Origin of the sequence: Niallia sp. XMNu-256, assembly GCF_036670015.1 — a bacterium.
Classification (GTDB): domain Bacteria; phylum Bacillota; class Bacilli; order Bacillales; family Cytobacillaceae; genus Bacillus_BD.
The window spans coordinates 2,460,863-2,576,205 of the sequence record NZ_CP137636.1; the positions used below are offsets into that span (position 1 = coordinate 2,460,863).

A 115,343-nucleotide genomic window follows, 5' to 3' on the forward strand; every position below is an offset into this window, starting at 1 on the left:
ATTAATCTACTTAATTGATCAACTTATCCCCTTCGGTGGATGGATGACTCGAAATCAATTAGCCGAGGAGTTTGATATCTCTAGCAGTAGTTTATCAGCCAAATACAAGGATATCGAAAAAACACTAAAAGATGAAATTGAAGATCTAGAGGAAAAACTTAATAACATCGACTTTGAGGAAATCTTCGACGATACTTCCGTCAATGATGACGAAGATCTATTCTATGAAAATGATGAAGATTTATCGAATAATCATTCACATACTAGTATTAGCACAGAAAGAGAACTTTTTAGATTAGAGAGTGATTTGCAGAATCAAAAATTTGAATCACTGGATGAAGTTAATCTATTCTTAAACCAGCGCATAAATAATTCTCACACATCTAAAAAGGCATTATCGGACAAAGTAAAAGCTCAGGAATTATTATATGATGCCTATGAATCAAGTTCTGAAATTCAGAAAAAGCAGTTAGCGAAAAAGGCATTAGAATTATACCCAAACAGTCCAGATGCTTATATTATTTACGCTGATTTTGAATTCAACCCTCAAAAAGAAGAAGAGCTTTTATTAAAAGCGATTGAGGCGGGAGAAAAAGATCTAGGGGAAAAATTTATTGGAGAAAATATTGGCGATTTCTGGGGAATTGTTCGTACCCGCCCTTATATGAGGGCAAAATTCAAATATGCGGAACTACTCAGGGATACTGACAGATTAGTAGAGGCCATTAAGCAATATGAGGAACTTTTAGAATTAAATCAACATGACAATCAAGGTGTTCGGTATGAATTGCTTACTGCTTTGATGGAACGGGGCTTATTTAAGGAAGCGGAAGCTCTTCTAAACAAATTCAATGAAAGTATGACAGCAAATGGGACCTATAACAGGGTACTCATTGAATTTTTTCAAAATGGAGTAACTTCTAAAGTAAAGCTGCTTCTTCAAAATGCCAAGCAGCAAAATCCATTTGTACCTGATTATTTATTAGGTAAGAAAAACATTCCCTTATTCCTCCCTAACGATTATCAACTTGGAGAGAAATCAGAAGCAATCATTTACGCAGATCAACATATAGAATTTTGGGAGAGTGCCTCTGAATTAATGGATTTATTAAAAAAGACAAGATAATAATTATTTTGACATGATGAAATAGTAATACAGCCAACAGAAAAAAGCGGGTGTCACGTTCTCCCGCTTTTCTTGTTTTTATTACTTTTTGATCAAAACACTTTTTAGTTTGACTGTCCCTAACTTTTGTGTAAAGAAGTAAGCTAATGTAGCTATGAATAAAATAGTAACTAAAGGAAATGCTCCTATATTTCCAAATGATACCTCTTGGCTTAAATTGGAATTCATTAACGCAAAGGTTGGATTGTGAAAAGCTGTTATAATCAAACCTGATACAATTTGAAACAGACCATAAAAGACAGCAAAGCTTGAAATAAAGACGATATACTTTTTCAATTTATATCACTCCCTCTATTCTTTCTACGATTAACTGAATAAAAGGTTTCATGTTTTTATTAATAGTCTTTATTTTAGGACAATAATTCATACCGTCAATAAACCTTATTATTTTGTTGCAACTGAACTGATAATTTGATATCTACTAGTAAGGAATCATAATTAATTATTATAGTACTAGGACTATTAAAAAATATTGCAAGGTTAAAACTTAAAGAATAAGGGTCAATCCCTAGCAATTTAACACTTTAGCAGACTGACGAAATGACCTCTCTCCTTTACCAATTAATACTCCACTTAACCTCTTTTATTATCCGCAACGATTTCTACTGAAAAATCAAAATCCCTTTTGCAACTGTTTTTTAGCTGCAAAGACTACACGTTGTGCTAAAATTGTAGTTGTAATGGCACCAATTCCACCAGGTACAGGAGTAAGATAAGACGTTTTCTCTTTCACCTCATCAAAAGCAACATCTCCAACTAATTTTTCACTTTCGTCATAACTTGTTCCTACATCGATGACGATGGCCCCTTCTTTAACATGTTCCTTTGTTATTAAGCCCGCTTTACCAGCTGCTGAAATTAAAATATCAGCTTTTTTACAATTTTCTATTACATTTTTTGTATGTAAATGACATACCGTTACAGTAGCATTTTTATCCATTAATAGTGTAGATAGTGGTCGTCCAACAACGAGGCTATGTCCGACAATTACTACATCTTTTCCTTGTACATCCATATCATAATATTCTAATGTCTTCAAAACAGCATCTGGTGTACAAGGTATAAAATCTCCTATATTTGGCGATAAAGCTTTCCCGATATTATATGGACTCATTCCATCAATATCTTTATCTGGGTGTATAATCATACTAATTTTTTCAGTGTCAATATGCTCTGGTAATGGCCTTAATAGTAAGATCCCATGAATATCTTTGCGATCATCTATTTTTTTAAATTCAGTAATAAATTCTTCTTCTGTTATTTCTTCTGGATAATGAAAAGTTTGCGATTTAATTTCCAACTCATTTACTACCTTTATAGCTGACCTTTCATACCCAATGGAATCCAGCCGATCACCAACTCTTATAATCGCAACTAATGGAGAAATTTCATTGGCATTAAGTTCCTGTATGTCTTGTTTGATTCCTTCTTTTATTCGATTTGCAACATCTTTACCACTCATGACCACTGACATAAGAACTCCTCCTGTTCAAAATATAATCTCTTTTATTTTTATTTTTATTTAATTATGGATCTGAAAGGGAAATTGTTTATTTTAACAGTGAAAAAATATATTTATAGAAATATTATTGTATTGTTACCCTCCAACCCGCATTCCTATGCCACCTAATTTTCACTCATTACAAAAAAGAGTTCTGCACGACTCCTGCATTTTTTCACTCTTTTTCTTCTCCGTATCTCCTATAAATTCTGATTTAATAGGCTTTTGTTTACGCAAAAAGGATGGGATTCCTGCTCCCATCCTTTTTATTCTGTCTTTTTTTCTTTCCTTTATCTACAAGTTTCCTACAGGAGTCCTATGACTGAGTTTATTGTATGGCACAGGGGTTTATTATTGCTCTACAATTTTTTAACGAGTACAGCGCAGCACTCAACATGCACCGTATGTGGAAACAGGTCAACGGGTTGTACGATTTGTAGTTCATAACCAAAGGGCTCTAGTTCTTTAATATCCGTTGCAAACGTGGATGGATTGCATGAAACATAGACAATTCGTTCTGGCTGCGCTCTGCCAATCCTTCTCATCACTTTTCCCCCAGCACCTGAACGTGGCGGATCAAGTAGTAATAATTCAGGTTTACCAAATTCCTCTATTACTTGATCGAAACCTTTTCTAGCATCTTTTGCTAAAAATGAAGCATTTTCAATGCCGTTATCCTTTGCATTGCGCTTAGCCGATTCAATTGACGTTTCAACGATTTCAATTCCTACTAACTCCCCTACCTGTTTTGCAAAAGGTAAAGAGAACGTACCTACTCCGCAAAAAAGATCAATCATTTTTTCCGATTTAACTGGTTGTCCCATTTCAATCGCTAAATCAACTAACTTTTGTGCTTGAGTTGGATTTGTTTGGAAAAACGTATCAAACCAGACACGGAAACGGTACCCGTCCATTTCATCATAAATGAAGTCTCTTCCTGCTAGTACATGTGTTTTTTCGGACTGTGTTCGATCTGCCCAATCCGTGTTTTCCATCCATAATAGGCTCTTCACTTGTGGAAACTTATCCGAAATGCGTTTTACTAAATCATCAGCCGTCTCTTGTAGATGATCTTGGGGCCCCTCTGTTGCAAACAAGGCCAACATAATTTCTCCAGTTGCAAACGATTGTCTTACCATTAAATGGCGAAGCAAACCTTCATGAGCATCTTTGTTATAGCCAGATAATTCATGTTGCTTAGCCCATTTTGCAACTTCCATCGCTGCTTCTACCATTTCTTTTCCTGCGATTAAACAAGTTTCAAGGGAAATAATTTTACGGAAATTCCCTTGTTCATGAAGTCCCATCGAGCCGTCAGGCGCAAAAGTAAACTCCATTTTATTCCGATAATGCCATGGATCGTCCATTCCAATCGTTTCTTGTACTAAAGACGGATCAAAACCTTGGGATTCAATCGCATGTTTTACATAATTCGTCTTATGTTGCAGTTGTCCCTCATAAGTCCAATGCTGCCATACACATCCTCCACATTTATCAAAATGCGGACATGGTGGTTCCGTTCTTTGAGAGTTCGCCTCTACAATCTCATCTGGCAATGCCTTCCATCTTCTTCGGTCCGGCCGGTCCACCGTTACCCTTACCTTTTCACCTGGCAATGTTTGCGGGATTGTTAGTTTTAATTTCTTAAGATTGCCTTCTTCATTTTCACGCCATACTACAGCTTGTCCTGAACCTTTTTCATCTAATCGGTTGATCTCAGCAACCATTGTTTCTCCTCTTGTCACGGTCAATTCCATGTACCTCCTATGGTAAAGCAATAATTCATCTATCTTATCAAGATCATTTGAATTCATATCCTGTTTGTTCAAATTTAACGCATATTATACTAGTATAAAAGATAAAGCACTAATTTAAAAGAAAAAATGCAACAGAAACAAGTGCAGGCATCTTCCAATTTTACGGAAGATGCCTGCACTATCTTTATAAGTATAAATCTTATATCAACAATCCGAGCTTTACGGGCAGTTGATCCACCGCCTATCTTCTTTTTTTCTACTTAGAATCTTGAGGTGGAGATCTTACTGACCGTTAAGCCTAATAAATCTTCAAGGTTTTCAACATATCTTGTCTCTTTACGACTCTTGGGTCACTTAATTTTTAAAAAGAGAATTTAAAAACCAGCTCTTATTTTATTCAGTTATACGTGGGTCTCTTTCTTGACCTGTTTTTATATCGATAACTTTAACAGGATTTTCTGGTGTAGGAATGGTCTTGCTATTTGGAGGTCCGTCATTGTTTTCAACCCAATCAACTAGTAAATCAAAAGCTTGATGAGCATATGGAAGCAAAGGCTGAAGCTCTTTATCCGGATCGGCACCTCCATTCCAGACGAGACTGTCTACATGATTGCCATTTTCAATCGTATAAAGTCGATGAAGATGGTCTTTACCCGCTTTTTTCACTAATTTTTGATACCCTTCGGCATGGATTTCCGGGAAAATTAAAGCATCTAGTGACCCTGTAAAACTAATTAATGGAACCTCAATATCTCCTGTATTGGCAATAGCTTTAATATTTTCTTTGACCGCTTTCGGCCGTGTTACGTATTTATAGTTTTCAAAGATGTGATCGAAAGAACGATCCCTCACGTTACCATTGAAGTTTAAGTAATCCTGCCATGGGATACTCCCTGGAGCGCCAGGATCAAAATGATCACGGTAAATGTTTAATGTAACAAACCAATAAACTTGATCATGATAAGCCCATAATTTCTCTGATCCTTTTGGAAGGCCTGCTTTATATAATTTCTTTATCGCTTTTTCCTTTTCTTTACCAGTTCCATAAATAGCTTGCTCTGCATTGTTTACAACCGGGGTTAAAGCACTTATAAGATTTGGCGTTTTTTCAGTCCATAAAACCCCTTCCCAGTCTACTCCACCATCAAATAGTCTAGGTTCTCCCGTTTTTTCAAACCCATCATTTTCCAAGGCATAACGGATGACATAGCCGCCATTGGAAATCCCCATTGCATAGGTTGGTACTTTATGGGTATCGCTAACTAAATGACTCGCTGGATTGGCCTCAGTTGGTTCGATAAGTTGGTCTTTGAAATCCTCTGTCAAATAATTTTGAGCAGCTTTTGTTACTTGGCGGAACCGAAGATTCCATTCGGCGACACTATCATCATCGTCTACCAGGGCATTTTTAGCTTTTGCAAAAGTATCAGTATCTGAAGTCTCTCCCTGTGTGCCTTTATCAATAGCTGCGAATGCATAACCCTTTTCAAGGACAAAATCACTGAATAACAGGTCAGTAGAAGTTTCGTTTCTTGTTGCTGGAATCCCTGAGACAACAAGTTTTCCATTCCACTGATCAGGAACTCGAATCACAAATTGTGCATCATCAAAAATACCATTTACTTGAGTTCCTGTAATTGGTGCAGGTTTATACATTTGATGCCAGCCAGTACCTTGTTTCTCGTCCCCCCAATTGGTGGGTGCCAGGCCAATGTTACCATAGAGTGTTGCTTGAACGAATTGTTTTGGATTTGCCGTTGTCAGCCAATTTCCGTCGATCCCATCAAAATAGGTTTCATGGATATTATGAGCATCAGGAATAATGGGTTTATTTTCGCTTGCTGCTTTAGCCGAATTCCCTCCCCAAAGCAAACCCCCTACAAGTAAAATCGAAGAAGACAACACAATTGCCATGATATTTAGCTTCAGAATCATCACACTCCTTAATCTTGTCTGCTTCTTACTCTTTTATATTAGATTGAATATTATAAAAATTCATGAGACTATAGTCATCATTGAACAAATAATATGTTTAAATCACTCATATTTTGCCTTCTTTAATTAAAATGAATAATACCAACTTATTTTGTAATATTGTTTATCTCTCGGTATTTCACCTTTTTTTATTAACACTTTTTCCTTCCACACCCATTTATTATGTATCGCCATAAAAGCAAAATAAAATCCTTTTAGCTAGTAAATAATATCTTTGTCTAACATGAAAGTTGTTAGTCATGAAATGGAGGTGCATTGCCATTTATGGTGTGTTGATCTTCCTAATTATCTTGTTTTTAGCTGCTTCGTTAAACTTTAGAACCATTAAAAATAAATTGAAGCCAATTCCAGCTGGCGTTAAAGACACTCAATCATCTCCAGAAAATCAGTTCAAGGAGGAAATGGCGATGGGAAATGACAAGGAAAAAGAGTTTAAGGAAAGAGCCAAATCTGCAGAGTTAGCGAAAATTGAAAGAGTTGCAGCAGCAAAAGCTGAAGAGGAAATCGCATCAGAACTAGCACCTTTAAAGGATCAATTGAAAGAAATCCAGTCAACACTGAAAAATTTTGGAGCCAATGAGCAACAAAGTAATAAACAATCATCAGAACAGGAATCACTTCAACCAAATCAACTTTTAAAACAAATGCAAAGCTTTAGTTCACAGGCACAACAGCAACAACAAAAGACGTTTCAACAGTTGCAGCAATCGATTCAACAAACCGCAAAAATGTTAAGCAATGTGGAGCAATCCCTTCAATCCATGAATATGTTGAATCAAATTACGGATCAATTGACACAGTCACAACAAGCCCTACAACAACAGTTACAGGGGCAATCTTCTCAACAAGGTAACAACTGGGAATAAAGTGAAACTTCCTTTAGAGGAGGGTCTTTCATCCCACTGTTGGAAAGCACTAGCCACAAAATGCTAGTCACGCAGACATATTTAGTCTGTGTTCAATTTTCGGAGCTTTATCGGCATTTGATTCCTCACCTTTCATCTTGATTGTACTTAGAATCTTGAGTGGGGCTCTAATGCCCGTTAATCTTGATAAAAAAGGCTTTTACTAAGTTAAAAACAAGGAGAGTGCCACTGTCCAATTAGTTGATAGTGGCACTTTTCTGTTGGACATTCTATAATATGAAGGAGACTAACAACGTATCGTTGTAGTCTTTCCCTTCAACTTTATTTAAACGCATGGTTTAGAAAGGATGTTATTTCAATGAAAGATTACATACAGAACCAAGAATTGCCGCCAAAAACATGTACTATTGAACGCCTTGTGACAATTGATAAAGATGTTGAAAAAGTATTGGCCGGACAGAAAACAGCAACAAGACGGAATGGACGATACGCTGATCCAGGTGAAATTATGGAGTTAAAAGGAAAAAAATTTGTTGTAGAAAAGATATACCGTCAATCTTTAGGGGAATTAACCGATGAAGATGCACGCAAAGAAGGCTATGAATCGGTTGAAGATTACAAGCAATCAATTCTATCCATTCACCCTGGAATGCCATGGCTTCCAGAAATGAAAGTCTGGGTTCACGAATTTAAATTAGTAAATTAGGGATAACCTAAATAGAGCCAGATAGCTTCCGAACTTGGAAGCCGCCTGGCTATCTTTGTTTGTATTAAAATTGCTCCTAGCCAACCTACTTCTCCCATAGTATTTTACATTGATCCTTAATTTTGACAGGTGTACACACGGCATACAAACCTTCTGTAGAACTTGAAACATTCACTTCGATCACTTTATAATCATTATGGATTTGGTTTTGCCCTGTGTTCAAAATGGTCAATTCTTGATTTGTGTTCATAACTGACTTCCTTCCTAATTGTTCTCACAGAAGCTAATATATGTGGGTATTCAAATTAGGTGCTTTGCCTATTTTTCAGACAGCTTTAAGGATATGAATTCTTAGTTGAGGATGGATTTTTTTAGAGTAAAACTTCCATCATAAAGTTTCTTCAGTCCCAACTGACGGAAAATCTGTATAAAATAATATCCTTTATTTTCTATTTGCCATTTATAAAAATCTCATAATTAATTGGAGCGACTAGATGAAAATTTATGTAGATGCGGACGCCTGTCCAGTTAAAGATATAATTATTACAGAAGGAACGAAAGCCGAAATTCCCGTCATCCTTGTAACAAGTTTTTCCCATTATTCTAATGTAGAAAAGCCAGCTGGTGTTGAGACCATTTATGTTGATTCTGGAGCTGACGCAGCTGATTACCGGATTATGAAATTAGTACAAAAAGGTGATCTGATTGTAACGCAAGATTATGGACTTGCTTCACTTGGTTTGGCAAAAGGCTGTACGGTTATACACCACAAAGGATCCATTTATACGAATGAAAACATCGACCAATTATTACAAACCCGTTATTTAAGTGCCATGGCCCGAAAAAGTGGCAAACGCACAAAAGGACCCAAACCTTTTACAGCAGAAGACCGTGAAAAGTTTAGAGAGGTTTTTGTAGCCCTTCTCTAAAAGAATGGAAAAAAGTACTTAGCAACTAGGAATATTAAGGAAAAGGTGATGAATCTGAATAGGATAGATGAATTAACTGTATATGAATATCTTGAAAAATTAGCGTCTCCCGAATTTCCAAATCCGGCTAGCGGTAGTGCAGCCTCAACCATTGCTGCAATGGCAGCCTCGTTGCTGGAAATGTCCTATAAGGTGACAGTAACTAACAATGAAAAGAAAATGCCTATATCGTTAAATGAGATTGAAGGTATACGTCATCAATGCATGAGACTTGCCACAGAGGATATGATTGCACTTGCAGAGGTCGTGAAGGCCACAAAATTCAAATCAGCGTTTCCTGTTAAGTATGAAGAAGCAATGAAAAAAGCAACAGATCCATTAGTTTCTGTTGTTAAAAATTGTGAAATTATTTTAAGTTGGATTGTACAATTGATCCCTATTGCTAACAAGAGTGTGTTAGGGGAATTAGCTGGAAGCGCCAACATGGCGGAAGCAGCAGCTACTTCTGCAAAACAAGGGATTGAAGTTAATCTTTTATTGCTGAGCGATAAGGTCTATATAGGAAATGTCCAAGCTGCTATTCATAAAAGCTATAAAAATACCATCGAAACAAAACAACGTATTGATAAAAGCATGATTTAAAACGTGGAGACAAGTCTATCATATAAAGTGAAACTTCCATCAGTGGGATTTTCTGTCATCCCCTACTGATATGGAAAGCCTGAGGCCTGCAGCTTGCTAGTCACGCAGACGTTGCCGCAGATGTATTTAGTCTGTGTTCATTATTTCGGAGCTTTACGGGCAGTTGATCCCCCACCTATCTTCTCTTACTTAGACTTTTGAGGTGGAGGTCTTACTGCTCGTTAAGCCTTATAAAAAGTTTATGTTAGAAAGCGCCAAGCCTCTGCCAGAGGAACAGGCCCGGCACTTGGCACTTGGCATTTGTTATTTTTTCCGAGCTTCGGTCATCTGCTTCCATACGGAACCTTTAGCTTCTTCGCCCTGTTCAATCCGAGCAATCGCCAGTTTCACTTGAAGACCTACCTCAAATTCAGGGTCCTGTTCTGCTTCTTTCAATGCAGGCAAAGCTCTTTCGTCCCCTACTTCATATAAAAACATTGCTGCCCGCCAGCGGACCAGTTTGCTATCATCCTTTAAGGCTACCATCATCGCCTCAATTGCCTCTGAATAACCTAAATCAGATAAACAATCTCCCGCTGTTCTTCTTACTGTCACACTTTTATCTTTCAATGCTTCATATAAAATCGGTAGTACCTGTTTATCTTCAATCATTCCTAGATAGACCGTTGCAAGTCGTCGGATGGAAGCTTTCTCATCCTTTAAAGCTTGTTGGAGCAATGGAAGATCTTCAGTAGTCGGATCCGGCATTTGTTCGAGAAGCTGATATCGCTTTCTCCAATCGGGATCCGTAAATTCATCTAATGCAACTTTTTTTCGTGCCTTTCCAGTTTGTTGCTTATCAGGATTTTGGGCGGCCCTAACAATTTCCTCTAGCCTTTGGGCTGGATATGCCGCTATCAGTTCCTCTTTCATTTCTTCTCCGATTTGGTCCATTTCTCCGTATCGGACACCGAAATCCTTCCATCTTCTGACCATTACAAGATTATCATCTGGCCCTTGTACATCAAGAGCAGCCTTAGCAAAAGTTTCGGGCAAAGCAAAGCGTTTTTCTTCCATTCCGTCAGTCAACTTAATCTGAACAGGAACCCCTTTGTACATATGAACTTGCGCTTTAATTTCACCAAAATGCTCATCTATTTTCTGACCCTTTCCACTTTCCTCACCTTCGTCTTGTCCAAACGCTTTTCGAACTAGCGGTAATATTTCTCGCCAGTCAAACTTGGCATTTCTTTCGACTGCTAAAAAGTCTGCTACATGATAAACCCCTTTGACCCCTTCAATCTCAAGTACCTTTTGGATCACTTCAGGTGCCCCTTCTTTTGACTCCTTTTTATAATTATGACTTTTTCCCATCGGAAGCTCTTCATTCAAATTAATTTTCATCGTATTCGGACTAGGTGTTGGTTCGATCGATGTAATTTTCATAAGTCCCACCTCTTCTATCGTTTAATACCAACTATTTTACCATGAGTCGAACGAGTATTCATAAGATGTGCTTCCACAGTTCTTATAAATTGAAAATAAATTATTAGTAAATTTCAGAAAAATAGCTTTACTTTTATCTCATTTAGGTGTAAATTACACATATGGACTTATAAATATCATCAAAGAGGAAAAGTAAAACTTCTTGGTAAGTAGAAGTTTTTCAATACAGAAGAGTGTTCAATTATTATATTCAATAGGAGGAATTTTCATGGCACAAAGTACAAAAAATCCAGAAACAGCAAAAGGAACAATCGTAGTAACAGAGGTAACAAAAAAGCGTGACTTAACAAAAGGTTCAGAAGTAGTAGCAAGTCTTAACGAGTCTTTATTAAATACATGGTCAGAAAACATAGACAGAGCGTTTGCTGCTCAAACTGAACTTGAAAACCTATTTTTACAAACTTTAGACAATAAAAATGGATCTTATGGAGTTTTCAATTTAGATCTTTCTAAAATTGAGGAAGAACAGAAAAATTTTTATGAAAATCTTCGTGAAACAACTAAATCAAACCTTCAATCTGTATATGGCCCATCTGTAAGTAACGCAGTGGATCAATATTATGCACAAGTAGATACATTAACAAATCAAGTACAAGAATTTACGTTAAAGCCTTATAAAGAAGGTCTTAATTTATTAAATCAAACTCAAGAGCAATTTAAACAAACAGTTCAAAGCAGCATTGAGCAACAACAAAAAATCAGAGAAGAATTTAAAAATCAAATTAAATCTACTCAACAAGCATACTTTAACTTATACGAAGAAAACTTAAAAATTGTTTTAGGCTTCTTTAAATAAGAAAAGCAACAGGACGGCTCTCGTTTTAACAACAATGAGAGCCGTCCTGTTTTATCCTTTCCATCGATGAACGAGGTAAGAAACTAAAGAGTCTAACGGATTGATAATTGATCGTCCTGTTTGCTGTTCAGCACGCTTTGCCCCATTTACCATAGATAATTGCGCAACAGATATAACATGGTTTTCTGCACTTATGGCGTGATTGAGAGCACTTGTAATAGCTTGATCGTATTCTTCTTGTAAACCCTTCATGAAGAATTCGAATGTATTTTCTAAAACTCGAACTTCAATATCCCCTATCGTCTTCTTATGGTTTTTAGCGTATTGATTTAACCTCTTCATCGTTCCATCAACCGTCTCTGGATTTGAGAATAGAATAGTCTGAGGTTGCTGAACTTCACAAATTGCTTCAAAGAACGGCTCATCAATTTTAATAATCGGTACCGATACGGACAAGTCTCGATCATCTAAAAGAGCTATGTAGTGTGTACATGTAATCAAGATGGCATCTACTTGACATTTGGCAATCCATTCAATTTGTTGCCTTACTTTATCATTCGCATTCTCTAAACTAAATCCCTCATCATTTGTAATCCGATTCATAAGTCCAGGGTCTACAAAATGGATGAGCTCCATATCATAAAGAGTAGTGGCTTTTTCTATATAATCAATATTAGAATGATGGACATGTAGGCATCCAATTCTTTTCTTCAAATTCATTCACCTCAAGCTTATTCTATCATTATTAAGGAAGGATTAATCAATCTAATGAAATGGACGTTGTATTTTTTGAAATTTTACATTTTAAGGGTAGATTTTTCAGTTTTACTGTTATATAATAGTTAATAACATAGTATATATGTTATATATCAAATAAGAGGAGATGATTTAATAATGATGTCAATTCGAGAGCGTGAAAACATGATTCAATTTTTAGTGGCTTATTTCGGTGGAGATTTAAACCAATTAGAGCAGATGAATGATCGCACTCTTGAAAACACATATCAATTCGCCTATGAAAGAATCGAAATGGAAAATCACATTTAATTTAGGTTGCATGGTATTTAAGGGTACCTTTTGATATAAACTGAAACTTCCGTCAGTAGGCTATTCTTACATCCCCACTGACGGTAAGTCACTAAGAGCCTGATGATTTATCTAAGGGCTAAAGCCTAAAGATAAATCTTATTTCAATAATCTGAGTTTTACGGGCAGTTGCCCCCCTCACCTATCTTCTTTTATTTTGCTCAGAATTTTTAGGCGGGTCTTACTGCCCGTTTAGCCTGATAAACAGCAAAATCGAATGAGAAATTCTCAAAGCAACGACATACCAGTCGTTGCTTTTTTTCGCGCTAAATGATGATCGAAATTTACGCATTAAGATTTTGCTGAGGAAATAATTTCTTATGTTCGAATGATAAGAATACTGTTTAAAACAGGTAAGATAATTTAGAAAAATGATCATATCAATCGTTCGTGAGAAAAATAGACAAGTTCCCTTCCTCTTCTTCATATACTCTAGAGACAACCTTTCAAGGAGGATGATCCATGAAGTCTAATATAACGCGAAAGCTAGGATTCTTTATATTACCTGCCATACCTTTTGTATTTTTAGGTACATGGTATTTGAACCAATCGACCCCCGTCCCAACTAGCGGTTTAGCTGTCAGTTCAGAAGACGCTTATGTCATTAATATGGTAACAAGTGAATTTTCTACGAAAACGGAAGATGGAAAGGAAATTGAATCTTACCGTTGGGATCCAGGTACAATTGTCGTCCCGAAAGAGCAAGATATTACGTTAAAGATATATGGAGTGAATGGGAAAGAACATCCATTTTATATTGAAGGAACAGATTATAAAGGAGTTGTCCAAAAAGGAAAAGAAACCGAAATCACTGTTCGTTTTGACAAGGAAGGTACTTACCGGTTAATCTGTTCAGCACACCATACCCTCGAACAAAACGGGCCAATGATCGGATATATTATTGTAGACTAGTAGGTATGAGAGCTATCTGGTGCCAGGCACAAACAAGTTTTTAGAAGTGGCTGGCACTTTACTCCGGTTCAATTGGGTTAGCTGGATTCCCTCAATAAAATAGATTTCCAGCTCTATCTACAAACCACAACTTACACATTAATCTCTATTTTTGCCAGACACTGACCATTATTTAGAAAAAGGTTGAAGTTCCCCTAGGTAGAATCCTTAGCTAATATCCCTCCCTTAGTTCTCCATTCAATTCTATATCTTCAAAAGATCAATGCCTTCCAGCCCAAGCTTCGCATGTCCTTTACATTTTTATGTAACATACAAAGAAAGGCCCTCATCAATTATATGAGAGTATAAAATACGGCAGAGTATTTAAAGTTTTCTTCATAGTCTGTTAGAATTATAAGGAAGCTTATTTAAGATGACAAGAGGTGTTATTTCTTTGACATTACACGATTTTACAAAAGGTCCCGTGATGAGGCAGCTACTCTTTTTCTCAGGACCGATTATGTTAACTAATTTATTACAAGTATCCTATCAATTTATTGATAGCCTCTGGGTGGGAAATCTATTAGGTGCCAATGCCCTTGGTGCCGTTACGATCTCATCTACTATCGTAATTACCGTCTTATCGTTTATTATCGGAATCAATAATGCTGCATTAACGATTTTGTCTCAACAAAAAGGGAAATCAGACAAGCACGCATTAAAAACTTATGTAAATGCGTTTGTTATTGTACTTGGTTTACTTTCCATTCTTGTTGGGATTATAGGATATCTCTTCTCTCAACAAATACTACTGTTCTTGAATACCCCTCTTGACATGTTGGACGAAGCAATGGCCTATTTGCAAATTAATTTTCTCGGTATTTTATTTTTAATGGGGTACAATTTCATCTCAACCGTATTAAGGGCTTTAGGGGACAGTAAAACACCATTAAAGTTTGTAATGATAGCAGCTATTTTAAATACAGTCTTAGATCCTATATTTATTTCGGTTTTTGATTGGGGAATCGAAGGCGCTGCTCTTGCAACTGTCTTTTCACAAGGAATCGCATTCTTACTTGGATTTATGTATACCCTGAAACTTAAAGTCGTCCCATTTACTTGGCCTTCTTTACCAAAGTGGAAGGAGATAAGCTTGATCCTCAAACTCGGAATCCCTTCAGGACTACAAATGACCGTCATCTATGCGGGGATCACCGCAATTATGACCGTTGTCAATTCTTTCGGTGCTCCAGTTGTTGCTGGTTTTGGAGCTTCTCAGCGGATTGATAGCTTAATCATACTCCCTGCGATGGCGTTAGGAACAGCTGTCAACAGCATGGCAGGACAAAATATCGGTGCCAACCGCTGGGATCGGGTACGGGATATTGCCATTTATGGTGCCCTGTTCAATTTTGCCATGATGCTCGCAATTGCGATTCTTGTTTTCCTATTGGCCACCCCTCTAACTCGTTTGTTTATTAAAGAAGAACAAGCAGTTATATTTGGGGCTGATTATTTAAAAATAGTTGCTTTTTTCTACCCATTTATTGGTCTTAACTTTATTTTAAACGGGATTGTTCGTGGCTCTGGTGCTATGTATCAAGTACTGGTTCTAAATATCCTTTCATTTTGGCTACTTCGTTATCCACTCACCTATTTGTGTTCTGCACTAATTGGACAGAACGGAATTGCCTTAGGAATAGGGATTAGTTTTATCATTAGCAGCATCTTCTCGTTTTCGTACTATAAATGGGGAAGCTGGAAAAAGAAGCAATTGTTTGCTTGATACTGAGGTACTAAGTTGTATTCAGAAATTATAAGTACCCTTCATGGTTACATGAAACCCAGAAATACATCATATATTGATGATAACTCTACTTTAAAAATGAAGGGATTTGTATGATGAATGAGAAGTTCATTAAGGGTGCAAATAAGTCTAATTCTCGTATTTATTTGTTTATTTATATCGAGCTGTAAGAGTGAGGGAGTGGCTGAAACTGAGTATATTCCCGTCAATAAGCAGGAGTTACCGATAGAGGAAAAGAAACCATCTAAGGCTGATAATAAAGAAACTGTATTCTATCAACTAAAGCGAGCGACATATGAAAAAGGAGATCTTCGTGTACACTTTCCACAAATCACCGAAATGCAAAGCAATATGAAAGAAAAGCAAATCAATGGAATTATAAAAGAAGAGATCTTTGAGTTTGTCAATCAATATGAAGATGATATTGCTACATTAGAAATGGACTATGAGGTGATGACAGAGACCGAGAATATTTTAAGTATTGTCTATTCAGGATATTATAGCGGCGGTGCGTATCCTAGTCACTTGCTTTTCACAACAAACATTGACATGCGCACTGGAGAAAAAATAAGATTACCTAACACAATCACCATCAATGAGGAATTTATAGACAAGTTTAATAAAGCATCATATATAAATAGGGACCCAAATTCTCCTAATGTAAAAGAGTTATCTCTGGCTGTAAGAGATTACTTAAAACAAATCACTGTAGAGGAACTCATCAACGGCTTCAAACAAGCGGACCTTCCATCAATGACCGAAAACCCCTATGGTGTGTATTCCTTTTTCCAAGATGATACTTTCATCATTAGCATTCGAGTGCCTCATGTTATAGGGGATCATGCAGAATTTAAAATCGAATAATAATCTGGTGCCTAGTTTGTTAGTTCCAGTTTTTCGACAGGACTAGGCACACTTAAAATTAGAGTTACCCTAGAAAATTTCGTTGGCAATTAGTTGATAAGAACTTATTCGGTCTTTTGGTGAGTAGGTAATCGTTACGATCATGATTTCATCTGCTTTATAAAAAGCCTGCATTTCTTTAAGTCTTTGTTTTACAAAACTCGGATTACCAATAATCATGTTTTGTTTCAGTTTCGAATATGTTGCTTGTTCTTTTTCGTTTAGTATATACTGCTTTGCTTCTTGAATGGATGGTACACCTTGATTTCCTTCTCTATTTTCTTTTTGCAGAGACCAAATGAGGGAACTTAAAGCAACCTCCTCTGCTTTTTCATTTGTTTCAGCACAAATGACTGATACAGTTAAAATGACTTGTGGATGTTGATCCCTTTTTCTCTGTTTGTAGCATTCGAGATATTCTTGAATGATCGCCCTTCCATCATTGTCACTCATAAACTGTCCAAATGCATAGGCCAAACCATTTTCTGCTGCCAATCGAGCACTTTTTATACTAGTACCTAACAACCATGGCTCTGGCGCAATGTCAGGGGTCGGAGAGGCTTTTATCCCTGAAAACTCATGCCCCTCAGGAAAATCATTATGTAAAAAATGAAGCAATTCCTTAACTAAATCTGGCATTTTCCAAACCTGTTGTAAAAAGTTATCAGATAATGCGTTTGTTGCTTCGGCTGAACCACCAGGCGCTCGACCAATACCTATATCGATACGGTCCGGAAATAAAGTAGCCAACATATGATAAACCTCTGCCACTTTATACGGTTTATAATGCGGCAGCAAAACCGCTCCCGAACCGATCCTGATTTTCTTCGTTTGAGCGCCAATACAACCCAGCATGACTTCTGGCGCTGGACAAGCTAACCCAGGTAAATCATGATGCTCAGCAATCCAGTAACGAGAATACCCCAGCTTCTCACCCGCTTGAGCTAATTTAACAGACCCCTCCAAAGCTTCCCTTGCACTTTGATTGGAAGAGATTGGTGACTGATCCAAAATACTTAATTTCAATTAAACCTCTCCCCTCTCTTATTCATCGATTTCACGCAATGTTAATGAATAATCTCCAACTTGATGTTCTAGATATAGATTTGTAATCGATGTAGAGTATTGCTGAATTACTCCTCTAAATACTAAGTCTAAATGAGGTAGCTTTACATTGAAGGTCCCTTCATATAATAGCATCGCCACCTCATGATAATCCTCACTCTGCACCTTAAAGTTGACTGAGATTTCATTCAATCCATTAATAACTCGATGCTCAAAGCGTTGAACTTCAATGATTTTCTCATTTAGTATGATCTCTTTTAACATATCTCTCACCCTTTTTAATCATATACCATAAAGAGAGGCAAGTGCCACCCATGATTTGGGAATATCGAACTTATTTAGTTGACAAAAGAAAACATTTAGATGATAATTAATATGTAATTAAAATAATTATAAAAAGATAGTCATTGTTAAACAAATTGTTGTCAATTTCTTCACATTCTTCTAAGATAACCCAGTGTTTTAAATAGTATAATGGTGTTATGCACATAGTAATATTTTTTCAAGTAGTAAAGGAGGACGAACTATATGTTGTTAGATGCAGAAATTAAATCCCAATTATCCCAATACTTACAACTTATGGAAGGCGAAGTACATATTAAATTAAGTGTGGGGACAGATAAAATATCAAACGATATGTCTGCTCTAGTGGATGAATTAGCAGCTATGTCATCCAGTATTAAAGTAGAACGGACTACATTAGAAAGAACACCTAGCTTTAGTATAAATCGTCCAGGTGAAGACACTGGTATTACCTTTGCAGGAATTCCTCTTGGACATGAGTTTACTTCTTTAGTGCTTGCTTTATTACAAGTGAGTGGGCGTGCCCCGAAGGTGGATGAAAAAGTAATCGCTCAAATCAAAAATCTAAATGGCGAATATCGTTTTGAAACGTACGCGAGCTTAAGTTGCCATAACTGCCCAGATGTTGTTCAAGCTTTGAACGTTATGAGTTTAATTAACCCTTACATCACACACACAATGATTGACGGAGCTGCTTTTAAAGAAGAAGTAGAAACGAAAAAAATCATGGCTGTTCCAACTGTACATTTAAATGGTGAATTCTTTGAAAGCGGACGCATGTCATTGGAAGAGATACTATCTAAACTTGGGAGTGGACCAGATGCATCCGAATTTGCTAATAAAGACCCATTTGATGTATTGATTGTCGGAGGTGGTCCTGCTGGTGCTAGTGCCGCGATTTATTCAGCACGTAAAGGAATCCGCACTGGAGTTGTTGCCGATCGCTTTGGAGGACAGGTATTAGACACAGTTGGCATCGAAAACTTAATTACTGTAAATTATACAGAAGGTCCGAAGCTTGCTGCCACACTCGAAGAACATGTGAAACAATATGATGTGGATATTATGAACCTGCAACGTGCCAAACACATTGAGAAAAAAGGCTATATTGAAGTCGAATTGGAAAATGGAGCTGTTCTAAAGAGTAAAACCGTCATCCTTTCAACAGGTGCCCGTTGGCGTAACGCTGGCGTACCAGGTGAAACCGAGTTCAGAAATAAAGGAGTCGCATATTGTGCCCATTGTGATGGACCGTTATTTGCCGGAAAGCATGTAGCTGTTATCGGAGGCGGAAATTCTGGTGTAGAAGCAGCAATAGATTTAGCAGGAATTGTTAAGCATGTCACACTATTAGCTCGTTCGGAAGTAAAAGCTGATCCAGTATTACAAGATCGTCTATCCAGTCTTCAAAATGTAAGCATCATTAAAAATGCCCAAATTGAAGAAATTACTGGTACCGATAAAGTCGATGGCATTTCTTATACCGACAGGGAGACAGGAGAAAAACAACATGTTGAACTTGAAGGTGTATTTGTACAAATTGGTACAATCCCAAATACCGAATGGTTAAAAGATACTGTAGAAATGAATGCACATGGGGAAGTTGTCGTAGATCTTAGTGGTTCAACAAATATTCCAGGGGTCTTTGCGGCTGGAGATTGTACAAATGCAAAGTATAAACAAATCATTATATCCATGGGTTCAGGTGCAACTGCAGCACTTGGAGCATTTGATTATTTAATACGAAATTAGTTTAGTTACTAGGCACCTTCCAAATCTGGAAGGTGCCTTCGTATTAGCTATGCACAGGATTCTTTTCGCTTAGACCTAATATTTGAGCGGTTGACATTTTTATTTGTTTCAGAAGTTCCGGGTTTTCCATTAAGGACAACCCATAAGAAGGAATCATTTCCCTTAATTTGGAATCAAACTCCATCATATATTCAGGAAAACATTTCGAAATCACTTCTAGCATAACGTGTACAGCGGTAGAAGCACCTGGAGAAGCACCTAGCAATGCTGCAATCGATCCGTCAGCAGAAGTAATTACCTCTGTACCAAATTGAAGCGTACCTTTTCCTCCTGCATCAGTATCCTTAATTACTTGTACACGTTGACCTGCAACGATTAAGTCCCAGTCCTCCGATTTAGCATTTGGGATAAACTCACGTAACTCTTCCATTCGTTGTTCCTTGGATAACATCACTTGCCCAATTAAGTATTTTGTAAGAGACATGTTTTTTGCCCCTGCAGCAAGCATTGTGAAAAGATTATCCGTTTTAACGGAACTCAATAAATCCATGTTAGAACCTGTTTTTAAAAATTTAGGTGAGAACCCAGCAAATGGTCCAAATAGTAGTGATTTTTTATTATCGATAAAACGGGTGTCTAGATGTGGTACTGACATAGGCGGTGCCCCAACTTTTGCTTTACCATATACTTTGGCATGGTGTTTGGCAACAACCTCAGGGTTATTACATACCAAAAAGATTCCACTTACAGGAAACCCTCCGATCTGTTTTCCTTCAGGGATCCCCGATTTTTGCAATAAATGCAGGCTGCCTCCTCCTGCTCCAATAAAAACAAATTTTGCCGTATGGTGTTCGATTTTTCCACTAATAAGATTTTGAATTTTAAGTTCCCATAAACCTTCACTGTTCCTTTTAATATCTTGAACACAATGTTTATAAAAGACATCGACTTCCTTTTTCTCAAGGTGTTTGAATAACATCCGTGTAAGGGAGCCAAAATTAACATCTGTACCACTGTCAATTTTCGTAGCTGCAATTGGATCCTTAGCTGTCCGGTGCTCCATAATCAGTGGCATCCATTCCTTTAGTTTTTCAGCATCGTCTGAAAACTCCATTTCTTGAAATAGGGGATTTTCTGATAACGCTTTAAAACGTTTCTTTAAAAAATCAACATTCCTTTCCCCCTGTACCATGCTCATATGTGGCAACGACATGATAAATTCGTGTGGATTATGGATCAGCTTGTTTTTAACAAGGTATGACCAAAACTGCATTGAAACTTGGAACTGCTCGTTAATTCTTATTGCTTTACTAATATCAATGCTTCCATCCGGCTTTTCAACTGTGTAGTTCAATTCACAAAGTGCTGCATGCCCTGTTCCTGCATTATTCCATTCATTTGAACTCTCTTCCCCTGCCTCAGAGAGTTTCTCAAACACGGTAATTTTTCGGTCCGGCAATAATTCTTTCAAAAGTGTTCCCAAGGTGGCACTCATTATTCCGGCCCCAATTAATATGAAATCTGTCTTCATTTCTCTGTTGCTCATCTATACCAACCTTCTCCCTAGATTAACAGAAAGAGATGCCGATTCTTCCGTTGATTCTTCTTCCCCAAGCCCAAAAACGACCTAGTTACAACACCCCTAACTGTCCAGTTATTACTATTGTATTACAATTATAGCTAAATATATATCTACTATTATATGATAATTATAAATTATTTAAAAGTTGTAAAATTAATCATTATAAAAAATAAGAGATTCTTACTTATTTAACCCTTTAAATTTTTTTCTACTACATTCCTTCGTTCTAGTCTATTCAAAGGACTTACTACTTTATCGTGTCCAGCTGCCACTCCAACAATGGTCATTAAAATAGAAAAAGTAATCAAAATCACAAACGGGAGTGTCCAGTTATGAAGTTGATCATAAAGGATACCTAGAGTTAGTGGTCCTAGAGCCGCTAATAAATAACCAACTGATTGAGCCATTCCTGATAGTACTGCAGCTTGACTCTCACTTGTTGTTCTTAACCCAAACAATGTCAACGCATAACTTAACGCTCCCCCTTGAGAGATTCCAATTACAATTATACATCCATAAGTGAACACAGGATGATTTGATAAAAATAACCCTAGAATTCCCATTATATTTAGAATTCCAATTATCAAGGCAATGATTTTTTGATTTGTTAATCTACCTGCTAAAATAGGAGTAATAAATTGAAATGGAATGCCTGACATCTGAAAGACCGTAAGGAGCCAGGCTGCTGTAGTCAATTCCACTCCTTGATTTTGAAGAATTTCTGGTAGCCATGCAATCATACAAAAGAAAATAAATGATTGAAACCCCATAAAAAGTGTAACTTGCCAAGCAAGAGGAGAGAACCACAACGAAATTTGTTTTTCGATTTGAGGAAGAGGAGCTCGTCGACTTTGTTGAAATATTTGTGGAAACCAAATGACCATTCCAACCATCACTAATATTCCCCATATAATAAGGGAATGTTCCCAATCTAATTGATATTTATTCACTAGGACTGTGCTAAATATAGGAGCTAGAGAAGCTGAGGTTCCTAACGCGCCTGAATAGACTCCTGTCATCAAGCCAATCTTATGGGGAAATTTTTTTTTACTAAAGCTGGTAAAAGAACATTTCCAATTGCTAGACCTATACCAACTAAAACCGTCCCTATAAACAACATATTCCTTAATTCTGTGGAACGAATACATATTCCAATCCCTAGAATAATTAATCCAATGAATATGGTTCGCTCATTTCCCCATCTATTCCCTATTTTAGGAGCTAATGAAGAGATCACAGCAAAAGCAATTAAAGGTAAAGTGGTGAGTAGTCCAGCAATTCCGTAAGTTATTCCAGCATCCCATCGAATGAGATGAATCAACGGGCCCACTGAGGTAATTGCAGGTCGTAAATTAAACGCAATGAATATAATTCCTACCGACAACAAGATTTTACTGTTTCTTAATTTAAATAATAACTCCTTAATCATCTCAACGCCTCTTAATTTAATTGTATTCTACACCCTGTCAAAATGGTAAAGATATTTCTACCCCTATCAAAGTCTATTTTTCAACCCATTTGAATATTCACTATAAAGCTAAACTTCCATCAGTAAAGGGTCTTTATCCTCCACTGATGGAAAGCCCGATGCCTGCAGCTTGCTAGTCACGCAGACGTTGCCGTTTGCTAAGGCGCATTTAGTCTCTGTCATTATTTCGGAGCTTTATGGGCAGTTGATCCCCCACCTATCCTCGCTAATTGTACTCAGAATATTGAGGTGGGTGTCTTACTGTCCGTTAAACCTGATAAATAACAAATGCCAGGTATCTTCCAAACTGGAAAATACCCGGCACTTTAAGCATTATCGATTATTTCTATTTCCGAAAAAGTCATTGACAGTATTTGTAAAGTCTTCAAATAACCCATTTCTATTTTGGTTGGTTCTAATATCGTTTGCATAAGTATTCATTTGGTTATAGAAATCAGGGTTAACTGAAACGTATACTTTATGGATTTTTTTATCTGCTTCACGTACCTGATCTGCTATTCTCTGCTCAAAGGAATTCGATACTTCACTATATTCGTTTGCCCTTGTTGTTTGTCCATTGTGATTTTGATTTCCATTATTGTTATTTCTATTGTTTCCATTGTTCCCGTTATTTCCGTTGTTTCCATCGCCTATTCCAAAAAGGGTTGCGTTATTGTTGTTATCTCCCCCTCTTTGATTCAAGCCATTATTTTGACCGTTTCTGCTTCCAGCATCGCCTTTCCCATTAATTCTTCCTTCATTTCCTCCTGGATTTACGATGCCATTTTCAGTAAAGGTTCTTGGAGTTCCATTCATTCCATCGTTATTAGTGGCGTTTCTTCCGTTATTGGCTCCAATTCCACTAGCGGTATTTCCATTTGTTCCCATTCCACCACCATTATTCATTGCACGATTTTCATTTCCATTATTATGGTTGTTATTTGCCAACCTTACGGAAACGTAAGCATTATTGTTTGCAATAATCACGTGCGCATCATCAACTTCTGTTAAACGCTCAACTTGTCGCTCAGCACGGTCGGCAATTCTAAGGGTTCCATTATTATTTCGATTGTTTGCAATGGGCCTTACTTCATTCGATTGAATTCGTTGGTCACCATTATTATCATTCTTACCTCCTGCATTATCGTTTCCTCCACAGCCAACAAGACTTGCTGAAAGTACAACTGATCCTAACACAGCCAAAGTTTTTTTCATGTTTGTTCACTCCTCATTAGATTAAATTTCTTCTATATGATGGCTCAATTGGGCAAGACTATTCTGGGAAAAAGAGTTAATTTTTAAAAAATGGAAACATCATTTATTAGCAATGGCATTCATACCTTTAGTGGTCGTCTTCCCTCCCAATATAGATATCACTGATACACTTCGAACATATATCCTCTTTTAAATAAACCTGGTGTCATAATTGAGAAAATTTTAATACTAATTGAAAACAGTCGTTGTTTTATAAACCAAAATATTAATTTTAATAAATCAATCCTTTTTGTTTACATATATTAAAGTTTATATAAAAATAAGTATTTAATTAGGATTATTCTATTTAAGTAATAATGATTAAGAACAAATGATATTTATTTTCATTGGGTTTTAATCAAAAATAATTACATCTTAGGAGGAAACTTAAGTTATGTCATTAATTGGAAAAGAAATCCAACCATTTACAGCAACGGCTTATCGAAACGGCGAATTTATCGAGTTGTCAGAGGAAAATTTTTTAAAGGTCAATGGAGTGTTGTTTGCTTTTATCCAGGAGATTTCACTTTTGTCTGCCCTACTGAATTAGAAGATCTTCAAGAACAATATCCCGTACTTAAGGAGTTAGGTGTTGAAGCGTACTCTGTATCAACGGATTCACATTTTGCACATAAAGCATGGCACGAACAATCTGAAGCGATCGGCAAAATTACGTATACGATGATTGGAGATAAAAACCATGTGATCTCACGTATCTTTGATGTATTGATTGAAGAAGAAGGTGCTGCAGATCGCGGTACGTTCATTATCGATCCAGATGGTGTTGTTCAAGTCATGGAAATTAACGCTGGCGGCATCGGGCGTGATGCTAGCACACTTATTAATAAAGTTAAAGCAGCTCAATATGTACGTCAGCATCCAGGTGAAGTTTGCCCAGCTAAGTGGCAAGAAGGCACTGAAACATTAAAACCAAGTCTTGATCTTGTAGGTAAAATTTAAGGAGGAATTATAAATGGTATTAGATGCAAATATTAAATCAATATCTTCAATTAATGGAGGGCGACATCGTCCTAAAAGTGAGCACAGGTTCAGATGATTTATCAAAAGACATGACAGAACTTGTGAATGAGCTTTCGTCCATGTCTTCTCATATTAAAGTAGAATAAGCTGAACTTGTAAGAACACCAAGCTTTAGTGTTAACCGAGTTGGTGAAGACACTGGGATTGCTTTCGCTGGCCTCCCTCTTGGTCACGAATTCACATCCCTTGTGTTAGCTCTATTGCAAGTAAGTGGAAGAGCTCCTAAATTGGATGAAAAATTAATGAACGGATCAAAAACATTAAAGGCGAATATCATTTTGAAACGTATGTTAGCTTAAGCTGTCACAACTGTCCAGATGTCGTGCAAGCGTTGAATGTGATGAGCGTTCTAAAACCTAGCATTACCCATACGATGATTGATGGAGCGGCTTTCAAAGAAGAAGTTGATAGTAAGAATGTTATGGCTGTACCTGCTGTTTACTTAAATGGTGAATTCTTTGAGAGCGGTCGGATATCTCTTGAACAAATCCTGGCTGAACTTGGCGGCGGTCCTGATTCAGCCTAAGTTAAAAAGTGTAAGGCACCTTCTAATTGGAAGATGCCTTACACTTTTTTCTCATTCTCAGCAATCACATATTCTTCCTGAAGCAATGTTCGGTTTGGGTGATTCTGTAATTCAATACTATTTGGATAACAAATTTCTTCACATAATGAGCAATCGACACATTTCTGTGGTTGAAGAGTGATCACTTGCTTTCCATCAACTTGTTTCATTTGAATCGCTTCAGTTGGACATAAAATGGTACAAGCGTTGCAGAAAGAACAATCCGACGATATCTTTGGTAAACGAATGTCGCTCTGACTTTGTAACCCTTCACTGCCTTGCAATTCGGTTAAAAATAAGGAACGCTTTTTCATATAAGGATAGACAGATTCTCTCGTTACTTTTTCTACCATTCCATTGGAAACCGCATTCCACTCTTTTTTAACTTTACTTAAAGAATCAACAGCAACTTTTTCTTGATAAGAAGGAATCGCTGCCTCCCCTGCCCATTCTTTTATTGCTAATTTATTTGTACTTTTCACTTCACTAAAAATGGATGCAAGGAACGCTCTACGTCCTAAATCATAAGACACAGGTTTATTCTCTTCATTAATTCGTGAGGTAATCGTCATTCGCTTACCACTTATCATCTCTCCAGCTTTAAGTTCCCCACGCCAAACCGATTCTCCTGTTGTAATTTTACAGCTTTGACAGGCTGAATCCAGATGATGAACGGATAGATTTGCACACTTATTTAATAACTTCACCCATGCCTCTTTTGGAAGCAGCCCTAAACATGACACAGATACAGCTGTAGCCGTACTTTTCGAAAGTGAAACCCGTTCACAGTGTAAATAAACTTTTTCATTTTGCTCACATGTACGAACAAGATCATTGATAAACGAAGGGAGAGACGGCCGATTCATTGACAAAGCACCCGTTGGACAAACGGTTGAACAAAGCCCGCATTCGACACAGGAATCATCAATGACAAGTTCTTTTTTGGAAAAAGAAATACTATTCATTGGACAAACATCGATACAATTTTGACAAGTACTCTTTGGTGAAATGCATTTTGTACAGAGATTGTTCTCCACACTCAATGCCGTCATTTTTTTATCAATGACTTTAATCCAGTTTAACAAATTCATCCCGTCTCCCCCTTTCTGTTTATCTACAAATGAATAGCAGTTTCATAAAATAAATATCTACCCAAAAGCTCACTAACAAACAGTACTATAAATGCTGCAGAAAATACTTTGACGTTACGCATATTACTATTTTTATAAGATAGAATTAGTAATCCAAAGGCGATGGTGAATGTCACGATTCGAGCCCAGAAGAATCCATGCTGGAATGTTAATCTAGCCGTTTCAACAGCCTCTGGAAGCCCTGCAAGCAGTGCTGAAAAATACCCAACCGCTACAACCGCTGTGAATACAAGTGCACAAATGGACAGCACAGATATATTTACGTCTAGTTCTCCTTTTAACGTTAAAAAAGCTGCAACAAATATAGGCCCTAATAAAAGCGACGTTAAAAAGAAAGTAAATAATGTATTGACTCCATTCCATGCAGGATAGCTTGGAATCATGTAAATTTTTGCTGATGAAAAGATGGCTATGACACCAATAATGGAGGCAACCCAACCGATCATCGTACGCTTTGCTCGATTTTCTTTAAACCAAAACCATGTATATAGTAAAATTAATCCTACAAATGCTCCATAAAAAACAATTTCACGGCTTAACCAAGACACCTTAAAGTTTAATATCGCTCGGGGTGCATATAATGGCTGCCCAAGATGAAGCATCGACACGAGGAGCGAAATACCTCCAATAACGAGTAAAGAAATGGTGATGAGTAGACCTGATTTTCTTGATATGTTATCATTTTTTCGATCTAACCACCATAACGTCACAAATCCGCCTAAAATAAGTTGTGACAAAATGGTAAAGATCACAAGAGGTAAATCATGCATATCTTAAACCCTCCTAAACTGCTTGCCTGGTTTTGGCAAAATAAATTGTGTTGTTGGGTGTGTGATCGACGGATCAGCAAATGTTGGTACTACACTTACAGTTCCTGAAGGCTGAACCTCGTTATAATCAACGATTTCAATCGCCTCCATTGGGCATTTTGATACACAGATTGGATCTTCACCAACATCTAGTCGTTCATAGCACATGCTACACTTGTCCATTTTTTTCTTAACTGGATTGTATTGCGGCACACCGTATGGACATGCCTTTCCGCACATTTGACAGCCGATACAAAGATCTTGATCATGAACAACAATCCCATCTTCATCCCGCTTTGTATAAGCACCAACCGGACAAGCTGCTGCACAGGCAGGCTCATCACAGTGGTTACAAGCTGTTGATACGAAACAACGGACAGGAGAACCAACTAGATTCTCCGGAAGCTCCCGAACCGTTCTCCGTCTCATATCTGGTTCAAGCCCATAAAAGCTTTTGCATGAAACTTCACAAGCATGACAGCCAATACAACGATCAATATTGACTAAAAACCCGAGTTTCTTTGCCATGATATCCCCTCCTTATTACGCTCTTTCGATTTTGACAAAATTATCATGGAAGGCAATTCCAAGCTGGTGCTTACTATAGTTACCCATATCCGCAGGGATCGCCTTCACATTAAAGTTTTCGGTATAATTAATATCTTTCCACCAGCCCTCATACATGACGACTGTATCTGTTGGAACGGTTTGTGTTAATTTGGCTGGCAATGTTAAATAACCAGCATCATTAATCACCTTCACCATGTCATTGTTTTTAATGGAATATTTCTTTGCTAAGTCTGGATGTAATTCCAATACGGGATGACTTGAAATAGCCATTAACCAATCGGTATGTTGGAATTGACTATGAATCCCTAATTTCCAGTGCGGTGATATCGCACGAAGTGGATACTCTTTCGGTGTCGCATATTTTTCCACATAGACTGGAAGTGGATGATGACCATATTCCACCGCTTTTTCGGAATAAAATTCATACTTACCTGACGGAGTTCTAAATTTCAAATCATTCCATGCAACGGAAACTTTCTCACTAGCTTTAACCGTTCCACCTTTCTTCCGTAACTCTTCCCAGCTGTTAACACCAAACATCTCACGAATCGTATCATTGAATTCTTTTTCTACCCATTCCTTTGGATCGCCTGAAACAGGGAATGTACAAGAACCTAGCTCTAATTCATTTAATTTCTTAGACAACCCCATCGCGATCTCTAGATCACTCTTACATTCATATAATGGTTTGATGGCTTGCTCATTCACATTCATCCAGTAATGCCAGTAGCTGACATTCACACCTACGTGTTCGAATGGAGTCGTTACAGGTAATACAATATCTGAGTATTCTACGGTTTGATTCATATATAGATCCGCTGTTACAACTAAATCCATTGCATCAAATGCTTTTTTAACGACATTTGGCTCGGGATCCTGTGCCATTGGATTACGGCAGGCAATCCACATCATCTTGATTGGGGGATCATTTGCATCTAAAACTTGAGCACCAAAGTTGTTCATATTCACATACCGGTCTCCATCACCAAACGTTCCTTCAGGAGGTCCAAAGCTCATTGTGTGATAATTAAAGCCCCATGTTTCTCCACCAATATAGTTGATTCCGCCGCCTTTTTTCCCAACATTTCCACACATTGCTGCAAGGGCATCAATCGTACGAACCATGGAACCACCATTCGTATGGCGCTGCATGCCAAATCCAACCCAAATATTTGCTGGATTTGCAGTCGCATACTCACGAGCAATTCTTTGTATTACTTCTTTTGGCACACCTGTTTTCTCAGCCGCCCATTCAACCGTAATATTTTTTTTCACATAGGATACAAATTCATTGAACCCTTTTGAATGATTGATCACCCAGTCCTGATCATATAATTGGTGATCGATAATATACCGAATCATTCCTAGTGCAAATGCGCCATCTGTACTTGTATTGATTTGGATATATTCATCTGCTTTTGACGCAGTTTGTGTAATTAATGGATCAATTACGACCAATTTTGTTCCGTTTTCTTTTGCTTGCTCAATAAAATACATGGAGTGAGCCGATGTCCAAGCAGGGTTCGATCCCCAAAGGATAATATATTCAGCATGAACAAAATCTTCCGGATCGCTGTTATAAGCAGTTCCCATATCAAACGCTTGCGCATCAGAGCCCGCTGGATCACATGGGGTCCCTTGTGCACGTGTCGTATACCCAATGCTTGACATCATTCCTTCTGAAGCATAATTTAATAAATTAAAGTTACCAGAATACTTGTTTAAACAGATTGGCAAAGTTGTTCCATACTCTTTTTTAATGTCAAGTATTTTCTGGGCAATAATGGTATAAGCCTCATCCCAGCTAATTCTTTCCCATTTTCCCGTTCCACGGCCATTCTGCTTCATTGGATATTTAATTCGGTCAGGTGAATAAACAACTCGGGGATACGTGTTCCCTTTTACACATAGTCTCCCTTTTGTATACGTATTATTTTCATTCCCTGTAATAAATGTTATTCTTCCATCTTCAACAGTTGTCACAATTGAACATGTATCATAACAATTTCGTGGACAAGCATTGTAAAATTCTTGTTTTTTACCAGTCGTGTTCGCTGAGGCTTTCGGAACAAGACCTTTTGTGGCTTTACTTCCAATGGCCCCGAGACCTAATAATGAACTTAATGCTGCAGAACCTTTTATAAAAGTTCGGCGAGAAAAGTTTTCAGTTAGCATCTATATTCCCACCTTCCATACTCATTCTTTCCTGTTGTAAAAACTCTCTTAATAAAACTCCCATTGCATAGGTAATCGGATTTTGGCTATTTTCTAGGATTCTTTGACAATGATCAAATCCCCAGTGAAATAGGTGCTTCGTTAAAAACACCTCATAAAGGTTCTCTTGATCATTCTCATTACTTAATAAGTAAAGAATTAATTCCAATTCAAATTGCATATGGTCATCGGGAATTTGTCCTTCGTCGGCAACTTGTAATCCGACATGGTGATAAAAATTCCGAACCATCAATGTTTCTCTCTGTAAGACATTCTTTTCATAATTGCGATAGCTTGATTCAAACGGAGAAGCCAATAATTGATTTGGACCGACAAATAATCGATTATAATCATATTGGTACATGGCTATCTCATTTTCATCTGCCGTTTTTATCATCTGTAGGGCTTGATTCACTTCATCTATTTTCATTAAAAATGGATACTCTCTCATTGTCTGAAGCAACTTTTTCCATTGAATTGACGTTAAATATAGTAGGTCTCCGCGATAATAATGACAAAATAACTGATAATAGAAATATTTTTCTTCTAGTTGAATCACTTTGTCTTTTAGTAGAGTCATATTACTCAACCTCGACTTCTGATTGAATTTCCTGCTTTAATTTTTCAAATTCTGCCTGTTCTTCTGGTGTTAATTTCATTTCTACATGAACGGGTGGATTCGGATCTCCTACATACTCTTCATTTGGAACAATGTCTATTTTATCTTTCATACTTTCTTCTGCTGGCTGTTCACATCCTGCCATCGAAAAAACAATTAACATGCTCATTAATAGGAAAAGAAATGATTTCATATCTCTTTAACTCCTTTCTCTCTCTATTAATAGAATATCAAATAATAAGGTCTAACTATTGTATAACTGTTCACAAACATTTGGCTACTATGGTGTAAAAAAGTGAACTTTATCCCTCTTGTCACAATTTGAACACACTTCCGAAACGAATTAGACAAACTTTTGTTCACAATCTATTCCTTTTCCATTAATGCTTAGAGATTTTCACTAATCCTAACAAAAACAATGGATAATTGTCTGAAGGTTATTTATTCAAAGCCTTCAAACATTCTCACCAAATCCTAAAAGTTCAATAATACGTTACATTTTTCACAATCAATATAGTAAATAATCCTATATAATAAGTTTATAGAAAGACGAATAAAAACATAATAGCAAAAAGGTGACATTATGAAGCAGTTAGGTTTCTTAGTCCATATCGAAAAATGCTTAGGGTGCCGATCTTGTGAATTTGCCTGTAAAAATGAACATGGTCAAACGGATTCTTTCCGGAGGCAAATTCATAGCTTTCATGATGACATGGATCATACAGTTCAACAATTCTACCATTTTTCCATGTCGTGTAATCATTGCTCTAACCCAGCCTGTATGGCAACTTGCCCAGAATTGGCGATTAAAAAGAAGCCAAATGGCGTAGTTGTGATTGAACAGGTAAAATGTACAGGATGTTCTCTTTGTGTAGCCGCTTGCTCTTTTGATGCCATATCCATTAATATGATTACTAGAAAAGCTGATAAATGTGATATGTGTTATGATCGACAAATGCAAGGAGAAACGACAATCTGTGTATCGTCTTGTCCGGTACAAGCAATTGAAATCATTGATTTAAATGATCCTAATAATGCCTATTTTGGTAAGGCTGTTTATGGATTTGATATGAAAAAAATGACGAATCCGTCAATCCGTTTTACTTCAAAACAATCAACGTCTCCTTCACCGTTACCAGCAAAACAGCTTTTCTGGTCAAACAACTGATGAACGAGGAGATGTAATATGTTAACGTTTATGGAACTGATTTGTGCTTCTCCCTTTTATAAGGCAGAAATAATTGGCGGTTGGAAGGGAAAGGATAAAAGCTTTTCCAATGTGGGAGATACGCCAACAAAAGCTGAGACCATCTTATTGCTGTTGCCAAGCAACAACGAGACGGTTTCACAACTTCAAGACTATCTCTCCCTGCAAAGGGTACAAGGTATCCTACTTTATGGAGAAATGGAACACCCTATTGCAAGCACCGATTTAGAATGGATTGAAGACCATCACAAACCTGTATTATATATAGAGGAAGAAACCAATCCTGTTATTTTAAAAAAGAACATTACTGATCTTGCCCATCTAAAATCCATTGGACTATATCAATATGTTTTTGAACAATCTACTCATTATTCGCTTCAATACATTGATGAACAAGGGTTAGCTTCATTTTTCCAACGCTTGTCTCATGTATTAGATCAAGAAATCTATCTTTTGGACGAACATTTCTTTCTAGATTCCATACATGGGGAAAATCGAGATGTGTTTAAACATTTGGAATCTCTTTATCAAGCACAACTTTCAGCAAACTACCCTACTGAATCGCTATCGATTGTACAGGATGGACTCGAGCATTATTTTCTTTTCCCACTAGTTTCTGAAGATCAATATTACGGTTTTGTCCTTTTTCAAGAAAAGCCTAATGCCATGATTGATATATGTATTGAATTAATTACCCATACCCGCCCTGCCCTTTTGGCTTATTTGAAAAAAGAAGCAGCAGTTCTGCAAGCACATCAATCTTACAAAGATGATTTTCTCTATAACCTCCTTTACAATAATATTGAGTCTGAGCAACTACTCATTCAACAGGGAAAACGATGGGGTTGGGATTTCACAATCCCCTCCGAATTAATGGTGCTTCGAGTTAATCAAAAAGATGAAACAAAAAAACTGAACATCGACACGGATTCCATGATGAAAAAAATCCAATTTATTATCTCGACACGCTTTTTACAAGGAATCATCCTTCTTCTCCAAGGGGATATCATTATTATCGTCTTTGATTCTGAACCGCTGCAACCTGAACAACGGAAAGAATTAGCTTTATCTATAGCCCGCGAAATACATAAAAAAATCGAGCTGGACTTTCCCCACTTAAATTGTGGAATTGGCATTGGTCGTCATTACTCTTCCAATATGGAGCTATTTCGCAGCTTTTATGAAGCGAAGGTGGCGATTGAATTAGGAAAATATGAAATGAGACAAGCCTCTGTTCGCCATTTCGAAGACATTGGAATTGCTAGACTTTTATCGAATATTCATCGGAACACACTGCATGAGTACTATTCTGAAGTCTTGAAGGAGATCTTACATGACCATGAAAATAAAACCCTTTATCTTGATACATTAGAAGCGTTTTTTCAACATAACGCGGATATCAACCAAACTGCAGAACAACTTTATGTCCATCCCAACACATTAAGAAAACGTATAAAAAAATTAGAATCCATCCTAAACGCTGATTTTAACCAACTTGAAGACCTGTTCGAAATCTATGTTGCCATTAAGGTGATGAAAATGCTGAAATAATGTGGTCCAGGTGCATTCCAGAGACTGGAAGGCGCCTGGCACTTAAAAAGTTATTTGGCACCCTTATCTGTTTGATGAATTCCGAAAATATTTCCTTCCGGATCCAAGTAATAACCTTGCCATGCCATACCGGGCAAAGCATACTTAGGTAGAGCGACTGTCCCACCATTTTTTAAGATTTTCGTTTCAGTCTCGTCGTAATCGGCCACTTGCATTGTACAAACATAACCATTTAATGATTGGTTCGTTTCGGGTAGAGGTCCTTGACGCTGCATCAATGCACCGTTAATTCCCAGTTCACTATCATCACCAGTCACTGCCCCAAAATATGGCAATCCAGCATATTCACTATAATTTTCAAATTTCCAACTAAAAACATCTCCATAAAATGTTTTTGCCAACTCCATATCATTTACATGTATTTCAAAATGCACTATTCTTCCCATTTTTTCCTCCTAGATTTTTCCTCTTTATGTATTTCATTTTTATTTTTAATAACCTTCTTTATCATCGTTAGCTTTATGTAAAATTATTAAACAAATCATTGGCTTTTAATTAAAAATGAATTATTATATTCTTCTGTAACCATATCAAATGGCTTTTTTGTTGGCCTAATTAATCTTTGAAATAATTTTCTCTTGCATAAAGCTTTTGGCTAGTTAAAAGCTAAAACATCACTTAAAAATACTTTTAAAGGAGTTCGATTTATGAAAGAAAATGGAACATCTCCATATGAATTTTTAGCAGATGACCCTCGTTCTAAAGTGATGCCGATTATGATCAGCTTAATAATCGGTGCTTTTTTTGCCATTTTAAATGAAACTTTATTAAATATTGCTTTAACGACTTTAATGGAGGAATTTAACATTTCACTCACAACTGTTCAATGGATGGCAACAGGCTTTATGTTAGTCATGGGTGTTGTGATTCCTGCCTCCGCATTGTTATTACAATGGTTTACGACTAGACAGTTATTTTTAGGAACGATGACTATTTTTACGATTGGAACAACCCTTTGTGCGATCGCAACAAACTTTCCTCTGTTATTAGTGGGGAGACTTATTCAGGCTGTTGGTACCGGATTATTAATGCCTGTTATTTTCAATGTGTTTTTGCTCATATTTCCTCCCCATCGACGCGGAAAGGTTATGGGATTAGTCGGGCTTGTTATAATGTTTGCGCCGGCCATTGGACCCACCCTTTCAGGGGTAATAGTCGAATACTTTGGGTGGAGATACTTGTTTATTTTCGTCATCCCCTTTGCCCTGTTTTCGATCCTTTTTGCCTATAAATATTTAATCAATATAACAGAAGTAACGAAACCAAAAGTCGATGTTTTGTCGCTTATCTATTCAACGATTGGTTTTGGTTCAATTGTTTATGGATTTAGTTCAGCAGGTGACGGAGAAGCTGGTTTTTTAAGTCCAAGAGTATATGTTTTTATTATTTTGGGAGTAGTTGGAATTGTTTTATTCGCTTTGAGACAATTTAAGTTAAAAGAACCTGTCATGGATTTACGAGTGTTTAAGTATCCAATGTATACACACGGGATACTCATGTTTCTTATTATTATCATGACGATGTTCTCTTCTGAAATTATTTTGCCTATTTATATGCAAGGTCCATTGGCTTTATCTGCTGCTGCAGCAGGACTGCTCCTTTTGCCTGGAAGTATTTTGAACGGAATCATGTCCCCTATGATGGGACATCTATTTGATAAATTTGGTCCGAGAGTACTCATGGTCCCTGCTTCAATCGTATTAGCCGGAACGATGTTTATGATGAGCCGGCTCGATGCAAACACTAGCAGTTGGGTCATCATCATCGGATATATTTTAATTATGATTAGTGTCTCAGCCATCATGATGCCAGCAGAAACAAACGGATTAAATCAGCTTCCAAAACGCTTGTATCCCCATGGAACATCCGTGATGACAACCTTACAGCCAGTTGGCGGTGCTATAGGAGTATCTGTGTTTATCAGTCTTCTGAATGCACGAAAAAATCAATATTTAAATCAATCCTCAAACCCGAATGCTCCAGGAACTATTAATGATGCCATGATTGCCGGGGTAGAGTTCGTCTATTTTACTGCTTTTATCCTCTCCATCCTTGCAGTAATTTTAGCCTTTATGGTTTATCGTGCAAAGCCTCAAGAACCTGATATAGAAATTCAGCAGGGGAAAAAACTTCATTAATAAGCTTGCAGACTGACTTTTAGTATCAACACTATTGTCAGTCTTTTTTTATTACGTTTGATTAATCTAAATCGTATAGAAGTTTTCTCGTTGTCCCAAAAGCTTCATTGTTTATTCACTTTTCAACTCTTTTATTGAAGTATAATAGATTTATAGATAGATACTTATTAAAGGAGATGTTGTCTATGTTATTTTCTCACATTTTAGTACCTTATGATGGTTCTGAACAATCAATTAAATCATTAGACAAAGCAATTGAATTCGCTAAACAAGATCCGAAAATAAAACTCACTGTACTTCATGTAGTTTCTATTCCTCCACGGACAGTTCAAATGTCACTATATATTCAATACAAACAAACCATCTTAGATGGGGCAAATGAAATCATTAAACCAGCAAATGCAAAATTATCTCAATTACCTAATCCAACCGAAGTTTACGTAAAAGAGGCTCCATCTTTCAATGCGATTCTACAAGAAGCATATGACTTAAACTGTGACTTAATTATTATGGGAAGCCGTGGATTAAGTGGAATCAAAGAGTTTCTCGGCAGTGTTAGTCATTTAATTGTTCAAAAATCTCGTATCCCTGTAATGGTGATGAAGTCATAAAGTCATAAATATAAACAGGCGGCAGTCTCTTCTAGAAAGTAAAAAGAGAATGCCGCCTGTTATATTACATTATAGTGCAGATTGAAAATGCTTTTCTAACTTCTGACGGATTTCATCGTTAGAAGCTGCAACAACTTCTAGATGTTGTGGTTTATCAAATAAAGCCTTGATTTGTTCAGGATAGGTTTGTTCAATATCACAAAGCTCGATTGCTTCATTGAACTTTGCTGGATGAGCAGTTGATAATGTAACACAAACTTCCCCCTCATCATTACAAGCATCATATGCAGCTACCCCACAAGATGTATGAGGATCTAATAAATAATTCGTTTCTTTATGGTATTGTCTAATTGTTTTTAGACACTCTTCGCCTTGAACACCGTATGCCGCAAAGTCAGCTTTTACTTGACGTAATTGTTCCTCGCTTACGGTAATTTTTCCTTCAGATTTAAACTTGTCCATTAATTTCGCAGTCGCTTGTGAATCTTCACCTAGTAAATAGAACAGATAACGCTCAAAGTTGCTGGCAACTTGAATATCCATGGATGGACTATATGTGCTGTGGAACTCGCCCGGCTGATAGATTCCATCTTTAATAAAACGCTCTAGAATATTGTTTTCATTTGTTGCCACGATCAGTTTCCCTACAGGCAGACCCATTCTTTTCGCTAAATAGCCGGCAAAAATATCACCAAAATTCCCAGTCGGAACACTAAAGTCAAGATTCTTAATGTCACGATCTTTTGCCACTTGGAAATAAGCATAAAAATAATACACCGTTTGCGCCAAAATACGGGCAAAGTTTATCGAGTTAATCGCACGAAGATGGTATTTATTTTTGAAATCCAAATCAGCAAAGATTTCTTTAATGATACGCTGACCATCATCAAATGTTCCTTCAATGGCTAAATTTAAGACACTTTCATCATCTACAGTCGTCATTTGCAGTTCTTGTACCTTACTTACTTTTCCATGCGGATGCAGGATACAAATACGGATTCCTTCTTTTCCTCTTACGCCCTCAATCGCAGACGCTCCTGTATCCCCTGAAGTCGCACCAAGAATATTGATTGTTTCCCCTGTTTTCTTAGCGATATAAGAATATAAATTACCTAAAAATTGCAGTGCTACATCTTTGAAAGCGAAGGTAGGGCCATGGAATAATTCCAACACATACAAGTTATCTTTCAGTTTTACAACTGGAGTCACCTCATGTGAACGGAACGTCCCATAACTTTTGTTGATTAATTCTTTTAACTCGGTTTCTGGAATTTCTCCATCTACATAATAAGAAATAATTTCATATGCTAATTCCTGATAAGATAGTTTGGACATTGCTTCTAGCTTCTCTTCAGAAATTTGCGGGATTTTTTCTGGAACTAACAAACCTCCATCAGTTGCCAACCCCATTAAGACAGTATCAATAAAACCAATTTTGTTTACATTCCCACGTGTACTAATGTATTTCATCATAGCCTCCAAGAAAATTAAAATATATCCTTATGTTTACTTAAAATGAGCTTGAAGTCAATGAGAATTCGACAGAAATAGTGAAATTTTTAATTTTTTGTAATAATAAAATAGGTACCAAGACCATCCATAAAGGATATTCTTGGCACCTATATAAATTCTTATCTATTTAATTTTCCATAATCATAATCGAAGACACGCTGCTGCAACATTTTTTTTCATTTTGAAATACCTCAGCAGTCAAATAGGCTGTTTTGTTGCCTTTTCTTTCTACCTTTGCCTCAAGTTTAGCGGTTCCTCGTAGTAGCGGACGATGAAAAGTGGTATGGAGATCAATTGAAGCAAAAGTTTGATTTGCATCTAATAAGGATGCAATCGCATAAGCCATGATTGTATCCGTTGCAGCAGCCAGAAATCCACCCATTACTACACCATGTCCATTAATGAACTTATCGTCTATCATCCATAAGGCCATTGCATAACCGTCATGAGCAAACGTAGGTTCAATTTGCAATGTTTGATCACAATTTGGTGGTACTATTTTCTTTTGTACGACACTAACTAGATCATAAGGATTATATTTTGTTTCCATAAAGACTCCTTGTTAATAAATATTGCAACTATTCCGCGTTTGAAATGAAATAGTGGTTTTTACGATAGGCTAATGCTTCCATTGTCGCTAAAAGTTCACCGTTGCTTTCAATCCGTATTTTATACCATGAAGTTCGATTATTCTTCTTTTCTTCTACAGCAATCGCACGAATGATAGTGCCATTCATTCCTGCTGCCATAAAGTTAACGGTTGTTGACAAACCTACTGAGGTTTTACCATAAGAATTACAAGCGGCAGCAAATACATAGTCTGCCAACGCAAAGATGATAGCACCATGAACAGTCCCGTGGGAGTTAAGCATATGTTCTTGAATTTCTAGCTCCGCTGTTGCCGTACCTAAGCCAAGTTCTTTTAATTTAATGCCAAGAAATTGGGCATATGGCTCTTGCTCAAAATGTGTAAAAATTTCATTATAATGTTTTTCATGAATTTCTTGTTCTGATAAATTAGTAATCAATGTAAACTCCCGCCTTTTTCACCTTATTAAAAGAATCTAGTATTTACCAATTAAAAACGAACAGACTTTTTAAAACTCTCACTAACCAATTCCATTTGACCTTCTGCTTCATTCATCATGCTTTCAATTAATTCTTGAACAGATGGGATGGTTTGGATCAATCCCGCTACTTGCCCACTGTTCAGGTAGCCATTATTAAAATCACCTAGTACGGCCCCTTTAATATGATAATCTTCCGAAGTCATCTCATTAAATTCTTCTAAACTGAGACCTTCCCTTTCGGCTTGAATAATCTTTTCTACATAGCCTGATTGCAGGACTCTTCTTACACGACCAACTGATCGGCCTACAATCCGGGTATCGATCCCATTTGCTTCAATAATTTTTTCTTTATATTTATCATGCAACTGTGCTTCTTTTGTTGCAATGAATCGAGTTCCCATTTGTACCCCACTCGCGCCTAACATGAAAGCTGCTGCAAGCCCTTTTCCATCACCGATTCCACCTGCGGCCACAACAGGAATCGATACAACACTTGCTACTTGAGGGATCAATGTAAAAGTCGTTAGTTCAAGGCTTGAATTAATTCCTGCTGCCTCATATCCTTCAGCTACCAATAGATCAGCTCCAGCAGCTTCTGCTTTTTGGGCATGCTTTACAGAGGCGACAACAGCGATGACCTTTATTCCATGCTCATGAAGAAGGGGGATCAATGGTGCAGGATTACCGGCTGAAAGTGAGACGACTGGAATTCGATGTTTAATTGCTAACTCGATTAATTGGTCAACAAACGGATTGACCGTTATTGGAATATTGATGGCAAACGGCTGCTCTGTTTTTACTTTCGTTTCTAAAATAATCGCTTCCACTTGGGCTGGTTTCATCGTTCCACAGCCAATTGTTCCAAGTCCTCCCGCTTCTGAAACAGCAGCGGTTAAGGCGGCATGGCTAATATTTCCAATCCCACCCTGAATTATTGGGTACTTTATAGATAATTGTTCACATACGGAGTTCATATCAAAATCCCACCTTACATTTTCAATCTGTTATGTTATAATGGTATGAAAATTCAAAAAATAAAAAGGAGATTCGATCATGCTTATTCCATTTAATCAAAAAGAACCGATTGTACACGATACCGCCTTTCTAGCACCTGGGTCCTATTTAATCGGTGATGTAATAGTTGGCAAGGAAACATCCATTTGGTTCAATGCAGTCCTTCGTGGTGATGAAGACAAAATTACAATCGGAGATCGGTGCAGTATTCAAGATAATGCAACCATTCATTTATATGAAGGTTCTCCAGTAGTTGTAGAAGACGAAGTAACTGTCGGTCATAATGTGATCCTACACGGCTGTACCATTAAAAAAAGATCCATTATTGGAATGGGATCAACAATTTTAGACGGTGCAGTCATCGGAGAAGAATGTATTATTGGGGCAAATACTCTCATCCCATCCGGTAAAGTGATCCCACCCCGATCCTTAGTTGTAGGTTCACCAGGAAAAGTAGTTCGGGAATTAACTGACAAAGATCTTGAACTAATCCAACTATCGATCGATACATACGTGGAAAAAAGCTACGCTTATAATCAAATTCTCAAGTAACTTATCCTAAATGGATTTGGCACCACAATTTCAAGCTTTTTTGTGGTGCCTAACATGATTACTCTACTTTCCATTACTTATAGGCTTCTTCGATTTCACTCATTAATGGATACTCTTCAGCGTTATAATTCTTATCTTTTTTTCCTAAATCATTTTCTTCCTGAAAAACTTCTTCAAAGAAACGACTTGCCCGTTCCGCGAGCATTTTATAATACTGATTAAATAATAAAGCGGCATGATTTCCGCTCCAACGTTCTGGTAACAATTCTTTAGGAAGAAAAGGATCAATAAATAAAAACTTTCGATATTCATGAACTAAGTTAGCTCTTCTCATAAAACATTCTTCGTCTGACATTTGTCCACTACCAATTACACTTTGATCCACAATGAATTTTTTGCTGTAAATATCGATAAATTCATCATATTTTTTTTCAATCTCTTGTAATGGCCAACATTTCTCTACCAAATTGAAGTCAAGTTGAGGACCCACGTGTTTGGATAGAAACAACTGGACATACTCTTCTATTTTATATTTACTGATTAATAGATTGATTTCTTTCTCAAAATTATTGGGAGAGATCCAGCAGCCATTTGATAAATATCCAAACCCGCTCCATTGTAGTTCTTTTCTAAGCTCATCACGAACCTGTCTTTTCTCTTCAGGAATGTTATACATAACAATTCTCCACTTGCCATCCCAGTCGTGAGGATGGAGCTTATAAATCCTCTTAGCCGCCTCATTGATTCGGCTCAAGCCTCTTTCCGTCAGTTCATAATAGCTTTTGTTTCCTTTTTTCTCGGATTGAAGTAAACCTTGTTTCATCATTCGTGAAACAGCTACACGTACAGCTTGTTCATTGTGGCCAAATCCCTTAAGCAACTGAATTAGGCTGCCAATCCAAATTTTATTCCCATAATGGCTGATATAATCCCCATAAATCGTTAAAATCATTGATTGGGTCTTACTCATCTGTAATCACTCTTTTCTGTATGTTCGCCCCCTTGTAGATTGAAAATCGAAGGTATCATACCTCATTTCATCAACAAGTTCTATCTGTACTTCCTCTATAATATCGAATTTTCTGATAGACCTGCAACTTTATTTCCCTTTAAAGACCGGCTTTCTTTTTTCGCTAAAAGCATGCAAAGCTTCTAAACGATCTTCGGTTGGAATCGTTAATTCATATGCCTTTGATTCGATCCTTAAACCTGTTTGAAGATCTACATTCATTCCATTACTAATCGCATACTTGGCTTGACGTAGTGCAATCGGACCATTTTTCAGCATCTCTTCAGCAAATGATTTACTTGCGCCGACAACGTCCCCGTCATTTACAACTTTGGTTAAGATGCCCAAGTCCAACGCTTCTTCAGCGGTTAGTTTTTTAGCAGTAAAAATAAGTTCTTTTGCTCTCATTTCACCAATTAATCTTGGCAGACGTTGCGTTCCTCCTGCACCAGGAATAATCGCCCAGCTCGTCTCTGTTAGGCCTACTTTTGCCTCTGGAACGGCGATTGAAAAGTCACAAGCCAAAATTAATTCAAATCCACCTCCAAATGCATAGCCATTTACAGCTGCTATCGTTGGCTGCGGAAGATCTGCGATAGCATTAAAGACATCTCGAATCGCTTTTACATTTCTCCGAACCTCTTGTTCTGATAATGTTTTGCGCTCCTTTAAATCAGCACCTGCACTAAACGCTTTTTCGCCTGCTCCTGTAAATATAACAGCACGAACATCTGAATCCAATCCAATTTGACCTACAATGTCGTTCAATTGTTCTAATGTTTCATAATCAAAACAATTAAGGACCTCTGGACGATTAACCGTCACTAACGCTATATGATTCTCTACACTATATAATACTTTTGACATTCTATTAATCTCCTTTCTCACTTTCTAATAACTATAAATTCTTCATATGTACGAAAAATACCTTTACTACAAATCGTCAATAAAGTGAAACTTTCCATCAGTGGAGCGTTCTTTTATCCCCACTGATGATTAGTCACGCAGCATTATTGATTGATCTCATTAATCGAAACTTTACGGGCAGTTGATCTTTTTTTATTATCCTTAGAATCTTGAGGTGGGCATCTAACTGCCAGTTAAGCCTATAAAGATATATTCCATAGATTAGTCGTTAATATTTTCTACAATTGCGGCAATCCCCTGACCAACACCAATACACATGGTTGCAAGTCCATATTGGACATCCTGTTTTTTCATTTCATGAATTAAAGTGGTTAATATTCTGGCACCACTAGCACCAAGTGGATGTCCAAAGGCAATGGCCCCGCCATTGACATTCACCTTTTCTTGATCGAGTTCCAGTTGACGGATACACTCTAGTGCCTGCGAAGCAAAAGCTTCATTTAATTCAACCAACCCTAAATCTTGAGCAGATAAATTGGCTCTTTGCAATGCTTTTCTTGACGCATAAATTGGTCCAAGTCCCATGACTCTTGGTTCTAATCCTGCTGTTGCACCGACAACATATTTGGCCAACGGTTTTAAGTTCAGTTCTTTTGCCTTTTCGGCACTCATCAATAATAGAGCTGAGGCTCCATCATTTACACCGGAAGCATTTCCCGCTGTAACAGTCCCACCTTCAAAAATAGGTCTTAGTTTACCTAGCTTTTCGAGTGTAGTATCAGGACGAGGATGTTCATCTTTATCAACAACCGTCTCATTGCCTTTACGATCTTTAACAATAACTGGAACAATTTCATTTTCAAAACGATTTTCTTCCATCGCTCTTTTAGCTCTCTGTTGGCTTTCAAGAGCAAATTGATCTTGTGCCTCACGGGTAATTTTGTAATCTTGTGCCACATTCTCTGCTGTCTTTGGCATCGTTTCAGCACCATACATTTCTTCTAAGACAGGGTTTGTAAATCTCCAGCCAATGGTCGTATCCTGCAATTCCATAGAACCACGTGGATAGTCGATTTCAGGTTTACCCATTACAAATGGCGCGCGAGTCATACTCTCCGTACCGCCAGCGATATAAATATCTCCTTCTCCAATGGCGATTGCTCTTGCTGCATACATAACCGCATCTAGTCCTGATCCACATAAACGGTTAACCGTTGTTCCTCCAACCGAGATCGGTAAACCTGCAAGCAAAGCAGACATTCTCGCTACATTTCGATTATCTTCTCCAGCTTGATTGGCATTACCAAACACTACTTCTTCAATTTCCTCAGCAGGAAGATTTTGATTCCGCTCTAATATTGCCTTAATCACAACTGCTCCTAAATCATCGGGACGAACGTTTTTTAATGCCCCTTTATATCTACCAATTGGTGTACGAACTGCATCGACAATTACAACTTCTCTCATTTTAATAACACCTCTTTTGCCTTCTCTGTATAGTCATAAACACCTTTGCCTGATTTTCTTCCCAGGCGTCCCGCTTTCACATATTGTTCAAGTAGTGGAGCTGGTCGATATTTTTCACCTAATTTTTCATGTAAATATCTTAAATTATTTAAACGGGCATCCAAGCCAACTAAATCTACTAATTCAAATGGACCCATAGGGTAGTTCAACCCTAATTTAATCGCTTTATCAATTTCCTCTGGTGTCCCAAGTCCTTCTTGGAGCATATAGAAAGCTTCATTTCCAACGAGACAAGAAATACGACTCGTCACAAAACCTGGAAACTCGTTGATCACAACCGTTTCTTTTCCCATCTGTTCTGCCACACCTCTTACTGCCTCTGCCGTTTCATCACTTGTTTCAAGTCCACGAACAATTTCAACAAGCGGCATTCTATGAACAGGGTTAAAGAAATGCATCGCGATGGTTTTTTCAGGACGGTTACCGTAAGAACCGATTTCAGTCGGACTCATGGTTGATGTATTTGTGGCAAATAAACAATGTTCGGAGACATATTGTTCGAGCGACTCAAAAACAGCCTTTTTAATCTCAGCCTTTTCGGGAACAGCTTCAATGACCAAATCAGCTTGTCTTGCAGCCTCCTCCAATTGAGGGACAAACAGAAGGTTATTCTTTGCAACTTCAACTTCTTCTGCTGTAATTTTTCCACGATCCAACCCTTTATCAAAAATTTTATATAGTTCTACTTGAGCATTTTTTAATGCCGCTTCATTTGTATCATGTAGGCTGACACGAAAGCCCCCTACTGCTGCCACATAAGCAATTCCTCTTCCCATCACACCAGAACCTACAACCATAATTGTTCTAACCATTCCTTCTCCCTCTCCCCTTTTTCGATTATGTAAAGGAGTACGAAACATCCGCTTCTTATGGATGTTTCGTACTCCGCTCCTTCACTGTCTTAAATACCTAGTGGATTTATTGGACGACTTCCATAGTAAGAAACAATACTCTTTGTTTCTGTATAAAGATCCAATGTTTCAATACATAGTTCTCTTCCGAATCCTGATTGCTTATAACCACCAAATGGGGTTCCAGGCATTGCAGAGAATGGGCAGTTTACCATAACAATCCCTGCTTGAATTTGTCCAGCAACCCGTTGTGCACGTGCTCCATCTTTCGTCCAAACCGCTGAACCTAAACCGAACTCAGTATCATTTGCTAGTTTAATGGCTTCTTTTTCATCTTTAAACTTCATAACCACTACAACTGGGCCAAAGATCTCTTCTTTCACTACTGTCATATCGTGGTTCACATTTGCAATAACAGTTGGCTCATACCAGAAGCCGTTCTCAAATCCTTCAACAACCGCTGGCTTTCCACCTGTTAAAATTTCTGCGCCTTCCTCGATGGCTGATTTAACATAGCCATCAATAACTTCGACTTGGTTGCGGTCAATAATCGCTCCGACATGTGTGGCTTGATCAAATGGATCTCCTAATTTAATTTTCTTTGTTTTTTCAACAAACTTACTCACAAACTCATCATAAATATCTTCATGTACATATAAACGTGAACGCGCTTCACAAGATTGACCTGTGTTATAGAAAATGCCATAAAGTGAACCGTCTACTGCCGCATCAATGTCTGCATCCGCAAATACTAGATTCGGAGATTTCCCTCCAAGCTCTAATGTGACACGCTTTAATGTTTGTGAAGCTCTAGCCATAATGTCTTTTCCAATTGGTGTGGAGCCTGTAAATGCCACTTTATCCACTTGCTCGTGTTCAACTAAATAATTACCAACTTCAGAACCTGATCCTGGAATAATGTTAACGACACCTTCTGGGACTCCTGCTTCTAGGCAAATTTCACCTAAAATAATGGCAGTTAGCGGTGTTAAAGAAGCTGGTTTTACTACAACTGAACATCCTACTGCAATGGCAGGGGCAATTTTCCAAGCGGCCATCATTAATGGATAGTTCCAAGGGATAATTTGCGCACATACGCCAACTGGTTCTTTTTCTGTATAGTTATGGAACTGACCTGGCATTGGATTGACACGGCCACCATGTGAAACAATCGCACCCGCGTAAAATTCGAAGTCTTCGATCGCTTGGTTTACTTGACCTTGTGCTGTACCTAAACTTTTACCTGTATCTAGCATTTCTAATTCTACTAATTCGTTAAAACGAGAGCGCATAATGCTAGCAATTTTATTCAATACTCGTGAACGCTTATTAACCGGGAACTTCTTCCACTTACCAAAATCAAACGCGTTACGTGCTGCTTGAACTGCTTTTTCAGCATCTTCTTTTGTTGCCTTTGCTACTTCCGCAATGAGTTCACCTGTAGCAGGGTTATACGCTTTGATTGTTCCCCCATCACCGCTCTCTACTTTTTGACCGTTTATAATTAAATGATAGAAATCACGTTTCATCGTTTTGTTCTCTAGAATGGTTTGTTGTGTTGTTGACATGGATATTTCCTCCTCTTAATTTCCTAGTTTAGCTTCCAATGAAAATTGGTTTTCTTTTTTCAATAAAGGCTTGTACACCTTCTTGGTGGTCGTTTGTTAAACCTGCAATTCTCTGTCCTTGCGCTTCTGCTTCTAAGTAATCCTCAAATGAAAGGGTATTGGCTTGTTTTAAATTCCGCTTGATCAATCCAACCGCTTTTGTTGGTAACTTCGCCAAATATTCCGTAAACTCCACCACTTCTTCATCCCATGTTTCGGTTGGGATCACCTTTGTAACCAAACCTAACTCCAATGCTTTCTCCGCTGAAATTTTTTCTCCTAATATGGAAAGTTCAGCTGCTTTTGAGTAACCTACTAAGTTTTGCAAGAAATAAAGATTACCAGAGTCAGGAATTAAACCTATATGAATAAAAGCGTTAACATAGCTTGATTTTTCGGAAGCCAACCTGAAATCACAGGCTAAAGCTAGACTAAATCCTGCTCCAGCGGCAACCCCATTGACTGCTGCTACCACTGGTTTTTCCAGGTTCATAATTTTTTTCATCATCGGACCGTATTGCTCACGTAACACTTGGCCATGGTCCATATTTTCATCCACGTCGCTTAAGTCTTGGCCTGAACAAAATCCGCGACCTTCTCCAGTAAATACTAGACACCTAACTTTTTCATCTCTACCCGCTTCTTTCACAGCCGCTGAAATTTCACGAATCATCGTACGATTAAAAGCATTTAATTTATCTGGTCGAGATAACGTAATCGTTGCCACTCCATCGATCAACGTATATTGAATCGTTTCATACATGTGGGAGCACCTCCTTATTTCCCTTTAAATTCTGCTTTTCTTTTTTCAACAAAAGCTTGCATTCCTTCTTTTTGATCTTGTGAAGAGAACAATAAATAGAAATTTTTCCGTTCATACTGCATCCCTTCATATAAGGAATAATCGACTGCTTTATTAATGGAGTCTTTAATCAGTCTTAAAGATAAAGGAGGTTGCTTCGCCAATCTTTTCGCTAATTTCATACTTTCTTCCATTAATAATTCTTCGGAAACAATTCTGTTAATGATTCCATACTCTAGAGCGGTTTCAGCGGAGATGCGATCCCCTGTCCAAATCCACTCTAATGCTTTTGCTCGGCCAACAATTTTCGTTAATCGCTGCGTTCCGCCTGCTCCCGGCATCACACCAAGTTGAACTTCCGGAAACGAGAATTGAGTACCACTAGCAGCAATTAAAAGATCTAGGCTTAAGGCCAACTCAAAACCACCGCCAAATACAAATCCTTTCACAGCCCCAATAACTGGTTTTTTGATGAGAGTGATTCGATCCCAATCTGCGAACTGATTTAATAATTCCATTTGAATCGAATCATTTTCTGCCATTTCATCAATATCAGCTCCAGCAGAAAACGCTCTCCCATTTCCTGTTACTAGAATCGTAACGACTTCATCATTTTGGTCAAACTCTTCAAGCGCAACAACAATTTCTCTTATCATTTTTCGATTTAAAGCATTTAGCTGCTTAGGACGATTGAGTTTAATCACTCCTACTCCGTCCTCTATCAATCTTTCAATATGTTGGAATCGATTCATTCAACATCCTCACCAATCATAAAGGAGACGATATCACCTGCGAAACTCATCACATCCTTGCTTGATGCTTTTCCTTCAGGAGATTTTAGTCCTGCCTTTAAATCTTCCATGCTGTCGTAGTACATTTCACAAATTAAATAGTATTTTGATTCTCCACCCATTGGAGATCCAGTTCCTTTTGTTACCTTCATTTTGCGTAACCCAGGTATTTTTTCTGTAACAGGTACATGGACATTAAAATAATGTTCATCAAATGCCTCTTTGTTTTCTGGTTGTTTATAAAATGCAATTAGTTTTACCACTGGTGAATCCCTCTTTCAAATTGTATTTGCAATTAGCTTCATTGCTTCAAATGGGTTTTTACAACTTTTACAATAAAGAATACTTCGACATGCTGTCGGACCAAATAAATTATCAAGTGTCACATAAGTAGAACCGCAGTACGGACAGTCTACATGCCAGGAACCATCTTCCTCAAAATGAGTCGGTGGAGGTGCGATTCCAAATTCCTTTAGCCCTCGCATCCCTTGTTCTGTAACCCGATCTGAAGTCCAAGGAGGAGAATTGATGAACTCCACAGTCGTCTCCTCCACCCCTTCTAAACGATTAACTGCCTTTTCCACATTTTCACGAATCAGCTCTAAAGCAGGACATCCGACAAAGGTTGGCAGGATCTCTACCTTTACTGATTGATTTACAATTGAAACACTTTCAACCATTCCTAAATCAATAATACTCACCGTATCGATTTCGGGATCCTTCACTGTTGCTAGTACTTCTAAAACATCCTCTTTAACTATTTGAGTTGGTGCTTTCATTCCTCACACCTCTTTTCTTCTTGTATTTACCAGGAAGCTGCAGGATTTAGATTGTAAACTTGGGTTAAGACCGAAAGTGCTTCCTCCAATTCGATCGTATGCTCACCATTTCTGCCATTTAGATTTACTGTGCTAAAATGACTCGGAACGCGTAATTGAACAGACTCTAAAACAGGACCAATCGCGGCTGCCCATTTTTGTTTTAAAATGCTCTCTTCTTCAATTAATCCAGCTTTAATAATTTGATCTGCGTCAGCACCGAATGAAAAGACATCGGAAAAATCATTGATTACTTTCTCAAATGCCGCTTTCATTCGTTCTTTTGCTTCATCTGTCGAGCTTAATAGTTGTACAAACCAAGTTTTCCAGTGAAGTAAATGATAGTGTATCTCCATATCAACTTTTACAGCAACATCTGCAAGAGGTTGATATGAGCTTTGTTTAAGAGATTGAATTTTGACTTTTTTGGCTGATGTATAAAGATAGTTTCGAACAACCGCGAAAGCCCAATCATACTCAGGATCTTCGATATAATTACCTGGTCCGTTCACTCGCTCTACTAAAATACAATTCTTTCTTTCTCTCCAAGGTCGACCGTGCGCTAAAGCATCGGCATCGCCTTCACCTAATTCCTCAAGCAGTTTATAAAACATCGCTGCATGCCCCATGCTGTCTTGGCTAATGGAGGAGGAAGCCACGTCTTCTTCAATATGTGGTGCTAGTCCGAGCCACTCGGAATTACGATAAGCGTATAGAAAATCATCATCTGCTAGTTGATAAAGTAGATTAGCAATTACCTCTTTATTTACCGAATTCACATTCTCACTCATTGACTTTTCTCCTCTCCCCAAGACAAGATTTCTTTTTCATCAAACATTTTTTGTTCGTAATGACGCCATTTTGCTTTTAAATACCCATACCCTTTTGTAGTTCGATAGTTTTTGTTATCTAGACGATTGAGAATTGGCTTTTCCTCTGGACTCAACCCCCGTATATTCGTGCGATTGACAACCCAAATATCTGCCACTGGTTCTCTTCTCATAAAGTTTTCTTGTGCCATAATAATTGCCATTTCTTCATTTGGAGCTAAAAGACTAAATTGGTGTTGAAATGATGATGTAGGTGTGCGTTTACTAAATACTTCAAATTCCTGATAAAATGTTTTATTATCGTTTCCCATTTTCCTTCATCCTCCTTCTCTTTATTTGTTCACCACTGCCGCTAATGCATCACGAACCCAAGCATTATTCTCATAAGACGTCCTTCTAAGTTTGAGTCTAGCTTGTGAGCGTGGACCTTTATTTTTAATAATTTGCTTAAATTCATTCCAATCAGGCTGCTGATAAATCCATGTTTGATTTTCTTCATCAAAACGAATCGTTGGATCTGGAATCGTTAGGCCTAGTGAATGAATTCTTGGGATATATTTTGTAAAGAAGTCTTGTCTGAAGTCTTCGTTTGACTTTGTCCGAATCTTATATTTAATCGTTACATCTTGTTTCGATGCCCCGGTTGTTGAACTGCCTGCTGGTCCAAAGAACATCAGTAGTGCTGGCCACCAGCGGTTTAAAGCATCTTGAATCATTTCTTTTTGTTCTTCCGTTCCTTCAGCAAGTGCCATGATGATCGCTTCTCCATGATGAGCGTGGAACACTTCCTCTGCACAAATTCGCTGTAACGCTCTTGCGTATGGGCCGTACGATGCGCCTAACATATTGGTTTGTGTGATAATCGCCGCTCCATCAACTAACCAACCAATTAAACCGGCGTCACCCCAAGATTTTGTTGCCATATGGAAGACATTATGAAACTTTAAATCTCCGTTAAATAAGTCTTGCATTAAGTCTCCGCGGTTTTTTCCGTATGGTTTTAATAGATCTTCTGCTACACGTAACAGCAATTGTCCATGACCCATTTCATCCTGTACCTTCGCCATAATTCCTAGTTTACGGTGAAGCGATGGTGCTTTTGGTACCCATTCTTTTTCTGGCAGTGCTCCCATAATTTCACTAATTCCATGCATCGAGATTAATTTAATGAGTGTAATTCTGTATTCTTCAGGCATCCAATCATCTGCTTCGATCTTCTCACCATTTTCAATCTTTTGCATAAACAGTTCTAATTTTTCTGACTCTTCAATAACTGAGGACATCTTAATCATTTTTCATTGCCTCCTTTTATTTGTATAACAGGTTTATAACGTTATTATAGTTTATTGTTATATGGATTGCAACTGTTTTCTGATAATTTTTTATTTTATAAATCAATTTGATAAAAACCTTTATTTAATAAGGTTTAAAGCCTTTGACTTTCAATATTTTATAAGGATTTATTGTATAATTCTTAAATCGTATAACAATTTTATTTAAAAAAACTTTTTATTGTTATGTAATTACATTAAGCCAATAGAACTTTTTAGTAAGGTATTTTAAACGAAAAAACTCCATTTGATTTCATATCTAAAGAATAGGCACAACCTAGTTAGGTTATGCCGTAAACATTAAACCATTTTATATAATTCGGTCTATTTACAAGTTTCTGACTATTTAACAGCTAGTACTTCATTTCTCCGATCAATGACACGAACGGCTTTCCCTTCCGATCTAGGAATACTTCTCGGAGGTAACACTTGCACATTCATACTAATTAAACAATGATTCTTCATCGAGTGTTGAACTGCTTTTCTAATGGCCGGGATAAATTCATGATTCATGTTTCCATTTACTTGTTCAAAAGTACTTTCTGTAATCTCAACGTGAAGTTCAACAATATCCAGATTATTTTCTCTCTTTAAATGAACTTGGTAGTGTGGAGCTAGTTCATCAATTTGAATTAAGTAATGCTCGATCTCTGAAGGAAACACATTAACCCCACGAATGATAAGCATATCGTCAATTCGTCCTTTAACTCGTGACATTCTCGTCGTTGTTCTGCCACATTTGCATTTTTCCCTTGTAATTGAGGCAATATCACCTGTACGGTATCGTATAACAGGAAACGCTTCCTTCGTTAGACTTGTGAAAACTAACTCTCCTTCTTCCCCATCTGGTACTCTTTCCAATGTATCTGGATTAATGACCTCGACTATAAAATGATCCTCTGCAATATGTAACCCGTCTTGGGCTTCATGACATTCCATTGCAACTCCAGGACCCATGACCTCACTTAATCCATAGATATCACATGCTTTTATATCAAATGTATCTTCTAAAAGTTTTCTCATTTCCTCTGACCAAGGCTCTGCACCGAAGATACCAAATTTTAAGGAAGTATTTTTCGGATCAATCCCTTGGGCACTTAATTCTTCTCCCACCTTTAAGATATAAGAAGGTGTTCCGGCAATAACCGTTGGCTTGTAGTCTTCAATAACTGTAATTTGCCGATCCGTATTACCTCCTGAGATCGGAACCGTTGCCATTCCTAGTCTTTCTGCACCATAATGAAGTCCTAATCCACCTGTAAATAAACCATATCCGTAGGCATTTTGGAAAATCCCTTCTGGTTCTCCACCAGCAATCGCGATCGCACGAGCAACCATGTCTGCCCAATTATCAATATCATTTTTTGTGTAGGCAACTGTCGTTGGTTTTCCACTTGTACCGGATGAAGCATGAATTCGGACAATATCTTTTGTATCAACCGCAAACAAGCCATATGGATAATGTTCTCTAAGATCCTTCTTTACTGTAAAAGGTAATTTCTGCAAATCATCAAGGGTTTGAATGCTCTCAGGAATTAAATTCCTCTTTTCAAACTGATTTTGATAAAACGGTACTTTGTTATACACTCTTTCTGCCGTGTTTTTTAATCTTTTCAGCTGAAGCGTTTCCATTTCGTCACGTGAATAGGTTTCTTCATTATGAATTATCATGTTATTTCTCCCCTTTATTTAAAAATGTATATAACACAAAAATTTTAAAAGTATTTTTCGTGTTATGCGATTGTAATTATAAGTTATCACATATTAAAATAGTTGTAAATAATATTCTGAATTTTTTAAATCTAGTTAAACATTTAACAATTTACTATTTTTATATAAATATTTTTTATAAGGAATGCAGTTTAACCAACGCTTTATTAATTACATATACATGAATAATATAATATTTTATACAATTTTCAATAGTATTTACATTAAAAGGCATTAAAAATATTTTTATTTTTTTAAAATTTTTCTCTAAGAATATATAACTTGTACTGTTATTTTTTCGTTATACCCTAGTTTTGTTTAATAAGCTTGTATTACAATTTCCCTCATCCTATACAAAAAAAGAAAGAACATAGAAAATTATCTATGTCCCTTTTGGTCTTACATAATTTATTTCTACTTGAAAAGCAAGCAAAAAATCCAGCTATTAAAAAGAATCCTTTTTTGAATCAATTCTACCTATTGTTTATTTTCTTCCCCTTTTTATGCTTTTTATCTTTTAAATCATCTTGAATGAGTACAGGATCATGGTCACTAGCCCGACCTGCCATATCCGTAAAATCTGCGTTGATATGAAGAATATCTGTTTTAGTCGTATCTGCAAAATGATTGGAAACTAAAATATGATCTAGTACTTGTGAATTCCCTTGGAATAGATAAGTATAACGGTCCGATTTATCCACGGTGTTAATCATATTCGTCATGTGCTCACCTTCATGGATTTTCAATGCTTCGGAGAACGGAAAATCGTTAAAATCACCAAGGGATACGATATTTGCACCAGGATCCTTGTAGATCAATTTCTTCAATAAAATCATTCACTACATTTGCCATTTCTATTCGTTGGACTTCACTGCCATAAACAGGCGGTTGCGTTGACCCGTACAATGGGGTATCTCCTGATTTGGAATTCCAATGATTCACGATCACAACGACCCGTTCCCCACGGAAGTCAAATTGTGCTGCCAGCGGCTTACGACTATTTTTAAAGGCTTCATTGTTTGGATCAATGCGACTTCGATTCAACGTTAGTTCCCCTTTTTCATAACCAATAGCTGTGGTCGTATCATCCTGTAGCATCCCTTTTGTTAATTTTACTCGATCTGGATTGTAAAGAAAACCAACACAGATGTTCGCATTTGACGCGCCCCCGTCTGTATTATTGACTGGGTCAATATTCACATACTCATTATCTACGCCGCTCACCTTTTTAATTTCTGCGATGAGACTTTCATAGCTTTCATTAGCAGCTGATCCTCCAGCTTTTGCACCATTATTATCTTGAACCTCAGTTACTCCAATAATATCAGGTTTTTGCATATCCACCGTAAAAGCTCTTGCTAGTTTTTGAGCTTTGTCATCAGACGTTTCATTTTTATTATTTGAGAAGTTTTCCAAGTTATAGGAAGCATTTGTTAATTTTTGCTTATCAAATTGAAGCTCTGTTTTTTCAGGTTTTGCCTTACCCTTCACATGCTTCTCTATCATTGTTTCATAATCTGTATAAATCTTGTAATTTTGAAATCCGTAGTTAACCACACCGGTGATCGGGCCGGTAAATTGATCTCCTGTTGCTACCTCAAATTCTCTTGCTTCATAATTGTCGTAAAGCTTGAATTGAATTCGATCAGGATTTGCATGATCTTCAGTTAATAAAACCCCACCGTGAATGGTATCTGTTTTACGACCCTCTAACACGGTAATTAGATCTCCATGTTCCTGTGGAGCGACCGCTTTCACATTTCCCGTTTCAACGAGCATCCCCTCTATGCTTTCCCAGAAGTCAATCGCATCTTCTTCAGGATCAAATTGGGCGAATCCATCGTTATCAATGGCCTCTGTTGGAATATATCATTGATTTTAATTAGCTCTGGTAATGGCTGGCCAGTAGCTTCAACCTCTACCTTCCCACCTCTGTCATCACGAGCATTAATTTATGTAACCGATAGATCCGTTTTTCTTTTTGTATCATAATAGCCGTCAATATGATATTCATCAACTGTTCCATCTACAGAAACTAGATCCCCGACTTCCACATTCGCTTCCTTGTTTCCAGTATAAACGACAATACCTTCAGATATATTAGAGTCATTATCTTTAAGAACATCCGGAGTTTGCATATGGAAGTAGTTCCCACTTCCGATTTTGTATTCGTAAGTGACAATTCCTTCAATATTTGAAACAACTTCACCATTCATTGGACTTTGGTGTGAAGCTCCTTGTAAATGATGAATTTGCAGCCCCTTTTCAGGTTCAAAAACTTTGTATTCATAGCTTGCTACATTACAGTCCCTAAGTCCTTCTTTTACTGCGATCGCCTTAATGATAATATCTTTATCAATGACAATGGGACCATTATAAATACTGCTTTCAGTCGTTGGCTCTGTACCATCCGTTGTATAATAAATCGTTGCACCAGGAGTGTTTGATGATAAGGCTACTTTTGTTCCTTTTTCAACATCCACCGTTTTTGTAGACACTACTACCGGTTGAACAACGGTTTCATCTTCAATAATATCAGCCCCGGAGCGAGGGATAATCTGGTAATTTCCATAAAATTGCACGATTCCAGTGATCGAATCATACAATTTTCCTACTTTTAAATCTAGTTCGTTTCTTTCATCACGTACGATAAATTGATCGTACCATCTGTTGCCGTATAATTTGCCCAATTACTACCAGACTCTACTGATAAAATTTGAATCTTTTTAGTAGTAACAAGTTGTGATTCGTTGATTTCCGATACTTGAGCGCCTGAGACATTTTTTGGTGAAGGCGCCCCAATGTTTTCTGTTTTTTCAATCATCCTTGTTTCATCTAATTGAAGTAAGCCATGATAATCGGATAGTTTTCCAGTTAAGGTTACTTCATCCCCGATATTTGCATCTAAATTTGCCGGACGTACCGCTATGCCCGAGGCAGCATCCTGTACTTGTATTGTATTTTTTAGATTGTCAGTCACAACCCCTTTAATGTTTAACGTATCTCCTAAAGGTTTTGATCGAGCATCCGCTATGGAAATGATTTCTAAAGGATTTTCAGGGTCTGCCGAATTTTCAGTTGAAGAACCATGTATTCCTAAGTTTGAAGTATCGTCTTTTGGAAATGCCGTCCATTCTACACGAGGATCAAATGCTTCATCAATAATCGGATCTCCATGAACAATGTCAGTATTTCTTACCAGTGATATATCTTTTAAAGTTTCTACTCTTGTTCCTACTTGTCCAATTGAATCAATGACCGTGTCGTCCTTCTTTAAAACAACCGCATCGTCTCCGTTAGAATTAATGACGGTGGCGTTCGCTAAATCTCCTTTACTCTTGATGTCTTCGTTTGCTTGAGTATGGTATAAAACGAATGTATCTTTGTTCTTTAAGGTTCCTGATAGTTCCAATGTGTGTGAGACTGTCGAAGCCCCATTTGAATATAGTTCAAGGGAATAGTTCGAAAGATCAATATCTAAACCTGTACCATTGTATAACTCAATTGCTTTGTTATAACTACTTCACTCGATATACTCGGAAATAAGTAGATTTGAAGTATTGGTTGCTGCTTCCGCAGGCGAAGATAAAGTAGGTGCAACGATACTTAGAGCTAACCCTGCAGATAAAAACGAATGAATCGATTTTCTCCATTTACTTTTGCCCATATAAACGTTCTTCTTTTCCTAAATGCATTGACTTCCTATTTCCACGTTTAATTTATCATACTTATCCAAATAAATAGGAAAACTTACAGATTCTTAAAGAATATTCATAATTGCTTTTCTTAACATTTACAATAGTAGATATTTGGTTGTTTCCTAAATAAAGTATAGATTTATTAATTTCAGCAATATTCAACGGATCATCAGGTGTGGTCCTTAAATAAATAATTTGAATAGGAAATCGGAAAACTTGGTAATTGCATGGGAGCATGTTTTCGTGATTGAAATTGTGTCAGTTGTTTATTGAAAACTACTCATTTATACTTAAATCATATTAAATAAAACCACGGGAGGAATGAAATTGAAATTAGGAGCATTTTCCGTTAGTTTGAACGTAAAAGACATACATAAATCAAAAGAGTTTTATGAAAACCTCGGATTTGAGTTTTTTGGAGGAGACATAACTCAAAATTGGCTCATTATGAAAAATGAGAACTGTCTAATAGGATTATTCCAAGGCATGTTTGACAAAAGTATCCTTACCTTTAATCCGGGTTGGGATGAAAATGCTAAAAATCTCGATTCCTTTACAGACGTTCGAGATCTACAAAAGCAACTTAAAGCTAAAGGAATTAAATTAACCCAAGAGGCGGACGAATCAACAGAAGGTCCAGCCCATTTTACATTGGAAGACCCTGATGGTAATCAAATTCTGGTAGATCAACATAGATAAAAAATGGCACCATCCAGTTCGGATCGTGCCTAAACCTCATCAAGTTGCCCTCTCTTTTAACCCATATCTCCCAATCTCTTTAGACCGTCTATAGGTTCACCAACCCAAAGCTGTAATGTAACGACTGAAGTATATTAGTATACATGCAGGGATTAATCTTTCATATAAAGAACATACCTTATATACCAAGTTACCGCATTTTAATATACTAATACGGCAAAGGATGTTATAAGATTATGAAAAAATTTAAAGAATCTTTTAGATCGGGGCTAGAAATGCTGGCGAATTCTATGTATGGGGATATTAATTGTAAATATAAAAGTGAGGAAGAAGAAAACAAGCAAATGGCCGATTCCAAAAAGCATAATCGTCGCAAATCTTATGGTCATCTTAGGGTTATAAAATAATAATAAGATCTAATAATAAAAAAGGGAACCAAGCATCTTCTACTAAATAGGAGTGCTTGGTTCCCTTTATGTTAACTTTCGAGTCCGTCTTCATCTTTACGCTTTTTGTATTCGGTAATCGCATCATAAGCGAAAAAGATTAATAATGCGAGACTAATTAAATTAATATAGAGCGGTAAATCAAGTAAGAAAAATACGCCCAAAATTCCTGCAAGTGCTGTTAAAGCACTAAACCAAAAGAATACTTGTTTCAAAATTGTATGCAAAGTTAAAACTTCCTCTCATTCAATATATTCAGTCGACTATTTTTCACGTTTAAAAGGTAACATACATAATTACTAATTTAGTATAACACTAAATCAAAGGAGCGTCATTTTTAATAATCTACCAAATTTAAATTTCCAATTAGCATTCACTTTAGTGTATTATTTATTAAGGTGAGGAAAAATTCATAAAATTAAAACGATCTTTACTAATTATAACCAAAGTCTCATTATCTTCCATTATATCGAGAGTATAATGGTAACACTTTTAAAAGATTGGAGTGGATTGCTCTGAATAATCATTACTTTCCCGTTACTATGCCCTCTTGTTATTTCTCTACAATGGATTCTCACCGATCCGAAAAATCTGGAAGCCCAAATAAAGAAGGTATCCTCATTCCCGGGGCTCACTCAGTGAAACAAAGGTACTTTGATGGAAAAAATCAGAATTGGTTAACAACGGCAAATCCTGAACAATTAAAACAAGCAAAGCTTTTTGGTAATGAAGGTTTGGCGCCGATTTTTTGGGGAGACGCTTCCAAGAAAACGGGTTGGCATCAAATGTATCAACCTGCTTACATTACGGGAGTTCAAGTAACTGGGGCTTTTGAGGATGCACAGTTTGTTATTCGTGTGCCTGACGAGTGGAACGGAAAACTAGTGGTATCAGGAATTCCCGCAACTAGGAATGAAACCGCTAATGATCTTCTATTTAGCGATTATGTTCTCGAAAAAGGCTATGCTTATGCTGCAATTGATAAAGGAACACAAGGAACAGATATCCCAGGCGATCCGTTGGCTAAATCAAAAAATGCACTTGTTGAGCACGATGATAGTGTTGCAGAATGGCATGTTCGCTTCCGGCAAATAACGAAAGCCGCACAAATATATTTATGCAAATCCTTCTCGAAGCGTCTCATTCAGCCAAATTCTTCTAATCCAGCTAGTAAATTAGTAAACGAAACTCACAGAGTTCCCACTTATGCTATAGGGATTTCCAATGGGGGCTATGTCGTTCGCTATGCGCTTGAACATGATGGTCCGGAAAAAACCGGAGATTCACGATTATTTGATGGTGGAGTTGATTGGGAAGGTGTACTTTGGTCTGAAAAGCCGCCAAATCTCATAAGTTCGCTTACAACCGTTGTGAACCACGCTTTCGATGCTCTTTATGGCTTAGGAGCGAGAAAGAAAAAAGCCATGAAAGCCTTATATGATGCCGGTATGCCAAAAGGATCAGAAAAGCTATGGGCTTATTATGATCAAGTGTATTGGTTTGTCACGTTAAATATTTACCGTGACCATTTTGATCCAGAAGCACCAGACCACATTCAATGGCCCAACTACTTAAACTTTATTCACGCAATCAGAGACCGTTCTTATGACCATATATACGTAAACTATGATTATTGTACAAGACCTACAGAAGTTACTGAAAAAATAAAAAAGATTTCTAATACAGGAGATATTGAAGTCCCATTAATCAGCATTACCGGATCCCTTGATGCTCTAATCTTCCCTTCTATCCATGCAGAAGGTTATCAGGAACTAGTGAAACAAGTCGGGAAACAAGATCTCCATCGACTGTATATGATTGAAAATGGAAATCATGTTGATAGTCTTGTTTGGTACCCAGTAACCGATTCAGAGAAAAAATTGCAGCCATTGTTGCCTTATGCTCATCAAGCGTTTGAATTACTAGTCGACTGGGTAGAAAACAACAGGACACCTCCAGATAGCAAGTCCATCCCTGTTCCACAAAATCCTGTGAAGGTAATTAATCTCAAAACAGGTGAGGAAGTCGATCCACGAATTGATTAAATTTATTCAAAAATGTCAGGTGTTTTTGCACCTGACATTTTTCTAGCAAACTCCTAAAATCCAGCCTTCAAATTGTAAAGCCAACTGTTTCTCCTGTTCTGTGAGAGTAGATACTTCGAAATAACGCTCTAACGTACCGTTTAAATCTCGTTCTCTAAGCCAAGCAGCAATGGCATATGCATCTTGTGCATCTCGAGGCCATTCCAAAGGAAAGCCAGGATCGTTTTGTCGAAATCGCTTATAAAGGAGAGATGGATAGACTTCAGCTAAGACACTTTTCTCTGAACATGGTTTCCACCCATCATAAGGCCAATTATGTAAGTTCTCACGAAATGATTGACGCAATTCATAAATCCATGGTAATCCTGCATGCGTAGAGTAGGCCACGGTTCCTGTCTTTTGTTCAAAATTCCACGCGCTTTTTGCCGATGCGGTGAAAGTTTCGGTAATACGTAATTCATTATGATTCGGATAATCGTCTACCCTTTCTTTGCAATCTCTAACGGATTCCACCTTTGTGTTCCATAATGCTTGAAAATGATTAAGAAACTCATCCCAATTTGACAAGTCATGTTGCTTAAAATAGGTAACAGGAAAAGAAAGGCTATGGTCAATACCAATGACAAATCTATGCTTTTGCTCAGTTAACCTATTTCTTAGATAATCATAAACTTCTTTACGGGACCAACTGAAAGTTCGTCCATGTAATCCATTAGGAGAAATTCGGCTAACCTGTCCATCCCTATCCATTTCAACAACTTGGATTCCCGACGTTCGCTTAGTTGGCTCCCCTCTACCTGAATAATCAATTCCAATATAGTAATCAAATTGCATGGTTATCACCTTTATTCCCCGAAGAGTTTGTTTATCCGGCTGATCCCTTCTTCTGCAGTCGTAATCATTTCATTAAACAACTCTTGAACAGTCGGGATGTTATCGATTAGTCCAACTACCTGACCAACCCAAGCGAAACCCTCATCTTCATTGCCCTCATAAATATATCGGGTATTCGCCTTTCCACTAATAATATCTTTTAAATCATCGTAAGTGTCCCCGTTCTGTTCGCGTTTGATAATATCAAGCGTGTAGTCTGTTTTTAGAACTCTTCCTGGTGAACCTAATGAACGCTTAATAATGACAGTATCCGTTTCTTTTGCAGTTAGAATGGCCTGCTTGTATGTTTCATGAGCATGGATACATTCTTGTGTGGCAATAAACCGGGTTCCCATTTCAATTCCTTCTGCACCAAGAGCAAATGCTGCCAACAGACCGCGACCATCCCCGATTCCACCACTTGCCAATACGGGAATGGATACAGATTCAACAACGCGCGGGATTAGAACCATTGTACCAATATCATCGCGTCCTAAATGGCCCCCGCCTTCTTGACCAACAGCCATCACGGCATCCGCACCAAGTTCCTCTGCCTTTTGGGCCTGCCTCACACCAGAGACAAGGACGAGCGTTCGAATATCATGACCTTTTAATTTTTCAAAAACAGGTGTTGGATTCCCTCCTGTAATTGAAATAGCAGGCACTTTTTCTTCAATCGCCACCTGAAGCAAATCTAAATAGTGCCCATCATGCTGGGCAATCGCAAAATTAACACCAAAAGGTTGATTGGTGAGTTTGCGAACTTTATGTATTTCTTCCCGAAGTTTTTCAGGAGTACGAAGTGTTGCTGCTGTTAATTGACCAAGTCCCCCTGCATTCGAAACGGCTGCCGCGAGCTCAGCATAGGCAAGGTATGCAAGCCCTCCCTGGACAATTGGATATTTGATTCCAAAAATTTCAGTTACTCGTGTCTTCAAAATGATCGTCCTCCCTATTAACTCCCTAATTGTAGTTTCTCATATTTGCTGAAAAGATTCCTCTCTAATTTTGAAAAAATGAATAGGATCGATCCAATTCTAATCATCTTTGCTTAGCGTTGATGATAGTTTTCTTTTTATCTTTTATCCGTTATAATAAAGGTAATTCTTGCATAAGTTAAAAAGACCGAACATACTTGAAACATGCTCGGTCAACAATAGATGGTCCCTCAAAGGGGTCGACATTTGGGCATTATAATCCACCTGAGCCGCTAACTCAAGGGTGGATTATTTTTTTGATATAAATGACAGTATGCTAACGATCAAACTAGCAAAGCCAATCGCAAACATTAAGGATTGATAGACTGTCACTCGGCATCACCTCCCTTCCTTGGGAGTGTACCGACCACCCTTGAGAAGTCCTATTCTATTGTAATTAAAGTATAACATACGAAACCAAAAATAGAAACGTATGTTCTGTATAAAATAATAGTAAAATTCTATCATTTATTAAAAAGGTTCGGGGTCCTATTTTAATGAAGTCTTAACGAAAAGAGGTCCCTTTACCTTATTCTAAATAAATTCCTTGCTCTTTTTTTGATTTACACCAATACCAAAGCGCACTAAAAACGAGATACAATCCCGAGACTACGGTTAGCCCAATCAATGTGGGTGCCGAAAAGTTCTCTATATAATCTAGCCAACCGATTTTTCTCATACTGAATAGACTTACATTAAACGTAATCCCAATCAGGATAACAGGCCATATAGAGGAAATCTGAATGTAGACCCATCCGTATAAGATTCCTAACGCTCCTCCTATCAACATCATAACAATACCTGCTGGGGCCTGCAGTGCTGCAATAATTACAGCTATGAACAGTATTGGCCAAAAAACGGGTACGTTTTTTCTCGCCTCGTTAAACATGATTCCGATGAAAAGAATAAGTTCCAGGGATGTGTTGACCACTGCTGATACTATTAATATTGGGAAGGGAACTGAGTTATAGTAAACCTCTAAAAAGTCATTCATAGAAGTGATATTGTAGGTAAGTAATAGTTTCATAATAGCAGCATTAAAGAGTGTGAACATTAGACCCATAATAATCATGTGGACTGTTACACTAAGGCTGATTTTTGAAAAATTACTAAGCCCCCAAAAGCTTTTCGGCGTCTGTTTTAAATGACGATATTTAATGTTATATATAACCCCTGACAATAGAATTGCAGCTACAAGGATCATGAACAATTGAACGGAGATGTTTTCACCTGTCCCGAATTGCCCCCACCCTAAGATGGGATCCGCCACAGCATTATATAGAAAAATAGCCAAGGTTGTAACAGCAAAATAAAGTAAATAATTTCCTAGCATGGTTACAAAGCTTTTCAAATTTATGCCCCCCTTCAATCAAATAGAAATTTGCTCCTTTCCATTAGATTATTCCTTACATTCAGCAGTTATACCTATACAGCCTCTAGGAAGGTTTATACATAAATACTTTAATGAAAAGTCACTTTCCTCTTATTGTCCTGATATTACATACAAAATAAAAAATGAATTCATTTTCCAAGACGGGGGATCTTGAAAATGAATTCTTTATACATTTGTAACTATAGGGATAAAAATAAATACACGCATCGGATATTCTAATTAAATTAAATTCTCATTAAATTGACCGCGTTGGCGAAGTAATTCCCGATTTAAATTTGGGTCTTTTTCAAACGCCGCACGTCCGTGAACCCAGAAAATATTATTAACGACGACTAAATCTCCTACTGGGAGTTCAAGTTCGATGACATTTTCATCATTTTCCATAGATGATGATAGATCACGAAGGTATTTTGCTTGTTCGATTGATTCTGGATAGACGAATTGGTCAATAAAACACATACCTGGTTCGCCATTGTGATTAAAGAATGTTGCTCGATTTACCACTTGATCCACATTCTTGCTCTTTGGGGCTTTATACGTAAATTTATGGCTTGCTAATGGATGTTTTGAATACTTATCAAGGTCTTTCCAATCATCAAGATGCAATAATCTTGACTCTCCACCGCGGGCATTTTGTTCAACCATTTTCATCATTAGTAACCAGTCTGTTGGTTCATCAACAAAAGTTCCATCTGTATGAAATGTGAACAATCGGTAGGCTTGGCGCAAGTATGAATCGCTATTATCTGTATCCTTTACAGTGAATCTTGCGTAATACTTTTCGGACATGGCATCATGATTAGGTATACCTAAAATATGAGAAATCGCCGTTGAGAAGAGTACAAATTCATCTGTATTCTCAGTGACCCCTTCAAGTCCAAGTGTAAATCCTCCGGAATCTCGATCATGTACAATATTTCGAAGTAGTTCGCCAAACTCTACTCCCACTTGATCCAATAAATAGGATGCCACAATATGACGTGCATATGGAGTATACTCTAAATGCTGAACAGATAATTGATCCTGTTTTACCTTTTGTAAAAATGCGGAAATAGCCCCTTTTGATAGTTGAATGTGATACAAGCGCTTAGATTGCGAATGCACCTTTACTGAATACGTCTCCGTCACTTTCTCAAATTTGGCTTTCTTTTTTTCTGCAATACTCATTTTCATTCCTCCTGTTTTATATGTGATATAGGTGAATTTTCAACAGGAAATATAAAAAGCCAGTTGCACACGAATTCCTAATAAAATAGGAATCTCCTTTGTACAACTGGCTTATATTCACTTCACCGCTCTACGTTTAAATAGAGTCACAGCGAATAGACAGTTTATGTTCGAATTTACTTACGTTTCCCGTTGACCATGATTTATAAGTTGTTTACGATCTTTGAAAAAGTCGATTTTTCAAGAGGTAAACATATTTGATAAATTGGTTATCTTAATTATATGATGCTATTTTACAAATGTCAATATATTTTTTAAAGATTCAAATAATTTATTTTATAGCTGTTTTTGTTTTACAGGATGCTCTGCTTTTATTTGTTTAAAATGAAGATCGAGGTCTTTAAGAGCAGCAATCAATGCATTTGTAGCTTTCCCTTTATAGTAAGTTTGAATGGCATCAATAGCTTCATCAATTCCATCTTGCAAACTCATGCCTTTTAAGAGTCTTCCGATAAATTCTCGACCATGTGCTGTTGCCAGTGTGCAGGAAGCCTCGAGAATTACACCATATTTAGAATCTACTTCAGCTGTAATTGTTAATGTTTCAAATACACTCTTTGCTGCCATTCCCTGCGGTAAACGGGCATGACCAGCGATGAAAATGGTTTTTCCGTTTAGCATTTTGATCAACCTTTCCTATTTAATGATTTGAACTGATTCCTTTGACTCCTTTAAATTCATTTGTTTTGGTATGCGATTGACGATCTCTTTTCCAATTTCAATCGAAGCAGTTGCAGCTGGAGATGGAGCATTACAAACATGAATGGTTCTTTTTCCCATAATGATATGAAAATCGTCTACCATATTTCCATCATTCCTTATCGCTTGGGCGCGAACACCTGCTGGAGCTGGAATTAAATCATCTTCTTTAATCTCAAGAATTAACTCTTGCAGGCTTTTCGTAAATTGTTTCATACTAAAGGATCGAATGTATTCGTCAAAACCCTCTTTTGCAAATTTTCCTGCCATTTTCCAAAGCCCGCTATATGTTAATGCCTCTGCAAGGTCTTTTGCACTGAAATCTGTCTTTCTATATCCTTCTCGTTTAAAACTTAAAACTGCATTTGGTCCTGCATCGACTTCTCCACTGATCATCCTAGTAAAATGAACACCTAAAAATGGAAATTTCGGATTTGGTACAGGATAAATAAGATGTTTTACTAGATAACGTTTTTCAGGTTTTAATTTGTAATACTCTCCTCTAAAAGGAAGGATCTTCATATCAGTTTTATATCCTGCTGCATAAGCCACTCGATCACTATGAAGCCCAGCACAATTAATGACCAAGCCTGCTTTAATGGTTCCTCGAGTTATTTCAATTGTTACCCCAGTGGATTCTTCATGAATTTTTTCTACTTTTGTATTAAGGCGGATCTCGCCACCATGTTCTTCTATGATACTTGCAAACTTTTCACTTACCTGACGATAATTTACAATCCCTGCCTGTGGAACACGAATTGCACCAAGACCTTTTACATGGGGTTCAATCTCTTTTAATTCAACAGATCCAATTCTTTGAATATCTAGTCGATTTTCCAGGCCCCTTTTATATAAATTCTCTAGTAATGGGATTTCTTCCTGCTTGGTGGCCACAATCACCTTTCCGCATATTTCATGGTCAATGTCATATTTCTGACAAAACTCCTTCATGGATTGACTTCCTTGTCTAGAAAAACAGGCTTTAAAACTACCAGGTTTATAATAAATGCCTGAATGAATTACTCCACTATTATGTCCTGTTTGATGCTCAGCAACAGTCTCTTCTTTTTCAATGACTACTACTTTTGCGTTTGGAAAACGATTGTAAATTGCCATCCCCGTAGATAGTCCAACAATTCCGCCACCAACAATTGCAAAATCAAACATTCGCCCACACCCCTTTTAATTTTCCCTGTTTAAACGATCCATATATTGAATTAAATTATTTTTGGTTCGTAAAATATGATACTCTACTGCAGATCTAAGCTCAGAGGATTCTCCTCGTAAGACTGCTTCATAGATCATTCGGTGCTCTTTCTGTGTTTCATAATAATGATCTACTAAAAGGCTTGGTGCGATTGGAGAGATTCCAAGGGTTTCGACCATTTTTTTCACCCTTGGCCATGGACAACCTTTTCTTAAGGTTTCATGAAAAGTAGTGTTGAGTTGTATATAATAATCATTAGTCTCTTCGGAAATCTCTAATTCTTCCATTTTAATAAGGATATTCCCTAGTTGCTTTTTATCCTCTTTTATTAGGAAAGCAAGTGATTTTTCAACCGCTAGACCTTCTAATAAGGAACGAGTATGATAAATTTCCTCAATGTCTTCGTTTGTGATTGGTGTGACAATCGCTCCTTTATGCGGAACTAATTCAACTAATCCTTCATTTTGAAGTTGAGTTAAGGCTGCCCGGATTGGCATTCGACTGACATTCAACCTTTCTGCCCACTCTTCTTGAACGAGACGATCCCCATTTTTTAATGTTCCATTTAAAATTGCTCTCCTAAGACTTTTCGTCACTAATTGAACAACCGTGGATTTTTCTCCTGTATCTTGTTCCAATTGTTTACATCTCCCCTACATTGGATCCATTTTGTTAGAATATATCATTTATTCAGATAATTAACAAGGTATTTTTAAGCATTTGGATCCAATGCAGTTAAAGAAACAGGAAAAAAGGCTATTCATGAGAGGGTGCCCCCGCTCTATTGAACAGCCTTTTTTCGTTTCTATTTAACTTGACTTAATACTTGTTCCTTTGCAAGTTCTCTGGCACTTTGACTTACCTTTCCATGCAAGAAGTGATAAACAAACAATCCTGCAAGCGCAAAAATGGAACCATAAAAATAGACAGAACTATATCCAATTTGTGCACCTAAGATTCCAACAATTAAAGAGCCGAGACCAATTCCGGAATCCATTGTTGATAAATAAGTTGCCGTGGCAACACCTTTTCGATCGGGTGGCGCAATTTGAATAGCAACAGTCTGTGCCGTTGGAAAGATCGTCCCCCAACCAAGACCGATAAAAGCAGCCGATAGTAAGAAGATAAAGGCACCACTCGCTTGGCTAAGTAAAAACATTCCAATAGCAAAACTGATAATCGAAGGAATCATGATGACATTGGCTCCGTGTCGATCAAACCATTTTCCCGTAAATGGTCTTGATAGAATTAATACGATAACATAAACAATAAAGAAATAACTAGCAACTTCAGTTAATTGTCGTTCCTCTGCATAGACGGACACAAATGAAACAATCGATGAATATACGAGAGCAAAGAAGAAACTGACAAGTGATATCCGCATTGCAGACACCTCAATAAGGTCTGTCACCTTCCATCCTTTTTTCTTCACTGCTTTTTCAGATACAACTACTTTGCTCTCCTTAGGCACGGAGATTAATAATGCCGTAAATGTACCTATTACCACACTTGCTGCACTTACCGCGAACATGACCGAGGAGCCCCATTGGTTCATTGCCAAAAGACCAGCAAACGGTCCTAATGCCATTGAAATATTCATCATTAGTGCGTAATAACCCATACCTTCCCCTTTTCTACCGTGAGGAATAATATTTGCAACAATTGTTCCTGTTGCTGTAGTAAGCATTCCGAATCCAATCCCATGAATCAACCGTAAAATCAATAAACTCGTAAATGATGTACTGAAAAAATACATAAATGCAGCACCTAGATAAATAATCAGTGAGGCTAAAAACACCTTTTTAAGACCATAAGACTCAATCCATGTTCCTGCAAAAAAGCGAATCATAATCGCTGCCAAATAAAATAATGCCACTAACAATCCAGCTTGTCCGGTATTTCCTTGTAGATCTTGAATTAAATAGATCGGAATGGTCACAAGCAAATAATAATAGTTTAAAAACATAAGAAAAGTAGTTAAACAGACTGCAATGTAATCTTTTGTCCATAATCGATTACTCAAAAGAATTCCTCCCGTTCTCAACCAACCATTCTTCTATTCTAACACTTATATTAATATTTTTAAATAATCTTTATAGTGTTACAATAGTGTAAACGCTATCACTGACTATAAATTCCCAGTTGTCCAATCTTATTTTGAAACAACAGCTAACTCAATAACCAGTCTAGCGAGAATGGAGTTAGTTGCCATTCAAAAGATCGATAAACGTTAATCCATTCAAACAAAAACAGACCCCATCTCTTTATAGGAGATAGAGTCTGTTTCGCTTCTATTATTTTTTAATAAACATTTGAGTCCAGTAATGGCCATCCTCTACATACCCTACGCCAATATGAGTAAAATTAGCATTTAGAATATTTGCTCTGTGACCTGAACTGTTCATCCATGCATTCACAACTTCTTTCGCTGACCGCTGACCCATCGCAATGTTTTCCCCTGCGGCCTTATACTGAATTACGTATGCTCTCATCATATCGAATGGAGATCCGTACGTTGGACTTGTATGGCTGAAATATTTTTTGTTACGCATGTCTTGAGACTTGTGTTCTGCTACTCTAGCAAGCTCCCAATCATATTTTAATGCGGGTAACCCCTGTTTGGCTCTTTCTTGATTCACCAATTGGATCACTTCTTGTTCAGCTGAATACCCATTGTTTGATGGAATATTAATTTTTTGCCCAGGATAAATGATGTTTATATTCGGAATTTGCAGGTTTGCTTTAATTATTTCATCAATTCCTGTTGTTGTTTTTACAGCTATTTTCCAAAGAGTATCACCAGGAACTACTTTGTATGTACTAGCTGCGAAAGAAGCAGATGGAAATAGAATAGACAATGATAACACTGCTCCTAATAAAACTGTACCTATTTTTTTCATCATGTTGAAATCCTCCTTGCTGCTATTCTTCTAAATTAAACCATTTATGTCCCATTCTGTCATTGCAAAAAAATTGGTATGATTATTACAGGTTTGTTACATTATTACATTTATTAAACATTTTTTACCAGTATATGCAGTGGTTTATTTACTTAATTGAATCAATTGTTTTCGTTTGTTAAAATATTCTTATTAATTCTGGATTTTTTGGTAGAGTTATATAGTTACGAATAGTTTTTAATTGGGGGAACATAGAGAATGGCGACAAAAGTAGAAAGTAGTTATTCAGAGCGATTTGAAGTAGCTTTTAACCAGATTCATAGTTGGTTAAGAAAAAATATTAAGGGCACCCACACTGATAAGTTTACTGAATTATTAAAAGGTGGATTCCCACAGCATTCACTCATCCGAAAAAATTATCATGATTTAAAAATGTTTGCTCGTTTACGAAATTCGATTGTTCACGAAAAAATTGATAAAGGCTTTTACATAGCAGAGCCCCATGAAAAAGTGGTGGAACAAATCGAAAAAATAGCCTCATTGGTTTTTCAGCCGAAAAATGTTCTATTGGTCGGATCCAGGCCAGTCGTTTATTACGATGAAAATGCCAAACTATTTGATGTATTAAAGATTATTAAAACAAAACCTTATTCCATTTTTCCAATTTACGATCAAAACAATTATAAATGGTTATTAACAGCAGAATGTATTATTCAATGGATGGCACAAAATCTGTCCGATAAAACCATTCGTCTTGAGAATATTATAGTGAAGGACTTGTATGGGATTAGTAAACCAAAACCAGTTGAGTTTGTTGATAAAGAGACAGATATGTTTGAAGTCGAAGAAATTTTTGAGAATTATCATCAAAAGAACCGCAGACTGGAGGCGGTTATCATTACTACTAATGGAAAAAAGTCAGAAAAACCATTAGCCATTATTACACCAAGAGATTTGGTCGAGATGGATACGATTGTTTAAAGATCCCTGCTAGAAGTTTAAAATCCGGATTCCAGGTCAGGCAATCCCCTAACAATAATCAAGAGGGATTGCCTAAGTATCCTTGTTACTCTGCTTCAAATCCACTAATAGACGAACCCGTTGATGTATGTTCATTGACCCATTCGAGGGATACTTTAGAAACCGTAGACCAATTAGGGATTTGATTGCTGTGTTGTTCGACCCAGCTCATACAATATTGTGGGTCTATTCCCTTCTCCAGGCATTGTGATAGGAATGACTGAATATTTTCATCATTACAATTGTCCCAGGAACCACATGTTTCAACCCATATACGCTCCATTTTTTGTTTGATATCATTTGTCAAATTATATTCCTCCTTTATAAATATCTATCAGAATAAGTTTGTCCAAGGAGAAGGAATTTAATTACAATTGAATACCCTTTGACTTTAAATGCTATCGTAGAGGTTTGTTGACTTCAAACATACAGAAGACCAATGAAGATGAATATCCTATTTATTATATGTTTTTTTAATTGAAGGAGTGGTAAACGATGGGTGAATTTAAGGAGTATCAGTTTGAAAGTTTCATGTATAAACTATACGTACCTAGAAACTTCATAAAGGAAAAGGATTTGCCCTTGATTGTTATGCTTCATGGGTGTAAACAGGACACTGACCAATTTGCAGAAGAAACTAAAATGAATTCTCTAGCTGAAAAAGAAGGTTTCATTCTTCTTTATCCTCAAATGGATCGCTTATATAATTATCCACTGGATGATCCGCGTAAAGTTAATGTCGAAGGTTGTTGGAACTGGTTCTTAGACTCTAATCAACATCGTGGAAAGGGACTTCCTAAAAGTATTGTCGATATGATTTATCATGCGGAAAAAATTCTAAAGAACGATTATCATATCCAAATCATTTGGAATAAGGTTTTTGCAGCGGGTTTATCCGCGGGTGGAGCAATGGCTTGTATCTTAGGAGTTACATATCCTGATATTTTTAGTGGAATTGCTATTGTTGCAGGACTACCATACGATGCGGTAAATTCAAATATATGGTTGGAACCATGGACTCGAACAGCAGATTATGTCCTGAAATATGGGGTAATCGACCCCTATGAATGTGGAAATACCGCGTTTACTGAAATGAAAAAGGCATTTAAGGAAACAGGAATCCCTCAAAAAATGCCCGTTATTGTTTTCCATGGAGTAAGTGATACGAGAGTTTATCCTATTAATGGTGAACAGCTAATCATTCAATGGGCACAGACCAATTTTCGCATTGAAGGCGGTATAGGAAAAGTAAACGCAACTCCTTCTGTGGTAAACGCAGGAATATCCACCAATGGAAGAGGCTATACTCAACAAATCTATAAAGAAAATAACAATACTCCATTAATGGAATATTGGCTCATTCATGGAATGCATCATGCTTGGCCAGGAGGAAATGAGAATGGAATATACACAGATCCTCTTGGTCCAGATGCGGCCTCCATTATATGGGATTTTTTCACAAAAACAACCGGGAACCAATCTCAACAATAGGATAAAAGACGCCTATAAAAATAGATTCATATAAAGAGTAGCTATGAAACAGATACCCTTTATATGAATCTCTTTAAATTGCATTTCTACCCTTATCTTCATTTTTTTCATCTTCATCAACGATTAAATCTTTAGTAGAGTTTTTAAATTCCTTTAAGGTTTGACCAACGGCACGCCCGAGTTCGGGTAACTTTTTAGGTCCGAATATTATCAGGGCAAGGACTAAGATTAATATTAAACCTGGAATTCCAATATTAGATATCATCCTAACTCTCCTTTCTACAAGAATTGCTTTAATTTTGTACAGGTTGTACAAAATTCATCATGCTCACGGACCGATTTAAATGTGTTTTTACAACACTTACACTCCTTCTCATAAATAGGAATGTCCATTTTTTTTGTTGTTAAAATTTTGTCCTCTATTAAGATCGCTTGTTCAGGACAGACATCTGCACATAAACCACATGAAGTACATTCCTTCATTGAGAGAGAAAAGTGCTCCTCTTGAATAGCAAAACATTTTTGCTCACAGACTCTTTCACAAACATGACAGAGTGAGCACTTATCAATGTCAACCTTTACGTTGGTAAATTGATAGTCTGTGTAATACTGTCGTAAATCTAAAGCTTTATGATTAAACCGCCACTTAGCAGGAGTCATCTCTTTCATTAAAGATTTACTTTCTTTTTTCCATAGTAAGAAAAATTCTCTTCTTGAGCATGTTTCCTCTTCCTCAACAGAATTAGTTGAAGTTAAAAAGGGACATTGTCCTAACTCCTGAAGCATGCCATTTACTTGTTCAATCCGATTTACTCCATTTTCCATAAGGGATTTATCTTCAAAAGTGATGGATTTGACTCCTTTTTTATGGAGTATTAGCAATTCTGTTGTTGTCGGAAATTGGCGATCTGAAATAACAAGATCGCTTTGTTTTATTTTCCTTTTGGGAAGAATACCCGCAATGGCTTGAACAGGGCATGCTGCCATACATTCTCAACATTGGACACAATTACTATGGTCCATAACAGGCTTTCCGTTCATAATGAGTTAGCACATTCTAATGGAAAATCTACCCAAAACTTTCTCGTGAATGCCACTGGCTCCGCTTCCTTTATCGGCTCTAGTAAACTATTACCCAAAAAGCTATATAAGGACGTACGTAAATTCCATATCTCATTCCAAGATTCTTTCATAACGATTCATCCCCTTTATTGTGCTGCCTTCGTACCCTCAAATTCGATTAAATCTGAAGGTGTTGATTGCTTCTTACGATCCATCAGAATCAAACGTGAAAGGATTGTAAAGAGCAGTGCTCCAAATGCGATCATTCCAATTGCAACAGTCAGTTCGATGAAAGACGGTGCATATTGTCCGTGAAGTGTCCAAAAGTCTGGAAATACATTCGGACTGTCACTCGGAACATATGACCCAAGAGTGATCCCTGGTGCCCCTTCAACATTCGGATGAATAAATGAAGTTAAAAGGAGCCAGACCCGTTTAAAGAATACACCTATGATAATTAACACAGATGAAAAAATAACTAAGCTCGTTTTTTCGCGATTCTTTTTAAATAGCAGAATAGCTAATGGAATCACAAAACCTAAGATCACTTCTCCCCAGAAAAATGGTGCCATGGATCCTTTCAACATTTCATTTAAGACGAGCATCATCCCTTCATCTTGTGGATAGTACATCGTCAAGACTTCTGCGAAAACCATATATGCATCAACTGCTACACAAGTAACTAAGAGACCTGCTAAAGTCGTAATTAATTTTTTCTCTACATAAAATACATTTAACTTCTTCAAAACCACAAGAACAATTAGAAGAAGGGCGAGACCGGAGTCTAAAGCAGACGCTACAAACAATGGAGCCATTAAAGCACTATGCCATCCCGCACGGGCAATTTGCAGTCCAAATACCCAAGCTGTTACAGAGTGAACAAGTATCGCAACAGGGAGCGCAACTCTTGACATAATAGACAGCGCCTTTTGATTTGGCTCCTTTCGAGTCATTAAATAAAGATAAACCACATTCACCATTAAATAAAGAGTAACTACTACAACATCCCACATTAAGGGTGACTTAAATTGGGAATGTATAAGTAAATTTAAAAAGCGAAAAGGGCTACCTAAGTCAACCATGATAAATACAGCTGCAATTATAATACAAACTGTTGATAGAATCGTAGCTGGCTTTGCAACAACTTTAAAGGATGGAATGTTGAAAACGGTAGCCGATGAAGAAACAATCAATCCACCGGCAGATAGTCCAACAAAAAACATAAACATGATAATATAAAGACCCCATGAGGTCGCATTATTCATCCCTGTAACACCAAGTCCGTTTATTAGCTGATAACCTAAAGCAACGAACCCTGCTAAACTTAGAATACTAACGACACCTATCCATATAGAAAAATTTCGACTCATTCGTTATATCCCTCCAATCATAAGCCCAGATAATAGACTTGTGGTTTCGTCCCTTTTTCCTTTAAAAGGGTATCTCCGTTCTTTTCCCGAATTAAACGAGATGGTTCACTGTTAGGGTCATCCAAATCGCCGAAAATTCTTGCCTCAGCCGGACAACATACTACACACATTGGATCCAATCCATCATCGGTTCTTTCTTGACACATCGAGCACTTTTCAACAACTCCGACAGGACGTACAGGTACATTGCTATCCCCATAATTAAATCCAGGATGACGAATCGCCTCTTCCCAATTGAAGACACGAACATTATAAGGACATGCAGCCATACAATAACGACAGCCAATACAGCGATTATAGTCAATTAGCACTCGACCATTCTCGTCTTTGTAAGTTGCCTCAACTGGGCAAACTTTTACACATGGAGCGTTTTCACAATGTTGACATGCCACAGGAATATATTTCTTCTCAAGATTTGGATAAACCCCTTGTACTCCATCAATTTCTTCGGTTCCTTCAGACAGAACTCGATTCCAAAGCATTCCCATTGGAACATTATTTTGCATTTTACAAGCATTTACACAAGTATGACACCCAATACATTTATTTAGATCAATAACCATTCCTAATTTTGTCATACACTCACCGCCTTATATTTTCTTAACTTCAACTAACGTATCATTAAATGGAATAACTGGACCATAACGTAACTTATACTGACGAGGATTCAATTTGTCATTTGTGACATTTTGAAGATTTCCCCCTTCCATATGCTTGGTCCACCAGCCTTCATACAATCGTATTTGACCTGGTCGGAGCGATTCTGTTAGTTTACAGTTCGCCTTAAAGCTACCGCGATCATTAAATACTTCTACGATATCACCCGTTTTGATATCTCTGCCTTGTGCATCCTTTGGATTCATTTCTAAACGTGGACCTGGATCAATTTGATTAATCCATTTCGCATTCGTAAATTGGGAATGAACACGATATTTCGTATGTGCCTGACTAAATAGCAGAGGATATTTTTTTCTTAATGGATTATCTTTTGAAGCCTCTCCCGCTTCTTCAAAGTTTGGCAGCGCTTGATGGTCTTCTGCTAATTTTTCATGATATAGTTCCATTTTCTTAGATGGTGTCTTATACTCTTGATTCATAAAACCACGATAAGGCTCATCTGGTACCTTTAAGCGCTCAATACAATTATTCTTGAGAAGACTTTCAATGGTGATTCCTTTTAGAGCGGGATCATCGGAATTCAGACGTGCTCTTTGATATTCTTCAGGTGTCTTAGGTAAATACTGCGCATAACCTAACTTTTGTGCCAATTCTTTTTCAATTTGAAAATCTGACTTACTTTCATGTAAAGGCTCTATAACTTTCTGTGAAAGCAGAACATGTGAACGGTTCACTTGCATGTTCACAATATCATATTCATTCTCAAAGCTTGTACAAGCCGGAAGAACGATATCTGAAAAATCTACACTTGGATTGTGGAAAGGATCAATCGTCACAACAAAATCTAGTGTATTAATCCAATCGATCGTTTTACTCAAATTAGCAAAATGCTGTTGCAGTGTATTGCCGATATTAATAACAGCTTTTACAGAGTTTGGTTTTTCACGCATGTCTGGTGTTGTCATCTCAAGTGGCGTCGCTTTAAACTCTGGTGGCAGCTCCCATGTTCCTAAAGTAGCTCCCCATGATGTCCCATGGAATAAAGCGTTTCCAACAGCACCACCAGCTCGTCCAATATTACCCGTTAAGGCACCAAGAATCGCTCCTGTATGACCAGTAATATCTGCATTCATATACTTATCTCCACCGCCAAATCCCCATCCAAGGACGGCCGGGCCACGAGTCGCATAATCTTTCGTTAGTTCATAAATGATATTTTCATCAATTTCTGTTTTTTCAGCTGCCCATTTAAGGGTATATTCCTTTTGATTTTCTTTTAATGAAGTAAATACGGTTTTTACTTTTACCCCATTAACCGTAAACTCCCCTTCTAAAGTTGCTTTCACACCGTCAGCATGGTAAGGCTTTGGAGAATTACTGTTTTCATCCCAAACAAGGAATGGATTGTTTTCTCCACCTTCTTCAGCATCATTAACCTTTAATAATTGTTGATTATCTTGTCTGACTAAAAACGGTGAGGATGTATTTTTCACTAAGTAATCGTGATCATACCAATTGTTATTTAGGATAATGCTAACCATTCCAAGCAATAGAGCCGCATCTGTACCAGGTTTAATGGCAATCCATTGATCCGATTTAGAAGCAGTTGTTGTATATGTAGGATCAATCGAGATAATTTTTGCTCCCGCTTCTTTTGCTTTGAAGAAGAACTTTGAATCTGTAAGACTTGTTTCAAGTGTATTACATCCTAATAGAATGATTGTACTTGAGTTTACCCAGTCCGATGTTTCGTTCTGTACATAACCATAGGCCTGTCCGCCGATACATTCTTCCAACCCATTCGCTAAGCCAATGTCGATGCCACTTTCAATAGCAAATTGTGCACCTAGAAGCGATGGCAAGAACGGATAAGCGTACTCTACAGTTGTTGAGCAACTAAACAGAATCGACTCTCCACCATGTTTACTCTTTAAATCCTTTAATTTATCTGCAATGGTGGTAAGCGCTTCATCCCATGAAATTGGAATAAACTTTCCCTCTCCTCTTTCACCCACACGTTTTAATGGGGTTTGCAGTCGGTCTGGACTATAAATTCTTTCCAACTCACTTAACCCTTTTAAACAGACCGTTGAAAAACGCTTATCTGTCCAATTATTAGGTACAATCTTTACAAGTTTTCCATCTCTTACCGTACATTCAAAAGCACAACGTCCACCACAGTTGGTTGTATGGTAAGTGTAAGCTAGTTTTTCCGCAGGTTGTTGATCTTTTGCAGCAGCGGTTTGAAACCACTTTTTCGAGAAAAGAGAACCTGAGATCCCTAATGCTGTTGTTCCCGCTGCACCAGCTTTAATAAAATTTCTTCTTGATATCGTCATCTTGTATTTCACTCCATTTCATTTCCCATATAAAAAACGATTAAAATAGAGAACTATATATATATATTGATTTATATTATGAGTGTTTTTCTCTCACTTACGATTCTAATATGAACCACCCCAAATGAGGAGTGTGGATTCTTCTACACTTGGGCCCCTTAAATTGTGCTGATTTTACAGTCCGCTTCTTCGATGTAACGTAATATTTGTCTAATAATTGACGAGTCCTTGAATAAACAGTGAATGATGGTGATGTTTTTCACTTGATGAACGCTTTTAACCTTTAACACGACGTCACAAATTAGACATATTCACTATCAACCATTGATAATATGAATCATTTCAGTATAAAAGGAGCCTAAAATGGGCGATGAATGTTAAAAAGAAATCGAATAATAAATTTTAATCGCGACCATTAAATTTAGAAAATCTACGTTATTCTGAAGGTACACACCGGTCATGTCTTCAATCTTTTTTAGTCGGTTTCTTAATGTGTTGGGATGAATGTATAAAGCATCTGCGACATCATTAATAATTCCTTGATACTGAAAATAGGACTTAAGGGTTTTTAGATATTCTGTGCCTTGCTTCTGATCACTTTCAATTAAAGCTGATAGATATTCTTCACAGTAGTCGTATAAAATCTCCTTATGTAAATGAATAATGAGATTAAAGATACCTAAGTCATTAATATGAAAGACATGATTATTTTCCAACCACACTTTGCCAAATTGTAAAGCCATTTTGGCTTCCTGATAACTTTTATTAAGGTTCACAGTATCTTGATACCATTTCCCAATACCTAAACGAAATTGGCAACCTGTCCATTTACGCGTAAGCTTCTTTTCGATCGTCTCAGCTAGTTCACATACAAACTTTTTTCGATTACTTGGATTACGATTTTCATCATCCTTCAACAGTACGACGATCTGATCCTGGAATGGAAAAAGGATCGTTTCTTCATTTAAATGGGATAAATCATTCTCTAAAAAAGCAACCATCTCATCCTTCCACTCTAAATGAATCATCCATTCATCAGATAAAGTCACATCAATGACTAATAAATGATGTGGTTTATCCAAGTTCCAGCCCCATGTTTTTGCTTGTTTCACTAGAACCTTCTTCGATTCAAACTTATGATAAAGAAGATCATAAATAAAATGCTCCTTCATTTTCTCCTGTTGATCCCGAATGATTTCATCTGTTTGAAAAAAAAGAACCGACAATCCGATAAACTTATCAATGATCATCTTCTGCCACTCTTCCAAATTTGCATTCGTAACGAGAGTTAGTTGAACCTGTCCTGCAATATTCATAATATATGGTTCATAAAGATCCTCTCTCTCCACAACGGCGTTTTGTTCTGATAAATTAGGAGAAAGATTGTTTGTCTTCCTATTATTAAATCGATTATTTTGTAACCACTGAAACGCCTTTTCAATATCTTCTTGAAATCCGATTTTCCAAAGAAGTTGATCGTTTTCATCAAAAAAGAGAAAAGGTGTTTCTAGAGCTAAGGATAGATTAGTTACAATATTCATAAACCCTTTATTCATAAAGCCGTTTAACTCTATACTTAGCATACTAAAGGCGCGATGCTGTATATGAGGTTTAAGAAAATCATCAATAGTTATTGACTCTTCTGTTCGCACGATTGGAACTCTACATTCCGACATTAGGGAGAGACAGTCCTCTTGAATGACCTTTTCATGTTGTTGACAAATGACAATTCCAATAAGGTTCGAATCTTGTATTAATCGATTGACAATTTTTTTATTGCTCAGTTTTAAACACTCCTCATTATGATCTAGAAGGAGTAAAGTTGGTCGTTTAAACCACTGATCAGGAATGGTTGTTAAAATGTCCTCAAAATAAGTTTCTCCCCTTGGCAATGGTGTTAAAAACGTAAGTTGATAGAGCGGAATATAAAATAAAATGTCCTGTAATAAGACCTTCATATTTATCGATCATCCTTCCCTTAAAAAAATATGCCCTGTTCGTTTTTTGATTATATTAATAGAAGGTTTTGTGTAAGCAACAATCGGTACATCTGCATCTTGGAAATTATTAGACTTAATTTCATCTGCATCCACCCTCATGATGCTTAATGCACTTGTTATGCAGTTTTCTACACATACTGGTCTTAAACCCTGTTCAATTCGGTCCACACAAAAATTACATTTATCTACCCGATTTGTTTTTGGATTTAACTTTAGGGCATCGAACGGACAGGCCTCAACACATCTTTTGCAACCTTTACAGTTGTTTGGATTATGAACAACAATTCCGTCTTCACGTACTTGAAAATTATTTTCAGGACAACTATATACACAAACAGGGTTCACACAATGATTACAAGAGATCGAGATATGCAATTGAGGTTGATCTGAATCTGTTTCTATTGTTACGACATTTCTACGATGCATCCCCATTAACCCGTAAAAATCATTACAACCCATTTCACATGTTTTACAATTAATACATCTGTTAAGATCAATGGAAAATACTAAACGTGAGGTCATAGAGTCATTCCTACTTTCTGAGGTGTTTCCGTACAAATCCCTTTTATCGTTATATTTAATAAGTAATTTTGAAGTTTTTCTTCAGTTATACACATTTAATTTCTTGTACTCTTTTTTATTTTCACATGTGCCTCAGCTATTTTCAGTGATATCAGGCACAAAAAATAAAACAAATTCATCTCAGTCAATAAGAGTGATATTTAACAATCCGTAGAAGATTAAATTTTGCTAAAATATACTCATATGACTTCCAATACAAGGAGAATTTAAATGAATCATCGTAAAGTAAGAAAGTATCACAATGTTTGCCCTAGAAATTGTCCAAGTTCATGCACGATGATTTCACATATCGAAAATGATTCCATTCATCATATTACAGGGGATATTAGACATCCCTATACAAAGGGAAAGCTTTGTGCAAAAGGGTTTTCTTATGCAGAAAAAAATAATCATCGGGATCGTTTAAAATATCCTTACTATCAAAAAGTAAAAGGATCAGGAAAGTTTATTCAAATTACTTGGGAAAAAGCTTATCAACTGATCATAAGTGAATTATTGAATATACATCATCAATTTAGCAGTTTTCTCCCTGTTGCTTTATTTAAAGGTTCAGGAAATATTGGTGTCCATCATTATGTAACAGATGACTTTTTTTCTAGTCTTGGAGAAACAACAAGAATGTTTAGCTCTTCTTATTTATTTTCAAGCTTACATTCGATTGGAACCCATAATGAGGCAATGATTGGTCGTGACCCCTCTTCAATTAAAGAGGCCTCAATGATTATTATCTGGGGAGCAAATCCGGCTGCGACTAATATACATCTCATTCCATATATAATAGAAGCAAAAATAAAAGGCGCAAAAATCATCGTCATTGATCCGCTTTACACTCAAACAGCAGAATTAGCAGATTTATTTATCCAGTTACGTCCTAGTACCGACGGAGCGTTCGCAAGTCTACTAATAAAACATTTGATTGAGAAGCAAGCATATGATAAAAGATTCTTAAAAGTTGATGATTGCAAGGAGTTTATTAACCTTTTAAATGAAATAAATGAAGAAGAATATTTAACGATTTGTGATGTATCCAAAGAAGCATTAACCCTTCTATTGACTTGGCTCATAGATGCTGAGACTGTTTCCTATGTAGTTGGTACAGGACTGCAAAAGCATTCCAACTTTAGACAAACGATGAATTGGATTGAACAATTAGCTTTTATACATGAAGATATCGAAAAAGTCGGAGGGGGTATTTTCTTTAGAGACCATGACTCGATGATTTTTAATAATCAAACTCCCGAAAAGTTATTAAGGAACAATCGGATCATGAGTGTAAATAATAAAGGTAAGCTAACAGACCCACCTATTAAAATGTTACTTATTTCTTGTGCAAACCCGTTAACTCAAGAGCCTGATTCTAGAGCGGTTGAGCGATTTCTAAAGGAGATTCCATTTGTTATAACAATAGATCAGTTCATGACACCAACAGCTCAAATGTCAAATCTCATCCTTCCTACTACCACCCATTTTGAAGAAATGGATGTTATTATAAGCTGGTGGCATAAAGGAATTGCGTTAAACGAAAAAGCCATATCTCCTTATTATGAAAGTAGAAGCGAGTGGAAAATTATGACCGAATTAGCGGAAAAACTAAATGGACACTTGTCTTCTTTAAGCACATTTCCTGTCTCCTCTTCAGAAGAGGAGTATCTAAATGCACAATTTAATGATGAGGTGCTTCACCTTTATTCAATTCGAAATGTCTCAGATTTAATAGAAAGACAGATGTTAGGGGCTCTTCATGATTTTGAAACAAATCAGCATTTCTCTAATAAACATAAGAATGAATTAAAATCTGTGTCGAGTAAACCTATGATTAAAGATTTACCGCCAAAGGAGTATCCTTTTTGGTTCATCACTCCTCATCATCCATATGCTTTTAACTCTCAATTCCACTTTCTTAATCTGTCTGATGAGTCAGAAGCACTTGCTGTCATCCATCCAAATGCGGCTACAGACCTAGGTATTACAAATGGGGATATTGTTAAGATATACAACGAGCAGGCTTGTATTGAAATTAAAGCTATTTGCAGCAAACAAGTGCCTAAAGATATCATCATGGTCTATCAAGGCTGGTACCCTAATTCAGACCTTACCATTAATGAACTTTTACCTGCAGAGCAAGATATTTCTAGTAATCAAGAATTTTTTTCTAATAACTATGCATTTTTTAACACCTTTGTAAAGGTTGAAAAGTTATAAACAGACGGTTCCTGTGTACACTTCATTATTTTTCTAGTTTTAAAAAATGGAGTAGCATAGGAATCGTTTCTTTGTTTAATTTATTTTATTTGTTTTATTTTTCTAAATCCTTTCATGTTCACAAAACTTTAATGATGCTAAAATGGATAGGATGATAGGAAGGATTTGATAAGACATATGAGTAGAGTAAAAGTTTATTTTATTTTAGTTGTAAATATGGTTTTTTGGGGATTTAATGTTTCGTTTGTGAAAATAATCGTTGATCATGTTCCTGCTGTAACAGCTACATCTTTTCGACTTTTAGTTGCAGCGATTACGGTCTTTCTTATTCTTGGGGTGTCAAATCGGATTCGTCTACCACATAAAAATGAATGGGGATATATCATTGGAGGCTCTTTAACAAGTATTGTCTCTCACCACTTTTTCTTGGCGGTGGGATTGACCCAAACATCTGCATTGAACGCAGGCCTTATTTTAGGTATGGCACCCCTTTTGTCGGTATTATTATCCATGTTATTTTTTAAAATAAGCCTACTATAATCGCTGCGATCGGCTTTATTTTAGCTAGTATAGGTGTTAGTTTAACTGTCCTTTTTGGCAGTGGCGGGGAATTACAGGGAATTAATATCGGAGATTTTGAAGTATTTCTATCTATTTTTATTCAAGCCTTTGGATTTATTTTAATTAATAAAGCGGCAAAAACAATGGATTCCGTTTTATTAACTGCTTATATGTTGATGTTCGGTTCCATTATCCTTTTTTTCGTTAGCCTTAGTCTAGAACCAACCGGTTTAGTATCCTTTATAAATGGATTCTCTTCTGTTTGGGGAGCATTTTTCCTCTCAGCGGTGTTATCAACAGGTCTTGGACAAATGATCTATAATTATGCGATCGGTAGAGTCGGGGCAGCCACGGCTTCTATTTTTCTAAATCTAAACACCCTATTCTCGGTTATAGGTGCAGCATTGCTTCTTCAAGAGGCAATAAAACCAGCTCATCTAATGGGATTTGTGTTCATCGTTACAGGTGTCATTATGGGATCAGGGACTTTAGAAACCATGATTAGACAGCGCCAAAAAAAGAAAGTTCAAATGGAGCAATCCGCAAATGTAACTTTTCCATAGAGTGTGGTCACGGAGACGTTGCCGGAGGCGCATTTAGTCTGTGTTCATTATTTCGGAGCTTTACAGGCAGTTTGATCCTTCACTTATCTTCTTTTATTATACTTAAAATCTTGAAGTGGAGGTCTTACTCCCATAAAAAATAAGCGACAATTGTTAGTACATCTTGGTCGTTGGTATCAGACTGTCCGATGGACTACATTGAGGTAGCAGCGTTCCCAAATAGGGTTGAATGCTATTTTTTTGTGGTATTAAAAGATTAGAGTTTAGTTTCCTTTAGCATCCCCCCTCCCTTTCTTTAAAAAACTAGTAAAGAAGAAGAACAAGTCCTTTGTTTACATATTTTTTCATATAAAAAATAATATATAAAAAGTGACGGATTTTTAGGAGGAGAACATTAGTGAAAAGTATTGTTGTATTTTGTGGGTCGCGTGAAGGAGCATCTAGTGTATATATAGAAGAAGCAAAAAGACTAGGTCAAGAACTTGCATCACGTAAAATTCAACTAGTCTATGGCGGTTCTAGTGTAGGTATGATGGGAGCAGTCGCAAATGCTGTATTAGATGCTGGTGGACATGTTATTGGTGTGATGCCCGAGTTTCTTGATGATAAAGAGAGGTCACATGAGAATCTAACAGAGTTGATCATTGTTGGTTCCATGCATGAGAGAAAAGCAAAAATGGCTGAGTTGGGGGATGGATTTATGGCATTGCCTGGTGGTCCAGGTACATTAGAAGAGTTTTTTGAAATCTTTACATGGGCTCAGTTAGGTCTCCACAAGAAGCCGATCGGATTTTTAAATATCAATCACTATTTTAATCCCCTAATCACGCTATTTAATCAAATGGCTGATGAAAAGTTCATGGATGAAAAGTTTCGTACGATGGCGCTTGTGGATACTGAACCAGAAGGATTGCTGAATCAATTTTCTTCTTATCAACCACCAAAAGTAAAACAATACTTGGAAGAGGATAAAACTTGATAAAAAAATACCAGGGACCATCCAAATACTGAAAGGCCCCTGGTATCTATCTTCCTTACACTCTTAATTCTCTAACCTTAATAGAATCGGGCATTAATGGATGACTGCAAATGACTTCACTTATATTCTGTTTAGGTTCAATAGATCTATGATTTTCAATAAGCCATTCCTTTAAGGTTCTGTTTGGGTATTCATTTTTACAATATTTAAAAAGATAATCTACTGTAGAGTTGTTTTTTTCTAAATCTAAAACTTCCTTAACCTTTTCGAGGATTTCTTCCTCATCGTTAGGTTCTTTTATTTTGTTGATAATGAAGATTTCTTCAATATTTCTTCCATATATTTGCAAAAGAATATCCCTCATTAAATCGCCGTAAGGTTGAAGCCTGTTTATCTCATCGCTTTCTAAAACAACGATCTCTTCTGGTAGAAAATGATATCTACGCTTTATATCCCCATAGTCTAATTCCTGATTGGGTCCCACTACGAATAGGACCTTTTTATTTTTTTCTAAAGACATAGAATCTCCCCCTTACATTCGTACCTCTATGCTAGTAAGTTTCGACAAGTGTGTTTATGCTAATTGATATTGTAGATCACCTGAGAGTTTAAAGACCATAACTCTTTCCCCTGTTTGTGTACTTAAATCCGTGTAAAAACTCAAGACCTCCATACCTGTGATCGTAAATATAATTCTCTTTAATTCTTCCACACCGGATTCAACCAAACTATTTCGATTTTCTTTCACCGTTAACAACCCTTTTTTATCTTTACATACCGAATATTCAGCAGGAGTTAAGATTCCGCGTAAGCTAACAATAATCATATCTCGTAAGATGTCTGATTTAACAGACACCGAACCTCTCCCAAGATAATTCTTCTCCCAATGCGTTAAGGCTTTACTGATTTCAGCTTCTACCGTTCCTTTTGTTTTATCCATAATCGTTCCCTTTCCTTTACTTTATAGAAAACTTATAAATATAAACTTGTTCTGGGAAAGTCGTTAAGACCAACTTACCCAGTTCCCTGCCTCATCAATCGATGTGAGCCGAATCCAACCGTTTTCAATTTTTTGATGAAAGGCATGATCTTGTTTTAATAGTTTTTCAATGTAGTTTTTAGGTGCTTGAACCAACACTAATAATCTTAATGGGTGATGATAAAAATCGTGATCAGAACTCATTACGGACTGCCATGGAAGACCTGATAATAAATCACTTGAGTTACCTTGCATGACCCCAATCCCTGAAGTTACAGTTTGAGTCGTTTTATTCCCGCTTCCATAATAATGAGGGGCTACGGTGGAAGCATAATATTGCAGGTTAATCCACTGAGTAACTGTGGCCGGTCCTTTGATAATATTAGCTAATATTGTGCCACTATTATCCTTCTGCCAATCATAGTTGTGGAGAAAGGCTCTTCCATCTAGATCGCAATCCCGAGTGAGCTTACGATTCCCAATAATAAATGTTGCATTCCTTGCAAGTCCCCACTCAGGCCGAGTCTCACTCCAATCTACTGAAAAACGCTCTGCTTCAAACGTCGGATTTTTGCCTTTATAGCAAATCGTAGGAAGTTGTTTCATCCGCTCAGCACTTACCTTCTTTTTTACTTTAGGCAAAACTTGGAGAATTTGATTATACGCTTCTCTAGCATTGCCTGAAAGGTCTGGAACATAAATTAGACGTAATTCGTCGGTTGTTGTGATGTGTTCAGCAGCAATAAATTTCGTATCTGCTGGAATGGTGATCCCCTCCAACTGAAGAGCTTGCCTTACTTCACGAAGATTACACAAAGAAGCTAAAACCCGTGCATTAAATTCACTAGATGCCCCTCCACAGGCACCACAATCAAGAGAGGAAGCATATGGATTATTTAAGCTGCGACTTCCATGACCACAAATCACAACTAGAGGAGCGAAATGTTCTGTCAGTCCCATCATTTTCAAAGCTTGGCTTGCGTAGGACACTTTTTCCTGTTCAGTAAAGCCAAGCGGTAATCCTGCATTCCCATGTTTCGTATTCGTTAATGTTAATTCAGCTGAAGGTTTTTCAAGACAATTTTTCCGGGCTTTACGTAAAATAGCTGCTGCCTTCCTTGGCACAAAACTTCGAGCGAACGTTTGAACCGTGAGTAAAAGTCCACTAACTTCTGGCAGCATTAAGCTAGCTAGTCCATGATGTTTCATCCCTTTGAACGTCCTACTTGTTGCGGAGAACACACCTTTACGCTGTTGATAGGTTTTTAATTCGTTATCATTTGTGAATTCTTTCACTCGTATTTGCGGTTTAAACATGACGGGCAATGAGGGGTGACGGTGTTCACTCCCAAGCTTGCATGTTTCAATCGGTAGTCCGAAAAAGCCTGCTGTGCCAAATGTTTCAAAAGCCTCTTCCTTTTCAAGTTGACGACGAAACGGCTCTGATCGTACATCAATACAAAAAACAAACTGTGCCATAGCCTTCTTATTTATAGAATTGGCTTCTTTTTTAAAATGGGACGTAATTTTTTGTTTCAACTGAGCCTCATACGTTTTTTCCCAAGCTTCTAGCCAAAGTCGACTGCGGACAAACTGATCGAAACGATAAGAGAGTTTCAAACGGGCTTCTGTTTCAGCTGACGAAAGTTGGAGCCAGGTGGGGATAGGCATCTTCCCCCAATGAAACCAATTAGATAATAGTTGTTCGAGAGAGACTTTGTTCTTCTCCTTCTGCTGGGACATTGGCAAATAGGGCTGAACAAGCGCCCACTCCATTGAAAGCCGAACCGCCAAATAGTCTAATAGTAAATTTTTGTCATCAACATATTGCTGTGAACGCCATAGCATCATTCCGGCCCAGCCTGGTAAGGCAAGTAAATGGGCCTGCAAATATCCGATCATCTCTGTATATGGGATTTCTAAAGCGATGAAGATTTCCTTCAAAGACTGTTCAGGTTCATTTGGTAAGTTACTAAACTTTTTACGTATAGATGGATGTAAGGCTGGGTCATGTTGAACCAGTCTCTTCCATGAGTGATAAAAGCCCCTATTGCGATTTGGCATCGACCAAACAGCCTGAGACTCATCAGAGTATAATTTACACCACTTGATCATATGGGAATTGAGAGCCTTCATCACCTCTGGCTTCCCCTGTTTTTCTAAAAGTTGACTGTATGTTTGTATCACATGTTTCTCAGTCGTTTTTGGCATGAAGCGATTTAATTTCTTTGCCACGCTTTTTAATTGTGTCAAAGATAATGATTCGGCAGCTTGGTTATTTAAACCCAACGCTGCTTTACAATATTGCAGGGCAACCCCTTGATCTAACTCAAGATGCTGATCATTCACCCAGTTTTGCAGTCCTGTCTCTAGAATCTCGCTTTTAATTTCCCCCTGTTCCCAGGCTGATTTGATTAAGGAATCATTTGGAAAAATATCGACATCATTCATCTCTTTTAGAAAGCGAGCCACCCTTTCAAATGATTGCTCTTCCATATTTACCCATGGGTGCCTAGCCGCAAAGGATGTGATCGGTCCTAATGGCACAATGACATGGCTTGCTTTCTCTACCATTTTTTTCACATTAAGCTCGAACTCATTCGCTTTTTTTTCATAAGGATAAGATAAAACTGTATTCATGCTTTATTACCTCCTTGGGACATTGATTCCGTTAAATACTTAGGATGACTTTCAACCGTATCAGGATGTGGCTCACCTAACTGTATGAGCCAAAGGTACATAACTGAAAAGGCTTTAGAAGTTTGATTTCGATATAGCCATAAACCGACCATATTTCCGGTTAATAAAATAAATAAAACAAATATAATGGCAGGGATCGAAGGTTGATTATTTATCGCAACTGTTTCATGTAATAGACCGTGAAAACTGGAATGAACGAGACCATACATCAACGCTCCAGCAATAAAAACAGCAAACCCTGCGAGACGACCGATACGGCCGTATCCAAAAAGGACCAGTTGCTTCCAGGCATACATGACTGAACTTCCTAAGATAGTCGCACTAATGAATCGATACCCTACATCCGTAGAAGTGAACCAATAACCCACCGCTGCGAAAATCCCTATTACTAAGCCAGAACATGCCTCTGTGAAGGAAAGCGTTTGGTTTGGTCTCCTGTTATGGTCAGATTGACGAAGAGCCGATCCTGCTTGCAAAAATAATGTTGATTTAAATAGACCATGTAAGATTGCATGAATAATCGCAGCGGCATAAGCACCTAATGCACACTGAATCAGCATAAACCCCATTTGTGCAATGGTTGAACCTACCAGCTGCCGTTTGTAGTCTACGTGGACGAGCATAATTCCTGTGCCCATCAAGACGGAAATCCCCGATAAAATCAGTAAGACAAACTGTGTGATATCCCCGTTAAATAATGGTGCAAAAAGGGTTAAGATGATTCCTCCTGCATTCACAATTCCTGCGTGCATCACGGCTGAAACGGGTGTTGGAGCCACTACCGAGTCTAATAACCAACGCTGAAATGGCCATTGAGCTGATGGGATTACGACAGATATGATTAATAAAAGGTTAATAGAGGTTTTTTCCCACGATTCTAAGCCTGCTAGACTATGAGGACTCATTATATGTGAAAGCTGCCACTGTCCTGTTGCGACAGCCAACCATAGGGTCGCAAATAGTAAAAAAAGCCAACTCATTGTAAATAAACGTCCCATAAAGGATGCGGCTCTTCGTGCTACTGACCATTCTTTTTTTAATCGAATCATCCAAGTCAACCCGATAAGAGTCATCCCCCAACAAATGAGGAGAAGGCGAAGATCTTCACTGATCCAGGCAAGAGAGCCAGCAACCGTAGTAAGTGTTAGAAGTGAAAAATATTTTCGATATGAGCGTTCACCAAGTAAATAATGGACAGAGTAGCGTTGCATAATCAGCCCCATAGTCAGTACAAAAAGGGCCAACAGCCATGATAAAGAGTTAAATCTCCAAGGTCCCCAAATGAGATCATCTTGTTGGAAAACAAGAGCAAACAGTGCAAGGATCGGAGGAAGTGAAACCACTCCAATATGTACACGAACATAATTCACAGAGATCCTTGAACTTAATAACACGATCGAGCTTAACAATGAAAGTATAATAACCATAAAAAATAATACGAGCATAAGAAGGTTCATCTTTCTCCCTCCCGTCGATACATAGTCAACCGTTCTACTGTGATTTTAAAACTGTGATAATAATTCTCTACGTTCATTTTTCATCTTCCTTCCTTCTTTAAAAACAAAAAAACCGATAATTTCAACGATGTAATAGACTATTCCGTCTATTACACTTGAAAATTATCGGTTTACTATCTACTAGCCTTTAAGGCTTTTATAAGTCTACCTAACTATTTAATTGTAAAAGGCTATAAATCCTCCTCTTACCACTATGTCAATTCTTAATTACTGAGTTACTTTTTCAACTAGCCAATGATAATTAACCAGTTGCTAAAATAATCGCATATTTATAGAAAACACTATCAATTTATTGTTAAATATATTACTCCTCCTTTAAAATTCTGTCAAGATCTTTTAAAAACTTTTACTCTTAATCTTCGAGGACAATGCGACCATATCTATGGTTTGTCCGATCTTCATACTTGTCTATACTAACTTCATAACTTTGCCCCTTAAATTTCCAGTCCTTTTCTTACGGCTTCTTTGGTAAAATTTGATTGTTATAGAATTTTAAAAGGAGGATTACATTAATGAAAAAACAGAGGTTCCTCCTATCGTTACTAATCCTCACCACGTTTCTTGGAGGTTTTTATTCAGGTGTTTTATTTACGGATCGCCAACATCAGGATCGATCAAAAGAACAAGAATATAATGAAACTCCGAAAACAACAAGAAATCAAACGGCGAATGAAAATCACAATAATAAAAATGTCATAGAAAAGGACAGAGTATTAATCGGATATGTTCAAGATTTTCGTGATCCACAAACAATCGATTATTCCCATTTGACCCATATTATTTCTCCTTTGCTCACCCAACATCCGATGGACAACTTTTGATGACTGGAGACTCAGCATTAAAGAATTTAAGAACAACCGTTGATATCTCACATCAACAAGGCTCAAAGGTAATGTTAGCTGTTGGGGGTTGGTTCCATGTTCATGGTGGTGAATCGTATGATTATTTTAAACAGGCAATTAGTAACCCGACTACAAGAGCCAATCTTGTAAACGAATTGATAAAAATGGTAGATAGAGAGAATCTGGATGGAATTGATATTGATTTTGAACATCCGCGTTCCATTGAAGATGCGCAAAACCTTACTTCTTTTACGAAGGAATTAAATGAAATTTTACAGCCTAAAGGCAAGGAGCTTTCAATTGCAGTAAACGCAAAAGTTCATAGTGTGGCAGGAACTGAAATCCATAACGTAATCTATGAACCAACAATGTTCCAGTATGTCGACCACGTCAACATTATGGCTTACGATGGTCAGTGGGATGACGAGTATGATGCCGCTAACTTATCAGCTTACTCTCATAATGAGAATATCGTCAACTATTGGTCTACTTTATTTGACACCCATGGAATCTCTAAAAAAAAGCTCGTGCTAGGGATACCATTTTACGCACAGCCTGAAGACCCAAACAGTAAACAGATTTCCTATGATACGATTATTAACAACAATCCTGAATATACGTTAAAAGATATGGTTAACATTAACGGAATGACTTATCATTACAATGGAGAAGCAACCGTTGAAAAGAAAACCCAACTTGCCCTCCAACATGGGTTTGGCGGAATGATGGTTTGGGAGATTGGCCATGATTCGGATAAGGATTCTTTAATTGCAGCGATTTCGGATACGATAGAGGATCGTCATCAATATACGTTAAGACAAGAGCAGTAATAACTACTAATCGAAAAAAGGTGACTCTACATGTAAATATGTAAAGTCATCCTTTTTCGATTGCACTATCTAATCTATCATTCTTATAGTTGAGAAGAAAGCTCTTTTTCTTTATCTCCTTTTAACTCTTTTTGTTTTAACACATAGCTCAATAAATCTAATGAAATACGAGCAGCTGTTTGTCCAGTCATACCAGTTGGATCATATTGAGGAGCCACTTCAACTATATCAAAAGCAACTACCTCTCCCCTTTTCGCAATTCCTTCTAGCAACTCATTCACTTCATCATAAAGCAAGCCGCCAGGAGATGGAGTTCCTGTTCCAGGTGCGATGGAAGGATCGATCCCATCAATATCAATTGTCACATAGTATTTTTCACCTGCTGGAATTTTTTCTAGTAATTGTTCTAATCCTATTTTTCTCATTTGACGTGGTGATAAGATTGTGCTTCCATATTCTTTTGCTGCAACCACATCTTCTTTTTTACTGCTTGAAATCCCGCGGATTCCAAATTGGAAGATTTGCTGTACATGATCCATTTCAGATAGGCGGCGAATACAACTTCCGTGACCATAACGCTGGCCAGAGCGGTGGTCGGCCCAGTCTAAGTGAGCATCAATTTGAATAACATGGAACGGTCCTAATTCTTCCAAACCTTTACCTACTGCAGCTGTGATCGAGTGGTCGCCTCCCAACACAACAGGCATGGCCCCTTTAGAAACAATTTTACGAATGGCTTCTTCTGTATTTTCATGACATTGCATAAGATCCCCATGAACCATGTCAACGTCGCCACAATCGACAACTTTCCAGTCTGGACCAAGATACATAATATCGTTTTCAATATCATAGGCACCATCTAATCCAAAGCTATATAATGTAGAACCTTCACGAATGGCTCTTGGACCCATTCTTGCTCCTGACTTCCATTGTGTACCCATATCATTCGGAACCCCAATAACAGCAACATCAGCATCTAATTGTTCTAAATCAGGACATACTGGATATTTTCCAAAAGTAGAAATTCCAACGAAAGGTAAGTTTAAAATTTGTTTTTCACTCGGTTTAACCATGATAAAATTCCTCCTTAAATTTACAATCTCACTTTTTATTAATGCAAGTTTTGTGCCAACCTTTAAAAGTTGATAATTACTAATATTATGAAATATTAATCTATTAAAAGGTTAATCTTGTTGAACAATTAAATTTTTGTCTACCTGTATAGCTTGTACAAGCTTTTCCATTCCTTCTTCTGGTTGAATCGTTTTCGCGATAAAAATTAATGCAGGAATGGCAAAAACTAAATTAATTAAAATCCCAATCGATGCGGCTACATGAATGCTGCCGACTGCTACAATAACGCCATATACAGCGGTTGAAATGGCAATCCCAAAAGAATACCCTAATGAGCTTGCCATCTTATAAATCCCAGAGGCTACACCGACTTTGTCATCCGAAATATTCACAACTGCGATATCAATCGAAGGCGTTGCATACATACCAAGACCAACCCCAGCAATTAAAAATCCTGCAAATACTACAATAGTGTAAATTAAATCCGGTAAAAATGTCATTGCTGTCATACTCATACCTACAGTAGCAATGGTCGTTGCCATAAGCATCGGCTTTCTTGCACCCATTTTTTGCAACATCTTTTCCCCAACTCGGATCATGATTAGTAAGGCAACCACGTTTCCGATCGTGAGTAATCCCGTTTGAAAAGGGCTATATCCTCGTGCTAATTGAAGATACGTATTTGCGACAACCGTAGTAGCGACAATTCCATTTTGCAGGAAGTTAGATACAACCGCTCCTGTATATGGTTTTACTTTGAAAAGGGAAAAATCGATAAATTGATTCTTCTTTTTTCGCTCAACCGCAAAGAAAATGACTATCGTTGCTATTGCTCCAGCTATAAGACTTAGTGTCAACGGGCTTGACCACCCAAAATCTTGACCTCGTGTCACGATGATATTAATCATTAACATCGCAACAATGAAGAGAATGAATCCGGTAAAATCAAATTTCTCTTTCCTTTGCTCTTCTGCTTTATTTTCTTGAATATTTTTCAGTAAAAACATAGATAATAGAGCAATTCCAATAGAAAAAACAAAAATCATTTTCCAGCCCATGTACGTTGCAATGGCACCGCCAACTAAGGCAGTCAGGCCACCGCCTCCCCATGATCCAACAGACCAGTAACTTAGTGCGCGCTGTCTTTCGGCACCATCGAAGGCTGCTTTAATAAGGGCAATTGTAGCTGGCATAATGCAGGCAGCAGAGATCCCTTGAATGACCCGCCCTACAATTAATAATGTGGCACTCTGAGAAATAATAATGAATAAACACCCGACAATACTCAATACCAAGCCGACATAGGTTAACTTCTTACGGCCTGCTCGGTCAGATATTCCGCCAGCCGCTACAATAAATAGACCAGAAAAGAGCGACGTTAAACTCGTAGCAATATTCAATGTTCCCAATGATACTCCTAAATCATTTTGGATGGCTGGAATAATGTTGATCATCGATTGAGCAAACAGCCAGAATGTTAGAACTGCAAGAACAATCCCGACGATGAACTTATTTGTACCTTGAGTACTTCCCCCCACCTTAACTCCCCCTTTATCATTCTTTTCGTGAACCCATAAAGTGCTAAATCACTAGCAATTTATGATTAAAGCGTTTTCCTTTCTTCCTTTTAGAAAATCCCTTTTATAAAATAGGGAAACTTTTGGAAAAAATACCTCTATTGCTTTAGCTGGTTCCGATGTGTCTGTTTCTATCGATGTTCTTACATTGGTTCCACCTCACTATTATTTTTTTCAATCTTCACTTTATTAATATGCAATAACCGTGCCGACTTAAATCCCAAGGATAACTAGACTCTGTTAATCAATGTTGACTAGAATTTTTCACCCTATTAAAAGACAACTGAAGGTGAATCTCCTTAATATGCTTGTTCTTTCACTCTAAACAGTCATAATTAAAAATAGGTAGACCGTAGTCAATTATGACTACGGTCTACCTATATATTTCTGGATTTTCCGATTGGCGGTGGATTGGCTAATTCCTAATTTTTTTCCTAATTGAATGCTACTTGGGTATTTTTCGTACATTTTTACAATAAACTCCTTTTCTACACTTTCTAAGTATTCTTCCAAAGTGAGGTCTTGCTCAGACCTGTTTATCGAATCCTCATTTGTTATATCAGAAATCGTTGTAATATCGATATCTCGGGACTCTGTCGTAACAATAATTTTTTCAATAAAATTCCGCAATTCCCGGACATTTCCTGGCCAATCTTGCCCATTAAGCCAGGCAACCACCCCTGGTGTAAAACGCTTATCCATCCCATACTTTGTATTAAATTCTTCAATAATATCATAGATTAATGGAATCATTTCCTCCCTCCGCTCTCGCAATGGCGGTATGGTTACTTTGACGACATTAATTCGATAGTATAAATCTTCTCTAAACTGTTTGTTCGCAATCATTTCTTCCAAGTTTTGATTGGTCGCACAAATAATTCTACACTTCATCTCAATTCTCTTGCTTCCACCAACCCGCATAAACGTCTGGTTCTGTAAAACAGATAAGAGCTTTACTTGAAGGTTCATTGGAAGTTCACCAATTTCATCTAGAAAAAGAGTTCCTCCGGCGGCACTTTCAAAGTATCCCTTCTTTCCTCCTCTTTTTGCCCCTGTAAAGGCTCCATCTTCATAACCAAATAGTTCAGATTCAATCAAGGATTCAGGGATCGCCCCACAGTTAATTTCAATAAACGGCTCCTTTCTTCTTGATGACATTTGGTGAATCATATTAGCGATATGATTTTTACCAACTCCGGACTCACCCTCCAGCAGAACGGTAATTCCTAAATCTGCAACTTTTTCCACAACATTTATCACCTTTTGCATTTTGGTGTTTTTAATATAAAAAGGATGAGTGGATTTCTTTTTCAGTTCTGCAATCTCTTCTCGATATTCTTGTATCGCTTTTGCGACTTGTTCATTTTCTTTTTTGAGGTATTCAAATTCGGTTATATCTCTAGAAAAGCTAATCGCTCCAATCAATGTATTCGATTCATCAAAAATTGGATATCCTGAAATGATTAGATTTCTATTGGTTTTTGTTTCTTGGATAAGCGTTTCTTCTTTCTTACTTTTTAATACACTCGCAATAACAGACGGAGAAAAAACACCTTCTTCTTCTAACTGAAAAATATTTCGCCCCATCATTTTGTCATGCGAGGTTCCGAATAATTTCTCTGCATCTTCCCCCGCAAAGACGATCCTTCCCTTTCCATCCGTAATAAAAATCTCATCAAAGGACTGTTCCAATATTTGTTGTAAAAGTATATATGCGTGTTCTTCTAAATCCATCTCCAATCCTCCTAGTCAAAATTGATTATATAGTATTCAAAAATGACTTACTATTTTAAATATTATATTATATTTTAAGGGAATTGGACAGGATAAGTATTTATTATTGAAATAGAATATAAAAAAATGCTTTGGTTTATCCATTTAAATATTTATGTTCAAAATAAAATCAGGTCACAGTATTTATAGATATTTGTTATAATAGGATAGCAAAAATATATTAAAGAAATGGAGTTAGCTTTAAATTGATCTTATTAATAGATAATTATGACTCATTTACATTTAACTTAGTTCAATATATAAAAAAAATTGGCGAAGAGGTTGAAGTCATTCGAAATGACCAAGTATCTTTAGATGATATTGAAAAGCGGAAACCAGATCATCTGCTCATTTCCCCTGGGCCCGGAACACCTGACACTGCAGGGATTTGTTTAGATATCGTCCACCGGTTCCATCAGGAGATTCCTATATTAGGCGTCTGCTTAGGTCATCAAGTAATCGCCCAAGCTTTTGGAGGGAAAGTCAGGAAAGCAAGCAAACCGATGCATGGAAAAATTTCCATTATGGACCATGATCAAAGTCAGATTTTCGAAGGGATCGCTTCCCCATGTCAGATAACAAGATATCATTCGTTAGTTGTTGATGAATCAACCTTACCAGACTGCCTTGAAATTAGTGCGAAGAGTGAAGACGGGGAAATCATGGCCCTTCGTCATAAAGATTATAAAGTCGAAGGTGTTCAGTTCCACCCGGAAGCTATTTTGACTGAAAATGGACTTCAGATTATCCAAAACTTTTTTAAAAATTAATCAGTAAAGGACGAAACAATGAATACAAATTATAACCAACAAGAACCACTCTTATCATTTGAATTTGCCTCTTCTACTGGTGAGATCAAGCCATTAACGTTTCAAAAACCTCTTCAATTAATTGTAGCTAACACCATTGAGGAGGTATATCCTTGTTTTCAACAAATCCAAAAGGCCGTTAATGAAGGCTATTATGCCGCGGGATATCTATCTTATGAAAGTGCGCCCGCCTTTGACTCAGCGTTTAAGGTAAACGAAGGGAATAAAATGCCATTACTATGGTTTGGGATCTTTTCAGAAGCGCAGCAGGCTCCTTTATCAAGCTCAGGAACGTATTCGATGTCAGATTGGAGACCGTCTGTCGAAATGAATGAGTATGATTGGGCCATTCAATCAATTCGAGAAGCGATTAAAGAAGGGAATACATACCAGACAAACTATACGATTCGTCTTAACTCTAAGTTCCAAGGTGACGATATTGCTTTTTTTGAGAAACTAAAACATGCACAATCATCCAATTATTGTGCCTATATCAACACAGGTGAGCATCGGATTTTATCTGCCTCACCAGAATTATTTTTCCATCTAGATGGAGACCATATTACAACTCGTCCAATGAAAGGAACGATTAAAAGAGGAAATTCGTTCACAGAGGATGAAGCCAATGCGAACTGGCTTTATCATTCGGAAAAAAATCGGGCTGAAAATGTAATGATTGTCGACTTATTGAGAAATGACTTAGGAATGATTGCTGAGCCTGGTACAGTTAACGTGCCAAAGCTGTTTGATATTGAACGTTATCCAACCGTACATCAAATGACTTCAACCATTACTGCAAAAATCCCAGATCAGACGCAATTATGGGATGTTTTCAGAGCTCTATTTCCATGCGGTTCAATTACAGGGGCACCAAAGATTAGCACGATGGAAATTATCTCTAACTTAGAGAAAACCCCACGAGAAGTCTACTGTGGAGCGATCGGCTATATCACACCAAACCGTGAAGCCATCTTTAATGTCCCGATCCGCACGGTGATCATTGAGGAAAAGACAGGTATCGCGACATATGGAGTTGGCGGTGGGATTACATGGGATTCAACAACGAATGATGAGTATCATGAAGTGATTACAAAAGCAAACGTCCTTAAGCAAAGTAGACCTGTGTTTCAATTATTAGAAAGTTTATTATTAAAAGACGGAGAGTATATCTTGCTTGACGAACACCTCAATCGTCTTAAAAACTCTGCAGAATACTTTCGTTTTTCATGTCCTATTGAAGATATAAAGCAATCTTTCCATCAATTTGCTAAGGAAAATCGCCATGGTGAGATTAAAGTTCGATTCTTATTAGACAAGAATGGTGAAATAACGATTGAAGGCCAACCGATTACACCGTTTAATGAACCATTACAGATTGCCTTAGCCCATGAACCATTGGAAAAGAACAATCCGTTTTTATACCATAAAACAACAAACAGAACCGTTTATTCGCAATTTCAAAAGGGAAATCCTCATGTTTTTGACGTGCTCCTTTGGAATAAAGATGGCGAAATAACGGAGTTTACCAATGGAAATGTGGTGTTAGAAATTGATGGTATGTTATGGACACCTCCTGTAGAAAGTGGTCTATTGGCAGGTACTTATCGTGAGAAGCTATTAAATGAAGGAAAAGTTCGCGAAAAGATTTTAACAGTGGAAGACTTAAAAACATATGATAGAATCTTTTTTATTAATAGTGTAAGAAAATCGCTCGAAGTTCAACTTATTTAAAAGAAGTGCTAGGCATCTTCCTTTTGACTGAAAGATGCCTAGCACTTTTATTTCTTAATTCATTACTACCTTCCATGTTCGATCAAGCTGCTTTCCACTTCGCAGGTTGATTACTGCTTCGCTGACCGCCTCGTAATTAAGCTGTGTCCCTGCAGAATCAGCATGATAATCAACAGCAAAGTCCTCGTCAATTCCGAATTGTGAAGCAGTTGAAATGGCATCGATATTAGCTCCAAGAAACAAGAAATTCCAGTCATCGTTCTGCTTTTGATATTCAATCATTTTTTTAATTTGATCTGTTGTGTATTCCCTACTCGCATTCTCCATTCCATCTGTTGTTATTACAAATAAAATTTGGTTTGATCGTTCTTCTACAAGGGTTCTTTTTTGTATATGAATCATTTTTTGAATGGTAATCCCTATCGCATCTAATAGCGCAGTCGTTCCCTCTACTTCATAATCTTTTTCAGTCATAGGTAAGACTCCTTTAATAGGCATCCGGTCGTGTAATAATGTATAACGATGATCGAATAATACATTCGTAACGAACGCTTCTCCTTCCGCTTTTTGTTGTTTTTTCAGCATTGCGTTGAATCCTCCGATGGTATCCCCTTCAAGCTCTGCCATTGAACCACTTTTATCCAAAATAAACACTAGCTCCGTTCGATTTCTTGTCACCCTAATCATCCTCTCGCTCTTTTAATACACTTAGGATAACAACTAATTAAATAGAAAAGGTCGCTTCCAGAGCGACATTTTATGAACCAAGTAATGGTTGATCAAAGGCAAATAAAGCCTCATTGATTTCATGGATATTATAGCTATCTTGTTGAATGAAAAATTCAACAATCACGTCAAATTTATGGCTATGTGATAAGGCATACCCCGCGGTTTCTAATAGTTCAATCGTTTCTTCTAAATTTAATTGTAAGGCAACCGCCAAAGCAAGAACAGTTTTCTTTTTTGGTGAATAATCGTTTCCAGTACGAATTTTTGAAAATAATCTACGGTCCATATTTGCTTTTTTGTACACCTCTACATCTGTCATTCCTTTTTCATCAATTATCCGTAGCAGTCGTTTGGAAAAAGGTTCATCCAGCTGGTTCAGTAGCGAGACTAGCGATTGACCCTCTTCTATCTTAACATCCTGGTCGTTCATTTTCTGATCCCAATCGTAATAAGTAAGCTCTTCTAATCGATTTCTTTGGAATGTGCTCTCGAATTCCTCCACATAATACTCATTAATATACTCTTGAATAGAGGAAAACAATTTTTTACTTAAACCAAAAGTATTTTTATCAAATACGACTAAATACACCTGCATGTCATATTGGAATAAAAAGGAACTGATGGTAGATACAGCAATTTGTAACGCTTCTTCTTTCGGATAACCATATATCCCTGTTGATATTAACGGAAAAGCAATTGTCTGACATTGGTAGCCTTTTGCTAGATTTAAAGAATTTTCATAAGAAGCCTTCAGCAAATCCGCTTCTTGATACAAACCACCCTGCCAAATCGGACCAGGCGTATGAATAATCCACTTGGCATCAAGCTTAAACCCAGGGGTGATCACCGCTTCTCCGACCTTACAGCCTCCAATTTTATAGCATGCCTCCTGCAGTTCTTCTTCTCCTGCTTCACGAAAAATTGCCCCGCATACTCCCCCGCCCATTTGTAATTGGGGGTTGGCAGCATTCACAATCACATCTACCTTCATTTTAGTAATATCATTACGCACAATTTCTAATGGCATAGTAGCAACTCTCCTCTTACTTTATACTCTATACTTTTATCATATCGATTTTAAAGAAATTTAAAAGGAGAATAATAAAAATGGATGGTATCGTCACCATCCATTTTGTTATTATTTAAGGCTCTTTTACTTTACAAAAACAGCCTTATTTAAAATAAGAAACTTTCTTAAGTGCTATACAAACAGGTAGAGCAATAGTCATCCCTATCGCATTTTGAAGAAGGTCTCCAGGAATTGAAGTTAACGGAACAATCCAATTGCCATATAGAATTACTTCTCCAATATAGTAGATTGCAATCATTACTGGAATCGATACAAGAGTTGCGACAACATTTAAAGCAAAGCTACTCCCTTTTCTTCCTCTTGACCAAGCGATTTTACCAACAATGTATCCTTGTACCCCACGCGCAACAATTGTAATTGGAGCCCAAATTAACCATCCTCCTACTAAATCAAATAACCCCATTCCAATTGCACCTGCAAGCGCTCCCTTTTTTGGCCCAAATAAAATCGATGCAATAAATAGCATAGCCGTTCCTAAATGAATCAATCCACCATTTATTGAAATGGGTAATTTAATATTTAAAAAAAATGTCGATAAAAATACAAGCGCTACTAACATAGATGTCATAATGAGATCGAATGTTTTTTGCCCCGCTTTTGAATAACTTTGTGTGTTTTCTAAATTCTGCATAGCTAAACCCTTCCTTATTACGTATTTTTTATGATTTTACCATCAGAATGGAATATAGAAAAGTGCCATTATACGTAGCTAAATCAGTCCATAATTCTTCTGATTGATTAATTGTAAAAAGGGCAAAGCTTAAGATAAACTTACATAATATCTGGCCTCCTGTTTTTTACTCGAAACCTCGTGCTTTTTGTAAATATTTGCAGTCTAAATAATAACATTTTTCGACATCCTTAATTTGTGGTAATATTAAAGTTAGTTTTAGGTGGATTTGTATTTTTGGAGGTTATAATGAAAAAAGTTGCAGTCATACAGGATCTATCATCTTTTGGAAAATGTTCATTAACTGCTGCGATCCCCGTTCTGTCGGTAATGGGTGTACATGCATGCCCTCTACCAACTGCTATACTTTCTGCACAAACGGGTTATCCAAGTTATTATTTTGAAGACTTTACTTCAAAAATGAACCATTTTACGGATGAATGGAGTAAACTTAATGTAACCTTTGACGGAATTGCTACAGGTTTCGTTACTGGTGAAGAGCAAATACATAATATTTTTCAATTTTTTGAAAGATTTTACAAAAGAGAAACCGTTTTATTAGTTGATCCTGTTATGGGAGATACCGGAGAGGTCTATAAAATATTTACCGATAAATTACTCATACTTATGAGGGAACTTGTGAAGCATGCAGATGTGCTCACTCCTAATGTAACGGAATGTTGTTTATTAACTGGCATTTCCTATGAAAAACTCCATAGCTTTTCCAATGAAAAGGATTATCTAAAAGCAATTGAAGAGGCTGGAATTCGATTGCAACAAGAAACGAGTGCACAGGTGATCGTCACGGGAATCAATCCTCCTGCTATAGATGGCGAAAAACAGTACATTGGAAATATGTATTTGGACGGTCATAAAACCTTTTATCGCGCAATGCCTTATAATGGAAAAAGCTTTTCTGGGACCGGTGATTTATTTGCCTCTGTAATTATGGGAAGCCTTATGCGTGGGGATCAATTAGAAGAGTCCGTAAAGCTAGCAATGGCATTCCTTTCTGAGGCTATTAAGGATGCTACCACAGCAGAAGTTCCAGAAGTCGAAGGCGTTTATTTTGAAAAATATTTAAGTATGCTATTATAAAGTAAAACTAACCGTCGGTGCGTGGGATTTCCATCCCACCAACACAGATGGTTAGTTTTATTTTAATTATAAGCGTATAGCTCGATATGTTGAACAGTACTTAATGAATGAAACATTTATAATTCGAGAAACTTTCGAGCGTAGTATTCTGTTTCTTCATCTAATTTCTCTTCCTTTTTTAATTTATCAATTTTGTCTTTATTGTCATCTGCAACCCCTTGGAAATTCCCTTGATAATTTTGTTTTTCTCCTTTATCTTTAGCCAAAACTATTCCTCCTACCTTAACTAAATTTGGGTGTTTTCCCTTTATAGTTTGTATTCAAATTAATACTTTAATTCTAATTTGCATAGGAATTGATATGTTGTTCACAATTACAATACAAATTCTTTAAAAACTACTATTATGAGAATTCGTGTCTCTGATGCACTGGGTGGCGGCTCAGTATTTGCTTAACGTCAAAATTCTTAACTTGCGATTTTTCAGCAATCTCCTCCGTCTTTATTCCCCCCCCAATCCTTGACATAGTAAGAGGCTGTCCTATTTATTAGGAGACATGCCCACACTTGCAATGAATTTTTTACATCTTACTTAGAATGTTTATACCCACGTAAAATGAAATCTAAACAGGACTCAATTCCTTTCGTCAATCTTAGGATGGATTAAATCCTCTTTCATGAATCTCCGTTTCAATCACTTCAACATGTTCATCGTTTAGCTTCTGTTTTGGATGAGGATGAAACCATTGGATTTCCCCGTTGTGAACAAATCCTTTGTATTCGTCTTCATCTATTTTAAGTATGACTTGGCGGCGTTCGTGTGGGCGGTCTTTAAACACTTGCATCATTTCCATTTTTTTAATCCCACTGGAAATCCCTTGTTGCCCTAACAATTTATGAACTTCGTTTTCGATTTTATTCACTTTTTCCTCACTCAGAGTTTGATTGGGGTAAGGATGCATCCACGTAATTTCACCCTCATGAAAATGCCCTTTATACTCATCTCCATCAACAGTAAAAGAGAATTCATGTCTTCTATGTACTGGATGGTGACTAACTAGTTCCTCGACTTCAAAATTCTTAACTTTCGGTGTTTCAATATTTTCCTTCGTCATCGTTTTTTCCCCCTATTAATTGACCTATTAAGAGGATGTCCTAATCTTTAGGAAACATAACTCATTTTTATAACCTGTCAAACATTTTTTTTGTCTAATTATGGCTCCCCTATGTTTAAAAATACAATTAATCTTATTAAAGCAGATGTAAAATTTGTTAAAAAAAAGTTATTATTAATAATATTATTTTCAGTTTTTTTATGTTAGACTAATAGATTCATTCAATAGAATGATCAATAGAGTCTCATTAAATTCTAATGTTGCTATTATGTTTATCTAATTTTAAAGGACTATTCTTTTAACTAGATCACATGAACGATAAAAAAATTTGGAGGTTGTTTATTTTGTTTAATAATTTTGAAATAGAAAAAACGATGTTTGAAGGACAAGTTCATGAAAGATATCAGTTTGTAATTAATTGTGAGGAATGCATCTACAAAGGACTTTATCATAATAATGGAGATATTACTTGGTTTCATCCTCAGCCCCAAAACGATATGGCGGAAGAATATTTAATCGATATTGAAAAAAAAGTTCACGAGAAAATGCAAGATCCGTTTTCTTTAGTTAATAATTTTAATATCGAAAAAAAGATGTTTGAGGGACAAATTCATGAAAGATATCAGTTTTCATTTAGTTATGAAGAAAATCAATACAAAGGGATTTATCATGATGGAGATATTAGTTGGTTTCATCCTCATCCTCTAAACGATCTTGAGAAAGAGAATTTAACTAATATTGAAGAAGAGGTTCACATTAAGTTACAAAATTAACATTTTTAAGATTTTCTAAAAATATTGGCAAGAAAATACCTTTCTATAAAACGGAAGGTGTTTCCTTTTTTAAAATACGAATTTTTATCATCCCTCTTCCCCCTTTCCATGAAAAACCCAGCAACTGCGGATCATTGCTGGGTTTCCATACTAATATTTTCTTAGAAAACTCGGTTTTTTGTTAAATATTTCTTCACTAAACATCTGATGTACATCAGCAAATATTTTCTCTATCATTTGCGTTTTATTAGCTAATACCCGTACAGTAAATCCTGGAATAGGCAGCAGGGACAAACCTATTTTTCCTTCTTTTAAATGGACATATGACGTCTCGTATAAACGATCCAAAAACTCATGATTGATTTTCTCATTAATCACTATCAATGAACCCAAATGAGAAAATCCTTCCATCAATCCTAGACCCTTGATGTCTTGATTAGCTGGATTTAATTTTATATGATCAAATACAATCAACTCATTTTCCATATAAATTTCATTTATGAGTTGGAGAGTATCGTAACTAAACTTTTCTCCACTAGGTGACCATCCTGGTGTGATGATATCAGAGTAGAAAAGGGTACATCCTTTTTGCATATGTATGACTGTTTTTTGTTTATAACGTGCATCTTCATATCCGATAAGGGGATCAGGAATATACTCAAGATAACTCTCATCCTTTAAATTAAATTCAACTTCTTGATACGCATGTGTACGAGGCGTTCGATATATTTTAGTTGCCCCTTGGGTCGTTAAGGTGAGTTTCGCTCCTTTTTCTAATGCTACTTTCATTTGATAGCGGTCACCATCTAAATATCCACCACCCGGGTTTAACAGATAATAACACAATTGACCAGATTCATCATGATAGATGGGACGCATTACTTTAAATGCTCCTTGGAAATACACATTGTTTGCGACCGTCTTCCCTTTTCTATCTTCAACACCTAGGCGCAAAACTCCTGTCCAGTCCGCCATCTTACTCCAGTCCCTTTAATAGAGCATTTTTCTTAATCCAGTCAATGACCTCATCCAAACCTGTATTATCTTTTAAATTTGTAAACACAAACGGTTTATCTCCTCGAAAAACCTTTGTATCTGATTCCATCACATCTAAGCTTGCTCCAACATAAGGCGCTAAATCAGTTTTATTGATGATAAATAAATCTGATTTAATCATCCCTTGTCCGCCTTTACGTGGAATCTTTTCCCCTTGTGCTACATCAATAATGTAAATGGAAAAATCAACGAGTTCAGGGCTGAAAGTAGCCGCCAAGTTATCTCCACCACTTTCGACAAAAATCAGCTCAACATCTGGGTGTTTTGCTTTCAATTCATCGATAGCAGCAAAATTCATCGAAGCATCTTCACGAATGGCTGTATGGGGACATCCACCTGTCTCCACACCGATGATGCGATCCGCTGGAAGTACGCCATTTTTCATTAAAAATTTTGCATCTTCTTTTGTATAAATATCATTTGTAACAACAGCCATACTAATTTCATCGTGCAAATGACGAGTTAATTTTTCAACTAACATGGTCTTTCCTGCGCCAACAGGTCCACCTACACCAATTTTAATCGGTTCCATTACTAACACTTCCTCTTGTTATGACATAAAAATTCGAATATTTACACGTTCATGTTTCATCTGAGATAACTCCAGTCCAGGTGAAACAATCCCAAAATCCTCTTCATGTAAATGTAAGATTTTCTCTGTTGCTTCAATTAACGTATTATTAAATTCCTGAATCGTCTTTTGACCAGCCGTTTGCCCTAAAGGAATTGCTCGAACCGCGTTTTGTACAAGACTAGAGACAGTTGAATACAAATAGTATAAAATCGTTGTTGATTTTGGAACTTCTAAATGATGACCGACAATCGTAAAAACAATCGCTGGATGACCGAATGATTGCTTCTTATTAATGCGCTCCCGGTAATCTGACAGGATCGGGATATCATAAAGGGATTGGACGAGACTTAGCATCCGTTCACCGATTCGATGAGTTCCTTCTCTCGTTTCACGTGGTAAATTTTGCACTGCCAGCTTGCGGTCAATTCTCCACACTTGTTGAAAGTCTTCTTTCTCTAATGATTCATAAACAAGGCGAGAAGCTAGCCCATCTGAATAGATGAGTTGTTCGAATACATACGCATGAAGCCACTGTAAAAATGTTGCTTGATCATGAATTTTATCTTCTTGAATATAAGTCTCAAGACCATACGAATGACTAAAAGCACCTGTAGGGAAATTTGAATCGCACATTTGGAATAATGATAAAATATTTTTATCCATGGCTATGTCCTATATGGCGAAAGGCCTGTTTGACCTTTCGCTCTTCACGTTTGAACGGTATTTGTAGATCTTGTAGTAATTCTTCTACAAGATAATCATACTGAACAAGCATGACATCTTCTTCAAATTGGGCTGGAAGGTGACGGTTTCCTAATTGATGGGCGATTGTTCCCATCTCCTTGAGACTTCGTGGTTGGATGACTAATAAGTCATCAGAAAGAACATCAATGACGATTAGATTTTTATCATCCATATAAAGTACATCACCAGCGATAAGGTCCTTGGGGTCTTTTAAACGAATCCCAATTTCTTTTCCATGATCGGTCTTCACCCGCTGAATTCGTTTCACTAAATCCGCACTTTCTAAAAAAACCTTCTCAATATGGCGTTTTTCAATTTCTTCTTTATTCATTTTTTCCATATTTGTTACAATTTGTTCAACAATCAATACTTTCACCTCAGAATAGGAAATATCGCTGTCCCATCGGTACCTTATCAACAGGGTCACATGTAATTATTTCTCCGTTCACTCTTACTTCATACGTTTGCGGATCTACTGTGAGTTCAGGGGTTTCGGAATTCAGTTTCATATCCTTCTTCGTTAACTTCCGAATACCGCGAACTGGAAGAATGAGTTTTTGCAAACCAAGCCTTTCATGTAATTTTTCGTCATAAGCAGCTTGAGAAATAAACGTAATATTCGAACTTGATCGTGCTTTTCCAAACTGAGCATACATTGGACGAAAAATAACAGGCTGTGGGGTTGGAATCGACGCATTAGAATCTCCCATTAAGCCTTCTACAACAAACCCATTTTTCAGAACCATTTCAGGTTTTACACCGAAAAAGGCTGGATTCCAAATAACAAGGTCCGCTATTTTCCCTACTTCAATCGAGCCAACATATTCAGAAATCCCATGAGTAATCGCAGGATTAATGGTATATTTTGCTACATAGCGTTTCGCACGGTTATTATCTGAAAGCTTGCTGTCTCCTTCCATTGTTCCTCTTTGTTTCTTCATTTTATCGGCTACTTGCCACGTTCGTAAAACAACTTCGCCAACCCGTCCCATTGCTTGAGCATCTGAACTAGTCATACTAAAGACACCCATGTCTTGAAGAATATCTTCCGCAGCGATGGTTTCACGTCTAATCCGTGAATCAGCAAAAGCAATGTCTTCAGGGATCGATGGATTTAAATGGTGACACACCATTAACATATCTAAATGTTCATCGATTGTATTAACCGTATAAGGCAAAGTTGGATTAGTCGAAGATGGCAAGACATTCATATAACTAGCCGATTTGATTAAATCGGGAGCATGTCCCCCGCCTGCCCCTTCCGTATGATACATATGGATCACTCGATCTTTTAGTGCTGCCATTGTATTTTCTACAAATCCAGATTCATTTAAGGTATCAGCATGAAGGGCAACCTGTACATCGTACTCATCTGCAACACTTAAGGCATGGTCAAGGGCTGAAGGAGTTGCTCCCCAGTCTTCATGAACCTTCAATCCAATCACACCTGCCCGTACTTGTTCTGCAAGAGGTTCTTTCGTTGCTGCATGTCCTTTTCCTGTGAACCCAACATTAATCGGTAACTCTTCAGCTGCTTCAAGCATACGATGCATATGCCATTCACCAGGTGTGACCGTAGTCGCTTTTGATCCTGCAGCAGGACCTGTTCCTCCCCCGATTAAAGTAGTAAGTCCGGCAGTTAATGCAGTTCTTACCTGATCTGGATTAATAAAGTGAACATGCGTATCAATTCCCCCGGCAGTGACAATCATCCCTTCACCAGCAATGATTTCAGTGCCTGCTCCGATAATAATATCCACTTTATCCATGATTAACGGGTTACCAGCTTTTCCAATTCCAGCAATTTTCCCGTCACGAATGCCAATATCTGCTTTATAAATACCCGTGTAATCTAAGATGACTACATTTGTAATTACGGTATCTGCGATTCCATCTCCTCTCGTTACTAGAGGATGCATTCCCATTCCATCACGGATAACCTTTCCACCACCAAAGACAACCTCGTCCCCATATGAGGTATAATCTTTTTCTACTCTAATGAATAAATCTGTATCTGCTAGACGAATTGAATCACCTGTAGTAGGGCCGTACATTTCAGCATATTGCTTTCTTGGCATCTTGAAACTCATTGGTTATCCCCCTTTTCTACTGACCCATCCACCATATTATTAAAACCATACACACGTCGTTCTCCGGCGTAAGGAACTAGTTCAATTTCTTTCTCATCACCAGGTTCGAAACGAACAGCTGCGCCTGCTGGAATGTTGAGTCGCTTTCCGATTGTTTCTTCTCGATTAAATTGAAGAGCTTCATTTACTTCAAAAAAATGATAATGGGATCCAACCTGCACAGGACGATCACCTGTATTAATTACCGTTACTTTGCTTGGGGTTCTCCCAGCATTACAAATGATGTCTTCCTCTTTTAAAAATAATTGTCCCGGCTCCATTTACATATTCTCCTTATCTATTTTTATTTAATCGGACTATGTACAGTCACTAGTTTTGTTCCATCTGGAAAAGTTGCTTCTACTTGAATATCATCAAGCATTTCTGAAATGCCCTCCATTACTTCATCTCGTGATAAAATGGTTGTTCCATACTCCATTAATTCTGCAACCGTCTTTCCATCCCGTGCACCTTCTAATACTTCATAAGTAATTAGCGCAACCGCTTCTGGATAGTTTAATTTTAGTCCTCTTTCTTTTCGGCGTTTGGCTAAGTCAGCAGCAACCACAATCATGAGCTTGTCTATCTCTCGTGGTAATAATTGCATAGGTAAGCCTCCTTATATTATTAATAAATTCAAATATTTGATCTCACCATATAAAGCATCACCAAAAAAAGGAATTCTAATCAATTAATAATCTTGTATTAAAATCTTTTTGTTCATTTGTCGTCCAATGTAATATTCCGATAGGTAATTTAACAAACTATGCTTAATGATTCTCCCTATGAACTATATAAAATGAAATATCCATCAGTCGGTGGGGATTTTTCCATCTCACACTGATAGTTAGTCAGGCTAGCAACCTTTCCAGTCACACTTCGGTTGCCATAGACGTATTTTATCTGCATTCATTAATTTACAGTCCTTTACAGGCATTTGATCACCGCCTGTTCATATTCGTTATACTCTACGTCTTTAGAAAAAAACTTACTGCCCGTTAAGCCTGATAAAATAAAATAATTAAGAAAAGGATTTTATGATGAAAACAGACAAGCAAACATCTTTAAAGGATGGAGTGTTCTTTCGCTTACTAACAGCATCTCTCAAAGGGATTTCTCAAGTTATCTTGATTGAAAATGCGATAACTGGGCTTCTTATTCTTATAGCCATCAGCATTGAATCCTACTATTTAGGAATTATTGCACTGTTATCTTCTATCATCGGTACTTTAATGGGGAAATTTGGTGGTGCAGCTGAAATGAGTATCAATCAAGGTTTACTGGGATTTAATTCTGTGTTAACTGGAATGGCATTGGCACTTTTCTTAAGCGGTCCTTATATGTGGGTAATTGCATTAGTTGGTTCAGCTGTGGCAGCCATTTTTACGGCAACGATGATGCATTTTATGCAAAAAACTGAAATTCCCATTCTCACATTTCCTTTTATTATTTTGACATGGTTAATTCTACTGGCCACATACAAATTAAAAGGGATAACATTGAGTTCCGAATTGGAACCTCAAAATTTGATTTATTGGGAATTAAATATTGCTGGAGAAATCAATTTAGCAGAAGGAATATTCAATGGGATTGGACAAGTATTTTTCTTGGATAACAGCATCTCTGGCTTCATTCTATTTATCGCTGTCTTTGTAGGTGGAAAAAAGTTGGGACTTTATGCTGTCATTGGAAATGTAGCGGCCATTATCATTGCCTACATTTTAGGGGGGGAACATTCATTAATTGCATTAGGTCTTTATGGTTATAATGCGATTTTAACGATTATTGCGGTTTCTGTTGTTTTTAATCAAGAACATAATCGGTTTGCTCTGTTATCAGGTATTATCGCAGCTTGCTTAACTGTCCCTATAGCGGCGGGAATTAGTACATTTCTTTTACCTTATGGACTCCCTGTCTTAACCATGCCGTTTGTACTTTGTTCCTGGTTGATGTTAAGTGCAAGGAAAATAATGCCCAACCTGTAATTTGGATTACTTTATTAATTAAATTCGGTGTCCCGCTATATGAAAAAGGAGAGAAATGACAATCATTATTCCTCTCCTTTTTTCAAATGACTATATTTTATTCTTCTATGTCGATCATATAATATTGAATGGATGATTCAACAGAATTAAGGTGCTCACCTTCAAGTGTATTTCTCGGATGTGGATTAAACCATTGAACCTCCCCTTTATGATAAATTCCAGCATATTCATCCCCTCGAACATTTACCTTGAAACGATGACGCTCATGGAATTGATCTTCCAAAATCTTACCCACTTCAATATTTTCAAACAACATTACACCTCCCAAACTACTTGAATGATTATACTTCCTAAGTATGTTCACTTTTATATTATTAATAACCGCAATAAAGGGATACTTCCATCGAAGGGGGGTGGGATAAACTCCCTAAATTAAATTAAATTAAATTAAATCCAACTGAATTCCGTTTCAACAATTATGCATAATTGTAATCCCTTGGGGATCCACCAATATTTAACCTCTACCATTTTGATACGCCTGTTCTTAAATTTCCTTAAATCCTTTGTAACTATGATCGATAATTCTTTATAGCTCTCTGCCTCACCAGATTCATTTAACTTTGAAGGAGAATTGATCAACCTTTTTATAGAATAAGATTTTTTATAAGCTATAGTATTTCTATTTTATAGTGTAATCCTATAATAATTCTTAATTTCTGCCATTAAAAAACGAGGATTTATTCATCAAATATTCCCCGACTGTTTATTCTTCTTATAACTCCTATAATCATGATTACCATGGCTACATCTAATGCAAAAACGTCAATCCAATGATGAAGATGAATATCTAAATAGTTTTCAATTAGCATAAGCGAAGTCCCTGCTATAGGATCTTTAACGATGCTTAAAATGGCAATGTGAGCGATTAGTCCACTAGCTATCAATTGAATCCATGAGGAATTGATAAAATATCAGTAAACGAACTATATAAATAGAAAAGGGTAGAAACACTTAATAAGACCCCTATTGCAATAAAAAGAGGATTTGAAGATAGTTCTGCGGTAATGATGACACTATCTAAACAAATTGAAAAATCAGTAGCGATCACAATTAACATCATTTGTAGAGCTGAAATGTTTGGAATAATTTTTACTCTTTTGTTTTTTTCAAAGGACCACGCTAACCGAATCGAAATACATAAGATGATTACCCCTGTTATTAATCGTAAACCAGGAAGATCAACGAACGAATGAATAATTAGTACATAAACGGTTCGACTTACTGTAAGGCAGATTACTATATAAAGAAACAACGTTTTAACTGTATAACCATATTTACGAATTATTGCAGTAATTATCAAAAGATTATCCAGGTCATTAATGAAGTTCATAAAAAAAACCTTTATAATATCGCTCAAAAGAAGTCCCCCTGAATTCATTACTTCTTTTTTTTATTCAAAAAGAGATCTAGTTTATTGTTCCAATTAGCCATCCCACCGGTAATTCTTAGAATTTGTCCTAAAAAAACAGACTTCTACCAAAAATAATGTTCTTTCTGGTAGAAGTCATTAGTCTCTTAGTAATTAGGTAATCTACATTATCCTGTTCGATTTACTTTATTACACTATATACAGCTTGTTTTAAGTTTATGTCCCTTTCATTAGTTATCTGTTATTGTAAATAGAAATAACGATAGCCATAGCCATACAAGTTCCTCTCTCTTGAATGTCAAAATGTAATGGGTTTTTACCTTTACCATTTTCCTCTAAATAGAGATGTAACCATATTTTTAATAAACTGTAACCATATTTACAATAAGTTGCAATCTAAGTATGGAATAATGATAATTCAATAACTTTTATAAAGGTTAACTTAATACATTTTGTTTAGCCTTTTAGGGATATCATGGGGGGATCAATTAACAGTGTTATAAATATACTTATTTATTCAATAGATTAGGTGGTGCGAAATTGGCTCGGGCAAGGAAAAGAAAAGTGAGATGGGGCCGTGTTCTAGGCGCCGTTTTTTTCTTAGGGATCTTTATGGTTGGCCTTTTTAATGTGGTACATTACATAGAAGCATCATTTAAAGCACTAAGTCAGCCACTTAAGGCAGAAGCCGATCAATCCTTTCAAGGTGACAAAAAGATCCATGAAACGGATCCGATTAATGTTCTGTTATTAGGAAGTGATTCGCGTGGAGATGAACAAGCACGGACAGATACGATAATGGTTGCTCATTACAATCCACAAACACACAAGGTAAAGCTGATTTCATTTATGCGTGATATGTATGTCTCAATCCCTAACCAACGATCACAAAAGTTAAATGCGGCCTATACTTTAGGAGGTCCAGATTTACTAAGAGAAACAATTAAAGAAAATTTCGGATTAGATATTCATTATTATGCTACTGTTGACTTTCAGGGGTTTGAAAAAGCAGTCGACCTCCTAGCTCCAAATGGGATTGAGGTAGATATCCCCTATGAAATGTCTGCAGGAATCGGGATGACGTTAGAACAAGGTACACAAGTACTGCATGGGAAAGAGTTGTTAGGGTATGTTCGTTTTCGACAAGATCGTTTAAGTGACTTTGGACGGGTCCAACGACAGCAAGAGGTTCTCTCGAAATTAAAAGAAGAAGCAGCGAGTTTTAATAGCATTAAAAATCTCCCCGAGTTATTAGATTTATTACATACATACGTGGAAACGAATTTAGAAACTTCTACCCTCTTAAAAATCGGGAAAGATGTATTAATAGAAAATGGAGAGATCGAAACATTACGAATTCCAGAGGATGGTAGTTTTCAGAATAATCGTTATGAAGGGATTGGTGAAGTATTAGAAGTAGACTTTCAGCAAAATAAGGGAAGAATAATAGAATTCTTAGGGGAAAGCGAAAGTTATCCAGATTGATCATGTTCAACTTCATCAGTGGGGGGTCCCCTCACTTCCCTCACCCCACTAAATCGAAGAGCAATTTGCATACATCCTCCCACTTGCAAAAGTGGGGTACCTCTGTACCGGTTGCATGCTTTAGGTATAAAAAAGCATGTGTTAAATGAAGATAAGGCTTAATCTCGTTTGGTACAGATAACTAAAAAACTATATAATCAACTAACCTTTCGCAAGCTTGTTGCTTTCGACCAACGCTTAGATATCCAGCGTTTTAATGCAAAAATTCCACGAATCCATTCATCAAGTCCTTGCGCCAGCCAAACTCCTAATAGTCCCATACCGAGTGTAATTCCAAAAAGGTAACTAAAGAGAACAGCTACTCCCCACATACAAATCACACCAATGACAACAGGAAATCTGACATCTCCAACTGATTTTAACGACCCCATAAGAACAATGTTCATGGCTCGACCGGGTTCTATAAATACGATGGCCCATAGAACTGGAAGAGCGACGGCAATAATTGCCGGATCATTTGTAAAAACAGTCAAAATTGGCTCGCCAATTAACGCTACAGCAAGTGAAAAAACGGTTGAAACGATCATTGCTATTTTTAAAGTCCTAATCCCTCGTTTTAAAGCTCGATCAACGTTTCTAGCGCCAATATAACGGGCAATCAAAAGCTGTGTCCCTTGGGCAATCGCAATCGTAAAAAGAAAACAGAGCATGGAGATATTGAAAATATACATACGGGCTGCCAAGGATGCATCCCCGAGCAATGCAATAAAACCTGTTATAGCAACTTGAGAAAATTGATAGGAAAGATTCTCTCCCGCAGATGGTACACCAATTGTTAGGAGTTCTTTCACATCCGATTTGTTGATGACGATCGCATCTTTAAAATAAAGTCTAAGATTTAGCTTTTTATAAACAAAATAAAATAGGGCGACAATAATAAAGACTCTCGCGACAAATATAGAATAGGCAACACCAGCAACGCCTGTAATAGGGAGACCAAACCAACCCTTAATGGCAATAAAGAAACCAAATATACTAATAACATTCATTATGACCGTAACAATCATCGTTTCTTTTGTATGTCCATAGCTTCTTAAAACAGCACTTATTGCTAAAGACATTGCTTCAAGGAAAAGGGATAATCCTGTAATGGTAAGATAAGTATAAGCAAAGTCATAAACCTCACCGGTTAGCCCGTAAAATTTTAAAAACACACCACTCAGTGAAACGACAAGGGTCGTCATGACGATACCTACCCAAACATTCATTCCAAAGGCTGATTTTGCAAGTTGACGGGCACGATTCAATTGATTGGCACCTAAGTTTTGGCCAATCAAAATAGTGGCTCCGATGGCAGTAACATTAAATACTAATATAAATATGTTCATAATTTGATTGGCTACACCGACGCCAGCAACGGCGTTATCAGAATAACTACTCAAAATTAAAGTAGCCATAATTCCCATACTCATATGCAGAGATATTTCAATGAAAAGAGGCCATGTGATGCTAAAAAGTGATTGATCTTGATAGTGATTTTTTTCTGTGGCCAAGTGTTTCCCCTTCTTTACTTATAATAGTTACGTAGTATACTATAACCTCATTTCACTCCTATGGGAATAGCAATATGCTTTTACTAGAATGTTCTGGGATAAAGTGAACTACCATCAATAAGGGTTACTCTTATTAAAAATAGAAGAAAAACGCATTTAGAAAACAAAAAAAGCCTTTTAATAAAGGCTTAAGGAGTTAACACTATTGGAGACCCAACCATTATCAGCTGATCTGCGAACACTTTTAATAAAATTACTAACTTATTTAAGCTTTTCAGCCAATGTGTATTTGTTTCGCAATCATTTCCTTTTATTGATCGATTTTTTCTAACCGATTAAAAATGCGATATTCAGGATGGTAGAATTCAAATCAACTACCTAACAGTTAAGATTGCTTTCCTATTATTAGTAATTGTCCTTAATGATTCAAAAGTTATTCATTTGCATATTGTTTATTGATTAATGATTTTGTTACTTCTTTTTACTCAAAAACAACATCATTTAGTTAATTTTAACTTAATTCTTGTTTGTTTTTTAAAGCATTACAATTGCTATAACTATGAAAATGTTCTGCCCTATTTAAACATTTTCATTTGGGATAAATTAATACTGTTTAGCATTTTAAGCTCTCATTTTGTTATAACATGCTTTAAATAAAAAGTAATGACTTGACCACTAATCTAATAGGCTTAATGACAACCTTTAATTCCTGTTGAATTCCTCCCTTGTACCGTAATTGACGCTTACTTTATCAATCTTATAAATGGTTAGTAAAAACCATTTTGATAAGATGAATGGAGATTATAAAGTTCGTTTTCCGAAACGAATACTTTATGGTTGAGCCTCCACTAGTGTTAATTCCCTTGTAGAATTTCTTTATCTTCTCTACACTTTTATTATACACCGTAACACTCAATTGTAAACGCTTCAATTGTGAAAATTCTGTGAATTTATTTAAAAAACAGGGAAAAGAAGGTAATCACTTTAATATACAGTAATTTCCTTCTCATAATACAATATAATTCAGTAAAATGACTGGATTTAATGACTTTAGCATATATTAAATTTCCTTAATCTAGATGAGCCCTAGCCCATCTTTATTAGTTTAAAGCACAGCTAGCATGCTGTTGTACTATTTCTTCCCCTTCTAATCCGATGATGCGTTCTGGGTTTGTGTAAACGTTTAGGGCTTTTTTACGGATGAATCCAACAGCGGTAATGCCTAATTCGTTTGCTAGGCGCAATGATAGTTCGGTTGGGGCTGATTTTGA

The 115,343-nt window shown here is 37.0% G+C and carries 117 protein-coding genes and 2 pseudogenes (2 of these 119 running past the window's edge); 35 read left to right on the top strand and 84 right to left on the bottom strand.

Going from position 1 to position 115,343, the window contains the following annotated elements; translation table 11 throughout:
• On the top strand, positions 1-1,126 hold the 3' portion of the coding sequence (locus R4Z10_RS12540; RefSeq protein ID WP_338469638.1) for an SEC-C metal-binding domain-containing protein. 875 nt of this gene lie to the left of the window's left edge; the window shows 1,126 of its 2,001 coding nt (coding positions 876-2,001); its start codon lies beyond the left edge, outside the window; its stop codon occupies positions 1,124-1,126.
• 81 nt (positions 1,127-1,207) lie between these two features.
• On the opposite strand, the gene R4Z10_RS12545 is transcribed toward R4Z10_RS12540, so the two are convergent.
• The 4 genes from R4Z10_RS12545 to R4Z10_RS12560 form a co-directional block, all read right to left on the bottom strand.
• Complete coding sequence (locus R4Z10_RS12545) at positions 1,208-1,462, bottom strand: hypothetical protein (protein ID WP_338469639.1); 255 nt, start codon at positions 1,460-1,462, stop codon at positions 1,208-1,210.
• A 337-nt stretch (positions 1,463-1,799) separates the two neighbouring features.
• Positions 1,800-2,660 carry a bifunctional 5,10-methylenetetrahydrofolate dehydrogenase/5,10-methenyltetrahydrofolate cyclohydrolase gene (locus tag R4Z10_RS12550; RefSeq protein ID WP_338469640.1) on the bottom strand — a complete coding sequence of 287 codons (861 nt, stop codon included), beginning with the start codon at positions 2,658-2,660 and terminating at the stop codon, positions 1,800-1,802.
• Positions 2,661-3,046: 386 nt separating this feature from the next.
• Complete coding sequence (gene rlmD, locus R4Z10_RS12555; protein ID WP_338469641.1) at positions 3,047-4,438, bottom strand: 23S rRNA (uracil(1939)-C(5))-methyltransferase RlmD; 1,392 nt, start codon at positions 4,436-4,438, stop codon at positions 3,047-3,049.
• Positions 4,439-4,837: 399 nt separating this feature from the next.
• Positions 4,838-6,379: an alpha/beta hydrolase gene (locus R4Z10_RS12560; protein ID WP_338469642.1), complete on the bottom strand. Its 1,542-nt coding sequence runs from the start codon at positions 6,377-6,379 to the stop codon at positions 4,838-4,840.
• 299 nt (positions 6,380-6,678) lie between these two features.
• Here R4Z10_RS12560 and R4Z10_RS12565 point away from each other — a divergent pair, with 299 nt between their 5' ends.
• The gene (locus R4Z10_RS12565) at positions 6,679-7,305 is read left to right on the top strand and encodes a hypothetical protein (RefSeq protein ID WP_338469643.1); all 627 of its coding nucleotides are present in this window, start codon (positions 6,679-6,681) and stop codon (positions 7,303-7,305) included.
• Positions 7,306-7,663: 358 nt separating this feature from the next.
• On the top strand, positions 7,664-8,011 hold the full coding sequence (locus R4Z10_RS12570; RefSeq protein WP_338469644.1) for an ASCH domain-containing protein: 348 nt from the start codon (positions 7,664-7,666) through the stop codon (positions 8,009-8,011).
• 85 nt (positions 8,012-8,096) lie between these two features.
• Here the strand turns inward: R4Z10_RS12570 and R4Z10_RS12575 are convergent, their stop codons facing one another.
• Positions 8,097-8,261: a hypothetical protein gene (locus R4Z10_RS12575; RefSeq protein WP_338469645.1), complete on the bottom strand. Its 165-nt coding sequence runs from the start codon at positions 8,259-8,261 to the stop codon at positions 8,097-8,099.
• Positions 8,262-8,505: 244 nt separating this feature from the next.
• Here R4Z10_RS12575 and R4Z10_RS12580 point away from each other — a divergent pair, with 244 nt between their 5' ends.
• Together R4Z10_RS12580 and R4Z10_RS12585 are read left to right on the top strand one after the other, a co-directional pair.
• Positions 8,506-8,940 carry a YaiI/YqxD family protein gene (locus R4Z10_RS12580; RefSeq protein WP_338469646.1) on the top strand — a complete coding sequence of 145 codons (435 nt, stop codon included), beginning with the start codon at positions 8,506-8,508 and terminating at the stop codon, positions 8,938-8,940.
• A gap of 48 nt (positions 8,941-8,988) precedes the next feature.
• Positions 8,989-9,582, top strand: coding sequence for a cyclodeaminase/cyclohydrolase family protein (locus R4Z10_RS12585; RefSeq protein ID WP_338469647.1), 594 nt, complete (start codon positions 8,989-8,991; stop codon positions 9,580-9,582).
• Positions 9,583-9,885: 303 nt separating this feature from the next.
• Here R4Z10_RS12585 and R4Z10_RS12590 read toward each other — a convergent pair whose 3' ends face one another.
• Positions 9,886-11,007 (bottom strand): conserved virulence factor C family protein, encoded by a 1,122-nt coding sequence (locus R4Z10_RS12590; protein ID WP_338469648.1) that lies wholly within the window; start codon positions 11,005-11,007, stop codon positions 9,886-9,888.
• Between the two features lie 268 nt (positions 11,008-11,275).
• Here R4Z10_RS12590 and R4Z10_RS12595 point away from each other — a divergent pair, with 268 nt between their 5' ends.
• Positions 11,276-11,863, top strand: coding sequence for a hypothetical protein (locus R4Z10_RS12595; protein WP_338469649.1), 588 nt, complete (start codon positions 11,276-11,278; stop codon positions 11,861-11,863).
• A 51-nt stretch (positions 11,864-11,914) separates the two neighbouring features.
• Here R4Z10_RS12595 and R4Z10_RS12600 read toward each other — a convergent pair whose 3' ends face one another.
• Positions 11,915-12,583, bottom strand: a complete 669-nt coding sequence (locus R4Z10_RS12600) for a hypothetical protein (protein ID WP_338469650.1) — start codon at positions 12,581-12,583, stop codon at positions 11,915-11,917.
• A 174-nt stretch (positions 12,584-12,757) separates the two neighbouring features.
• On the opposite strand from R4Z10_RS12600, the gene R4Z10_RS12605 reads away from it, so the two are divergent.
• The 4 genes from R4Z10_RS12605 (at position 12,758) to R4Z10_RS12620 (ending at position 16,511) form a co-directional block, all read left to right on the top strand.
• On the top strand, positions 12,758-12,910 hold the full coding sequence (locus R4Z10_RS12605) for a BH0509 family protein (RefSeq protein WP_338469651.1): 153 nt from the start codon (positions 12,758-12,760) through the stop codon (positions 12,908-12,910).
• Between the two features lie 501 nt (positions 12,911-13,411).
• On the top strand, positions 13,412-13,861 hold the full coding sequence (locus tag R4Z10_RS12610; protein ID WP_338469652.1) for a cupredoxin domain-containing protein: 450 nt from the start codon (positions 13,412-13,414) through the stop codon (positions 13,859-13,861).
• 412 nt (positions 13,862-14,273) lie between these two features.
• Positions 14,274-15,626: an MATE family efflux transporter gene (locus R4Z10_RS12615; RefSeq protein ID WP_338469653.1), complete on the top strand. Its 1,353-nt coding sequence runs from the start codon at positions 14,274-14,276 to the stop codon at positions 15,624-15,626.
• Positions 15,627-15,827: 201 nt separating this feature from the next.
• A complete protein-coding gene (locus tag R4Z10_RS12620) occupies positions 15,828-16,511 on the top strand; it encodes a DUF4163 domain-containing protein (RefSeq protein ID WP_338469654.1) in 684 nt (227 codons plus the stop codon).
• 69 nt (positions 16,512-16,580) lie between these two features.
• Here R4Z10_RS12620 and R4Z10_RS12625 read toward each other — a convergent pair whose 3' ends face one another.
• Together R4Z10_RS12625 and R4Z10_RS12630 are read right to left on the bottom strand one after the other, a co-directional pair.
• Positions 16,581-17,576, bottom strand: a complete 996-nt coding sequence (locus R4Z10_RS12625; protein WP_338469655.1) for an LLM class flavin-dependent oxidoreductase — start codon at positions 17,574-17,576, stop codon at positions 16,581-16,583.
• 18 nt (positions 17,577-17,594) lie between these two features.
• Positions 17,595-17,879: a DUF3219 family protein gene (locus R4Z10_RS12630; protein ID WP_338469656.1), complete on the bottom strand. Its 285-nt coding sequence runs from the start codon at positions 17,877-17,879 to the stop codon at positions 17,595-17,597.
• Positions 17,880-18,143: 264 nt separating this feature from the next.
• On the opposite strand from R4Z10_RS12630, the gene ahpF reads away from it, so the two are divergent.
• Positions 18,144-19,670: an alkyl hydroperoxide reductase subunit F gene (gene ahpF, locus R4Z10_RS12635; protein ID WP_338469657.1), complete on the top strand. Its 1,527-nt coding sequence runs from the start codon at positions 18,144-18,146 to the stop codon at positions 19,668-19,670.
• A 43-nt stretch (positions 19,671-19,713) separates the two neighbouring features.
• Here ahpF and mqo read toward each other — a convergent pair whose 3' ends face one another.
• The 4 genes from mqo to R4Z10_RS12655 all read right to left on the bottom strand — a co-directional run bounded on the left by mqo (position 19,714) and on the right by R4Z10_RS12655 (position 23,935).
• Positions 19,714-21,216: a malate dehydrogenase (quinone) gene (gene mqo / locus R4Z10_RS12640; RefSeq protein WP_338469658.1), complete on the bottom strand. Its 1,503-nt coding sequence runs from the start codon at positions 21,214-21,216 to the stop codon at positions 19,714-19,716.
• 224 nt (positions 21,217-21,440) lie between these two features.
• Positions 21,441-22,271, bottom strand: a complete 831-nt coding sequence (locus tag R4Z10_RS12645) for an MFS transporter (protein WP_338469659.1) — start codon at positions 22,269-22,271, stop codon at positions 21,441-21,443.
• On the bottom strand, positions 22,271-22,681 hold the full coding sequence (locus R4Z10_RS12650) for an MFS transporter (protein WP_338469660.1): 411 nt from the start codon (positions 22,679-22,681) through the stop codon (positions 22,271-22,273). Before R4Z10_RS12650 ends, R4Z10_RS12645 begins: the two co-directional genes overlap by 1 nt.
• 372 nt (positions 22,682-23,053) lie before the next feature.
• The gene (locus tag R4Z10_RS12655) at positions 23,054-23,935 is read right to left on the bottom strand and encodes a YhcN/YlaJ family sporulation lipoprotein (protein WP_338469661.1); all 882 of its coding nucleotides are present in this window, start codon (positions 23,933-23,935) and stop codon (positions 23,054-23,056) included.
• A gap of 433 nt (positions 23,936-24,368) precedes the next feature.
• On the opposite strand from R4Z10_RS12655, the pseudogene ahpC reads away from it, so the two are divergent.
• Positions 24,369-24,934: pseudogene (ahpC, locus tag R4Z10_RS12660) on the top strand (alkyl hydroperoxide reductase subunit C).
• Positions 24,935-24,947: 13 nt separating this feature from the next.
• Positions 24,948-25,538 (top strand): annotated as a pseudogene (locus R4Z10_RS12665) (thioredoxin family protein); the annotation flags it as partial.
• A 41-nt stretch (positions 25,539-25,579) separates the two neighbouring features.
• Here the strand turns inward: R4Z10_RS12665 and R4Z10_RS12670 are convergent.
• Genes R4Z10_RS12670 through R4Z10_RS12695 form a run of 6 tightly spaced genes read right to left on the bottom strand, consistent with a single transcriptional unit; the run spans position 25,580 to position 31,136 of the window.
• Positions 25,580-26,671 (bottom strand): 4Fe-4S dicluster domain-containing protein, encoded by a 1,092-nt coding sequence (locus R4Z10_RS12670; protein ID WP_338469662.1) that lies wholly within the window; start codon positions 26,669-26,671, stop codon positions 25,580-25,582.
• A 23-nt stretch (positions 26,672-26,694) separates the two neighbouring features.
• On the bottom strand, positions 26,695-27,501 hold the full coding sequence (locus R4Z10_RS12675) for a DmsC/YnfH family molybdoenzyme membrane anchor subunit (RefSeq protein WP_338469663.1): 807 nt from the start codon (positions 27,499-27,501) through the stop codon (positions 26,695-26,697).
• A gap of 3 nt (positions 27,502-27,504) precedes the next feature.
• Positions 27,505-28,068, bottom strand: a complete 564-nt coding sequence (locus R4Z10_RS12680) for a 4Fe-4S dicluster domain-containing protein (protein ID WP_338469664.1) — start codon at positions 28,066-28,068, stop codon at positions 27,505-27,507.
• A gap of 15 nt (positions 28,069-28,083) precedes the next feature.
• Complete coding sequence (locus R4Z10_RS12685; RefSeq protein WP_338469665.1) at positions 28,084-30,285, bottom strand: molybdopterin-dependent oxidoreductase; 2,202 nt, start codon at positions 30,283-30,285, stop codon at positions 28,084-28,086.
• Complete coding sequence (locus R4Z10_RS12690; RefSeq protein WP_338469666.1) at positions 30,275-30,904, bottom strand: molecular chaperone TorD family protein; 630 nt, start codon at positions 30,902-30,904, stop codon at positions 30,275-30,277. The genes R4Z10_RS12685 and R4Z10_RS12690 overlap by 11 nt, the downstream gene beginning before the upstream one ends.
• Position 30,905: 1 nt before the next feature.
• A complete protein-coding gene (locus R4Z10_RS12695; protein WP_338469667.1) occupies positions 30,906-31,136 on the bottom strand; it encodes a hypothetical protein in 231 nt (76 codons plus the stop codon).
• Between the two features lie 390 nt (positions 31,137-31,526).
• Between R4Z10_RS12695 and R4Z10_RS12700 the strand changes: the two genes are divergently transcribed.
• Together R4Z10_RS12700 and R4Z10_RS12705 are read left to right on the top strand one after the other, a co-directional pair.
• Positions 31,527-32,111, top strand: coding sequence for a 4Fe-4S dicluster domain-containing protein (locus R4Z10_RS12700; protein ID WP_338469668.1), 585 nt, complete (start codon positions 31,527-31,529; stop codon positions 32,109-32,111).
• Between the two features lie 18 nt (positions 32,112-32,129).
• Positions 32,130-33,701 (top strand): helix-turn-helix domain-containing protein, encoded by a 1,572-nt coding sequence (locus tag R4Z10_RS12705; protein WP_338469669.1) that lies wholly within the window; start codon positions 32,130-32,132, stop codon positions 33,699-33,701.
• 50 nt (positions 33,702-33,751) lie between these two features.
• Here R4Z10_RS12705 and R4Z10_RS12710 read toward each other — a convergent pair whose 3' ends face one another.
• Entirely contained in the window at positions 33,752-34,147 is a 396-nt protein-coding gene (locus R4Z10_RS12710; protein WP_338469670.1) for a VOC family protein, read from the bottom strand.
• 261 nt (positions 34,148-34,408) lie between these two features.
• Between R4Z10_RS12710 and R4Z10_RS12715 the strand changes: the two genes are divergently transcribed.
• The gene (locus tag R4Z10_RS12715; RefSeq protein ID WP_338469671.1) at positions 34,409-35,899 is read left to right on the top strand and encodes an MDR family MFS transporter; all 1,491 of its coding nucleotides are present in this window, start codon (positions 34,409-34,411) and stop codon (positions 35,897-35,899) included.
• 185 nt (positions 35,900-36,084) lie between these two features.
• Positions 36,085-36,510 (top strand): universal stress protein, encoded by a 426-nt coding sequence (locus R4Z10_RS12720; protein WP_338469672.1) that lies wholly within the window; start codon positions 36,085-36,087, stop codon positions 36,508-36,510.
• Between the two features lie 69 nt (positions 36,511-36,579).
• Here R4Z10_RS12720 and thrC read toward each other — a convergent pair whose 3' ends face one another.
• The 4 genes from thrC to R4Z10_RS12740 all read right to left on the bottom strand — a co-directional run bounded on the left by thrC (position 36,580) and on the right by R4Z10_RS12740 (position 40,066).
• On the bottom strand, positions 36,580-37,980 hold the full coding sequence (thrC, locus tag R4Z10_RS12725) for a threonine synthase (protein WP_338469673.1): 1,401 nt from the start codon (positions 37,978-37,980) through the stop codon (positions 36,580-36,582).
• Positions 37,981-38,149: 169 nt separating this feature from the next.
• On the bottom strand, positions 38,150-38,572 hold the full coding sequence (locus R4Z10_RS12730) for a PaaI family thioesterase (protein WP_338469674.1): 423 nt from the start codon (positions 38,570-38,572) through the stop codon (positions 38,150-38,152).
• A gap of 28 nt (positions 38,573-38,600) precedes the next feature.
• Entirely contained in the window at positions 38,601-39,050 is a 450-nt protein-coding gene (locus tag R4Z10_RS12735) for a hotdog fold thioesterase (RefSeq protein ID WP_338469675.1), read from the bottom strand.
• 50 nt (positions 39,051-39,100) lie between these two features.
• Positions 39,101-40,066 (bottom strand): DUF561 domain-containing protein, encoded by a 966-nt coding sequence (locus R4Z10_RS12740; RefSeq protein WP_338469676.1) that lies wholly within the window; start codon positions 40,064-40,066, stop codon positions 39,101-39,103.
• A 79-nt stretch (positions 40,067-40,145) separates the two neighbouring features.
• Between R4Z10_RS12740 and R4Z10_RS12745 the strand changes: the two genes are divergently transcribed.
• On the top strand, positions 40,146-40,658 hold the full coding sequence (locus R4Z10_RS12745) for a gamma carbonic anhydrase family protein (RefSeq protein WP_338469677.1): 513 nt from the start codon (positions 40,146-40,148) through the stop codon (positions 40,656-40,658).
• A gap of 73 nt (positions 40,659-40,731) precedes the next feature.
• Here R4Z10_RS12745 and paaX read toward each other — a convergent pair whose 3' ends face one another.
• The 18 genes from paaX to R4Z10_RS12835 form a co-directional block, all read right to left on the bottom strand.
• Positions 40,732-41,628: a phenylacetic acid degradation operon negative regulatory protein PaaX gene (paaX, locus tag R4Z10_RS12750; RefSeq protein WP_338469678.1), complete on the bottom strand. Its 897-nt coding sequence runs from the start codon at positions 41,626-41,628 to the stop codon at positions 40,732-40,734.
• A gap of 129 nt (positions 41,629-41,757) precedes the next feature.
• Positions 41,758-42,534, bottom strand: a complete 777-nt coding sequence (locus R4Z10_RS12755) for an enoyl-CoA hydratase-related protein (protein WP_338469679.1) — start codon at positions 42,532-42,534, stop codon at positions 41,758-41,760.
• A 261-nt stretch (positions 42,535-42,795) separates the two neighbouring features.
• The gene (locus tag R4Z10_RS12760; RefSeq protein WP_338469680.1) at positions 42,796-44,001 is read right to left on the bottom strand and encodes an acetyl-CoA C-acyltransferase; all 1,206 of its coding nucleotides are present in this window, start codon (positions 43,999-44,001) and stop codon (positions 42,796-42,798) included.
• Positions 43,998-44,873 (bottom strand): 3-hydroxyacyl-CoA dehydrogenase, encoded by an 876-nt coding sequence (locus R4Z10_RS12765; protein ID WP_338469681.1) that lies wholly within the window; start codon positions 44,871-44,873, stop codon positions 43,998-44,000. The genes R4Z10_RS12760 and R4Z10_RS12765 overlap by 4 nt, the downstream gene beginning before the upstream one ends.
• An 89-nt stretch (positions 44,874-44,962) precedes the next feature.
• The gene (locus R4Z10_RS12770) at positions 44,963-46,480 is read right to left on the bottom strand and encodes an aldehyde dehydrogenase family protein (RefSeq protein ID WP_338469682.1); all 1,518 of its coding nucleotides are present in this window, start codon (positions 46,478-46,480) and stop codon (positions 44,963-44,965) included.
• A gap of 28 nt (positions 46,481-46,508) precedes the next feature.
• Positions 46,509-47,282, bottom strand: a complete 774-nt coding sequence (locus R4Z10_RS12775) for an enoyl-CoA hydratase-related protein (RefSeq protein WP_338469683.1) — start codon at positions 47,280-47,282, stop codon at positions 46,509-46,511.
• Positions 47,283-47,296: 14 nt separating this feature from the next.
• Complete coding sequence (locus tag R4Z10_RS12780) at positions 47,297-48,073, bottom strand: enoyl-CoA hydratase-related protein (RefSeq protein WP_338469684.1); 777 nt, start codon at positions 48,071-48,073, stop codon at positions 47,297-47,299.
• Positions 48,070-48,375 (bottom strand): EthD family reductase, encoded by a 306-nt coding sequence (locus tag R4Z10_RS12785; protein WP_338469685.1) that lies wholly within the window; start codon positions 48,373-48,375, stop codon positions 48,070-48,072. Before R4Z10_RS12785 ends, R4Z10_RS12780 begins: the two co-directional genes overlap by 4 nt.
• Positions 48,376-48,390: 15 nt before the next feature.
• Positions 48,391-48,891 (bottom strand): 1,2-phenylacetyl-CoA epoxidase subunit PaaD, encoded by a 501-nt coding sequence (gene paaD / locus R4Z10_RS12790; RefSeq protein ID WP_338469686.1) that lies wholly within the window; start codon positions 48,889-48,891, stop codon positions 48,391-48,393.
• Between the two features lie 26 nt (positions 48,892-48,917).
• Positions 48,918-49,721 carry a 1,2-phenylacetyl-CoA epoxidase subunit PaaC gene (gene paaC / locus R4Z10_RS12795; RefSeq protein ID WP_338469687.1) on the bottom strand — a complete coding sequence of 268 codons (804 nt, stop codon included), beginning with the start codon at positions 49,719-49,721 and terminating at the stop codon, positions 48,918-48,920.
• Positions 49,718-50,071 (bottom strand): 1,2-phenylacetyl-CoA epoxidase subunit PaaB, encoded by a 354-nt coding sequence (gene paaB / locus R4Z10_RS12800; protein ID WP_338469688.1) that lies wholly within the window; start codon positions 50,069-50,071, stop codon positions 49,718-49,720. The genes paaC and paaB overlap by 4 nt, the downstream gene beginning before the upstream one ends.
• A 21-nt stretch (positions 50,072-50,092) precedes the next feature.
• The gene (gene paaA / locus R4Z10_RS12805; protein WP_338469689.1) at positions 50,093-51,052 is read right to left on the bottom strand and encodes a 1,2-phenylacetyl-CoA epoxidase subunit PaaA; all 960 of its coding nucleotides are present in this window, start codon (positions 51,050-51,052) and stop codon (positions 50,093-50,095) included.
• Between the two features lie 381 nt (positions 51,053-51,433).
• Entirely contained in the window at positions 51,434-52,762 is a 1,329-nt protein-coding gene (locus R4Z10_RS12810; RefSeq protein WP_338469690.1) for an AMP-binding protein, read from the bottom strand.
• 512 nt (positions 52,763-53,274) lie between these two features.
• Entirely contained in the window at positions 53,275-53,547 is a 273-nt protein-coding gene (locus tag R4Z10_RS12815) for a hypothetical protein (RefSeq protein WP_338469691.1), read from the bottom strand.
• A gap of 28 nt (positions 53,548-53,575) precedes the next feature.
• Positions 53,576-54,580, bottom strand: coding sequence for a hypothetical protein (locus tag R4Z10_RS12820; RefSeq protein WP_338469692.1), 1,005 nt, complete (start codon positions 54,578-54,580; stop codon positions 53,576-53,578).
• A gap of 173 nt (positions 54,581-54,753) precedes the next feature.
• On the bottom strand, positions 54,754-55,491 hold the full coding sequence (locus R4Z10_RS12825) for a chitobiase/beta-hexosaminidase C-terminal domain-containing protein (RefSeq protein WP_338469693.1): 738 nt from the start codon (positions 55,489-55,491) through the stop codon (positions 54,754-54,756).
• Positions 55,425-56,306, bottom strand: a complete 882-nt coding sequence (locus R4Z10_RS12830) for a lamin tail domain-containing protein (protein WP_338473237.1) — start codon at positions 56,304-56,306, stop codon at positions 55,425-55,427. Before R4Z10_RS12830 ends, R4Z10_RS12825 begins: the two co-directional genes overlap by 67 nt.
• Before the next feature lie 18 nt (positions 56,307-56,324).
• Positions 56,325-56,468 carry a hypothetical protein gene (locus R4Z10_RS12835; RefSeq protein ID WP_338469694.1) on the bottom strand — a complete coding sequence of 48 codons (144 nt, stop codon included), beginning with the start codon at positions 56,466-56,468 and terminating at the stop codon, positions 56,325-56,327.
• Positions 56,469-56,826: 358 nt separating this feature from the next.
• Between R4Z10_RS12835 and R4Z10_RS12840 the strand changes: the two genes are divergently transcribed.
• Together R4Z10_RS12840 and R4Z10_RS12845 are read left to right on the top strand one after the other, a co-directional pair.
• On the top strand, positions 56,827-57,198 hold the full coding sequence (locus R4Z10_RS12840) for a VOC family protein (protein ID WP_338469695.1): 372 nt from the start codon (positions 56,827-56,829) through the stop codon (positions 57,196-57,198).
• A gap of 236 nt (positions 57,199-57,434) precedes the next feature.
• The gene (locus R4Z10_RS12845) at positions 57,435-57,605 is read left to right on the top strand and encodes a hypothetical protein (protein ID WP_338469696.1); all 171 of its coding nucleotides are present in this window, start codon (positions 57,435-57,437) and stop codon (positions 57,603-57,605) included.
• Positions 57,606-57,676: 71 nt separating this feature from the next.
• On the opposite strand, the gene R4Z10_RS12850 is transcribed toward R4Z10_RS12845, so the two are convergent.
• Positions 57,677-57,871 (bottom strand): hypothetical protein, encoded by a 195-nt coding sequence (locus tag R4Z10_RS12850; RefSeq protein ID WP_338469697.1) that lies wholly within the window; start codon positions 57,869-57,871, stop codon positions 57,677-57,679.
• A gap of 339 nt (positions 57,872-58,210) precedes the next feature.
• Between R4Z10_RS12850 and R4Z10_RS12855 the strand changes: the two genes are divergently transcribed.
• Positions 58,211-59,689, top strand: a complete 1,479-nt coding sequence (locus R4Z10_RS12855) for an alpha/beta hydrolase (RefSeq protein ID WP_338469698.1) — start codon at positions 58,211-58,213, stop codon at positions 59,687-59,689.
• Between the two features lie 42 nt (positions 59,690-59,731).
• Here R4Z10_RS12855 and R4Z10_RS12860 read toward each other — a convergent pair whose 3' ends face one another.
• From R4Z10_RS12860 to R4Z10_RS12900, 9 genes are all read right to left on the bottom strand, one after another.
• The gene (locus R4Z10_RS12860) at positions 59,732-60,523 is read right to left on the bottom strand and encodes a hypothetical protein (protein WP_338469699.1); all 792 of its coding nucleotides are present in this window, start codon (positions 60,521-60,523) and stop codon (positions 59,732-59,734) included.
• A gap of 11 nt (positions 60,524-60,534) precedes the next feature.
• Positions 60,535-61,518, bottom strand: a complete 984-nt coding sequence (locus R4Z10_RS12865) for a nitronate monooxygenase (RefSeq protein ID WP_338473238.1) — start codon at positions 61,516-61,518, stop codon at positions 60,535-60,537.
• A gap of 550 nt (positions 61,519-62,068) precedes the next feature.
• Complete coding sequence (locus R4Z10_RS12870) at positions 62,069-62,890, bottom strand: CPBP family intramembrane glutamic endopeptidase (protein ID WP_338469700.1); 822 nt, start codon at positions 62,888-62,890, stop codon at positions 62,069-62,071.
• A 261-nt stretch (positions 62,891-63,151) separates the two neighbouring features.
• Positions 63,152-64,105 carry a glutarate dioxygenase GlaH gene (gene glaH, locus R4Z10_RS12875; protein WP_338469701.1) on the bottom strand — a complete coding sequence of 318 codons (954 nt, stop codon included), beginning with the start codon at positions 64,103-64,105 and terminating at the stop codon, positions 63,152-63,154.
• Positions 64,106-64,435: 330 nt separating this feature from the next.
• Positions 64,436-64,780, bottom strand: a complete 345-nt coding sequence (locus R4Z10_RS12880) for a DUF3870 domain-containing protein (protein ID WP_338469702.1) — start codon at positions 64,778-64,780, stop codon at positions 64,436-64,438.
• A 15-nt stretch (positions 64,781-64,795) separates the two neighbouring features.
• The gene (gene lhgO, locus R4Z10_RS12885) at positions 64,796-66,025 is read right to left on the bottom strand and encodes an L-2-hydroxyglutarate oxidase (RefSeq protein ID WP_338469703.1); all 1,230 of its coding nucleotides are present in this window, start codon (positions 66,023-66,025) and stop codon (positions 64,796-64,798) included.
• Between the two features lie 15 nt (positions 66,026-66,040).
• Positions 66,041-66,703 (bottom strand): GntR family transcriptional regulator, encoded by a 663-nt coding sequence (locus R4Z10_RS12890; protein ID WP_338469704.1) that lies wholly within the window; start codon positions 66,701-66,703, stop codon positions 66,041-66,043.
• A 167-nt stretch (positions 66,704-66,870) separates the two neighbouring features.
• The gene (locus tag R4Z10_RS12895) at positions 66,871-68,088 is read right to left on the bottom strand and encodes an MFS transporter (protein WP_338469705.1); all 1,218 of its coding nucleotides are present in this window, start codon (positions 68,086-68,088) and stop codon (positions 66,871-66,873) included.
• Positions 68,089-68,359: 271 nt separating this feature from the next.
• Entirely contained in the window at positions 68,360-68,968 is a 609-nt protein-coding gene (locus R4Z10_RS12900; RefSeq protein WP_338469706.1) for a CAP domain-containing protein, read from the bottom strand.
• A gap of 255 nt (positions 68,969-69,223) precedes the next feature.
• Here R4Z10_RS12900 and R4Z10_RS12905 point away from each other — a divergent pair, with 255 nt between their 5' ends.
• On the top strand, positions 69,224-69,946 hold the full coding sequence (locus tag R4Z10_RS12905; RefSeq protein ID WP_338469707.1) for a CBS domain-containing protein: 723 nt from the start codon (positions 69,224-69,226) through the stop codon (positions 69,944-69,946).
• Positions 69,947-70,031: 85 nt separating this feature from the next.
• Here the strand turns inward: R4Z10_RS12905 and R4Z10_RS12910 are convergent, their stop codons facing one another.
• Complete coding sequence (locus R4Z10_RS12910) at positions 70,032-70,292, bottom strand: hypothetical protein (protein WP_338469708.1); 261 nt, start codon at positions 70,290-70,292, stop codon at positions 70,032-70,034.
• 188 nt (positions 70,293-70,480) lie between these two features.
• Here R4Z10_RS12910 and R4Z10_RS12915 point away from each other — a divergent pair, with 188 nt between their 5' ends.
• Positions 70,481-71,476 (top strand): PHB depolymerase family esterase, encoded by a 996-nt coding sequence (locus tag R4Z10_RS12915; RefSeq protein ID WP_338469709.1) that lies wholly within the window; start codon positions 70,481-70,483, stop codon positions 71,474-71,476.
• Positions 71,477-71,549: 73 nt separating this feature from the next.
• On the opposite strand, the gene tatA is transcribed toward R4Z10_RS12915, so the two are convergent.
• From tatA to R4Z10_RS12950, 7 genes are all read right to left on the bottom strand, one after another.
• On the bottom strand, positions 71,550-71,741 hold the full coding sequence (gene tatA, locus R4Z10_RS12920; protein ID WP_338469710.1) for a twin-arginine translocase TatA/TatE family subunit: 192 nt from the start codon (positions 71,739-71,741) through the stop codon (positions 71,550-71,552).
• A 14-nt stretch (positions 71,742-71,755) separates the two neighbouring features.
• Positions 71,756-72,463 (bottom strand): 4Fe-4S binding protein, encoded by a 708-nt coding sequence (locus tag R4Z10_RS12925; RefSeq protein ID WP_338469711.1) that lies wholly within the window; start codon positions 72,461-72,463, stop codon positions 71,756-71,758.
• 221 nt (positions 72,464-72,684) lie between these two features.
• On the bottom strand, positions 72,685-73,908 hold the full coding sequence (gene nrfD, locus R4Z10_RS12930; RefSeq protein WP_338469712.1) for an NrfD/PsrC family molybdoenzyme membrane anchor subunit: 1,224 nt from the start codon (positions 73,906-73,908) through the stop codon (positions 72,685-72,687).
• A 17-nt stretch (positions 73,909-73,925) separates the two neighbouring features.
• On the bottom strand, positions 73,926-74,546 hold the full coding sequence (dsrO, locus tag R4Z10_RS12935; protein WP_338469713.1) for a sulfate reduction electron transfer complex DsrMKJOP subunit DsrO: 621 nt from the start codon (positions 74,544-74,546) through the stop codon (positions 73,926-73,928).
• Between the two features lie 12 nt (positions 74,547-74,558).
• Entirely contained in the window at positions 74,559-76,925 is a 2,367-nt protein-coding gene (locus R4Z10_RS12940) for a molybdopterin-dependent oxidoreductase (RefSeq protein ID WP_338469714.1), read from the bottom strand.
• Positions 76,926-77,302: 377 nt separating this feature from the next.
• Positions 77,303-78,883 carry a helix-turn-helix domain-containing protein gene (locus R4Z10_RS12945; protein ID WP_338469715.1) on the bottom strand — a complete coding sequence of 527 codons (1,581 nt, stop codon included), beginning with the start codon at positions 78,881-78,883 and terminating at the stop codon, positions 77,303-77,305.
• A 9-nt stretch (positions 78,884-78,892) separates the two neighbouring features.
• A complete protein-coding gene (locus R4Z10_RS12950; RefSeq protein WP_338469716.1) occupies positions 78,893-79,447 on the bottom strand; it encodes a 4Fe-4S dicluster domain-containing protein in 555 nt (184 codons plus the stop codon).
• A 270-nt stretch (positions 79,448-79,717) separates the two neighbouring features.
• Between R4Z10_RS12950 and R4Z10_RS12955 the strand changes: the two genes are divergently transcribed.
• The 4 genes from R4Z10_RS12955 (at position 79,718) to R4Z10_RS12970 (ending at position 83,812) form a co-directional block, all read left to right on the top strand.
• Positions 79,718-81,709 (top strand): molybdopterin-dependent oxidoreductase, encoded by a 1,992-nt coding sequence (locus R4Z10_RS12955; protein WP_338469717.1) that lies wholly within the window; start codon positions 79,718-79,720, stop codon positions 81,707-81,709.
• A gap of 177 nt (positions 81,710-81,886) precedes the next feature.
• Positions 81,887-82,249, top strand: a complete 363-nt coding sequence (locus R4Z10_RS12960; RefSeq protein WP_338469718.1) for a DMT family transporter — start codon at positions 81,887-81,889, stop codon at positions 82,247-82,249.
• A gap of 143 nt (positions 82,250-82,392) precedes the next feature.
• Entirely contained in the window at positions 82,393-82,833 is a 441-nt protein-coding gene (locus tag R4Z10_RS12965; RefSeq protein WP_338473239.1) for a DMT family transporter, read from the top strand.
• A gap of 397 nt (positions 82,834-83,230) precedes the next feature.
• Positions 83,231-83,812 (top strand): TIGR00730 family Rossman fold protein, encoded by a 582-nt coding sequence (locus R4Z10_RS12970; protein ID WP_338469719.1) that lies wholly within the window; start codon positions 83,231-83,233, stop codon positions 83,810-83,812.
• A 55-nt stretch (positions 83,813-83,867) separates the two neighbouring features.
• On the opposite strand, the gene R4Z10_RS12975 is transcribed toward R4Z10_RS12970, so the two are convergent.
• From R4Z10_RS12975 to R4Z10_RS12990, 4 genes are all read right to left on the bottom strand, one after another.
• The gene (locus tag R4Z10_RS12975; protein WP_338469720.1) at positions 83,868-84,332 is read right to left on the bottom strand and encodes a hypothetical protein; all 465 of its coding nucleotides are present in this window, start codon (positions 84,330-84,332) and stop codon (positions 83,868-83,870) included.
• 54 nt (positions 84,333-84,386) lie between these two features.
• Entirely contained in the window at positions 84,387-84,752 is a 366-nt protein-coding gene (locus R4Z10_RS12980; RefSeq protein WP_338469721.1) for a DUF2294 domain-containing protein, read from the bottom strand.
• Between the two features lie 63 nt (positions 84,753-84,815).
• A complete protein-coding gene (locus R4Z10_RS12985; protein WP_338469722.1) occupies positions 84,816-87,431 on the bottom strand; it encodes a putative inorganic carbon transporter subunit DabA in 2,616 nt (871 codons plus the stop codon).
• Positions 87,428-88,948 (bottom strand): NADH dehydrogenase subunit 5, encoded by a 1,521-nt coding sequence (locus R4Z10_RS12990; protein ID WP_338469723.1) that lies wholly within the window; start codon positions 88,946-88,948, stop codon positions 87,428-87,430. Before R4Z10_RS12990 ends, R4Z10_RS12985 begins: the two co-directional genes overlap by 4 nt.
• 572 nt (positions 88,949-89,520) lie before the next feature.
• Between R4Z10_RS12990 and R4Z10_RS12995 the strand changes: the two genes are divergently transcribed.
• The gene (locus R4Z10_RS12995; protein ID WP_338469724.1) at positions 89,521-89,829 is read left to right on the top strand and encodes a hypothetical protein; all 309 of its coding nucleotides are present in this window, start codon (positions 89,521-89,523) and stop codon (positions 89,827-89,829) included.
• Positions 89,829-90,680: a glycoside hydrolase family 18 protein gene (locus R4Z10_RS13000; protein WP_338469725.1), complete on the top strand. Its 852-nt coding sequence runs from the start codon at positions 89,829-89,831 to the stop codon at positions 90,678-90,680. The genes R4Z10_RS12995 and R4Z10_RS13000 overlap by 1 nt, the downstream gene beginning before the upstream one ends.
• 83 nt (positions 90,681-90,763) lie before the next feature.
• Here R4Z10_RS13000 and speB read toward each other — a convergent pair whose 3' ends face one another.
• The 3 genes from speB to R4Z10_RS13015 form a co-directional block, all read right to left on the bottom strand.
• Positions 90,764-91,753 carry an agmatinase gene (gene speB, locus R4Z10_RS13005; protein ID WP_338469726.1) on the bottom strand — a complete coding sequence of 330 codons (990 nt, stop codon included), beginning with the start codon at positions 91,751-91,753 and terminating at the stop codon, positions 90,764-90,766.
• A 111-nt stretch (positions 91,754-91,864) separates the two neighbouring features.
• Positions 91,865-93,292 carry an MFS transporter gene (locus R4Z10_RS13010; RefSeq protein ID WP_338469727.1) on the bottom strand — a complete coding sequence of 476 codons (1,428 nt, stop codon included), beginning with the start codon at positions 93,290-93,292 and terminating at the stop codon, positions 91,865-91,867.
• 405 nt (positions 93,293-93,697) lie between these two features.
• Positions 93,698-95,065 carry a sigma 54-interacting transcriptional regulator gene (locus R4Z10_RS13015; RefSeq protein WP_338469728.1) on the bottom strand — a complete coding sequence of 456 codons (1,368 nt, stop codon included), beginning with the start codon at positions 95,063-95,065 and terminating at the stop codon, positions 93,698-93,700.
• A gap of 245 nt (positions 95,066-95,310) precedes the next feature.
• Between R4Z10_RS13015 and R4Z10_RS13020 the strand changes: the two genes are divergently transcribed.
• Together R4Z10_RS13020 and pabB are read left to right on the top strand one after the other, a co-directional pair.
• Positions 95,311-95,874, top strand: coding sequence for an aminodeoxychorismate/anthranilate synthase component II (locus tag R4Z10_RS13020; RefSeq protein ID WP_338469729.1), 564 nt, complete (start codon positions 95,311-95,313; stop codon positions 95,872-95,874).
• Between the two features lie 18 nt (positions 95,875-95,892).
• Complete coding sequence (gene pabB / locus R4Z10_RS13025; RefSeq protein ID WP_338469730.1) at positions 95,893-97,644, top strand: aminodeoxychorismate synthase component I; 1,752 nt, start codon at positions 95,893-95,895, stop codon at positions 97,642-97,644.
• Positions 97,645-97,698: 54 nt separating this feature from the next.
• On the opposite strand, the gene R4Z10_RS13030 is transcribed toward pabB, so the two are convergent.
• The 3 genes from R4Z10_RS13030 to R4Z10_RS13040 all read right to left on the bottom strand — a co-directional run bounded on the left by R4Z10_RS13030 (position 97,699) and on the right by R4Z10_RS13040 (position 100,094).
• Positions 97,699-98,322 carry a hypothetical protein gene (locus tag R4Z10_RS13030; RefSeq protein WP_338469731.1) on the bottom strand — a complete coding sequence of 208 codons (624 nt, stop codon included), beginning with the start codon at positions 98,320-98,322 and terminating at the stop codon, positions 97,699-97,701.
• 79 nt (positions 98,323-98,401) lie between these two features.
• A complete protein-coding gene (locus R4Z10_RS13035; RefSeq protein ID WP_338469732.1) occupies positions 98,402-99,400 on the bottom strand; it encodes a macro domain-containing protein in 999 nt (332 codons plus the stop codon).
• A 145-nt stretch (positions 99,401-99,545) separates the two neighbouring features.
• Complete coding sequence (locus tag R4Z10_RS13040) at positions 99,546-100,094, bottom strand: ECF transporter S component (RefSeq protein WP_338469733.1); 549 nt, start codon at positions 100,092-100,094, stop codon at positions 99,546-99,548.
• A 288-nt stretch (positions 100,095-100,382) separates the two neighbouring features.
• Between R4Z10_RS13040 and R4Z10_RS13045 the strand changes: the two genes are divergently transcribed.
• Complete coding sequence (locus R4Z10_RS13045; protein WP_338469734.1) at positions 100,383-101,231, top strand: pyridoxamine kinase; 849 nt, start codon at positions 100,383-100,385, stop codon at positions 101,229-101,231.
• A gap of 116 nt (positions 101,232-101,347) precedes the next feature.
• Here R4Z10_RS13045 and R4Z10_RS13050 read toward each other — a convergent pair whose 3' ends face one another.
• Positions 101,348-101,497 carry a hypothetical protein gene (locus R4Z10_RS13050; RefSeq protein WP_338469735.1) on the bottom strand — a complete coding sequence of 50 codons (150 nt, stop codon included), beginning with the start codon at positions 101,495-101,497 and terminating at the stop codon, positions 101,348-101,350.
• A 385-nt stretch (positions 101,498-101,882) separates the two neighbouring features.
• The gene (locus R4Z10_RS13055) at positions 101,883-102,344 is read right to left on the bottom strand and encodes a hypothetical protein (protein ID WP_338469736.1); all 462 of its coding nucleotides are present in this window, start codon (positions 102,342-102,344) and stop codon (positions 101,883-101,885) included.
• 344 nt (positions 102,345-102,688) lie between these two features.
• Here R4Z10_RS13055 and R4Z10_RS13060 point away from each other — a divergent pair, with 344 nt between their 5' ends.
• Entirely contained in the window at positions 102,689-103,117 is a 429-nt protein-coding gene (locus R4Z10_RS13060; protein WP_338469737.1) for a DUF5342 family protein, read from the top strand.
• A 150-nt stretch (positions 103,118-103,267) separates the two neighbouring features.
• Here the strand turns inward: R4Z10_RS13060 and R4Z10_RS13065 are convergent, their stop codons facing one another.
• Genes R4Z10_RS13065 through R4Z10_RS13095 form a run of 7 tightly spaced genes read right to left on the bottom strand, consistent with a single transcriptional unit; the run spans position 103,268 to position 108,227 of the window.
• On the bottom strand, positions 103,268-104,092 hold the full coding sequence (locus R4Z10_RS13065) for an urease accessory protein UreD (RefSeq protein ID WP_338469738.1): 825 nt from the start codon (positions 104,090-104,092) through the stop codon (positions 103,268-103,270).
• A 1-nt stretch (position 104,093) separates the two neighbouring features.
• The gene (ureG, locus tag R4Z10_RS13070) at positions 104,094-104,705 is read right to left on the bottom strand and encodes an urease accessory protein UreG (protein ID WP_338469739.1); all 612 of its coding nucleotides are present in this window, start codon (positions 104,703-104,705) and stop codon (positions 104,094-104,096) included.
• An 18-nt stretch (positions 104,706-104,723) separates the two neighbouring features.
• Complete coding sequence (locus R4Z10_RS13075) at positions 104,724-105,410, bottom strand: urease accessory protein UreF (RefSeq protein ID WP_338469740.1); 687 nt, start codon at positions 105,408-105,410, stop codon at positions 104,724-104,726.
• Positions 105,403-105,858: an urease accessory protein UreE gene (gene ureE, locus R4Z10_RS13080; RefSeq protein WP_338469741.1), complete on the bottom strand. Its 456-nt coding sequence runs from the start codon at positions 105,856-105,858 to the stop codon at positions 105,403-105,405. The genes R4Z10_RS13075 and ureE overlap by 8 nt, the downstream gene beginning before the upstream one ends.
• 10 nt (positions 105,859-105,868) lie before the next feature.
• Complete coding sequence (ureC, locus tag R4Z10_RS13085) at positions 105,869-107,581, bottom strand: urease subunit alpha (RefSeq protein ID WP_338469742.1); 1,713 nt, start codon at positions 107,579-107,581, stop codon at positions 105,869-105,871.
• Positions 107,578-107,901: an urease subunit beta gene (ureB, locus tag R4Z10_RS13090; protein WP_338469743.1), complete on the bottom strand. Its 324-nt coding sequence runs from the start codon at positions 107,899-107,901 to the stop codon at positions 107,578-107,580. Before ureB ends, ureC begins: the two co-directional genes overlap by 4 nt.
• Before the next feature lie 23 nt (positions 107,902-107,924).
• Positions 107,925-108,227 carry an urease subunit gamma gene (locus R4Z10_RS13095; RefSeq protein ID WP_338469744.1) on the bottom strand — a complete coding sequence of 101 codons (303 nt, stop codon included), beginning with the start codon at positions 108,225-108,227 and terminating at the stop codon, positions 107,925-107,927.
• A gap of 433 nt (positions 108,228-108,660) precedes the next feature.
• Between R4Z10_RS13095 and R4Z10_RS13100 the strand changes: the two genes are divergently transcribed.
• The gene (locus tag R4Z10_RS13100; RefSeq protein WP_338469745.1) at positions 108,661-109,605 is read left to right on the top strand and encodes an urea transporter; all 945 of its coding nucleotides are present in this window, start codon (positions 108,661-108,663) and stop codon (positions 109,603-109,605) included.
• Between the two features lie 97 nt (positions 109,606-109,702).
• Here R4Z10_RS13100 and R4Z10_RS13105 read toward each other — a convergent pair whose 3' ends face one another.
• The 3 genes from R4Z10_RS13105 to R4Z10_RS13115 form a co-directional block, all read right to left on the bottom strand.
• Complete coding sequence (locus R4Z10_RS13105) at positions 109,703-109,918, bottom strand: hypothetical protein (RefSeq protein WP_338469746.1); 216 nt, start codon at positions 109,916-109,918, stop codon at positions 109,703-109,705.
• 424 nt (positions 109,919-110,342) lie between these two features.
• Entirely contained in the window at positions 110,343-110,549 is a 207-nt protein-coding gene (locus R4Z10_RS13110) for a hypothetical protein (protein ID WP_338469747.1), read from the bottom strand.
• Positions 110,546-111,022 carry a hypothetical protein gene (locus tag R4Z10_RS13115; protein WP_338469748.1) on the bottom strand — a complete coding sequence of 159 codons (477 nt, stop codon included), beginning with the start codon at positions 111,020-111,022 and terminating at the stop codon, positions 110,546-110,548. Before R4Z10_RS13115 ends, R4Z10_RS13110 begins: the two co-directional genes overlap by 4 nt.
• A 552-nt stretch (positions 111,023-111,574) precedes the next feature.
• On the opposite strand from R4Z10_RS13115, the gene R4Z10_RS13120 reads away from it, so the two are divergent.
• Positions 111,575-112,519 (top strand): LCP family protein, encoded by a 945-nt coding sequence (locus R4Z10_RS13120; protein ID WP_338469749.1) that lies wholly within the window; start codon positions 111,575-111,577, stop codon positions 112,517-112,519.
• Positions 112,520-112,716: 197 nt separating this feature from the next.
• Here R4Z10_RS13120 and R4Z10_RS13125 read toward each other — a convergent pair whose 3' ends face one another.
• Together R4Z10_RS13125 and fdhD are read right to left on the bottom strand one after the other, a co-directional pair.
• Positions 112,717-114,072, bottom strand: coding sequence for an MATE family efflux transporter (locus R4Z10_RS13125; protein ID WP_338469750.1), 1,356 nt, complete (start codon positions 114,070-114,072; stop codon positions 112,717-112,719).
• A 1,100-nt stretch (positions 114,073-115,172) separates the two neighbouring features.
• Positions 115,173-115,343: the end of a formate dehydrogenase accessory sulfurtransferase FdhD gene (gene fdhD / locus R4Z10_RS13130; RefSeq protein WP_338469751.1), read on the bottom strand. The gene runs 672 nt beyond the window's last position; the window shows 171 of its 843 coding nt (coding positions 673-843); the start codon falls outside the window, past its right edge; its stop codon occupies positions 115,173-115,175.

What these genes read in the sequence shown, in the direction of transcription:
- R4Z10_RS12550 (WP_338469640.1), bottom strand. Translation starts at nt 2,660, where the DNA reads ATGTCAGTGGTCATGAGTGGTAAAGATGTTGCAAATCGAATAAAAGAA.
- R4Z10_RS12560 (WP_338469642.1), bottom strand. Translation starts at nt 6,379, where the DNA reads ATGATTCTGAAGCTAAATATCATGGCAATTGTGTTGTCTTCTTCGATT.
- R4Z10_RS12565 (WP_338469643.1), top strand. Translation starts at nt 6,679, where the DNA reads ATGAAATGGAGGTGCATTGCCATTTATGGTGTGTTGATCTTCCTAATT.
- R4Z10_RS12570 (WP_338469644.1), top strand. Translation starts at nt 7,664, where the DNA reads ATGAAAGATTACATACAGAACCAAGAATTGCCGCCAAAAACATGTACT.
- R4Z10_RS12575 (WP_338469645.1), bottom strand. Translation starts at nt 8,261, where the DNA reads ATGAACACAAATCAAGAATTGACCATTTTGAACACAGGGCAAAACCAA.
- R4Z10_RS12580 (WP_338469646.1), top strand. Translation starts at nt 8,506, where the DNA reads ATGAAAATTTATGTAGATGCGGACGCCTGTCCAGTTAAAGATATAATT.
- R4Z10_RS12585 (WP_338469647.1), top strand. Translation starts at nt 8,989, where the DNA reads ATGAATCTGAATAGGATAGATGAATTAACTGTATATGAATATCTTGAA.
- R4Z10_RS12590 (WP_338469648.1), bottom strand. Translation starts at nt 11,007, where the DNA reads ATGAAAATTACATCGATCGAACCAACACCTAGTCCGAATACGATGAAA.
- R4Z10_RS12595 (WP_338469649.1), top strand. Translation starts at nt 11,276, where the DNA reads ATGGCACAAAGTACAAAAAATCCAGAAACAGCAAAAGGAACAATCGTA.
- R4Z10_RS12600 (WP_338469650.1), bottom strand. Translation starts at nt 12,583, where the DNA reads ATGAATTTGAAGAAAAGAATTGGATGCCTACATGTCCATCATTCTAAT.
- R4Z10_RS12605 (WP_338469651.1), top strand. Translation starts at nt 12,758, where the DNA reads ATGATGTCAATTCGAGAGCGTGAAAACATGATTCAATTTTTAGTGGCT.
- R4Z10_RS12610 (WP_338469652.1), top strand. Translation starts at nt 13,412, where the DNA reads ATGAAGTCTAATATAACGCGAAAGCTAGGATTCTTTATATTACCTGCC.
- R4Z10_RS12615 (WP_338469653.1), top strand. Translation starts at nt 14,274, where the DNA reads ATGACAAGAGGTGTTATTTCTTTGACATTACACGATTTTACAAAAGGT.
- R4Z10_RS12630 (WP_338469656.1), bottom strand. Translation starts at nt 17,879, where the DNA reads ATGTTAAAAGAGATCATACTAAATGAGAAAATCATTGAAGTTCAACGC.
- ahpF (WP_338469657.1), top strand. Translation starts at nt 18,144, where the DNA reads ATGTTGTTAGATGCAGAAATTAAATCCCAATTATCCCAATACTTACAA.
- mqo (WP_338469658.1), bottom strand. Translation starts at nt 21,216, where the DNA reads ATGAGCAACAGAGAAATGAAGACAGATTTCATATTAATTGGGGCCGGA.
- R4Z10_RS12645 (WP_338469659.1), bottom strand. Translation starts at nt 22,271, where the DNA reads ATGACAGGAGTCTATTCAGGCGCGTTAGGAACCTCAGCTTCTCTAGCT.
- R4Z10_RS12650 (WP_338469660.1), bottom strand. Translation starts at nt 22,681, where the DNA reads ATGATTAAGGAGTTATTATTTAAATTAAGAAACAGTAAAATCTTGTTG.
- R4Z10_RS12655 (WP_338469661.1), bottom strand. Translation starts at nt 23,935, where the DNA reads ATGAAAAAAACTTTGGCTGTGTTAGGATCAGTTGTACTTTCAGCAAGT.
- R4Z10_RS12670 (WP_338469662.1), bottom strand. Translation starts at nt 26,671, where the DNA reads ATGAATTTGTTAAACTGGATTAAAGTCATTGATAAAAAAATGACGGCA.
- R4Z10_RS12675 (WP_338469663.1), bottom strand. Translation starts at nt 27,501, where the DNA reads ATGCATGATTTACCTCTTGTGATCTTTACCATTTTGTCACAACTTATT.
- R4Z10_RS12680 (WP_338469664.1), bottom strand. Translation starts at nt 28,068, where the DNA reads ATGGCAAAGAAACTCGGGTTTTTAGTCAATATTGATCGTTGTATTGGC.
- R4Z10_RS12685 (WP_338469665.1), bottom strand. Translation starts at nt 30,285, where the DNA reads ATGCTAACTGAAAACTTTTCTCGCCGAACTTTTATAAAAGGTTCTGCA.
- R4Z10_RS12690 (WP_338469666.1), bottom strand. Translation starts at nt 30,904, where the DNA reads ATGACTCTACTAAAAGACAAAGTGATTCAACTAGAAGAAAAATATTTC.
- R4Z10_RS12695 (WP_338469667.1), bottom strand. Translation starts at nt 31,136, where the DNA reads ATGAAATCATTTCTTTTCCTATTAATGAGCATGTTAATTGTTTTTTCG.
- R4Z10_RS12700 (WP_338469668.1), top strand. Translation starts at nt 31,527, where the DNA reads ATGAAGCAGTTAGGTTTCTTAGTCCATATCGAAAAATGCTTAGGGTGC.
- R4Z10_RS12705 (WP_338469669.1), top strand. Translation starts at nt 32,130, where the DNA reads ATGTTAACGTTTATGGAACTGATTTGTGCTTCTCCCTTTTATAAGGCA.
- R4Z10_RS12710 (WP_338469670.1), bottom strand. Translation starts at nt 34,147, where the DNA reads ATGGGAAGAATAGTGCATTTTGAAATACATGTAAATGATATGGAGTTG.
- R4Z10_RS12715 (WP_338469671.1), top strand. Translation starts at nt 34,409, where the DNA reads ATGAAAGAAAATGGAACATCTCCATATGAATTTTTAGCAGATGACCCT.
- R4Z10_RS12720 (WP_338469672.1), top strand. Translation starts at nt 36,085, where the DNA reads ATGTTATTTTCTCACATTTTAGTACCTTATGATGGTTCTGAACAATCA.
- thrC (WP_338469673.1), bottom strand. Translation starts at nt 37,980, where the DNA reads ATGAAATACATTAGTACACGTGGGAATGTAAACAAAATTGGTTTTATT.
- R4Z10_RS12730 (WP_338469674.1), bottom strand. Translation starts at nt 38,572, where the DNA reads ATGGAAACAAAATATAATCCTTATGATCTAGTTAGTGTCGTACAAAAG.
- R4Z10_RS12740 (WP_338469676.1), bottom strand. Translation starts at nt 40,066, where the DNA reads ATGAACTCCGTATGTGAACAATTATCTATAAAGTACCCAATAATTCAG.
- R4Z10_RS12745 (WP_338469677.1), top strand. Translation starts at nt 40,146, where the DNA reads ATGCTTATTCCATTTAATCAAAAAGAACCGATTGTACACGATACCGCC.
- paaX (WP_338469678.1), bottom strand. Translation starts at nt 41,628, where the DNA reads ATGAGTAAGACCCAATCAATGATTTTAACGATTTATGGGGATTATATC.
- R4Z10_RS12755 (WP_338469679.1), bottom strand. Translation starts at nt 42,534, where the DNA reads ATGTCAAAAGTATTATATAGTGTAGAGAATCATATAGCGTTAGTGACG.
- R4Z10_RS12760 (WP_338469680.1), bottom strand. Translation starts at nt 44,001, where the DNA reads ATGAGAGAAGTTGTAATTGTCGATGCAGTTCGTACACCAATTGGTAGA.
- R4Z10_RS12765 (WP_338469681.1), bottom strand. Translation starts at nt 44,873, where the DNA reads ATGGTTAGAACAATTATGGTTGTAGGTTCTGGTGTGATGGGAAGAGGA.
- R4Z10_RS12770 (WP_338469682.1), bottom strand. Translation starts at nt 46,480, where the DNA reads ATGTCAACAACACAACAAACCATTCTAGAGAACAAAACGATGAAACGT.
- R4Z10_RS12775 (WP_338469683.1), bottom strand. Translation starts at nt 47,282, where the DNA reads ATGTATGAAACGATTCAATATACGTTGATCGATGGAGTGGCAACGATT.
- R4Z10_RS12780 (WP_338469684.1), bottom strand. Translation starts at nt 48,073, where the DNA reads ATGAATCGATTCCAACATATTGAAAGATTGATAGAGGACGGAGTAGGA.
- paaD (WP_338469686.1), bottom strand. Translation starts at nt 48,891, where the DNA reads ATGAAAGCACCAACTCAAATAGTTAAAGAGGATGTTTTAGAAGTACTA.
- paaC (WP_338469687.1), bottom strand. Translation starts at nt 49,721, where the DNA reads ATGAGTGAGAATGTGAATTCGGTAAATAAAGAGGTAATTGCTAATCTA.
- paaB (WP_338469688.1), bottom strand. Translation starts at nt 50,071, where the DNA reads ATGGGAAACGATAATAAAACATTTTATCAGGAATTTGAAGTATTTAGT.
- paaA (WP_338469689.1), bottom strand. Translation starts at nt 51,052, where the DNA reads ATGATTAAGATGTCCTCAGTTATTGAAGAGTCAGAAAAATTAGAACTG.
- R4Z10_RS12810 (WP_338469690.1), bottom strand. Translation starts at nt 52,762, where the DNA reads ATGATAATTCATAATGAAGAAACCTATTCACGTGACGAAATGGAAACG.
- R4Z10_RS12820 (WP_338469692.1), bottom strand. Translation starts at nt 54,580, where the DNA reads ATGCTCGTTGAAACGGGAAATGTGAAAGCGGTCGCTCCACAGGAACAT.
- R4Z10_RS12835 (WP_338469694.1), bottom strand. Translation starts at nt 56,468, where the DNA reads ATGGGCAAAAGTAAATGGAGAAAATCGATTCATTCGTTTTTATCTGCA.
- R4Z10_RS12845 (WP_338469696.1), top strand. Translation starts at nt 57,435, where the DNA reads ATGAAAAAATTTAAAGAATCTTTTAGATCGGGGCTAGAAATGCTGGCG.
- R4Z10_RS12855 (WP_338469698.1), top strand. Translation starts at nt 58,211, where the DNA reads ATGGATTCTCACCGATCCGAAAAATCTGGAAGCCCAAATAAAGAAGGT.
- R4Z10_RS12860 (WP_338469699.1), bottom strand. Translation starts at nt 60,523, where the DNA reads ATGCAATTTGATTACTATATTGGAATTGATTATTCAGGTAGAGGGGAG.
- glaH (WP_338469701.1), bottom strand. Translation starts at nt 64,105, where the DNA reads ATGAAAATGAGTATTGCAGAAAAAAAGAAAGCCAAATTTGAGAAAGTG.
- R4Z10_RS12880 (WP_338469702.1), bottom strand. Translation starts at nt 64,780, where the DNA reads ATGCTAAACGGAAAAACCATTTTCATCGCTGGTCATGCCCGTTTACCG.
- lhgO (WP_338469703.1), bottom strand. Translation starts at nt 66,025, where the DNA reads ATGTTTGATTTTGCAATTGTTGGTGGCGGAATTGTTGGACTATCTACG.
- R4Z10_RS12900 (WP_338469706.1), bottom strand. Translation starts at nt 68,968, where the DNA reads ATGATGAAAAAAATAGGTACAGTTTTATTAGGAGCAGTGTTATCATTG.
- R4Z10_RS12905 (WP_338469707.1), top strand. Translation starts at nt 69,224, where the DNA reads ATGGCGACAAAAGTAGAAAGTAGTTATTCAGAGCGATTTGAAGTAGCT.
- R4Z10_RS12915 (WP_338469709.1), top strand. Translation starts at nt 70,481, where the DNA reads ATGGGTGAATTTAAGGAGTATCAGTTTGAAAGTTTCATGTATAAACTA.
- tatA (WP_338469710.1), bottom strand. Translation starts at nt 71,741, where the DNA reads ATGATATCTAATATTGGAATTCCAGGTTTAATATTAATCTTAGTCCTT.
- R4Z10_RS12925 (WP_338469711.1), bottom strand. Translation starts at nt 72,463, where the DNA reads ATGGCAGCATGCCCTGTTCAAGCCATTGCGGGTATTCTTCCCAAAAGG.
- nrfD (WP_338469712.1), bottom strand. Translation starts at nt 73,908, where the DNA reads ATGAGTCGAAATTTTTCTATATGGATAGGTGTCGTTAGTATTCTAAGT.
- dsrO (WP_338469713.1), bottom strand. Translation starts at nt 74,546, where the DNA reads ATGACAAAATTAGGAATGGTTATTGATCTAAATAAATGTATTGGGTGT.
- R4Z10_RS12940 (WP_338469714.1), bottom strand. Translation starts at nt 76,925, where the DNA reads ATGACGATATCAAGAAGAAATTTTATTAAAGCTGGTGCAGCGGGAACA.
- R4Z10_RS12945 (WP_338469715.1), bottom strand. Translation starts at nt 78,883, where the DNA reads ATGAAGGTCTTATTACAGGACATTTTATTTTATATTCCGCTCTATCAA.
- R4Z10_RS12950 (WP_338469716.1), bottom strand. Translation starts at nt 79,447, where the DNA reads ATGACCTCACGTTTAGTATTTTCCATTGATCTTAACAGATGTATTAAT.
- R4Z10_RS12955 (WP_338469717.1), top strand. Translation starts at nt 79,718, where the DNA reads ATGAATCATCGTAAAGTAAGAAAGTATCACAATGTTTGCCCTAGAAAT.
- R4Z10_RS12960 (WP_338469718.1), top strand. Translation starts at nt 81,887, where the DNA reads ATGAGTAGAGTAAAAGTTTATTTTATTTTAGTTGTAAATATGGTTTTT.
- R4Z10_RS12975 (WP_338469720.1), bottom strand. Translation starts at nt 84,332, where the DNA reads ATGTCTTTAGAAAAAAATAAAAAGGTCCTATTCGTAGTGGGACCCAAT.
- R4Z10_RS12980 (WP_338469721.1), bottom strand. Translation starts at nt 84,752, where the DNA reads ATGGATAAAACAAAAGGAACGGTAGAAGCTGAAATCAGTAAAGCCTTA.
- R4Z10_RS12985 (WP_338469722.1), bottom strand. Translation starts at nt 87,431, where the DNA reads ATGAATACAGTTTTATCTTATCCTTATGAAAAAAAAGCGAATGAGTTC.
- R4Z10_RS12990 (WP_338469723.1), bottom strand. Translation starts at nt 88,948, where the DNA reads ATGAACCTTCTTATGCTCGTATTATTTTTTATGGTTATTATACTTTCA.
- R4Z10_RS12995 (WP_338469724.1), top strand. Translation starts at nt 89,521, where the DNA reads ATGAAAAAACAGAGGTTCCTCCTATCGTTACTAATCCTCACCACGTTT.
- R4Z10_RS13000 (WP_338469725.1), top strand. Translation starts at nt 89,829, where the DNA reads ATGACTGGAGACTCAGCATTAAAGAATTTAAGAACAACCGTTGATATC.
- speB (WP_338469726.1), bottom strand. Translation starts at nt 91,753, where the DNA reads ATGGTTAAACCGAGTGAAAAACAAATTTTAAACTTACCTTTCGTTGGA.
- R4Z10_RS13015 (WP_338469728.1), bottom strand. Translation starts at nt 95,065, where the DNA reads ATGGATTTAGAAGAACACGCATATATACTTTTACAACAAATATTGGAA.
- pabB (WP_338469730.1), top strand. Translation starts at nt 95,893, where the DNA reads ATGAATACAAATTATAACCAACAAGAACCACTCTTATCATTTGAATTT.
- R4Z10_RS13035 (WP_338469732.1), bottom strand. Translation starts at nt 99,400, where the DNA reads ATGCCATTAGAAATTGTGCGTAATGATATTACTAAAATGAAGGTAGAT.
- R4Z10_RS13040 (WP_338469733.1), bottom strand. Translation starts at nt 100,094, where the DNA reads ATGCAGAATTTAGAAAACACACAAAGTTATTCAAAAGCGGGGCAAAAA.
- R4Z10_RS13045 (WP_338469734.1), top strand. Translation starts at nt 100,383, where the DNA reads ATGAAAAAAGTTGCAGTCATACAGGATCTATCATCTTTTGGAAAATGT.
- R4Z10_RS13055 (WP_338469736.1), bottom strand. Translation starts at nt 102,344, where the DNA reads ATGACGAAGGAAAATATTGAAACACCGAAAGTTAAGAATTTTGAAGTC.
- R4Z10_RS13065 (WP_338469738.1), bottom strand. Translation starts at nt 104,092, where the DNA reads ATGGCGGACTGGACAGGAGTTTTGCGCCTAGGTGTTGAAGATAGAAAA.
- ureG (WP_338469739.1), bottom strand. Translation starts at nt 104,705, where the DNA reads ATGGAACCGATTAAAATTGGTGTAGGTGGACCTGTTGGCGCAGGAAAG.
- R4Z10_RS13075 (WP_338469740.1), bottom strand. Translation starts at nt 105,410, where the DNA reads ATGGATAAAAATATTTTATCATTATTCCAAATGTGCGATTCAAATTTC.
- ureC (WP_338469742.1), bottom strand. Translation starts at nt 107,581, where the DNA reads ATGAGTTTCAAGATGCCAAGAAAGCAATATGCTGAAATGTACGGCCCT.
- ureB (WP_338469743.1), bottom strand. Translation starts at nt 107,901, where the DNA reads ATGGAGCCGGGACAATTATTTTTAAAAGAGGAAGACATCATTTGTAAT.
- R4Z10_RS13095 (WP_338469744.1), bottom strand. Translation starts at nt 108,227, where the DNA reads ATGCAATTATTACCACGAGAGATAGACAAGCTCATGATTGTGGTTGCT.
- R4Z10_RS13100 (WP_338469745.1), top strand. Translation starts at nt 108,661, where the DNA reads ATGAAAACAGACAAGCAAACATCTTTAAAGGATGGAGTGTTCTTTCGC.